The sequence below is a fragment of the Vibrio sp. Vb1166 genome (assembly GCF_033338695.1).
In the GTDB taxonomy this organism is placed as follows: Bacteria; Pseudomonadota; Gammaproteobacteria; order Enterobacterales; family Vibrionaceae; genus Vibrio; species Vibrio alginolyticus.
The window spans coordinates 1-115343 of record NZ_JAWOTE010000002.1; the positions used below are offsets into that span (position 1 = coordinate 1).

Genomic DNA, 115343 nt, shown 5'->3' on the forward strand with positions numbered 1-115343 from the left:
AACGAGTCGGTTACCGTAACTTGGATACGCTGGCCATCTTCAATGTTTTCAATCGTCCCTTCGAGGCGAGTAGTCGCAATTTCGTACTGATTTAAATACTCATCCCCTCCACCATCGAAATTGACGTTTACCGTTGCAAGCGTATCTTTAATGGTCGTATCGACGGCGTTCAGGTTATTGCCATAAATGTCAGAAACCACAGATGTCACCGTGAGCGGCCCTTCAGCAAGAGAAGACAGATCAACGCCTGATAGGGTATAAGACTCGTTCTCTACGGTCGTTGTAACAGTAATAGAATTATTGAGGCTATCGGTAATGGTGATAGTAACAAGCCACTCATCGCTTATCTTGAGTGCGTCACCTTGAATCGTGACACTAGGAACTTCAAACTGGTTTTCGTATCCATCACCGCCATCAAGAATATCCACCGTTAATATAGCATCGGGATTCAACCGCTCAGGAGCCTGAGTCTCAGAAGTTGGGTTCTCTCTTTCTTGCACTGCTGGCCTAGTAACATAGCCATTAGAAACGAGTTGCTCAGGTAAAACAGCGCGAATATAGGCAACAAAACTTAACCCACCAGAAGACTCACTAAAATCTCGAACGCTCTGATTAAAAGTGGATTCAATACCGTTTTGAGATGCAATTAAAAGATCATTCGAACTCGATTCATCCTCACTTGTTGTATCTTCATTAAATGCAATATCGAGAATGTCAGTATTAAGAACAACCACCTCTACTTCTGGAACTAATTGTTCGTTGGGCAACATTTGGATCCAAGAACCGTCACTTAAAACCGCCCAAAGAACATTACCGATTTGAATGTAGAGTATTGGCTGCATAATTCGCCCCATATGAAACAACGAACTTTAAGTATGGTCGACGAATATGACTGTTCAAATGAAACTAGAAAAAACATGGCCCTAAATGGCTCTAATGAGATATTGAACCAAAAACATACCTCATGTATGCGAGAAAGAGCCATTGGGGTAAACTACTTCTGGCGTAACCCATCCACTGGAAATTGATTGAAATTCCCCTTGCTACAATCGGGCTCATATCCAAATGGAGCAGGGAAAGGAATCGTATCGCAGCTTGTTGAAACGGAAGATTCAAACTTTACTCTCTTTCCTATCATGATAGGAAATAACCATGTGGCATTATTTCTTAAATCAAACTCCTCTTTAGGGTCATCAATCAAATTATATATTTCAGGGATCTGTAATGGGCGCCCTTTCTCCGGCATGATATCTTGATCAATAAAGTGCATCTTGTAATTTTCCCACTTATAAGCGTAGGTTTCAGATCCATTGTTAACGATGAAACCATCTCGATTAGACTTTTCACTATCTCCCTTTAAAAAGGCCCACTGATCAATACTATCTATTGTTCTATCGCTTGGTAATTTGTATCCACCGACATGAGAAAGTGAGGCAAATAGATCCACAACATGGATAATTTCATCACTCACTCTACCCGGTTTGATGTGGTTAGGCCAAGAGGCAATAAATGGTGTTCGGAGAGACCCTTCAAGAGCCGTAAAGTACGCACCACGCCATGGCCCGCTAGAGCCTTGGTATGGCATATGCCACTCTGGACCGTTGTCAGAAAACCAAATCACTAGTGTATTGTCTTTAATTCCTGCTTTTTCTATTGCACCAATAACTTGCCCAGCTCGAAAATCTATCTCAGCTAACACATCTGAGTAATTTCCTTTGCCTGTTTTACCAATAAAATCAGGATGAGGTAGCGTCGGTAAATGTGGTTGAGTAAAAGTAATTACAGAGAAAAATGGCTTATTCTCTTTCACATTTCGATTTATAAAATCTGTGGCATGTTCAACTAGCTCACTGTCAATCGTTCTACGTGAGTCCAAATTATATTCTTTGACCCCTTTAGGATCCTGCCCTGCTCTAGCTGAAAGGATTTGAGGTTTAGGTAATATAGCTTTATAACCGGGTTGAGAGCTATATTCTGACTCATCCGTCGTATTTGCAATGCCATACCATTCATCAAAGCCTTGATCCGTTGGAAAGCGCCCTTTTTGGTCTCCCAAATGCCATTTCCCGTAAAGGCTCGTGTTATATCCTTGTTCCTTAAACTTCTCTGCAATGGTTATCTCCCAGTTCACCATACCGTAAGGCACTCCCCAAACAACCTTATCTGTCCCAGATCTAAGCGCTCGCCTCCCCGTCATGAATGAGGAGCGAGTTGGTGTGCATTGCGGTTCCACATTAAAATTAGTAAGGCGTACACCTTCTCTAGCAAGTTGATCTAAGTTTTTGGTTTCAACACCTCTGGTATTCCCATAGGAACTTAATTCCCCCCACCCAAGGTTATCAACCAACATTACTACGACATTTGGTGTCTCTTCCGCAACCACTTCTAACGGGATACATAGAAACAGGATAGTTGCTAGTTTATTTTTCATAGTGTCGCCTTTCATTGAAATTCAATCCTGTAAGTGCGTCTTATCACACTTAAAACACACTAAAGTCTAGTCCATGTTAGTTAACATTTTTGAAAAACAGGGATTACTTGGAAGCAACAAAAAACCTCTACTATATTCAACTGACTACATTGTCTCATTTGGTGTCATTTCACTCGACTTCGCCATGATGAACACAATTAGTAACGTTATATAACGATAATGGATTCATTTATCGCGGAGGATTTTCATGCGAAACTCGATTAAAAAGGTAATGGCATTGGTCGGTACATTAGCTGCGTCCACAGCCTTTGCTGCCGATAAGCCCAACATCCTTGTGTTCTGGGGTGACGATGTAGGTGTATACAACATTAGTGCGTATCACAATGGTATGATGGGAGGGAAGACTCCTAACATTGATAAAATCGCCAATGAAGGTGCCATTTTCACAGACGCTTACGCACAACAGAGTTGTACTGCCGGACGAGCCTCATTTATTCTGGGTCAACATCCGTTTCGTACCGGTCTATTGACTATTGGTATGCCCGGCGCAAAAGAGGGGATTCAATCGAAAGATCCTACTATCGCAGAGTTACTTAAAAATCACGGCTATGTGTCTGGTCAGTTTGGTAAAAACCACCTTGGTGATCAAGATGAGCACCTACCAACTAACCATGGGTTTGATGAGTTCTTTGGTAACCTATACCATTTAAACGCGGAAGAAGAGCCTGAGTCTGAGTTTTATCCAAAAGATCCAGAGTTTCGTAAAAAATTCGGACCTCGAGGCGTGTTGAAGGCGACTGCGGATGGCAAAATCGAGGACACAGGTCCCCTTACTCGTAAGCGTATGGAAAACGTAGACCGAGAGTTCATGGATGCTAGCTTGGCCTTTATGGAAAAAGCAGTAAAAGAAGACAAACCATTCTTTATTTGGCATAACTCAACCCGTATGCACGTCTGGACACATTTGAGTGAAGAATATCAAGGGAAGTCAGGTTACGGCTTATACGCCGATGGCATGATGGACCTAGATGATCAAGTAGGTGTCATGCTTGATAAACTTGAAGAGCTAGGCGTAGCAGATAACACCATTGTTGTTTTTAGTACCGATAATGGCGCTGAGAAATTTACCTGGCCAGATGGTGGTACTACACCGTTCAAGGGCGAAAAAGGTACGACTTGGGAAGGCGGATTCCGCGTTCCGATGATGGTACGCTGGCCTGGAAACATTAAACCAGGAACGGTTATCAACGATATCTTTTCACAAGAAGACTGGATGCCAACTCTACTCGCAGCTGTGGGCGAACCAGATGTGAAAGAAAAACTATTGAAGGGTCATAAAGCAGCGGGCAAAACCTTTAAAGCACATTTAGATGGCTACAACCAACTTGATCTGCTGACTGGTAAAGCTGATGAAGGCGCACGCAAAGAAATCTTTTACTTCGATGCTGGTGGTAATTTAAACGCCGTTCGTTATAAAGACTGGAAGATCCACTTCAGTATTATGGAGGGTGCCATTAATGAGGCATACCGCAAAACACCGAGTTGGCCTTTGATTGTAAACCTTCGTATGGACCCATTCGAGGTCGGTCCAGATGCAGCACTTTACGTCAGACATTTTTACGCTGATCAAATGTGGATGTTCGTTCCTGCTCAAGCTATCGTGCGTAAGTTCCTAGAGACATTTAAGGAGTTCCCTGCAACGAAAGGTAGCTCGTTAAGTATTGAAAAAGTGGTAGAAACAATGACACAGCAACCTAGAAACTAGACCCTAGGTATCGAAGCTACTGTGGAATTAACTAAGGCCTCAATTGTGAGGCCTTTTATTTCGTTGCAATTGTTTGGTTGCAGCAATTTATGGTCAAACAAAGATTATCATTTAGTGCTCTCTTTAAACACTTGATTCCAATCTTGTTTCATATCGACAAATAGCCAACCTTGCTCTTCACCTACTTTAAACGATTTATCTAACTTGCCAACATGAGAATCTTTATCATACGCCCATTCACGCTTGTCATCCGTGTGATGGATAATCGCAGAAAATCTTGGACCTGAACCTGCTTTCGTCCACTCTAACATCTGTAAATCACCATCAGAATTACCAAACGCCATTACCGGACGTTTGCCAATGAAGTTTTGAATCGTCACAGGCTTTACTGCTTTGTCATTGACAAAGTCTATTTCCGGCATGCGTTGGATGGTAGGTTTTCCATCAACACTTTGATATTCCGCCTTTAACGTCGTTCCCACGATGTTTTGCGTTGGAATGCCGTATACTTCCGGCGCCCAAACGCGCATAAATTCAATACCGCCTCCAGAAACGATGTAGGTCTGATAGTCGTTCGCTCTTAAATAGTCGAGCAGTTCGAGCATAGGTTGATAGACCATTTCAGTGTATGGTCTACCCGTTGTTGGATGGACAGCCGTTTTCAACCATTCCTTAACTTCTTGATGAAACTGTTCAGTAGACATTCCAGAATGGGTTGCCATAACAAGCTTCATTACACCTTCGAGTCCTTGTTTACCAATCCCCTCCATGTCACCTTTTAATGCGGAAGCAAAGGGTTCGGTTGTCTTCCAATCAGGATGCTCAGAGGCCATTTCTTTTACTCTATCGATCGCAAAAAACAACTGTAGATAAACAGGCTTTTCTGCCCAAAGTGTTCCATCATTATCAAACGTCGCGATTCGTTGGCTTTCAGGCACATAGGAATCCGAACCTTGGGTCGTTGTTTTCGTAACAAACGCCATAATAGCTTGCTTAGCGTCAGTGTTGTTCCATGACGGAAGTGGATCTTGCATATCAGCAGCAACAGCGTAACTAGACAGAGCTAAACCTGTTGCTAAGACAATCGCCTTTAACTTTATAGCCATCTTAATTCCTTATATTGAGGTGCTAGGTGCGAATCCAATCAAAAGTATAGTTCAATTGAAACAGGCGCATATTGAACTGACATATCCAACGGCCACCAAAGAGTGACGCCGTCACTAAATTGGTTCACTATTTTATTGAAATAGGAACATGGAATTTACCGATTAGAGTTTAAATTCATTGGCTTCAACTGATGTAGAGGCACTTTTACGTCCCTTTTTCTGATTGAGCTCTTCAATAACATAGTCGGGAGCGACCTTCGTTAGCTCTGTTAAACAGTCATCCGTTTTAGGGTTGCCGTATCTGACATAGATGTCACACACGGCATACAATTGTTCTGGAGCACCGGATATCAAATACGCTTGCTCAAAAGCGTTGACAGACTTCTTCAAGTCTAACTCTTCTTGCAGAACACCATTTAAATACCAAAAGTAACTGTTCGTCGTTGCCATCGTCGCAGCTTTGTCTATTTCAAACGCCGCTTCTTTCTTTTTGTCTAATCTAACCAAAGCGAGAGATTTAGAATAATGCAGCGAGGCATCTTCTGAATTTAGCTTGATACCCTCGTCAAGCACGTTGATAGCTTTTTGGTCTAGCTGTTGCGCTCGGAAGTTGTCTGCATAGCTTAACCAAACTTGAGGGTTGTTTGGCTCAAGCTTAGTTAACTCTGGGTATATCAACGCCGCTTTATCCCAATCACGATGCCAACGGTAAACGTCTGCAAGTAATAACTTGGAAACATTATCGTTCTTACTGGACAAGTGTGCTGTCAGCTCTGAAACAGGCCCCTCAAGTGACTGCTGTTGCTCCGAACTCAAATTGGCGTAATCTCGAACGAGGTTAATCGCTGCTGTAATTCGCACCATGGCGGCGTCATCACTCAATAACGGTGAAATCAAACGCCAACGGTGCTCAATCATATATGGCTGTGCTCCCACGATCGCAGCTTCGCGAATACCTGCATCTTCATCCTGCAACCCACGCGCAACTGCAACCAATGCATTTTGGCTTGGATAGTTGGCTAACTCACGTAAAGCATCAATACGTTTTTCTGAAGACAACTTTTTATTTTGCGCATCATAAGACAGCTTTTCGACTCGTTGCGCCGGTGTCATTTGAGCTTCTTGTGGAGTGACAACCGTTGTCGGCGATACTTGATCTGGGTCTAGCAATGTTGTTTCTTGTGCCACTGCTGTTTGACTCGCAGCAATGCCGATCGAGATCACGAGTAATGATTTAGAGAGCAGCTTAATTTTTTGCATTCAATAACCTATATTCTTTCATTTCCGGGCCTGTAGCAGGCGTAGTGACTATCTTAAAACTTCGTTTCAAACACAGTCTGTGTTTGAGTAGCTTGCTGGTGTAGAATCTGGTCACTGTATTTACCGTGAACCACTGGGTTACCTGTCGCTCGTAAGATGTACGCCATCGACTGATCAACATGGGTAAAAAACTTCTTCCAACCCGCGCAGAGATAATTAAGACCAGGCTCACCTTGCCTAGTACGGATAAAACGGTTTTTGGGACATTCTCCAAAACATGCAAATTGATAATCACATTGAAGGCACTGTTGGGGCAGCGTACGACTTTTAGCAAACCCAAATTTCTGCTGCTCAGAGCTATAAGCGAGCGTATCGAGCTTTTCGTGATGAATGTTTCCAACCTTATATTCTGGGTACACGTAATGATCACACGCAAACACATCACCATTAGGCTCCATTGCTAAGCCCTTCCCGCAGATTTCACCTAACGTACACAGTGGGTTTTTTCTGCCCATCCAGGTTTCGATACTGGCTTCAAAGTACTGCACAAACACGTTGCCGATATCGTGTAAAACCCATTCATTGAAAATCGCGATCAGAAAATTTCCCCATGCTTCATCCGCAACGCAAAAAGGCTCAACAACGGCATCTTTATGACCTGGGATCAACCGTTTATCTCCTTGCTTTAGTTGCTCGTTTGGCTCCCAAGTTTGAGGGGCGGTTGTTCTGAATGTTTTCTGCTCAACTATTGGAATAAACTGCATTTGAGGGGAGCGTACTTCATCTCGCAAGAATCGGTACACTTCAAGTGGGTTACGGCCGGTCAAGTTGTTAACACAAGTGAGCGTAGCAAACTTTACTTCGTGCTTATGTAATAATTCAACCGCATTCATAACTTGCCGGAATGTGCCTCTACCAGCTCGGTTTGTTCGGTAAGCGTTGTGCATCATTTCTGGGCCATCAATGCTTAAACCGACGAGAAAGTTGTTCGCCTTTAAAAACTCACACCATTCATCGTTAAGCAGTGTGCCATTAGTCTGGAGGTCATTGGAGATCGTAATGCCATCGGGACGGTATTTATTCTGTAGCTCAACAATTGTCTTGAAATAATCCAAACCTAGCATTGTCGGCTCACCACCCTGCCAAGAGAAAATAATTTCAGGTGTATTTTGTCCCGCTATATATTGACGGATATAGGTCTCGAGCGTTTCCTCATCCATGACTGGTGAGCAGCCTGGCTTGTACTCAAGTAAATCTTGTTTGCTTAGGTAGTAACAATAGGTGCAATCGATATTGCACACTGCACCGATAGGTTTCGCCATGACATGTAATCGCTTGGATGCTTTTCCATTGAACTGCGGACCTTGAGTTATGTGCATTCATCACCTTCTTAGTTGCTAGCCTGTGCCCAACGGCGCTAAGACTAATCATTAAGTTAATCGCCTAGTGTGATGATAATGTTCAATTATTCGTGGCGCTTGTTATAGTGTGTATAACTGTTTTTCATAGACTTGCCTGATAAAATTCTTTGATCATAAATGTTGATGGAGCTCCCCTATGAAGCATTCCAAAAGTAATACTCTTTACCTTGGTGCCGCTATTTCGATTTCGCTAATTATGACTGGATGTGCAACAACACAACCTAGCCCTCTTGCCCAAAAAATCGATCAAGATATGGTTCTTATTGAAGGTGGACAATTTACGATGGGCTCGGATAATCCGTCAGCAAATAAATCCGAGCGCCCGGCTCGCACCGTTCGCGTGGAAGATTTCTATTTGGCAAAATTTGAGGTAACCCAAGAGTTATTCGAATCGGTTACAGGCTCTTCTCTGAGTTATTTTAGAAACCCAAATACGCCCGTAAATAACATTAGCTGGCAACAAGCCAATTATTTTATAAAGAAATTGAATGAAAAAACGGGAGAGCACTATCGTTTACCCACAGAAGCAGAATGGGAGTTTGCAGCGAAAGGGGGGAATCTCAGTCAAGGATTCACTTACGCGGGAGCTGATGATATTAACGACGTTGCCTGGTATGCCAGTAACTCAAACAATAAGGCACACAAGGTAGGTCAGAAAAAACCGAATGAGCTTGGCTTATACGATATGACGGGTAATGTTGGTGAGTTTGTTATTGATGCGTTTGATGAAGGTTATTACAAATCAGCACCAAGTGATAATCCGGTAAACGCAAAAGATGAAAAAGAAAGCCTTGCACACAAGTCTGTACGAGGTGGTAGCTTTGCCTATGATGCTGACGAATCCGAAAACTATCGTCGCGATTTTGCTAGCCAGTCAGTCATCATGTCCGACATGGGGCTGAGATTAGCGAAAGACGCTGATTAAACTAAGTAAGAAAAAAGTGGAGCGATAAAAGCTCCACTTTTGGTAATTAGCTCCTATTGACCCCGACAATAGAGGCTTTAAGCTGATCAATAGCTTGTTTAGGTGCATAGTGACTAAGCTCTTGTATGCACCTATCGAAAGCAAAAGCGACAGCACCTTTTTTATGATTTCTCGCTAGAACCTCGCATTGAGCATACAAGTGCTGTGGATTGCCACCGACTTCAAATGCTGTTTGCAACGCTTTACTGGCTTCTAGAACATCGCTTTTTTCTAGAGCTAGACCGTACACGTACCAATAATGAGCATTAGTTTCACCAATTTCTGCGGCGCGTCTAAGTAGCTTTTTCGCATCATCAGCTTTGCCTTGACGCAACAAAGAAAGACCTGCGCTGTATGGTAACGTGCTGGATTTAGGTTGAGCTTTCATCCCTTGTTGTAGCACCGTGAGCGCAGCTTCTTCTTTACCTAGGTGACGATACAAATCTGCTAGGTTAACGTAGCTATTTTCGAAATAGGGTTCGATGCTGATCGCTTGTTTATACAGCTCGGCCGCTTTGTCGATTTCACCTAAGCTGCGGTACACATTCGCCAAATTGGTTCTTCCGAAACCACGATCGGCATTAAACTCTTGAATTTCCATGTACTCTTCTAAAGGCGATTTAATGATATCTTTTTGTAAAGGGGTCATTTGTGCGTAGTTCGCTACCAGCACCGAGGCAGCTTCCGTTCTCACTGAAAGCACCGGGTCATCAAGCAATGGCTCTAGAATCCGCCACCGATCATGAAATTCATAACCAGACGAGCCTGAAATTGCCCCTAATCGAACCATTTCATTCTCATTCTTAACGGCCCTAGCCAAAGATACTGTTGTATTTTGGTCTGTATTGCCTCCCATCCTCTCCAGGGCTGAGGCGCGAATAATGTCTTTTAAAGACGAATCCTGAGCAGAGTATGCTAACGCATTTGCTGCTCCTTGATGACCAATTGAATCCGCATAAAATGCGACAGCAAAATGTTGCTGATTACGATACTTCGAATTCGGGTACCATTCTGCTATCTGTTCATCGGCCCATTGATTGCTTTTATCTTCATGGCATGACATGCAAACATTGGGCGTTCCAATATGTTTGCTCAAATCTGGTCGTGGAATATGCCAACTGTGGTCTCTACGAGGATCGACTTGCATGTAAGTCGTTTCTGGCATGTGACAAGTCGTACATTGCGATGCTTCAGATCCAGCCTTATGAAAGGTATGCTTTTCAGGTGTATATTCAGATGCAATATGGCATTGCGAACATACTGCCTCTTCTGGGATCGTTAATTCTGCCGTGTGTGGATCATGGCAATTAGTGCACGTGACCCCCTTCTCCGCCATTTCAGATTGAAGAAACGAACCATAAACATAATCTTCGTCGTAAATCTGTCCATCATGATAGTAGAGTTCAGGTGTTATAAGACTTAAGCGATATTTATCAAAAAAGGAACCTTTAACATGATCACCTGTTTCATTTAACTGGGTTCGGCGACTATGGCATTGAGCGCATGTTTGCACTTGATTGGTTGCTTCAATTGATTTCGGCTGTAACGTACTATGGCCTTCCTCAAACACCCAATCCGACACTGCTTTAGACAAATTTCGATCAAAGCCATAATGGCTGTCATGCTCAAAAGAAGTGCCAGCATTTTTGTATTTCTTGGCCAGTTCTATGTGCTGACTAGCAGGACCATGGCATGCTTCGCATCCCACATTAATCTCTGACCATGAGCTGTTGTAAGTGTTTTTGTCAGCGTCGTAATTCTTCTTTAGGTGCGTTGAATGGCAATCAGCACACATGAAGTTCCAATTTTGCCCGGTATTGGTCCAATAGAATTCATCCGTTGTTGTCGTTTCTGGATAAAGATGAAACCAACGCTGTCCCCCTTCAACTTTAGCTCTTGTGTCCCAAGCAAAAGGAATAAGCTGCACGCGGCCATCTTCAAACTCGACCATGTACTGCTGTAATGGTTCCCAGCCAAATGTATAGCTGATCTTATAGTCATGCCATTGCCCGTCAGAGCCTTGAATGTTGACCCAATATTCGCCGCCTTTTTTAAAAAAACGATTAGGCATTCCTTTGTGTGTTACAACATGGTTATCAAAATTACCACGCACAGAGGTTGTACTTGCATGCTTCATGGCCATATCGTGATGTGACCCTTTCCAGGCCTCCACCTCGTTTTGGTGGCAATCTATACAAGCTTGTGTGCCAGCATATTCTGGATTTAAGCCTAAAGGAATATTTGGTTTCTCTGTTAATAACTCTTGAGAAAAAGCCATAAAACTGACAACAACGTTGACCAGCAATAAAATACGAAACCGGCCTGCCCACTGACTCATAGATATCCTTATATTTATAATGCACAACCTAAATCAATATAGACACTAAATCACTGGTTATACAAATAATTACAAGCAATACATAACGACTTTAGTATTGCTTTAGGACCGTAAAACAAGCGAGCATCCTATTGTTTTTCATTTCCATCCCCTCTTCTACTACGCAATAAAAATAAGGCTCTTCAGTGATCTAAATCTACTTTACGAATCTCTACAAACTAACAGAACAATCCTATTTCTTTTTAATTAACAAATGGTTACAACCTAGCAATAACTTATGGTTATATCGAGTATAAGAGGATTTTTCTATATACATCATTAACTTATGCAGCAACTAAGCATAAGGCTCACTTGTGCTTATCTTTACTCTCAACAATCTGGAGTTTTTATGGCAAATCAATTGAGCAAAATCGCTGTAGGCGCAGGACTGTTAGCGGCGTCTAGTGCTGCTATAGCAGCAGACAAACCGAATATACTGGCAATTTTTGGTGACGATATCGGCTACTGGAATATCAGCGCATACAACCAAGGTATGATGAGTTACAAAACGCCAAACATCGACCGTATCGCGAATGAAGGTGCGTTGTTCACAGATCACTACGGACAACAGTCTTGTACTGCTGGTCGCGCTGCCTTTATTACGGGTGAAGAGCCATTTCGTACGGGTTTGTTAACAATTGGTATGCCAGGCTCTGACCACGGCATACCTGATTGGGCACCAACCATTGCAGATCTGTTAAAAGAACAAGGTTACATGACGGGTCAATTTGGTAAAAACCACTTAGGTGACCAAGATAAGCACTTACCGACCAAACACGGCTTTGACGAATTCTTCGGTAACTTATATCACCTAAACGCAGAAGAAGAGCCTGAAACTTATTACTACCCTAAAGACCCAGAGTTTCGTAAAAACTATGGCCCTCGTGGTGTCATTAAGTCTTATGCCGACGGTAAGATTGAAGACACTGGCCCGATGACACGAAAACGTATGGAGCACGCAGATGAAGAGTTCCTAGAGAGCTCTTTGGCATTTATGGAAAAAGCAGTTAAGGCGGATAAACCCTTCTTTATTTGGCATAACGCCACTCGTATGCACGTTTGGACTCGCTTGCAGGAAAAATACCAAGGTAAATCAGGTGTAAGCATTTATGCCGATGGTATGCTGGAACATGATGATCATGTAGGTGTTTTACTCGACAAGCTGGATGAGCTAGGTGTTGCAGACAACACTATCGTTATCTACTCAACGGACAACGGCGCAGAAACCATGACTTGGCCAGATGGTGGGGCAACACCATTCCATGGTGAAAAAGGTACAACTTGGGAAGGCGGTATGCGTGTTCCTCAACTGGTTCGTTGGCCAGGCGTCATTAAACCAGGAACCAAGATCAATGAAATGATGGCGCACCAAGACTGGTTGCCTACATTATTGGCAGCTGCTGGCGTACCTGATGTAAAAGAAAAACTGGCAGAAGGCTACAAAGCAAATGGCAAAGAATGGCGTGTACATTTAGATGGTTATAACTTCATGCCATACTTTGAAGGTAAGGAAGAAAAAGGCCCTCGTGAGTCGCTGCTTTACTTTACGTCTAATGGTGAATTAAACGCTGTCCGCTGGAATGACTGGAAACTTCACTTTGCAACGCTTGAAGGGAACCTAAGTAACGCAGTTCGTTTTGCTCCGAACTGGCCTAAAATCATCCACCTACGCGCTGACCCATTCGAAAAAGGCCCAAGCGAATCACAAATGTACTTGCGTTGGATGGCTGACAACATGTGGCTATTTGTACCTGTACAAGACGTTGTGGGAGAGTTCTTTAAAACACTTCCAGAATACCCAATGCAACGTGGCACAGCGATGAACCCTGCTTCACTAAACTACGACTCTCTAAAAATGCAAGAGAAGCTGCAGCAACTAGACAAAGTTGAACAAGAAATCAGCAAGTTTAAGTAAACTAAGTTAACGTTAGTTAATCAGTAACATTAAGCCAGCAGACCATTCTGCTGGCTTATGTGTATCGCCACATAGGAACTTACTTAAATCGTCTGTTTAGCCTATAAAAAGCGGGCATTGTGAGTACAAACTGAAAAACAAAAAAGGAGAGCTAACCTGCTCTCCTTTGTATTTTAACCGTGGATAAACTAAGCCACATTAACCGATTTAGCTAAACTGCTACTTTGGAAAAACTCATCATGCAATGCGCAAATCGCGTGCTGGTATTCCTTATCACCGACAACAAATTGAACATTTACATTTCTCAACGATGAGTGCAGTGCAACTGGCGTAACGCCATTATTCATCAATGCAAGTACACCTTTTGCCAACGTCTTGTTGGTATCAATTTGAGAACCAATGGCTGAGATAAGCGCGACCATACGGCCTTTAATCGAGGCATTCGGATAACGTTTCTCGGCTTTATACAATACTTTGTTTAAGCTATCAGAACTGCCACCTAGATAGTAAGTAATAGAGTTAGCGTTCATCTCTTTACCAACCAAACTTACACGAGCATCTGAGATGATTTCCATCAATTCGTAACTAACGTTATCGGCTTTTCCCACCATTGCTTGGTCAAACAAATGCAGTGCAAATACTTTTTCTTTACCTGCGATGATCTCGACTTTGTCTTCTTCTGGGCGGTAGCTTGAAGAGATCAAAGTACCTTCGTGTTCAGGTTCGAATGTATTTTTAATCTGTAGCTCAATACCACTTTCACGTAAACCCGCAGCGGCATTGGGGTGAATCGCTTCCATGCCAAGGTTGGCAAGTTGGTCTGCTACGTCATAGTTTGTACTACCAATTGGTAATACTTTTTCAGGGCCAACAACGCGTGGATCTGCTGAGCTCAAGTGGTACTCTTTGTGAATTACTGCTAAATCCGCTTTTGTTATTGCTGCAATTCGGCTAAATGTCATCTCACTATAACCTCGGTCATAAGTGTGCATTAGGCCCTCTTTACAGTAAGCATAACCTGTCACGATTGGCAGTTCTTTTGATACATCGATATCAGCAAACGCGTCACTGATCGACTCATCAAGGCTTCTTGGCGCTTGATTATCCCAACCAGACAGGTCAACGAACTTAGCGTTAATACCCATATTTTTTAGTTTTAGTGCTGTGTTGTAAGCACTATGTGCCTCACCGATAGACGAGAGAAACTCTCGAATTTGAGGCAAGTACTGGCGCAACGAAAATTGACCGTACTGACAGGTTTCTAAAATATTCGCGATACAGTTTTTCGCTTCAGCAATGCGGGAGCGAATGAATTTATCCGCACGGATACGATTCATTGGGTCCGCAAAAATATTTTCATTGGTCAGCAACATACGGCTTTCAACGTACGCTAACGCTTCTTCCCATTTGTCGTCGCGTTTCGCGATAAGCTGATAAACGCCTGGTTTACTGGTTTTTTTACACTCGAGCAGCGCATCGGTCATACCACCGTATGCAGATACGACAAAAATACGATTGTATGGTGTTTTGGGACGAAGAATAATATTGTCGAGAACAGCATCAAATGCTGTCATTGATGTACCGCCGATTTTTTCTACGGTAAATGTCATGATAAGCCTTTTTTGATTGGTAACTTTAAAAAGAAAAAAGAAGAGATAGTAAAGTGTGGGGTGGCAAAGCACCCCACCATCATCTTTTAGTCAACGAGAGGATAAACACCGTTTTCATCGTGCACTTCAGCGCCAGTAATCGGTGGGTTAAACACACACGCCATTACCATTTCTTTATTCTTATAAGCTCTCAAGTAGTGCTCATCGTGTTTATCAAGGATGTATAATGTACCTGGTTTGATTGGGTACGTTTCTCCACCTACAACTTCAATCTCACCTTCACCACTCATACAAAACACCGATTCAAGGTGGTTTTGATAGTGAATATGAGTTTCTGTATCTTCATAAATCGTTGTGATGTGGAAAGAGAAACCCATGTTGTCGTCTTTCAACAACATGCGGACACTTTCCCAGTTATCTGAAACAACACGTCGTTCGCTGTTGCGGCATTCATCTAGAGTTCTGACGATCATAATTAAAATCCTTATTAAGATGCTTGTTTGAAATGTTTCGCAGCGATAGTCTCTACTGCATTTTCAAAGATGCTTAGTCCTTGATCTAGCTCTGATTCGCTGATGGTTAGTGGACAGAAGAACTTCACAACTTCATCTTCTGGACCCGCTGTCTCTATCACCATTCCATTCTCGAAACAGTTTTTCGCAATTTCAGATGCCATGTCACCATTGATACATTCAATACCAACCATCATGCCGCGGCCTTTTTTCTGCACAAACATTTGTGGAAAGCGACGAACACAACGGTCAATAACTGCACTTACCTTGTCTGAACACTGCTTGATGTGTGTTTCAAAATCATCGTTTGCCCAGTAAATTTCTAGTGCTTTTGCAGCAGTAATAAAGGCGTGATTATTGCCACGGAACGTACCGTTATGCTCGCCAGGCTTCCACTGGTCAAGCTCAGGCTTAAGTAATACGACAGCCATCGGCAAACCGTAACCACCGATCGACTTCGATAGCGTCACGATATCCGGTTGGATACCTGACGGCTCAAAACTAAAGAAAGTACCGGTACGTCCACAACCTGCTTGAATGTCATCGACAATCACAAGAATGTCATTGGCTTTACAGATTTTGCTCAAACGTTGTAACCACTCGTTTGAAGCAGCATTTAAACCACCTTCACCCTGCACAGTTTCAAGAAGTACAGCGGCTGGTTTATCCATACCTGCAGAGTTATCATTTAGCATGGTTTCGAACAGCGCGAGACCATCTACGCCAGCGTAACCTTCAAATGGAATACGAGTGACGTTACTTAGGCTAGAGCCGTTACCTTGTCTGTGATGCTGGTTACCCGTTGCAGCCAGTGCGCCAGCAGTACAACCATGGAAACCGTTAGTAAACGCAACGACGCTGTCGCGGCCTTTTACTTTTTTAGCCAGCTTCAATGCCGCCTCAACAGCGTTAGTGCCTGTTGGGCCCGTAAACTGAACCTTGTAATCCAAGTTTCTTGGTTTAAGGATGTAAGTATCCAACGCTTCCAGAAACGATGCTTTCGCTTCTGAGTGCATATCCAAACCGTGAGTAATACCGTCCATTTCAATGTACTCAAGCAACGCTTGTTTTAGTACTGGATTGTTATGGCCGTAATTTAGAGATCCCGCTCCAGCAAGGAAGTCTAAGTATCGTTCACCTTGTTCTGTTTCTAGCCAGCAGCCTTTCGCTTTACGAAAAACGACCGGGAAATTGTTTGAATATGAGCGTACGTTGGATTCCTGCTTTTTGAAAATATCCATGATGAGACCGTTTTTAATTCCTATTGTTTGAGGATTATTTGAGAGGAATGCGATACAAATATTCTGTATCGTGTTTGCCTTTAAAGTGGGCTTCTTCATCCAAAAATGTGCTTACTTGGCCAGAATTGCCGTTCATCGCATCTAACTTTTTGAACAGTGCCCAAGAGGCTTTATTATCTTCCGTGATGGTAGTTTCTACCGATTTAACACCGCCTAATTCCTCTCGGGTGAGAAGTTCTTTCAACATGCGGAATGCTAAACCATGACCTCTAAAGCGAGGTGAGACTGCAACTTGCCAGACAAATAAAACGTCTTGCTCGTCTGGTTTCTGATAACCGGAAATGAAACCTGCGATTTCGCCTTTTTGCTCAACCAAAATACTGGTTTTGCTGAAATGCGTAGACTGTAGGAAATTGCAATAAGATGAGTTCATGTCCAATGGAGGACAGTCTGCAATCAAGCTGTAAATGTCGTCACCATCAGAGATTTTAGGCTCACGAAAAATCCATTTTTTACTTGAGTCTTCTCCAATCTCTGGATAAAGGACCCAAGGTGCTGATGTGATCATGTGAAAATACATATCCTTTGAGGTCTAATTAAATTTCCTTTTTATTATGGGCATTCCTCGCGACTAAAAATCAAATAATCCGCCTTTTTATCGGCATTTTTGTGATTTGCATCACAAAAATAAACCTATTAACCAAAAGTTAAAATAGTTTGAGGTCTAATTTATTAAATAGTCACCTAAATGCGCAGTACAAAAAACAACCAGAATAAGACCATTTTCCATGCTGTTCATTTCTCAGAAAAAATAGAAATCCAAAAAAAAAGCGGCATGCTTTCGCATACCGCTTTTATCAATAATTTAACTGCTGATACTAGTTATTTTGATTTCTTAGAAACCGCCTTTGGACGAGGTTCATCCATCAAACCTTTTATCAAAGATACCGTTGCAACAAGCAAAACAATAGTAAATGGTAAACCAGTCGTCACCGCCATTGCTTGAGCAGCAGCTAGACCACCACCCAACATCAATGCAATCGCAACCAAACCTTCAAACGTACACCAGAACACGCGTTGTGGCGTTGGTGCATCGACCTTACCGCCCGCAGCAATAGTATCAATAACCAGTGATCCTGAGTCAGAAGAGGTAATGAAGAACACCACGACTAAGATAATGCCGACAAAAGATGTTATCTCAGCCAATGGCATAACATCTAACATGGCAAAAAGTTTTAAAGGGAGTTCTGCGTTAAACACCGCCTCATAGCCATCATTAACGTATTGGCTAATTGCGTTACCGCCAAAAGCCGTCATCCATAACACACAAACTGAAGATGGGATAAGAATAACGCAAATAATAAACTCACGAACCGAACGACCGCGAGACACACGTGCGATGAACATACCCACAAATGGTGACCAAGAAATCCACCACGCCCAGTAAAACGCCGTCCAGCCTTGAGAGTAATTCACATCCTCTCGTCCAAATGGCATAGATAAGGCAGGGATATTAGCCACATAGGAAACGATGTTCTCGAAGAAACCAGTTAAAATCGCAATCGTCGGGCCAACAACAATAACAAATAGCAATAGCAGCGCTGCAAGACCCATGTTGATTTCAGATAAGATTTTCACGCCCTTATCGAGTCCAGCCACAACAGAGATTAAAGCGAGCGCAGTAATACCAATAATCAATATAACCTGCGTGGTATTGGTCATTGGGACATCAAACAGGAAGTTCAAACCCGTTGCGGCTTGAGACGCACCGTAGCCTAGCGATGTTGCTAAACCAAAAACCGTCGCTACCACTGCAAGAATATCGATAATATGACCAGTCCAACCCCATACACGCTCACCAAACAAAGGGTAAAAAATTGAGCGCATGGTGAGTGGCAAACCTTTGTTAAATGAAAAGATAGCCAGTCCAAGAGCCAAGAGCGCGTATATTGACCACGGATGAAGTGCCCAGTGGTAAATCGTCGCAGCCATCCCTAATGCCGAAGCTGCAGTTGCATCGCCCTCTGCACCACCTAGCGGTGCCCAGTCAGTACGTACACCATTCTCAACGCTCACGCCACCAATCGCAGAACTAAAATGGGACATCGGTTCTGATACACCGAAGAATACGAGACCAATGCCCATACCTGCAGCAAATAGCATTGCCAACCATCCGGCATAGGAGTAATCCGGTGTTGCTTCAGTACCACCGATTCGCACACGGCCCAATGGTGTGAAGATCAATCCGACACAGACAATGACAAAAATATTACCTGAAGCGAGAAAAAACCAGTCTAAATTGTGTAACAAACCCGCTCGTAGGTCTGCAAAAAACGGCTCTACCTGTTCTCGGAATAATAGTGTTATCACAACAAACATGACGATTGCTAAGCCAGAAATTGCAAAAACACGGTTGTGAATATCAAGGCCAAATGGGCCTACCTTTAGCGCAACGTTATCCTGACCAATTTGATAGTCAGTATCTATTGCGTTTACTTTTCCATCGGGGCGTTGAATGCCACCGTTATTATCGGTGCTCACGGATAATCTCCTTAAAAATACGTGACCAAGTTTAAATTACTTTCGTCGGAGTTCGAGTAATGAAACGTCTTCATCACTACCAAGCACATGTTCATAAAACATTGTTCTTATAAGCGGTTACTCAATCCGCCATCATAATCTTAAAGCCCCCTATCTCTCATTGCATTTTATTGTTTTCACCATAAATAACGCCTATTGCCAAACCGAAGATATTGGCATGTTTCGATTAAAGTGATACTGCAGTTGTGCTTGAAACAGCTCCGCAGTTGCTAACGCATCCGTCAGGGCATGGTGAGGTTGATAAGCAGGGAGGCCATATCTTTCACGAGCGTGCCCTAATCGTACAGAACCGGGTTTCTTGCCTTTCAACTTATTGATAAAACCTCTGCATTCACGGCGTTGTATCGCATACTCAATATCTAACGTATCAACAACAGGAAACTGTATCCCCTCTCCGATGCTATTTAGCAAGGCGTTATTAAAGAACTGCCTTTCAATGTTCTTGTAGTGAACAAGTACCACTTTGCCTGACAACGCATCCAATATTTCACCCAAGATCTGAGACAGCTGCGGCGCGTTTTTAACCTCAGAGTCAGTGATACCGTGAATAATGACAGACTCGTGGTTTAACTCTCTGTTTGGGTTAACGACCCAATGAGCAGAACCATTACATTGAACACGATCAATAGTGAACGGCACAAGTCCGATCGTGAGAATGACATCCTCTTCCGAGTTCAATCCTGTTGTCTCAAAGTCTACCGAGACAAATGGCACTTGTTCAATTGGTGTTTCCCCATTAACCATCGGTGTCGAATAGTAGCGTTTGAGCCTCTCGTCTTTCGCTTCTTTAGCTAGTTGTTTGAACAACATTGACCACTCTGGCGTCTGGGATGTATCCAACAACGGCTGTTCTTTTTCTACTTTTTTTGAGAACCACATTATTTGCTACTTCTCTGGTATCGAAACTTAATGAAGTTCTGAGCGTTACTTAGAATTTGAAATGCTGCTTTTAAGTTTCGACGTTCAAATTCAGACATGTTCTCCGGCTCAATATTGTTGTCTGGCTCTTCTCCATTTTCTATATCAAGGGCTTGGTGACGAATTCGAACCATGTAGATTAGCTCCATCGCATCCCTTAAATCCAAACCTCGACCTTTCGGTAAAATGCCAGCATCATTAATGTCATCTAAACGGTCGAAAGAGTTTTGCGATCGCGAACCGATTGCCAGAGAATGCACCCGTATTAAATCGGCCAACGGAGCCGTCCCCCTTCGCTTCAAGTTAATCGAGTTGCGATGACGACCATCTTTCTCCATCACAAAGTCTTTGAAAAAGCCCAGTGGAGGCGTCCTACGTATTGCGTTATACGCCATACAAGCAAGAAAGCGGTTATTTCTTTTCGCTCGTCTCACAATAAAGCTGCTTAATTGCTCCGCCCATTTCACTCGCCCATGCACACCGAGGAGATCAAAAAAGATATTACTATTTAACAATCTCTCAGGGGTTGGATTGTCTATCCAGTTTCCAAAGCATTCTTCCCATTCTGCACGAGTTTTTCGCCATTCTGGGTTGGTAGCCATAATGTCTCCAGTACAATAAGCATAGCCGCATGCCGCTAAACCATCACAAACAAATTTAGCAAACTTTTCAAAGTACTCTCCGTGAATCTCAACGTCATAACTGTTATCGAGAATAAGGGCGTTATCTTGATCCGTTACAATTAGCTGCTCATCCCTCGCCATTGAACCCATTGCGACTAAACAATAAGGAATGGGCGCTGGGCCGAACTCTTGCTCAGCTAATTCAGCGAGGCGTTGTTTGAAACTACTGCCTATAACCGACATGGCTCGACCAATCATGTGCGCGTTGGCATCTTCATTGACCATTCTTACGAAACAGTCTTTTACTTGTTCAGAAACCTGCTTGAGATCCTCGACACTGGTTTGCTGAAAAATAGAGCTCACTAGCAATAGGCTGTTCTGAGATTCGTAACGAACGATGTCCGTCATGCCAATAATTCCTATCGGCTTTTTATCTTTTAAAATTGGTAAATGATGTACGTTGTAACGCAACATGGTTAACATGGCCTCAAACACATAGGCGTTATAATCCAATGAAACCACGTCATAACTCATGACCTCACTCACTGGAATATTGGTATCAATACCTTGAGCTAGTACGCGAATGCAAAGATCGCGATCAGTCAATATTCCAAGCAGCTGTTCATCATCTTCTTCTGTGAGCTCCTCTGTCGGGCGAATAATGAGCAGAGAGGTGACATTTTCCTCTGCCATTAGTATCGCAGCTTCCTGAATTGAAGCCGTTGCCTCCAGAGTTACTGGATCTCTTGCTAAGATTTTACGTGCCTTAGCGGTGGTAAAGTCATTGCTTTCGGAGCGGCTAGATATTGCGCTTCGCAAACGCGCGCTATCTTCCAGTTCCATGTAGTCCGCAAAGTTTTCAAACTCATCACAAAGTTCATTGAAGATGTTTTCCGGAATGCAGTAAACGAGAGTGTCTTCTATCGCTTTGGCTGGCATACGTACGCGGTTGTTCATCAACAACCCCATCTGACCAAACAGTCCACCAGCATCAATCCTGTTGTAAAGTTCACCTTTACGTCGATAAATCTCTACCGCCCCACTTCTCACCATATACAAGTCGCGGATCGTATCTCCGAAGTTAAGGATTTTTGTTCCTTGCCGAAAGTATGCAACCTCGGCATTGAGAGCAATTTTTCTAAGCTGCTCTTCAGGTAGGTCATCAAAAGGTGGGTACTGGCTAATGAAATTGAGCACTTCTAACTGTTCGGCTTCCATTTTTTATTCCATACGTTGCCTAAACTACAGCGATAAATATCACCCTGAGTGAAATCAAGCAATAAATAAATCTAAGGATAACAGTACCTAACCGATTTCACAGGACCAAGCCTTAACCAAAAATTAGAGCTCTAACCTTTTTATATGTAGAGCTCTAAGCTATCACGGCTTATATCTATGCAAGTGAGTTGAGTTGAAATGTACAAAAAAATTCAAAATAAATTCAACCCTACGTCAGGGCAACGTTATGGCGGATAAAAACACATCTCAAGCAATTGTTTTAAATATAAAAAACAAGAGTTGAACAGACCTTGCTCAACTAATTCTCTATGCACAGCATAACTAGTTAACCAACCCCCTTTCATTGAAAGTTGAACTAAAATTAATTAGAGTACAAATCGTTAAACAGTTATAAACACACGAAAAAGGACAGATAACATGGATCCCATACTGGAAGTTAAGGGACTGTATAAAGTGTTTGGAGAAGACCCAGAGAGAGCCTTCTCGCTTATCGACAAAGGCGTCGATAAAGACGGTATTTTTGAACAGACAGGTTTAACAGTCGGCGTAAACGATGTATCTCTCACCATAAATGAAGGGGAAATTTTCGTAATCATGGGCCTTTCTGGCTCCGGGAAATCCACCCTTGTTCGACTTCTTAACCGGCTCATTGAGCCGACTAAAGGCAGTGTTTATCTCAAAGGAAGAGATATCGCCCACATCTCCGAAAATGAACTTCGAGAAGTTCGTCGTAATAATATCTCAATGGTGTTTCAAAGTTTCGCACTCATGCCACACATGACGGTGATTGAAAATGCCGCCTTTGGTTTAGAACTTGCCGGCATCGATGTTAATGAGCGTCAGAAAAGTGCCCTTTCCGCCCTAGAAAGAGTGGGTTTAGACCCTTATGCAGAATCTTTCCCTGACGAATTATCCGGTGGTATGAAACAGCGCGTTGGTTTAGCGAGAGCGTTAGCCTGTGATCCTGACATCCTATTAATGGACGAGGCGTTTTCCGCTTTAGACCCATTGATCCGTTCTGAGATGCAAGATGAGCTTATTCGTCTACAGAACGATGACAAACGCACAATTGTCTTCATTTCTCATGATTTGGATGAAGCAATGCGCATTGGCGACCGTATCGCCATCATGCAAAACGGTGAGGTTGTTCAGGTTGGTACACCTGATGAAATATTACACAGTCCAGCAAATGATTATGTCGAAGCGTTTTTCCGCGGCGTAAACATCGCAAGTGTCTTGACAGCAAAAGATATCGCGCGCAAGAAGCCAGCGGCTGTTTTTAAGAAATCGGAAAATGACGGTCCAGGCTCTGCGATGCAGATTCTGATGGATCACGACCGTGATTACGGTATTGTCGTCGATAAATCTAGCCGATATTCCGGCATCGTATCTCTTGATTCACTACGTTTGGCTCATAAAGAAAACCGTTCGTTAGCCAGTGCTCAATTACCGGATGAAGTTACTCTTCAGCCTGATCAGTCAATTAATGACATTTTGGGTCTGGTTGCTGGTGTTCCTTATGCCGTGCCTGTCGTAGATGAGAAAGGAACTTACTTTGGTGTCGTGACTAAATCACGTCTTCTACAAACACTAGATAAGGATTAACACGATGTCTTCAGAGCAAACTAACAATGATCCCTGGTCAAATACTGCTCCTACGCAAGATGATCCTTGGTCGCAAGGTACAGAGGCCGCGCCAAGTAATGATTGGCTCAACTCAGAAACTGTAGAGCAAGCGCCATTCGATATTATGAACCCATTCCAAGATGCGGTTTTACCCCTCGATAGCTGGGTAGAGTCCGGTTTGAACTGGCTGGTGGAACATGGTCGACCTGTTTTCCAAGCAATACGAGTTCCAATCGACTTTATTCTAACGTCGTTTGAAACTGCTTTGGTGTCTACACCTGCGCCTATAATGGTACTCATTTTATTTTTGCTAGCGTGGCAGTTTTCCAATGTAAAACTTGGTTTTTCTACTCTTGTATCCCTTGTTTTCATCGGCCTAATTGGTGCGTGGTCACAAGCGATGACAACGCTAGCACTGGTGTTAACCGCCGTTTTCTTCTGTTTGCTTATAGGGCTACCAATGGGGATATGGTTGGCAAGGAGCCAAACCGCTGCCAAATTTGTTAGGCCAATATTAGATGCAATGCAAACGACTCCCGCGTTCGTTTACCTTGTACCAATTGTTATGTTGTTTGGTATTGGTAACGTTCCTGGCGTAGTAGTAACGATCATTTTCGCCCTGCCTCCCGTTGTGCGCCTGACTATTTTGGGTATTCAGCAAGTACCTGAAGAGCTTATCGAAGCTGGCCACTCTTTCGGGGCAAACAAAAAACAGATGCTTTATCGCATCCAGTTACCGTTGGCGTTACCAACTATCATGGCAGGTGTAAACCAAACCTTAATGCTGTCACTTTCTATGGTAGTGATTGCTTCAATGATTGCTGTTGGCGGCTTAGGCCAAATGGTACTTCGTGGTATTGGCCGACTTGATATGGGTCTTGCTGCCGTTGGTGGCTTAGGCATCGTTATTCTTGCGATTTTGTTAGACCGTATCACCCAGGTGTTAGGGGTTAATGCGGGCAACACTAAACTTCGCTGGTATCACACAGGTCCTGTTTCATACCTATTAAAACTGAAAACAAAGACGAACCAAGACGATCTAAAACTTAGGAGAAACATCAATGAATAATTCATGGAAGAAAGCGCTCTCTGTTGGAGCTCTAAGTACTATCGCATTTTCAACTTATGGTGTGGCAAGTGAACTACCGGGTGAAGGTGTCACTGTTCAGCCTGTTCAATCAACCGTTGCAGAAGAAACATTTCAAACGTTGATCGTAAACCGCGCACTTGAAGAGCTTGGTTACGATGTTAAACCGACCAAAGAAGTGGACTACAACGTAGGCTACACCTCTATTGCTAAAGGTGATGCTACTTTCTTAGCGGTTGGTTGGTTCCCTCTTCACGCCGATAAGTACACGATGTCGGGCGGTGATGATAAGTTCTTCCGTAAAGGCCAATACGTAAGTGGTGCTGCGCAAGGTTATTTGATCGATAAGAAAACCGCGGAAAAATATAACATCACTAACATTGGTCAGTTAAAAGATCCAAAATTGGCGAAGCTATTCGATGCAAACGGCGATGGCAAAGCGGACTTAACTGGTTGTAACCCAGGTTGGGGGTGTGAAATGGTTGTTGAGCATCAGTTGGATGCTTTCAAACTTCGTGGCACAGTAACACACAACCAAGGTAACTACGCGGCGATTATCGCTGATACGATCTCACGTTACAAAAAAGGCGATCCGATTCTTTACTACACTTGGACACCGTACTGGGTAAGTGGCGTTTTAGTTCCAGGGAAAGATGTTGTGTGGTTAGAAGTGCCATTCTCTTCACTTCCTGGTGAGCGTAAGGACATTGATACGACACTAGAGAACGGTAAGAACTACGGCTTCGAGATGAACTCTATGCGCATCGTTGCCAATAAAGAGTTTACGGAAAAAAACCCTGCTGCTGCGAAGCTATTTGAAATCATCAAACTAAATATCAATGATGTTAGTGCTCAGAATATGATGATGAGCCAAGGTAAGAACAGCTCAGCGGACATCGAGTCTCATGTAAATGGTTGGATCAAAGCGAACCAGAAAAAGTTCGACGCATGGGTCGAAGAAGCGAAGAAAGCCGCAATGTAATCATGCCTTTATCAACCTCTAGAGCCAGTTGGTGTTATCAACTGGCTCTTTTTTTACACAAACGCCCCTCCCCCTTACATAGACATACCAACACTTACACTACTCGACCATAAACCCACATTATAATTCACGTTTATTTCACGCTTGCTTTGCTAAAAACAACACAACATAACAATTAAACTATTCGAATAAATATGAAAAACTTATCAAAGAGCTCTGTGTGGGGGCCTTTGCAGCCAATTGCTGCCTTTTCTTTGTTTTCGCTTCTATTTCTGTCTATCTCAAGAGTTTTGCTAGCTTTTTGGCAGATTGACCGTATTGACTCTCTAAACGACTTAATTTACATCCTAGGTCAAGGTTTGCGCGTAGATATTGCAACGCTTTGCTGGTTATTTATTCTTCCAGCACTGTTTTCAACCTTCATGCCATTAACCGGTAAGATGGGAGAGTGTTGGAAGCGAATATTACGCATATGGATGGTTTTAGGGCTTTGGGTGCTTGTATACATGGAGCTAGCAACAGCGCCATTCATTCAGGAATACGACCTACGTCCAAACCGCCTGTTTGTGGAATACTTAATCTACCCAAAAGAAGTCTTGAGTATGCTCTGGACTGGCTACAAATTAGAACTGTTTATTGGTGCGTTAGGTACAGTTTTAACCATCACTTTAGGTTGGAAGTGGAGTAAGAAACTGACCGATAAGGCGCAGCAGGTCAACTGGAAATGGCGACCACTATTGGCACTTTTCGTTGTTCTTTTTGGGGTTGCAGGTGCTCGCTCATCTTTAGGGCACCGCCCGCTAAATCCTGCTATGGTCGCCTTTTCTAACGATCCACTGCTTAACGACTTAGCACTGAACTCATCTTACTCATTGTTGTTTGCGGTTAATAGCATGAAGTCAGAAAAGAGTGCTGAGCAGTTCTACGGAAAAATGGACACTCAAAAGATGTTGGAATTAGTTCGCACTTCATCAACAAAGTCCGACTTCACCCCTTCATTACTCCCAACCATGAACAGTAACCCCGCGACTTACCAGGGTAAACATAAAAACTTAGTGATTTTGCTACAAGAAAGCTTAGGCGCCCAATTTGTCGGTGCTTTGGGTGGTTTACCTCTAACACCAAACCTTGATGAACTCATGAAGGAAGGTTGGCAGTTCACACAAATGTACGCCACTGGTACTCGTTCTGTTCGTGGAATTGAAGCCGTAACCACGGGCTTTCCTCCATCTCCGTCTCGCGCGGTAGTGAAGCTGAGTAAAAGCCAAACGGGTTTCTTTACCATCGCGGACTTACTGAAAGCTCAAGGCTATCACACGCAATTTATTTACGGCGGTGAAGCCAACTTTGACAACATGAAAACTTTCTTCTTTGGTAACGGTTTTGATCAAATAGTAGAAGAAGACGATTATAACAACCCAAGCTTTGTTGGCTCTTGGGGTGTTAGTGATGAAGATCTATATAACAAAGCAAACGAAGAGTTTGAACGCCTTTCAAAAAGCGACAAACCTTTTTTTAGCTTAGTTTTTACGTCAAGTAATCATAGCCCTTATGAGTATCCAAAAGGCAAAATTGAGCCATACGATTCAGAATATATGACGCGTAAGAACGCCGTTAAATATTCCGATTACGCTTTGGGTACTTTCTTTGAAAAGGCGAAAAAGTCATCTTATTGGGATGATACCATTTTCATTGTAATTGCAGATCATGATGCACGTGTTTCTGGCGCTAACCTTGTTCCAGTTAAGCACTTTCACATTCCAGCATTGATCCTTGGTAAAGGCATTCAACCACGTAAAGATGACCGCATAGCAAACAACATAGACATGCCGCCTACACTGTTATCTCTGATTGGGGTAGATGCTAAAACACCGATGATTGGTCGTGATTTAACGAAGCCACTGGCTCGCGAAGATGAACGCGCAATGATGCAATACGACAAAAACTTTGGTTATTTAACGCGCGACAATCTCGTTGTGCTTTCCCCTGGTGAAAAGATATCGACCCTGGCGTACGACTTTAAAGACCAAACCATGAAGCCGCTAGAGGTGGACGAGTCTATTATCGAGCGTGCAAAAGCAAACGCATTATTTGCATCTAAAGCGTATCAAAACAACTGGTATTCTTCCAAACACACTCATTAATACCAATGATTCCGCTGATAAAAAGGAGCTAAACGGCTCCTTTTTCTTATTCTGTCACTTACCTTCGAGAATGTTCTACTGACAACTCCTGTCGTTCCTTTCCGTTAGATTGCCCCTACTACTTCTAATTGATTAAGGAACAAAACCATGCTGACTATCAATTCATTCGTTCTCTACGTTGAGGACATCCACATAAGCCAAGTTTTTTATTCGAAACTGTTCGAACGCAAAGTCACGCAGTTGTCTCCAACCTTTGCCGCTATTCCAATGACCGAAGGCTTAACGTTGACACTCAAGCAAAGAGATAATCTTTCACCCCACAGCGGAATTAGAGGTGGTGGCACCGAGCTGTCTTTATCAGTGCCCAACAGGCATACGTTAGAGCGCATTTACAAGCGCTGGAAAGACCTAGGTGTTGAGTTTGTTCAACCACCAGCGACATCAGTGTATGGGTTAAATTTTATGGCTATCGATCCAGATAAGCATCGCATTCGTGTTTTCATAAATGAATAAAAATGCGTTAAAAATGCTTTTTACCCATTCCCAATGTGACTTCAATAAATTAGACTCAAGGAAACATTAAAAGCGGCGTAGTAATAAGAAGGAATGCCCATGATCTCAAGTATGATCCTTAGCGAATCCCTAATCGAGAGCGGAAGAGATATCCCCCTCAAAGAACTGCTTTATGCAAAGCGCGTGCTGGATAACTACATGGCAGTAGCCAAAGAAAGTAGCCCGCTTGAGCTATTAACTGAGATGAAATCGGCAGCAAAGCAAGTAGAATACTTTACAACGACGAGTAACCCGTGTGAGGCTCGTAATGTCATCAGTCAGATGATTGATAAAATCGACACCGCGGAATCTTTTGATTCGTTCAAAGCATTAGCAGGTAAGCCATCTCAAGCACTCAATGAACTAATTGAAGATCGAGCTCAGCTGATTAAACACGAACGAGAGCTCCTGCTCGCCTCAGGCTATGACGCCTCACGAATCTAATATACGAGCAGCCTTAAAGTCATAGCTAACAAAGAAAAAGGAGCTCTTAAAGAGCTCCTTTTGCTTTTCAAAAATCGGATACAAAAGACTTAAAGGCCGATATCTTCCGTTATTGCTTTGATTTGTTTGAGGTCCATTTTATAGACTTCAATCATTTGATCGACCTGACTTAGTCGTGAATTAGCTTCGTCATGTTTATCACACGCGTCCGACTTCACGTCCCAAGATTTGCCTTCTAAAAATACGTCACACTCTTTCTTGAGTTTCTCAATCTTAGGTAATAATTTTGACCGTTCTTTCTCGAGAGACTCTAATTCTTGCGAAATTTTTAGCTCTTTCTGGAATACTTCGCGGGACCGCTCAAACATAGTCGCTTGCATATCCGCTTGACGACTCAACTTCTCATTTTCTGACTTCGTCGTGTTGATCTTATCTGCCTGCTGCTTCAATTGAGACTCTAGTGACAAGTTAACCTTCTCGACCTCAGTCAATTGCTTTTGCAACTTCTTAAGTGCTTTCTGATGAGCTTCATCTTTCGCGGCGAGTAACTCACTAACTTGGTTTTGTATTTCTTGGTCGAGCGCCTCTTCACGCACTTTTACTTGAGATGCCAACTGGGTTTTATCTTGCGTTAGTGCTTGATACTTTTCTTCTAATACGTGGTAAGTCGATTCCCACTTGTTCGCAGTGACAACCGATCCAACAAGGCCACCAAATGCCAAGCCTAACACCGCAGCGATTGCGATATAGATATGCGTACGTTTGTCACGCTCTTCAATGACAACTACGTCGTCTTGCTCTTCCATTTTGTTCTGAGAACTCACCGTATACTACTCCAAGGACTCTTTTACTTTGCTAGCGGATCAATTCCGCAAACATAATTGATGCTGTATAAATCAGAAATGCGCCAATTAATGTTATAACGGTCGCTTTTTGGACTTTTTCATTGGTTCGATAACGAAACAGCACAAATGCTACTGCAATCAACACCGCAATGGCTAATAATCTGGTCATACCGCCTCCTTGTCCACTCATGAAAAACTGCCTAGGTCCGTAGACTGTTTCACAAAGATTCATTGTAACCCATTTATACGTACCATAAGGTCAACTTAGCGTAGATTTTAAAATAAGTGCTCCGATTTTAATCAATTTTGTGTCCTTAATTGAATAACTTATGTCGTAACGATCGAAACACATTTATCGTTCTGAAGTGTTTTTGGGTTCCATTCCCTAACCCAATAAATTTTATTTATGCCGTGACTCGCACAAAAAGATTGGCAAACATACCTTCATGAAAATAGATAAGGTTATTTCATTGAAAATAAATTGACATAGGGTGTTGAAATGGACCAAAAACATGATAGAGTTCACACGTTAATGATGACCAGCATCATTAACTAACCTTTACTCATTTAATTGAGTAATTGTTCCGATGAAGACTGCAGGAGAGTGGTTATTAATCAAATTTTAACATTTGATTAGCATAACTCGCCGAAGAATTAACTATTTCAGGTGCTACCTAGGTAGCGGGGACTGTAGTTGGAGGAACCTCTGGAGAGAACCGTTAAATCGGTCGCCGAAGGAGCAAGTCTTGCACTCACGCAAGGTGAAACTCTCAGGCAAAAGGACAGAGGAGTGGAAAGTTACAACCTAACTATTTTGCTTGGCCTTCCCGCCTACAGCCAATAGCTTAGTTCTTTTAGAGATCGTTGATCTCGTCCTTTCCCTCTTCTCCTTATTAGTTGTTTTATTAAGGGGAAATCATGAACAACCTACAATCTTTACTACAAACCATCGATAATTTTGTCTGGGGTCCACCGCTGCTTATTTTGCTAGTGGGTACAGGTGTTTACTTCACTTTTAGCCTTGGCTTGATCCAGTTTAAACACCTCCCAACAGCGCTAGCGATGGTATTCAGTAAAGATAAGTCATCTAATACTCAAGGTGACGTTTCTAGCTTTGCAGCTCTTTGTACTGCACTCTCAGCAACAATTGGTACTGGTAACATTGTTGGTGTTGCCACAGCAATCAAACTCGGTGGACCAGGCGCTCTATTCTGGATGTGGCTCGCTGCCCTTTTCGGAATGGCGACTAAATACGCCGAATGTTTGTTGGCGGTTAAGTACCGAAGAGTCGATGATAAAGGCCAAATGATTGGTGGCCCAATGTATTACTTGCAATACGGTGTTGGCTCAAAAGCTCTCGCGATCATGTTTGCAGTGTTTGCTTTAGGTGTTGCTTGTTTTGGTATCGGTACGTTTCCACAAGTAAACGCGATTCTGGATGCAAGTGAGATATCTCTTGGTATTAACCGTGAGCTATCTGCCTTTGTACTAACTCTTTTGGTTGCTTTCGTAACTTTGGGTGGCATCAAATCCATTGCTAACGTTGCAGGAAAAGTGGTTCCTACCATGGCTGTATTTTATGTGTTGGCGTGTTTAAGCGTGATCATCATGAATGCAGACCAATTGTTCAATGCCGTTGAATTAGTGCTGGTTTCAGCCTTTACATCAACAGCAGCGACTGGTGGTTTTCTAGGTGCAAGCATCATGTTGGCAATCCAATCAGGTATCGCTCGCGGTGTGTTCTCAAATGAATCAGGTTTGGGTAGCGCGCCTATGGCAGCAGCAGCAGCGAAGACAGACTCTTGTGTTAAACAAGGCCTAATTTCAATGACGGGTACCTTTTTCGATACCATCATTATTTGTACCATGACAGGCCTTGCTCTAATCCTGACCGGTGCATGGCAAAGTGACCTAGCAGGCGCCGCGATGACGACTCATGCTTTTGCGGTGGGTTTAAATGCAGATACATTTGGCCCTATGCTCGTCTCAATCGGTTTGATGTTCTTCGCTTTTACCACCATTCTTGGTTGGAACTACTACGGTGAGCGTTGCGTTGTGTTCCTGTTCGGAACTAAAGCTGTGCTTCCATACAAACTGATTTTCGTTGGCTTGGTGGCATCTGGTGCATTCCTTCACCTCGATATGATTTGGCTACTGGCTGATATCGTAAACGGTCTGATGGCAATTCCTAACCTGATTGGTTTGATCGCACTGCGTCACGTCGTACTGGCAGAAACCAAACTGTTCTTTAGCTCAACATCGCAATCAGGTGAAGTTGAAGCAGTGAAAGCTTAGTGAAATGACAGCTGTTCGGTCACAAACTACCAGTAACGGAGAGCAAAGCACATTAGAAATGGTAAAAACATAAAGCCCGCTATTATTTAGCGGGCTTTATTTATCTTCGGTTAAATGGTTAATCTCTCAACCATTGATGCTCAACGTTTTCTCCACGTTCTTCAAAAAACTTCGCATTTTTTTGCTTGAATTGATCCGCTTTCAACTCTGATAGCGGCCAGTCTAAAAATGCTTCTGTTACAAACGAGTCGCCGACACCAACCTCAATCGATTCCAGATGTTTCCCGATGTAGCGATAAAAGTAGCCTTGCCCAAACGCATCGCACACCATAGGTACATGCCTGACACGTTGATGATTGACAGAGACCGAAGCCCAAGTCGTCGTTTTAGGTTCACAGGTTTGCTCTTTTACAACGTCGACCTCAAATTTATTGTCCATAGTTGTCGAAACAAAAACGACAATAGCGTCATGCAAATACACACGCCTGAGCAATAACTGTTTAGTGTCTTGAGTTCGCGTTTGTTGTATTCCATTAGCAAAAGGCTCGAAGTAGCCCCAGTGCCAAGACCAGATCATGCCGCGTTGCGCAAACTGTACTTGTGGCCACGTATGCCAAGCAACAGCGGCACCTATCCCCACAATAAATACAGCGAGTAGTATCAACAATCGATAAATATTACGCATTAAACGGGTTTTTCAATTAATAACTTCACACCAAGTGCGACTAATACTGCGCCCGTCGCGCCTTCCATCCACTTCATAAAGCTTGCATTCTTTAGTAGATTTTTAGCCGAGTTAAGCGCGCCAGCTAAACCACACTGCCAAACCATCGCAATAGCAAAGTGTACAGATGCCATCATCATTGATTGAAGCAAGGGTGAACCTTCTGGATTCACAAACTGTGGTAAGAAAGCCAAATAGAAGACCGCCGTTTTCGGGTTCAAGACGTTAGAAAGAAAGCCCTCTCTAAAAGAGCGCTTACCATTAAACACTTCGTGAATCTGCTCGGTCACGGTCAATCCATCTTTCGACGACATTAGCGCTTTTAAACTGCTCAAACCAAGCCAGATAAGATAAGCTGCGCCAATCATTTTTACGATTTGGAACAACTCTGCTGATTGCGCAAGAATCGCCGAGATACCAACCGCAGAAAAAAAAGCATGTACGAATAAGCCAAAGCAAATCCCTAGACTGGTTGTACATCCATCTTTTAGGCCCGAGCGGCTAGTGTTACGGATAACAAGTGCAGTATCTAAACCTGGCGTTAACGTTAAAATCGTAATGGCAATAATAAATGCCTCGAAATTCAAAATATCCATATTATCGTGATAATTAATTGTCAATCCTTCATCAATACCGCCAATCCACAAGATTCGCAAGCTTCTTTTTTAAGAGAGCTATACAACTGGGTGAGTTTATGGACAATGGGTTGGAGTTAATTGTTAATTATTAGTAAATTAACGCAGGTTGCTTAGTGCAACACCATATGAAGGACCCGTTATCGGGTGTTTAGGGAAAGAACAAAAGAATAAGAGTAGTCACATGAACGCATTTACAAAACTCGTTGAACATTCCAAAAAAGTGGCAAATTTTGAGCATCTATCTGCCATCATAGATTGGGATCAAGCGGCGGTCATGCCACCTGGTGGCGCTGAAGCACGCTCGAATGCCACGGCAGAGCTTGATGTACATATCCATTCTTTAATGACTCAACCGCACTTGGGAGAGCTTTTCGCTCAGGCAGAAGAAGACACGCTGTCTACAAAAGAAAAATCTATCCTAAGAGAAATGAAGCGTGGGTGGCAGCAAGCTAACTTACTACCAGAATCATTAGTTCAAGCTCAATCTCTTGCTGGCTCCAAATGTGAACATGCATGGCGTACACAACGTGGAGAAAATGACTGGGCTGGTTTTGAAAAGAACTGGGCTGAAGTAGTAAAGCTATCGCAGGAAGAAGCGCAAATTAGAGCCGAAGCAAATGGCACGACTCCTTATGATGCCATGCTCGATGTTTATGAACCTGGCACAACGTCTGCGTCGTTAGACATTCTTTTTGCTGACGTGAAAACCTGGCTTCCTACTTTGATCGATGAAGCGCTTGAAAAACAACAATCAGACAACATCTTATTGCCAACTGCACACTACCCTGCGGAAAAGCAAAAAGCGCTCGGTTTGGAAGTCATGAAGCTACTTCAATTCGATTTTGAACACGGTCGACTTGATGAGAGTACCCACCCATTTTGTGGCGGTGTACCGACAGATGTACGTATTACGACACGTTATAATGAAAACGAGTTTGTCCAATCATTGATGGGGATTGTCCACGAAACTGGCCATGCTCGATACGAGCAAGGGCTACCAAAAGATTTATCAGGAACACCCGCGGGAGAAGCTCGCTCTATGGGTATTCATGAATCACAATCACTCTTCTTTGAAATGCAAATAGGACGAAGCAGCGCGTTTATCGATCACCTCGCTCGACTGGCTTCTAACCATTTTTCTGGTAGTGAATTCGAAAAAGACAATTTAGCCAAAATTTACACTCGCGTAGAAAAAGGCTTTATTCGCGTAGATGCTGACGAACTTACATATCCTGCTCACGTTATTCTTCGATATGAAATTGAGCGAGATCTCATGAACGGCGTCATCAAACATACAGATGTACCAGAACTCTGGAACGAAAAGATGAAAGCGTACTTGGGGCTATCAACCGAAGGAAACTTCAAAAATGGCTGTATGCAAGATATCCATTGGACAGACGGAAGTTTTGGCTATTTCCCGTCCTACACGCTCGGTGCGATGTACGCTGCACAATTTATGGCAGCAATGAAACAAACCGTCGATGTAGATGCGGTTATTCGTTCTGGCGACTTAGCTCCGATATTCAATTGGCTCTCGGAAAACATCTGGAGTAAAGGGAGCTTATTCACCACTGATGAGTTGGTAAAACAAGCCACGGGTGAAACACTGAATGCTAAACACTTTCAAGCTCACCTAAAAGATCGCTACTTATAAAGCGAAAAGAATAGAAAGTAAAAGCCCAAGGTTCGTATGTTCCTTGGGCTTTTTGTAGGCTATCTATGTGTTATGCCAAGCTAGGGATGAGCCTAGGCTTGTACAAACAGTCCTCACCCTCTGGTCTAGTTTTAAACCGACGATGAAGCCACATATACTGGCTCGGACTTGCCATGATTGATGTTTCAACTATTTGATTCACGAATGCGGCGGCGCGTTGATGATCCTCTTTCGGGAAACCTTCGACGGGCGCACTAATGGTTAGGGTATAGTGTCCGTCTTTTCCTCTTACCATCGTAAAAGGCACAATGGCGCAATCTGTAGAATCAACCAACAAACTTGTACCTGTCGTAGTACAAGCATTTTTAACGGCAAATAACGGTGCAAATGTCGAGCGTCGGTTACCATAATCGTGGTCCGGTGCATACCAAACCCGCTCACCCGTTTTAAGTGATTCAAGCATGGCTTTGACGTTTTTACGATCAATCAGTGTACGATTAGAGCGAGAGCGTCCCTTATACTGAAAATAATCAAAGCACGGATTATTGTTTGGGCGATAAACACCGGTTCCAGACTTTTTAATGCCAAAAGCTCGAGCACCTAACTCTAGATTCATTGAGTGTACGGCCAACATTAATGCACCTTTGCCTGACTTCTCTAAAGCCTCTAGATGCTCCATGCCTTTTATCGTGACGTGTTTGTTTACCCGTTTATCTGACCAAAACCATGCCATTGCGGTCTCAAAAAGTGCGATGCCAGTATTGTCGATGTTGTCTTTTAGAATTGCTTCGCGTTGGCATTTTTCCATATGAGGGAAGCAAAGCTCAAGATTGCGTCTGATCGTAACTTGACGTTTTCTCATGAATCGCATAGCTAAACGACCAATGTTGCGTCCCAAAGCTAGTTGAACTTTAAAAGGAAGGAGGCTAAGTAAGTACATCACGCTAATGATAATTAACGTTCCCCAGTAACGAGGCAAAAGAAATTCGGCCTTGAAAGCAGGCTTTTTGTATTTGTTCATGTAAGTATTGTCAGATGTGCCCATCTATAAGTGATAAAAACAATGATAATGGACTGCACTTTTATCATTGATAACGCTAATAACATAAATTAAAGCGCGCGGATTCTATGGTTCTTCGACACACTACACAATAAGAACTTTGCAGAAATATGTAGGGAATGAAAAAGCAGTAAAGATGAGTCGCCACGTTAACATCTATCGGAGTGATTTATCTACTGCCCTTTCCTAAAGTTTGAAGAAACATAACTTTGTATTTTCAATGCGCTAAATAATGTCTATTTTTCAATCACATAATGCGACCGTTATGAATACAACAATAAGACGTCATATCAATACTCGCCATTAGCGATTGAATTTGTACTAAAAAGCCGCAGCAATTTCTCGCTGCGGCTTCTTATTCACTTAACAAGTAGAGTGGCGTTATTCGTGCCCTACTGTTTTGGATAATAAATTTACGATCAACACACCTGCGATGATAAACCCAATACCAACTAGGGCTGGTAAGTCTAGACGCTGTCCGTAAACAAAGTAACCAACCGTCGCAACCAAAACGATCCCAGCACCACTCCATATGGCATAAACAACCCCGACAGGCATTGTTTGCACTGTGACGGAAAGCAAGAAGAAAGCGATGCCGTAACCAATCAAAACGACTGTGCTCGGCATTACTTTCGTAAATTGCTCTGTTTTGGGAATATAAGAAGTGGCAATCACTTCACATACAATCGCTATCGACAGCGCCAACATTGGTGGCATAGAGACAAGCATTTTGAACATAAGGCATTAACGCTCAACAGAAATGTAACCGACAACATGTCCGGATAATTAGGCCGCGCATTATACCCAACTCATCTCACGATGGAATACCACTAACGATGTTTACACACCATCACTTTCGCTTACTTTTTGATGACCAGGTGAAAGGCTGACGTTTTGGTGCTGACGAGAAATTTCAAAGTAGATATGCATATCAATCGGCTCAGGTGTATTGAGTAGCATCTTACCTACTTCACGTTGGAAATGACCATAATTACCTAGCTCATCCGTTAGTTCTAGGAGCTCGTAAGAGGCTTCATCGGCAAACATTCCATACGCATACTGATAATGACTGATATCCTTGCTCTTATCATAACCCAGCTTTTGAAGAGCTTGATCAATCTCTTCCGGCGTATAAATGCCTTTATCACCAAACGAATGCAGTAGCACGCAAGGAACTTCTTGAGCGATGCTCTGAATCTTTGTCTTTCTCTTGAAAATACCGAACATAATGTCCTCCACTGACGATGTTTCCAAACATGCACATTAATGCAAAATGGTGAGCTGATTGTTTTTAGTATGGCTCATTAATTTGAGACTTCCTTACTACGAAGTCACCTTCACATATTAACGTGATCGCATAATTACCAGCAAATAGTACACACTGCGTTTCAAACCTATCTCATCAGAAACTCTGCTTTAGTCACAATTGTGTGACAACCCCGAGTACGGTTTACCATAATGTAAAGAGTAGATTGAAAAGTCGGATTTCGTATCGACATCTAAACTTAATTAAGTTAGCTTTAGAAGTATAGACGTCTAGATTGACTATGCTTAGGGAGAGAAAGTCGTGCCAATTAGAATTCCAGATCAATTACCAGCTACCGATGTATTAAGGACAGAAAACATCTTCGTGATGAGTGAAACGCGTGCAGCGAGTCAGGAAATACGTCCTTTAAGAGTGCTGATCCTTAATCTGATGCCAAAAAAAATAGAGACTGAAACTCAGTTTCTGCGTCTACTCTCAAACAGCCCACTACAGGTTAACGTCGAATTACTGCGCATTGATAACCGCCCGAGTAAAAATACGCCAACTGAACATTTAGACACGTTTTATCGCCAATTTGAAATGGTGCGAGATAAAAACTTCGATGGCATGATCATTACTGGGGCTCCATTAGGTTTGGTGCAATTTGAAGATGTCATTTATTGGGATCATCTCAAAACCATCATGGAGTGGGCAAAAGATCATGTGACATCCACTCTTTATGTTTGCTGGGCTGCGCAAGCAGGGTTAAAGCTACTCTACGATCTACCTAAAAAAACGCGTAAAGAAAAACTTTCAGGCGTGTATCATCATCAAATCCATCATCAGTTTCACCCTATCTTACGCGGATTTGATGACACGTTTTTGGCTCCTCACTCGCGTTACGCAGATTTTTCGCCTCACTTTCTAGAAGAGCATACTGACTTAGACATTTTAGCGACATCGGATGTCGCAGGTGTGTACTTGGCCACCACAAAAGACAAACGCAATGTCTTTGTCACAGGACACCCTGAGTATGATTCTCACACCTTACATAATGAATATATCCGAGATTTAAGCGAAGGTATGGAGCCCGCTATTCCTGTCAACTATTACCCAAACAACAACCCAGATAACCCACCAATTGCAAGCTGGAGAAGCCATGGACACCTCCTCTTTTTAAACTGGCTGAACTACTGTGTTTATCAGCAAACACCGTACGATCTCGATCACTTCAGTGAAGATGCTTTCACTAAAGACGATTAGCTTCAAAATAAGCAAACAAAGCACTCATCATTACCGAAATGTAATATGTGAACCAAGCCGCCATATGGCGGCTTTTTCATAACAGTTTGCAAACCTGATCGCATAGTGTTTTTTCCTCAATAGGTTTTTGCTAAGTAATTCATATCATGCAGAAAGATTCAGGGATGTAGGGATAAAGAATGAAAACAGCAAAGCTCGGTGCACTAATATTATTGTCTCAGTTTGCACTCGTGGGTTGCGTGACGGTGAAAGAAGATGGAAGCCCTGTCGTTAAAGCCGATCCTGTGGCAATGGCAGAATCACGTATCGCACTTGGCTTAGGTTATTTAGACGGCGGTAACATGATTCGCGCGCATGATAACTTACAACAAGCCTTAAACCACGCACCTCAATACTATCGCGCGCAATTATCTATGGCTCACTACTACGAAACGGTTGGTGAAGATATTAAAGCCGAACAGATGTATAAACGCTCTCTACGCCAACACACTAAAAACGGAAATGTGCTCAATAACTACGGTACTTTTCTTTGCAAGCGAGGTGACTTCGAAAAAGCCGATCAGATGTTTAATCGAGCCATTGAGCAGCCTTATTACTACCTTATTCCAGCAAGCTATGAGAATGCAGCTTTTTGTGCGCTAAAATCACAAGATAAAGACAAAGCGAGATACTACTTTACTAGAGCTATCGATCATGACCCTCATAGACCAAAATCGATTTTGCAACTCGCTAAAATAGAAATTGATAGCGGTGATTATACTGAAGCTAGAATTCGATTAATGAGATTCAATCAAATGTATGGCGTGAAGAAGCCCTCTTTGCAACTCATGATTCAACTTGAACGTGCGGCAGGCAATGAAGCTCTCGAGAAAAAGTATCAAAAACAATTGGAAAAATTTTCTTAGTACAAAATAGCGATACATAAGGCGCATTAGCTCACAGCCAATACAGCGCTTGACCAAGAATCCAGTGAATTCAGACTCACGGTGATACATTCATCCTGTACATAAACGTCAAATTCGGTACTATTTGAACGGAATAAGTGACCAAGTCACATTATAAAAAGTGCGCACACAACGAAATTTGTACATCATACTGTTTTTAAGATTGATTTCGGCACATTGATAAATACTAAATATTACTGACATGACCAGAAGGAAGTTGAAGCCGGATGAAACCTGCCTGCACTCTGTTATTACTCACTTTGCTGAGTTCACCTTTTGTTGTCAGTGCACAAGAAAATATTGAGAAAACATTCACGTTTGGCATTGTGTCCAATAAAGCCCAAAGCAAAATCAAAAAAGCGACGCCCCTTACTCAGTATGTAACTGAAAATATGTCTGAATATGGTTACGCAAAAGGGGCAGTAAAGGTATTTAAAAATTATCGTCAGCTCGCGGTTGCGCTTGAAAATGGCACCGTTCAAATTGCAACGGCGACCCCCTTTAATGCGATGACCTTAGAAAAGGAGTCTAATAGCCAAGTTCTTGCTATACGATGGAAAAAAGGCCTGCAAAAATATCATACGGTGTTCTTTACTAATAAAGAGAGTGGCATTGAGTCACTTTCTGACCTGCGCGGAAAAACGCTTGTTTTCGAAAAGCGCACGTCTACCAGCAGCTATTACCTACCTGCGATTACATTGCTGAACCACGGAGAAAAACTGCAATACCTTCCCTCTCCTGATGACAAACCGGCCAAAGACAGCATTGGTTATTTATTCCTTGATGAGCAACTCGCTCAGTCAAATGAAATCAACCTATCTGTATGGGTATATAAACAGAGAGTTGCAGCAGGAGCATTCAGTAACTTCAACTGGAACAATCCCAAAGATTTGCCAGAGAACATGAAAGACAAACTAGCGATTTTTTCTCGTTCTGTTGAAATACCCAGGGATTTGATTCTCGCTTCTCCAAGCATGAGCCTAGAGCAACAGCGTAAAATCACGTCCATACTGCTTGATATGGATACAACTCACGAAGGCTCTCTCGCACTTAAAAAGTTTCAGAACACCAAAAAATTCAGCGCGCTTACTCCAGAAATGCGAGCCTCCTTAAGTACAGTGCGCAAGTCAGTTCACTTATTACCGAAGGTGGATTGATGTTTCAAAAGCTCTCACTCGAAACCAAATACATTTGCTCGACAATGTTCGTTGTCTTGTTTGTTGTGGTGATAAATCTTGCGTTATACATGCACGGTTACGATGCGTATTCAAATAGCTTAACTCAACAAATCACGAACAACTCTCAAGAAAAAACAGAATCTTACGTTAAGCAAAAAGGGTTGGTTTATGCAGAGCTATTATCAAAACAGCTTTTTGATCCACTCTATACAGACAATATCAGTCAAGCGTATGAGCAAATTAAGGCAACATTGAGCCAGCCAGATGTCTCGAAAATACATGTTGTTGACAATGAAGGGCTAATCTTTCACGACGGCACTACTCAGCTAAGGATGTTTGCCCAACCTCATGACCGCTCTCCTTTTATTTTGAAAGCAATAGAAGAATCCAGAACTCTCGTTTCCTTTTCCAAGCATCAGTTGGAGATCGCAGCGCCGATTCAGCAATCAAACATTACTCTTGGGGCGGTATATCTTGAGCTTAACTTGATACATCTACTGGAAGAGAAAGAACAGAACATTGAACAAGTCCAAGCGATTACCTCAAACGATAAACAGAAGATGTTTAACTTGCTGCTAACGATCAGTGGGATATCCGTTCTATTCGGTAGCATCATCGCTTATGCTTTGGGGCGGTCGTTAACTAAGCCACTCAAGCAACTAAAAGATCAATTTTCAGAGTCAAATACCCAAGCGCTGCCAGTCACCGACATACAAAGCAAAGATGAAGTGGGAGAACTTATTTCGGCGTACAACAAAATGTCAAACAAAGTGAACCGATACACCAGCCGAGTTGAGTTCATGGCGTACCACGATATTCTGACTTCCCTGCCAAACCGAGAAAAGTTACTCATTGATATTCAAACGCAAATAACTGACCACAAATCCCCCTCACTCGCGGTTGTGTTTATTGACTTGGATGACTTTAAGCACATTAACGATAACTATGGACATAACATTGGGGATAAATTGCTAGGCCATCTTGCCTCAGAGCTTCAAGGCCGTTTGCCGAGTTATTTTAAGCCGCTTTACCGCCTTTCTACCATCGTAAGTCGAGTAGGTGCGGATGAATTTGTACTGGCCTTTCCGTGCTCGGACAATCATGAAGCTAGAGAAAAAGCGAACGATATTCATCGCCAACTACTCTCTCCCTTTAGTTTGGAAGAGAACGATATTCAAATTACGGCAAGCCTCGGAATTGCTGTGTATCCAGAATTTGGTTCAAACGCTGAGTCTCTTTTACAGCTTTCCTCTCTTGCGGCGCAGGAATCTAAAAGACGCGGTAAAGACATTATGACGATATACGATTCCACGTTTGATGAAACGATTAAACAACGTTTATACATAGAACGAGAACTGCGTCGTTCAGTACGTGACTTGTCTCAATTCGAGCTGTGGTATCAACCACAATTTGATCTAAAAACCTATCGCCTAATTGGGGTCGAAGCATTGGTTAGGTGGAATCATCCCGAGAAAGGTTATATCAGTCCAGAATCGTTTATCCCGATCGCAGAACAAAGTGATTTAATATTGGAGCTTGGAGAACATATCATTAAGACGGCAGTTGCTCAGCGGGCAATGTGGGCAGAACATTTCGGTACTGATTTTCACATTGCACTAAACTTGTCCCCAAGACAAATCTATCGCCAAGATTTAAGTCAATTATTTTCTAAGTATTTACGACGACATGATGTCGCCCCTCAAACCATTCATGTTGAAGTGACAGAGTCACTTTTTATTGATGATACAGAGAAAGCTCAATATGTGCTTAAAAAACTACAAAGTATCGGAGTGGAAGTTTGGCTAGATGACTTTGGTACGGGGTATTCAGCCCTTGCCTACCTACAACATATGGCTTTTGACGGGCTCAAGATTGATCGTTCATTTATCGCTCAAATCCGAAAAAGCGATCAAGACGATTCATTAGTTCGCGCGATTGTATCCATGGCTCACAACCTAAGAATGAAAGTAGTAGCCGAAGGCGTAGAAACTCAAACTCAACTCACACGAATGGAGTCTCTCCACTGTGACGTCGTACAAGGTTTTTTCTTAGGTAGACCTGTACCTGCCGAGGAATTGATTGCATTTGAATACCAACGAGGGAGTGACGCTCAAATCGTCAATCACTTTGCTTAGAACGCCGTTTTGTTAACTATTGCCGCTTAGCGCGTTAGTACTCGTAATGCAATATCGGTCACACTTCCCCCACCTCATTAATATGAATTTTCTCTTAAAATCTAACATCTGAGATAAATAAACTACACTTTTCATATCAACTTCTTGGATATGGAAATGCGCGTGGTAGGAATCTTTTCTTGGAACAACCTGTCGGTAAAACAAAAGCTATTTGGGTTGGTTTTGCTGCCAATTTTATTGTTGCTTGTCCTCGCGGGTAAACATGTACAAAGCCTTTCTATCCAGGCTCAGGAACTACAAAAAGCACAGTTATTCTCTGTCTACATAGACCGCGTATCTTCGCTTTATCACCTACCGAATAACCCTGATGTAATAGATAAGCAACTAAAAACTCAGCAGATATCTCAATTGTTACGCGACACTGCAGCACCAGTATTCGGTGAAAACGCTGAGATACTAAACCAGTTGACAAGCTTTGAGGAAGCAACCCTCTCGATGCTCTCTTCGCAAAATCAAGAAGAAAAGTTAGATGCGGCAGAGTGGCGCGCTGATACGTTCAAAGAAATCCTCATGAGCTTAGACAAAGTCTATTTTAGAAATGTGAGTTATGAAACAAACACTCACCTTTCTTCTTTGATGCAACTTGAATGGTTGATGTTTTGGTCCACTGAAGAGCATAGATTAAGCGAATATTTGATTCGATCTTCAGAGGAAAATAACGAGTATGACCTCACAACACAGGCTTCTATCCAATCTTTAATCCAGAACCAACAACTATTTCTAGAGCGTTTTGTGACGCTAAATGCCAATCAACAACAAGTAGATCTGCTCATTGAGACGTTTACGGGTGAAGTCTTTATCAAAAGCCAAGAGTTTCGTGCTTATTTATTGCAACCAGCTCAACTCAAATCATTAACCCCGGATGAGATTGATGCGGGGTTATCTGCACTCAACAAACGCTTATCGTTATTACAAAGTGTTGACGACAAAATGGAACAGCAGCTGAGTGATGATATATCAAAGACAATCAACACGACGACACAGCACCGCTTTACCTTTATCGCAATGATGAGCCTTTTAACGCTGTTGGTCGTAAGTTTAACGCTAAGATTGGTGCGAAAAGTTACTGGAAACTTGAATCTAGTCCTCAAATTTCTCAGTAACGAAAGCAATGAACAAAGTAACACTGAAAATTCACCTCTTGCTCAACTAATAAAGGGTAAAGACGAGCTGAGTAAGTTTGCTCGAGAGGTAAAAAAGCTTAGTGATGAGCGGATGTTGTCCAGACTAAAGCTCACACAAGCTAAAGAAGATGCAGAACAAGCAAAAGATGATGCAATTAAGGCGAGTAAAGCCAAAAGTAGCTTTTTGGCCAACATGTCCCACGAGATCCGCACGCCGCTAAATGGCGTTATTGGCATCTCTGAAGTCTTATCCGATACTTCCCTGACTGCCACACAACGCGATTACGTCGACACGATTGAAACCTCCTCCCAACTGCTTTTGAGTTTAATTAATGACGTTCTAGACTTCTCAAAAATTGAATCTGGGATGTTGCTCATTAGCCCACATTCAACTTGTGTTCGAGAGTCTATCTATGACATTGCTTCTATCATTTCACCGAAAGCAAAGGAAAAAGGCATCGATGTGCAAGTCAACATTAGCCGTAACACGCCTTACCACGTAATGTTGGATGACCATCGTATACGCCAAGTTGTCATGAACTTCATGTCTAACGCGGTAAAATTTACCGAACAAGGCAGTGTAGAGCTATCGGTCATCACCCGCGAAATAAAAAATGGTGAAGCGGTCATCGAGTTTTCCGTTAAAGATTCTGGGATTGGTATTGATGCCCAGCAGCAAAAGAAAATATTTGCTCCATTTGCCCAAGAGGATAACTCTACTACCCGACAATTTGGGGGAACTGGACTTGGGCTTGCCATTAGCACGCAATTAGTTGAGCTAATGGGTGGAGAAATTCAACTTGAATCCGAGAAAGGTAAAGGCAGTCGCTTCTTCTTTGAACTAACTGCTCCTGTTGTGACGCAAGAGTTTAACGCTTATCACGCTCTGAATCACAACGACATATGGATTGTATGCAGCAGTACTCAACTAGAACAAAAACTGCGTAACGAGTTAAGTTTTTTCAACATCAATATAACGCAGTCAGTAGATACCTTAAGTGCGTTGCCAACGTGGATTGATAACGAGCGCGTTATCGTTATTCATGTAGAAGCATCACCAAATGCAGCGGCGATGCATATCGATGAGATAGAAAGCCTTTGTAAACGAAACATTCGTGTCTGCCTCATCAAGCACCTTCATAGCCCACAATTCGACTTTAGAAACAGTATCAGCGCCTTGGTCACTCAGCCACTACTAGGGCAGCGCTTAATTAAAGCACTTGAAAGTTGTGCGGCAAATTTCTCGCACGCACAACAAGAGAGCACTTCAGCGCAACATGTTAAATCTTTGCCGAAAATTTTGGTCGTTGATGACAATACGGTCAATCAAAAAATCGCGGGGCTACACGTCACAAAAGCTGGCTTCGACTTTGATGTCGCAGTAAACGGACAAGAAGCGGTTGAGAAATTTCAACAGAATCAATACAGCCTAATTTTAATGGACTGTATGATGCCCGTAATGGATGGATTTGAAGCCACCCAAATAATTCGTCAAATAGAAGTAAAAGAAAAACGCGCTTTCAGAATTCCGATTATTGCTCTAACGGCAAGTGTGGTCGATGACGATATACAAAAATGCTTTGACGTTGGAATGGATGACTATGTGCCCAAACCGTTTAAAGCAGGGTTGCTTAAAGAGAAGTTAGATAAGGCAATTGGGTTACGTGTTTCCAACACGACGCCTGCTGAACCACACCAAGAGAATACTACTCCCGATAAAACTCATAAACTACCTGCGAGTTCAGAGCAACCAGAAGCAACGGTAACGCCTATTCGCTCCGAACGTATCTTGCTTGTCGAAGATAATAGAGTGAACCAGAAAGTGGCTTCTCTATTGCTATCTAAAGCAGGCTATCAATTCGAAGTCGCAGAAAACGGACAAATTGCAGTCGAAATGTTCCAAAAAGATGGAAAGTTTGATGTTATTTTGATGGATTGCATGATGCCCATAATGGATGGGTTTGAAGCTTCTAGGCAAATTAGAGCTTATGAAGCGAGTAAAGGATTAGCTAAGACGCCCATTATCGCATTAACAGCAAGCGTCGTAGATGATGACATCCAGCGCTGCTTTGATTCAGGAATGGATGCCTACGTACCAAAGCCTGTGCGCAAAGAAAAACTGTTATATCAAATAGAACAAGCAATGTAGGTGGATTCTATGAGTAGAAATCATTCTCGCGTTGCTTTTCCTTTGCGTTACATAAAACGCTATCTGTTTATTCTGATTGCCCTTCTTTCATTAAATTGCCAAGCTCTCGCTGCAGAGAGCTACGCCGTTTTCTCATTTAATGACGAATTCTCTCCGCTCACTGTCAATAAAGCGCGAAAGTTGTACAGAGGGAAGACGCAACTTTTACAAGGCCAGCGAATTGAACTCTCTGACTGGCCTGCGACATCAACAGAAAGAGCTGAGTTCTATCGTTATCTTCTCAACAAAAATTTAGCGCAAATGAACGCGCATTGGGCAAGCTTGTCTTTTTCTGGTAAAGCTAGACCGCCAAAAGTGATTGCACGCTCCAGCATTGATGACCTCATAGCATGGATGCAAGAGAAGCCGAATAGAATTGGTTATGCCCCAACATCGAGCGTCCCTAGTAATGCTCATGTTTTATGTGTGGTTAGCTCGGAGAATTGATATGAAAAAATATTTAACCATGTTATCGCTGAGTATCGCGACCTTTCCGAGCTCAGCCACGATTGAACTAACAGAACAACTTTCTTTAAGTGGTTTTGGCTCTACTTCGTGGGCAAAATCCGATAACCCAACTACGGTACTAGTTAACCGCTTTATTGGCGATGAATCTTGTTTCGATTGCGATACCACTTTCGGCATGCAGCTCGATTATTTTCACAAGGCATTTCGGGCATCCGCACAAGTCGTAAAGCGCCCGCAAGACCATTGGAGCTCGCCTCAGCTCGAGTGGGCGTATTTGGCTTATACCTATCAAAACATAGAAATACGAGGAGGACGCTTAAGACTGCCACTGTTTTTGATGTCTGAGTACAACTATGTCGGCCACGCTTTTACCCAAGCCCGCCCACCGAATGAGGTATATGACAGCATTCTAGGTATCACGGCTTATAACGGCCTATCTGCACGCTGGATTCATGACCTCAATGAGCAAGTCGTACTTACCGCCATGCCGTTTGTCGGGTTTAAAGACAATAGTGACGTAACCATCAATGAACGTACTGAATTGGAAATTGAGTCAAACAATACTGTAGGGATGAACTTAACGCTAAGCGGAGAGAGCTATCGTTGGAATTTTTCCTACCTCCACGGCGATTATGATCAAACAACGACGCTCTCTAACATTGAGCAGTCCACTCCCGGTGGCGGAACCACAATCATTGACCGTCTAGTTGAAACAGAAAAAAACAACACGATCGATCTGTTTTCTCTAGGGTTAAGATACGAGCTCGATAACATTGTGATTATGGCAGAAGGACAGACCAGCAATCTTTCCTCATCTTGGTACGCGACAACAAGTTATAATTTAAACAAGCTGACTCCTTATATTGTTTACGGTCAGCAGTTTAATAGTCGGGATAAAAAAAGTGGAGACAGTTTCTTACTCGGGTTGAGATACGACCTAGATTACAACGTTTCCCTGAATGCAGAATGGCAAAGGTTCAACGCCTACAATAATAGCTCTGGCGCGTTTTCATCAGCCCCAAAGGATGACAGTGCGAGCCTTTATACGCTAATGCTCAACTTCGTTTTTTAATGTTTCTTACAGTACCAATTTCCACAACACTGGGGGCTGTTGTATTAAGAAGGCTTTTTGCAACACGTAACTAAACGCTAAACGACTGGAAGGGATAGAATCGATCAGATAGGTAAGTGGCAATCCAAACAGAGACAAAGGTTACTCTATTTCGGTTTGTTTTGATTGCCTTTTAACCGCTTTTCTTTGCGTCGCAGTGCCCGGAAAAACTTTGACTCTTCGTGGTACCAACCAAGGACACTAATTGGGAAGCCCACGAGCATCATAATAAAAACATCCGCAGGGAGTTGTTCCCAAATGTCGCTTAAAGAATGCAGCTCTCCAAAAATGAACAAACCGATGACTTTACCAAGCAGTAATGCACAACAAATCATAAAGAAGGACTTTAATATATAGTGCCATTTGCCTTTTTTACGCTCTTCTCTCCAATAGGCATATTTATATTGTCGGTCGTACATTCATCCCCCTAAAGTAAACTTGCCGTAAGTTTAAGCATCTCGATAGCGTAAAGTGCGTTGGCACCTCTTTAATCATAGTGCGTATCTAAAGTGAATGCTTGTCGTGGCAATAAGAAGGAGAGGTATTCTGTAGTAAGAGCTACATAATCTCTGAACGTTATATGTCTTGTGTCATTCGGATGATGCCTGATTTTGCTTATCGCTAGTGTTTTCTGAACACCCAAATCGGGCCGATGAGTAGAAACTGTAAATCCTCAAAAAACGACGGTTTTTTACCTTCAATCTTGTGACCGATAAATTGCAATATCCACAATACGCCAAACAAAAGCATAGAAATATGCAGAACGGGCAACATCAATACCTCTAGAGACCAAATAAGGCCAATGCACGCTAATGTGTAGCCGATCATCATCATGAATACGCTCAGAGACAAACGAAAATAGAAAACCCAAGTGGGGATCACCGCTACCCAAACCCAATTAAGTTCGAAGCCTAATAATGAAATCTGGGGAATCGACCAAATAAGTCCAACCACAGAAAGGTAAATACCTGGAACTGCGATTGTGTGAATCTTTTGGTTGATAGGGTTTTGGTGACTCTCACCATATTCTTTTAGCCATTCAGATAATGCTCGCATATCATTCCCCTTTTCCACCTTCTTATTCTTATATAGCCCGAGGATGAAAAAGGTGCGAATTTTTCCGTAAAGGCTACGAGCAACGAGCGACAAGACAACAGAGGCCAGTGCGTTGCCGATTACTCACCAAGCAACGCTCGTTGTGCTTTCGGCAGCTTGGCAACGACAAGAGCATAAGAGCGTTCACACAAGTCTTGAATCAACCCATCCTCGACATCACCGTTAAAATAAACCGTTATCCAATGACGCTTATTTAAGTGATAACCCGGGATAATATCCGTAAACTGCGACGTTAAGACTTCTCCATCTTCTGGTTTTACTTTTACGCTGACATACTCCCGACCGTTTCTCTCTGCAATGATGGCAAACATCTTGCCTTTGATTTTGTAAACAAGCGCTTCAGGCCCAAATGGGAAATCGCTTTCTGCACACATGAAGGTACTTAAGTATTGTTCTAGTTCTTTGCTTTTCATATCCCCTGCCTCCTTCTGCGTTCTCATTCAAATTGTGGCAATAGCAATTTTAACGCCTGGTTAACCTGCTCTTTTTCATTGCCTTCTAAACCATGCAATAACGATTGCTGAACGTCTACATGCTCCAAAATTAGCTTGTCAATTAAGGTTAAGCCTTGCTCTGTTAGTTCAACGGTGACGCTACGTCGGTCTTCTTTGCTATGGGTTCTGGTAATAAACCCTTTCTTCTCTAGTTTATCTAAGCGATTAGTCATCGCACCCGAAGTGAGCATCATCGACTCTATTAACGCTGAGGGAGTAAGACAATATGGTGAACCAGCTCGACGCAGTGTCGCTAACACATCAAATTCACCCATTTTCAGATCGTACTTCTTATGTAGCTCGGCGACCCTAGATTCCATGTGTTTTGCAATTCGCATTAGTCGACCCATTATTGCCATCGGTTCAGTGTCGAGGTCTGGCTTCTCCCTCGCCCACTGCTCTACCACTCTATCAATTGCATCCATTATTTCTCTCCAAACATCATATATTTTTTATTTTAACATAAAGATACTTTACAAAAAGCCACCTTGCCGATATCGTTACATTTAATTATCTCTACATAAAGATATTTAACATGAACATTTTACTTGCGATGATTCCTGCCTTTTTTTGGGGGACGACTTACGCTGTTACTCAGTTTACTCTACCGGACTGGCCTCCCGTTTTACTTGGTGCTCTAAGGGCACTGCCTGCGGGTCTTTTGTTGCTGGCAATAAAGCCCTCGTTTCCAAAAAGAAGTGAGTGGAAAGTGCTGCTTGTTTTAGGAACCATCAACATCGCTTGCTTCTTTGGTCTCATTTTTGTCATGGCGTTGACGCTTCCTTCTGCCATCTCTGGTGTTGGTATGGTTTCGGTCCCCGTTTTTGCGATGCTGTTTGGTTGGGCGGTCTACAAACGTCAGCCTAGTGGCATTCAAGCGATAAGCGGCGCAACTTTGATTACTTTAGCTTGGTTCTTATTTGATCCTAGCTCTATTTCTCTCGAACCCGTGGGCTTACTTGCGATGATCTCCGCCATTATGTGCATCGTGATAGGAAGTAGCGTAACAAAGTCACTAGGTACAAAAATGCACTGGTGGACAGTGCTAACATGGCAGCTCATTTTGGGTGGCGTGATTATGTCTATCGCAACAAGTGTGCTGGCGATAAACAATCCAGAGCCATATGTTACGGTCGTTCAGGACGTATCCATGACGAATATTCTAGGGTTACTGTGGGTAATTATTCTGAACACTGCATTAGGGTATGGCATGTATGTATGGTTATTACAGCGGATGTCGGTCGTAGATTTTACCTTTGGTGGTATTGCAAACCCTGTCGCAGGCATTGTTTCGGGCCTACTGCTATTGGGGGAAACGTTCACTCCTCTGCAATACAGCTTAATGCTAGGAATGATCGTAATGTCATTACTACCTCAGCTCATTACGTCAATCAAAACGAAAAGAGCCGCACTCTCCTCCTAAGTAACGTTAATTCCTAACACTCTAGAAGTAATGAGAGTGTTAGGAATCCTCAAGTGTAACCCCATCAGCAGAAATCAGCGCTAACCTAGGCAACTGACACCTTTAAAACGGTACGTTTTGACATTATGGCTGTTAAGCGCTTGCAAGGTTAGTCAGGGGCTCTGGTTTAGCGTAAACATAACCTTGAATAAGGTAAATCGCATGCTGAGCCAGGTATTCGACTTGAGCCTGGCTCTCTACACCTTCTGCAATCATCTCACATTCCGCTTTGTTCGCTGCAGACACAATTGAGTCCAGCACTTTCAACTTTTGGTCGTCAGATCCTATTGGATCAATGAACATCTTATCCACTTTTACACACCGGATGCCCAAATCTTGTAGGTAAGAAAAGCCACCATATCCGGTACCAAAATCGTCAATTTTGAACTTGTAGCCTTTATTCGTTAAATACAAAATCTCTTTTTTCGCGGCCTCAGTGTCTTTTACTGGTATTCTCTCGGTCAATTCAAAATGAATTCTATTCGAGATTGGCCAATTTAACTCCGACAGCAACTTCGTTAATACACCTGACTCTAAATGGGAGGAAACAATATTGATACTGACCCACGTATGCTCGGGTAAGTCACTTAAGTCTTGTATGATTTTACGAATAAGCTGATTCGTCATCGGAATAATCAGGCCACTTTCTTCTGCAGCACCAATAAACATATTTGGTGGCACCATTCCATCACGTCGCGACCATCGAATCAGAGCTTCATATCCTACTGTCTTACCATCGCGACTATCGACAATCGCCTGGTAGTAAGGAATAAATTCTGCATTACTAATCCCATTTTCAATTAGACCTGTAATGGATTTTCTCAAGCTTTTACCAGATATGTATGCAAAGGCAGTCACAAGACCTGCAAGCACACTTACAAGACCGCCCCACAAAAGTACTCTTTCCTGAGCATAATTTTTAAGTTTTTCACCGCTGAATATCTTGATGAGCATGTTGGCTTGAGACTCTCCTGAAAAGAAAAACTCTTTTGAGAGTGCGTTTTCTTCTCCTGCAATATTCGCTTTGCCACGGCTTATCGTTAAATCACCAAATATTGGTTCATCATACTTAAACTCTACAAATAGGCAGTCTTTGCAAGGCGTTTTTATTACCTCGTTAACCCAACTGTTATCAAGTACCCAGAAGACTTCAACGTGTTCATTATCATAAATGACCATCCACTCTATTTGGTCATTCTGTTGCGGCAAAATAAGTGATGCGAAAAAGTTTTCATCCATCTGAAATCGTTCACTACTAGATGGGCGAGACACTTCACTACCAACCGTGGAACACGTTTTTCCGCCTTCTGTGGTCATCGCAATAAAACGAATGTAACGGTTATAAAAACGTGGGTCGCGTAAAGTTCTTACATCACTATCACTACAAGTAAAATCTAACTGAGCAATCTGCTTCACTATTGCTCCGTCCAAATAGGCAGACCTTTGATTTAAATAATCTACGTAAGCATCTATTTTCGACGCTTTTACCGAGTTGACGTAAAAGTTGGTTATCGAATGAAAGGCCACTACAAATATGGCGATGGGAACTAAGCCGAGTAAAATGGCATACTTTGTATTCTTTGTTATCAAAGTTCGTCCTGCTAATCTGTCAAGCAACCTAAGTGGGATATGAATACTATCTCATTTTTATAGTCCAAAAAGTGAGGAATGACGCTCAATAAAATTATAGACTCAAGTGGCTTTCAGATGTCGGGATTTAGAATGTGAGCACCAAACCACATTCGAGGAGAACAAAGTAGCGACTAAGTGAAAAGTAAGAACGAGCCCAACTGTTAAGTCATCCGTAATAAAAGTGACAACTTGGATCTTGAGCAATACTTTTTAGATAGGCAGCAGATACGCTAAAAAACAAAAAGGAAACGATTGATGCCAACCGCTTCCTTTATTTGTTATTGCTATTTAAAAGTGCGTGAATTACGCCACTTCAAGAATCACTTTTTCCAACTTATCTAGGCCTTCATTTAGCACGTCAGATTCGATGGTCAGTGGAGGTAACAGACGAATCACGTTCGCTTTTACCCCACAAGAAAGCAGGATAAGACCATTTTCTTGCGCTTTAGAAATCACCGATTTGGTCATCTCTTGTAGCGGCTTACCTGATTCTGGGTCAGTAAATTCAATCGCCATCATCGCACCCGTAGTACGGATTTCACCAATAGCAGGCACAGATTGTTGCAGTTTGGTCATACGTGCATTGACCACTTCACCGATGCCCATCGCTTTAGCACACAAATCTTCTTCTTCGATGATTTTCAGCACTTCAAGACCAGCAACACAACCGAGTGGCGAGCCTGCATAAGTACCACCTAAACCACCAGGCAGTGCGGAGTCCATTACATCCGCTTTACCAACAACAGCTGAGATTGGGAAACCACCAGCAATGCCTTTCGCCATTGTCATTAGATCGGGTTCAATGCCTAGGTACTCCGTCGCAAACATTTTACCGGTACGGGCAAACCCTGTTTGGATTTCATCGGCAATCAGCATGATACCGTGCTTATCACACAGCTGACGCAAGCCTTGTGCAAACGCTTCAGGTGCTTTGTAGAAGCCGCCCTCGCCTTGCACTGGCTCGAAGATAATCGCCGCAACGCGTGAAGGTTCAATATCGCAAGCAAATAGATCGTCGATCGCTTGTAAGCTTTGCTCAACGCTGATGCCGTGGAACGCATTTGGGTACGGCGCGTGGTAGATTTCGTTCGGGAAAGGGCCAAAGCCCGCTTTGTACGGCGCAACTTTACCAGTTAACCCCATCGTCATATTTGTGCGACCGTGAAAGCCGCCTTTAAACGCTATCACGCCGCTACGGCCTGTATGAGCGCGTGCCACTTTTACGGCATTTTCGACCGCCTCGGCGCCAGTGGTTAGAAAGATCGCTTTCTTCTTAGTCTCACCTGGTGCAAGTTCTGTCAGCTTTTCAGCCAGCTCTACGAATGACGCGTATGGCGTAACCATCGCACACGTGTGCGAGAAGTTGTCCAACTGAGCTTTTACCGCTTCACTGATACGTTTGTGAGAATGCCCGGTGTTAGTCACCGCGATACCCGCTGCAAAGTCGATGTATTTGTTGCCTTCGATATCCCATACGTAAGCGTTTTCTGCTTTCTCGACGTAAAGTGGGTACAGTGCGCCCATGCCTTGAGCGATAACTTGGCTTCTTCTTTCGTGTAGTTGTTGGTTTGTCATTGTTTTGTCCTTAATTAGTTGCCGCCAAAGCAGAGATATTTCACGTCCATGTATTCATCGATACCTTGTTTTGCTCCTTCACGTCCGATACCGGACTGCTTAACACCACCGAAAGGAGCCACTTCAGTAGAGATCATACCTTCGTTAATGCCGACCATGCCGTATTCGAGCGCTTCTGCGATTTTCCAAACACGGTGAATGTTTTGGCTGTAGAAGTACGACGCGAGACCGTAGATGGTGTCGTTCGCCATTTCGACTAGCTGTTCGTCGCTGTCAAAACGAATCACTGGCGCGACAGGGCCAAAGATTTCCTCGGAAACAATCTTCATGTCGTGAGTAACGTCTTTGAGAACCACTGGCTGCATAAATAGACCATCGAGCTTTTTAAGCTCTGAAACCGGCTTCGCGCCTTGCTCGATAGCACCATCAATAAGCGTCTGAATGCCTTGCTTCGCTGACTCGCTGATCACTGGACCAATGTTGACCCCCTCTTCCAATCCGTTACCAACTTTGAGCTGCTGAACCGCAGCGTCAAACTTAGCAACGAATTCGTCATACACTTTGCTGTGTACATAGAAACGGTTCGCACAAACACACGTTTGACCTGCGTTACGGAATTTCGACGCCATCGCGCCTGCCACAGCTGCATCAATATCCGCATCATCGAATACGATAAATGGCGCGTTGCCACCGAGCTCCATTGAGGTACGTTTGATGTCAGCCGCGCTTTGCTGCATCAGCACGCTACCGACTTGAGTAGAGCCAGTGAAAGACAACTTACGAATCAACGGGTGTGAAGTGAAGATAGCACCGACCTGACGGGAGTTTTCCCCCAATACCACTTGCAGCACATCGCGTGGGATACCCGCTTGATAGGCAAGCTCTGCAACCGCAAACGCAGACAGCGGCGTAGATTCAGATGGTTTTACCACAAAGCTACAGCCTGCTGCTAAAGCTGGCCCTGCTTTGCGCGTGATCATCGCAATTGGGAAGTTCCAAGGTGTAATCGCACAGGCGACACCAATTGGCTGTTTGATGGTCACCAAACGCTTGTCCGCACTTGGCGCAGGAATCGTCTCACCGTAGGTACGCTTCGCTTCTTCAGCAAACCATTCGATAAAGCTCGCGCCGTAAAGCACTTCACCTTGAGCTTCCGCTAGCGGCTTACCTTGCTCTAACGTCATCAAACGGCCAAGGTCGACTTTGTTTTCTAACAGGAGTTGGAACCAACGATTGAGCATGCCAGCACGCATTTTTGCTGGCAGTGCCGCCCACTCTTTCTGCGCCACACTGGCACGTTCAATGCCATTTAAAATGTCGTTTTCGGTTGAAACTGGTGCGTACCCGAGGAGTTCTCCGGTCGCCGGATTAGTCACTGCAATGCCCTGTTGTGGATTCGCTACCATAAACGAAACAAGGCTTTGGTTTTGTATCTGTTGCATGGTCATTCCTTTTGACAACTCATCATCGCCGCTGAGCCAGCGGCGAGCTTGTGTTTAAGCGGGGATCTGCTGCGTAATGCAGTGAATGTTCCCTCCGCCGAGTAGAACCTCTCTCGACGGTATCGCGATGATTTGGTATTCCGGCATCGCGTTTTGCAAAATATCGATCGCAATAGCGTCGGTGTCTTCATCCAACATTGGTAAGAACACATGTCCGTTGACGATAAGAAAGTTCGCATAAGAGGCACTTAGGCGTTCGCCTGCTTGTCGACTCATTCCTGAACTGGCGTCAATGCCATTGGCTTCGCGCTCGCTGTAATGCAACGGACCTGGTAATGGCAAACGGACAATTTCAATCTCGCGCCCTTTCGCATCGTGCTGAGATTTCAGTACTTGTTCCGCTTGACGAGACAACGCGTATTGCGGATCGCTTGGGTCATCGGTCCAACTCAGTACCACCTTACCCGGTGCAATGACGTGCATCAGGTTGTCAACATGGCCGTCTGTTTCGTCATTGAATAAACCATTTGGCAACCAAATGACTTTTTCGATACCGAGATACGCCTTTAACTGCTCTTCGATTTGCGCTTTGCTCAACTGCGGATTACGTCCCGGGCTGAGTAAGCACTCTTCTGTGGTGTAAAGCGTGCCCTCACCATCGGTGTGAATCGCCCCACCTTCAAGTACAAACGGTGCGCGGTAATAATCAATACCGATGATGTCGCACACCGAGCCAGCGACAAGATCGTCCTGCTGCCAGTTATCGTAAAGCCCGTTGTATTCGCCGCCCCACGCGTTAAATTGCCAACTAATCCCACGGCGCTCACCCGCCTGATTCACAAGCACGGTCGGCCCGATGTCTCGCATCCACGCATCGTTAAATGGGATTTCCACCAAACGTACATCTGAGTGAAGCATTTGACGCGCTCGGTCAAAGTTGTGCGAGCATACCGCCACGCACACCTTGGTCACTTCCGCGATTAAGTTCGCGATTCTGGCAAAGGTTTCTTGCGCGGGTAATGCGTCATCACGCCAGTTGTCTTTCCTTTCTGGCCACGCTAGCCAAACTTCACTAACCGGCTGAAACTCAGCCGGAAAATAGAAGCCATCTTGCGCTGGTGTTGTCGATAACTTCATTTTAACGCCTCTTTAAACAGCTAGTTTGCCAACGCTGGTGTAAAGGTCTGGACGACGGTCGCGGAACAAGCCCCACGCGTGACGCGCTTTCGCTGTCGCAGCGAGATCGATTTCTGCGTAAATGATGGTTTCACCTTCACGTGGTGCTTCGGCAATTTTTGCACCAGTGTGGTCAGTGATAAAAGAAGAGCCGTAGAACGTGGTCTCGATACCATCATCGACTTCAATACCCACTCGGTTTGACGCAATCACTGGAACGAGGTTTGCTGCCGAGTGACCTTGCATTGTACGTTGCCAGTGATCACGCGAGTCCAACGTTGGATCTTGAGGCTCAGAACCGATTGCAGTTGGATAGAAAATCGCTTCCGCGCCGTGCAGAGCCAAGCTGCGCGCAAGCTCTGGAAACCATTGGTCCCAACAAATGCCAGCACCGAACTTACCGAACTTGGTTTGCCACACTTTGAAACCGGTATCGCCAGGGCTAAAATAGTACTTTTCGCTGTAGCCCGGGCCATCAGGAATATGCGACTTGCGGTAGTTATCTAATACCGTGCCATCGGCATCTATCATCACTAGCGAGTTAAAAAACGTGTTGCCCGCTTTTTCAAAGTAGCTAACAGGAATAACAACGCCGAGTTCTTTCGCCAACGCACTCATCTCTTTAATAAGACGACAATTCTCCGTTTCTTCCGCAAGCTCGAAATACTTCGCTTCTTGTTTTTTGCAGAAGTAAGGTGCTGCGAACAGCTCTTGAGGAAGAATCACGTTCGCACCGTTTTGTGCTGCTTCACGAATCGCCTTTTTGGCTTTAGCTAGATTTTCTTCCAGATCCCAGCTTTTCGTCAGTTGAAGGGCTGCAAATTTCACTACTTTGCTCATTGGATATTCCTTATCTCTTAAATCGCCAGTTTGTCACGTAGGTTGTAGTAAGCCGCGCCCATTGCCGTAAACGGAATTTGGAAGTGGCGGCCACCCGGGAAGGAGTAATGTTTTAGAGCAGCAAACGCATCGAAACGTTCTGCGTGTCCAGTCAAGGTTTCAGCCAACAACTTACCTGCTAGGTGAGTACACGTTACACCGTGACCGCTGTAGCCTTGTAGGTAATAAATGTTGTCTGCAAACGAGCCAAATTGCGGCATGCGTGAGTAAGTCAGCAAGAAGTTACCCGTCCAGGTGTAATCAATCTTGATGCCTTTCAATTGTGGGAAGACTTTCTCCATCTTCGGACGAATCAATGCTTCAATGTTTTCTGGGTCACGTGCGCCGTAAACCACGCCACCTCCGAATAACAAACGCTTGTCGGCGGTTAAGCGGAAGTAGTCAAGCAAGTAGTTACAATCTTCAACGCAGTAGTCACTGGTCAGCACTTGTTTTAACTGCTCATAACTCAAAGGCTGAGTCGCAACCACTTGTGTGCCGCACGGGATCGCTTTGTTGCTGATGTTTGGTGCCAAACCACCAAGGTAGGCGTTACCTGCTAGTACCACGTACTTGCTCTTCACGCTGCCTTGCGCCGTTTTAACTACTGGGTTCATCCCTTTATCAATCGACACGACCGCCGACTGCTCAAAGATTTGACCACCTAGAGAAATGAACGCAGCGGCTTCACCTAATGCCAATTTCAGCGGGTGAATATGACCACCACGCATATCCAGCAAACCGCCAGTGTACACTTTCGTACCTACCGCTTGTTCTACCTCTCCTGCGTCAAGCAGAGTCAGTTGGTCGTTGCCGTAACGCTCCCAGTTCTTTTTATGTTCTTCTAGCCCTTTGAGTTGTTTACTATTCAGTGCCGTGAACAAGCCGCCTTGCTTGTAATCGCAGTTGATGTCATATTTGTCAATCAGGCCACGGATGATATCGCCGCCTTCAAAAATCATATCGCACAGAGCTTTGGCTTGGTTTTGGTCGTAACGGCTTTCAATCACGTCAACATCTCGGCTGTAGCTGTTAACGATTTGGCCACCGTTACGACCAGTTGCCCCAAAGCCCACTTTTGCGCTCTCTAACACAACGACTTTAAAACCTTTTTCTGCAAGGTGCAGCGCAGAAGAAAGACCAGAAAATCCCGCACCGACTACACACACATCGCACTCGATGTTGTCTTGCAGTTGTGGGTATTCCGGCATGTTTGGCACAGAGTGCGCGTAGAACGAATCCGTATGCTTGTTCATAGAACTATTCCTTTATTTATCGTAATCGTCAGCAGGCTTAAGAATGGAGGCGAATCCAAGTGGTTTTGGTTTCGGTGAATTTTTCAATCGCGTGGAGAGACTTGTCTCGACCATTTCCGCTCATTTTGAATCCACCAAATGGGACCGTCATATCACCTTCGTTGTAGTTGTTGACCCAAACCGAGCCGGCTTGCAGTCGTTTTGCTACGCGATGAACACGGTTGATATTGCTACTCCAAAGTGCAGCACCTAAGCCGTACTTCGAATCGTTAGCGATCTCAATTGCTTGCGCTTCATCTTTGAATGGAATGACACACAGCACCGGACCAAAAATTTCCTCTTGGGCGACACGCATCTTGTTGTCGACGTTGTCTAAAATGGTTGGGGAAACAAATGCTCCCTGCCCATCGACATCGCCGCCACAACGTACGTTTGCACCTTCTGATTCACCTAACGAGATGTATTCCAACACTTTTGATTTATGATCTTGGTCGATAAGCGCGCCCATGGATGAACTTGGGTCCATTGGGTCTTTTGGCGTGAACGCTTTCGACGCTTGAATAACTTTTTCTATAAACTGCTCTTTGATGCTTTCGTGAACAAGCAGGCGGGTTGCCGCGACGCACACCTCACCTTGGTTGTAAAAACACCCTGCAGCGGTGTCTGCTGCTGCGCGGTCTAAATCATCACAATCTTCAAACACGATGTTCGCGTTCTTGCCGCCCGCTTCTGCAAACACGCGCTTTAGGTTGCTCTCACCCGATCTGACCATCAGTTGGCCTGCAATGCGCGTCGAGCCTGTGAAGGCGATGCAGTCTACGTCTTGGTGTTTCGCCAGCGCGTCGCCAGCTTCATGACCAAAACCCGTAACGACTTGGAAAACGCCTGTTGGTAAGCCCGCTTGAGAAGCAAGTTGACCTAGAAATATCGCGGTGAGAGAAGATTTTTCTGACGGTTTTAGAATCACGCTGTTACCAGCGGCTAAAGCAGGACCAAGCTTCCAGCACGCAAGCCAAAGGGGGAAGTTCCACGGCACAACCGCAGCGACCACGCCAATTGGCTGATGGGAAATAAAGGCATGTACGTCTTTTTCCGTTGGGGCAACTTCTCCGTACACTTTGTCGATAGCTTCTGCATACCAGCGTAATGCACTCGCCGCACCAGGAATATCGGTAGAGAAGCTGTGAGAGATAGGCTTACCGGTATCAAGCGTTTCTAGCAGAGCCAATTCTTCTTGGTGTTGATCAATCAAGTCAGCAAACTGTTTAAGCACTGCTTTGCGATGAGCTGGGCTGCTCTCGCTCCACTGACCGGATCGAAATGCTTGGCGAGCGTATGAAACCGCGAGATCAACATCTTCATTTTGGCAACGGGCGATTTCGGTGAATATCTCATCTGTTGCTGGGTTAACTACCGGGATGGTTTGCCCTGTTAAAGCGGCACTGTATTCACCGTTAATGTACGCCCTGTTTTCGATGTTTAGATTGTTTTTTAGTTCAATCCATTGCTCTTGGGTTTTCATACGCTCTCCTTGTGATCACACAAGGCAAGCCCCCACTAAAATGTGGTTGGCGTATGCGCACTTATCATTCGACAAGCCTTGTCTGTGTGATTAGTAAATCGATGGGGCTTCGTCGTATCAATAATGTACGACTCGCCCGCTGTTATGACATGAGATTGCCCTTTATATTCCAGAGTGATTTCACCCTCTAATACGGTGCCAATCTCTTCGCCTTCGTGTTTGATTTCTGCCGCACCAGTGGTTCCATAAGGTGCATATTCCTCGATCAAGAATCCGATGACTTGATCTTTGTCACCATTCGTTACCAGTTTCATGGACACCGTCTCGCTCCCGATTTCCACAAGATCTGACGGCTTGATGACTACTTTCACTTCATCGTTCGAAGGTTGTTCAAAAGTGAAAAACTCTGATAACGATAAAGAAAATACATTAACGATTTTTTGTAGTGAGCTGACCGACGGGCTCACTTTGCCATTTTCAATGGATGAGATTGCACTGTGGGTAATACCAGCGCGCTCGGCTAGTTCCCTTTGTGACAATCCATGTTTTTTTCGTAACTGAACAATATTTTTACCAATCTCTTGATTGTCCATTCATACAGCTCCAAACGTTTAACGAGAGGTAGCCATCATAAATTCATTGAACAAAATTTGAGAGAAATGATTGGTTTTTGCTTCCCATTCTGGGTGCCACTGCACGCCAACGAAAAATTTTTGATTAGGAAGACTAAATGCTTCTACCAAGCCATCCGGGGCTTTAGCTTCTACTTGTAATAGAGGAGCAAGCTGATCGACGCCTTGGTTGTGTAGTGTGTTCACTTCAAAGAAGGAGGTGTTTTCCCAATGATTTTGCACCAGCCATTGTTCAAATAAGCTCTGTTTTTGAACTAGCACAGCGTGTGCTGGCGCGTATTTTTGTTCGAAATCTTCAACAGGCGCTTCACGATGGTCATTGAAGCCGGAGTCATGAACGGCTGGGTTTAACGAGCCACCGAGTGCGACATTCATCTCTTGAAAGCCGCGGCAAATACCAAGGCACGGAATGTTTTGGTCAACCGCATGACGAATTAACGTGAATGAGAGCTCATCACGAGCTTCATCTTTGTAGCTCTCTTCGTGCGTTGCATTGTATCGATGTGGCGCAACGTTAGAGTGGCTGCCAGGAAAAAGAAAACCATCACATATGTCTAGGATGGTGGTTACGTCATCGCCCGACATGTCGGGAGCCAACATAATCGGTAGTCCTCCAAAATCCTTTATGGCGCGAAGGTAAAAGTCGTTGACCGCTTGTATCTGATAGCCACCCAACTCTTTAGCGCAGCTAACCACACCAATGATGGGTTTGTGTGTATCTGCCATGATATGTCCATGTTCAATTTATTTAACACAAACCCTACAAACCATGTACAAAATTATCAACACAGATGACCATTATTATCGTCACAACGTGATCTGACGCACTTTTTAGGCTTCAAAACTGAATATTTATGCTCATTATATTGAACAAAACAAAACCAACTGTTACAAAATAGTTAACAGAAAGACATAAAAACCAGCCGTTAAACATCAAAGACACAGTGTAAGTGCATGTTTAAATTAAAAATAACCTAAAAAACAAACAACTCGCTCAGAATACTGTAATTTATTTGTTAATTTGGTTATTTCTAATTTCTACTCGTCAGGCTATTTGGAGAAGAAAATGGAATCGTATCTACAGGAAGTAAAAAATTTTAAACAAAAATGGCCCGATATTGAATTTATCGATCTCATCTTTACCGATATAAATGCCACCCCAAGAGGAAAACGCATCCCGATAGATGCTCTAGAAAAACTGAATAAAGGTGTTGCCCTCCCCCTTTCGACCATCACCCTAGATACCAAAGGTAACGTCGTTGAAACAGCCGGGTTGGGAGAAGATCTCGGAGAACCAGATAATCTCTGCTATCCAATCAGCGGCACCTTAATGCCGACGGCAAAAGAACAAGTTGGTCAGCTACTGCTTAGTATGATGGATGAAACCGGGCAGCACCCTAACCCACTGTTCATCCGAAACATTCTCGCTTCTATATTGCAAACACTGCATGCTAAAGACCAATATCCTTGCGTCGCGCTCGAGCTGGAGTTCTATTTAATAGACAAAACCCGCGGCGAAAATGGCGAACCATTAACGGCAATTAACCCCACGAAAAAAACTCGAGAAAAAGATACCGAGGTTTACGACCTTGATGGACTAGATGACTACGCTGATTTCTTGGCCGACCTTAATCGAATTGCATTAGAACAAGGTTTAAACACTTCCGGAGCCCTATCTGAATCGGCACCAGGGCAGTTCGAAATCAACTTCAACCATTCTAAAGATGTACTTCGAGCATGTGATGAAATCATCATCGCAAAACGCTTGATTCGCCAGGTCGCTCATCAGCACGGATTTGACGCCACATTTATGGCGAAACCTTTTAGTGAGCAAGCGGGTAATGGCATGCACATTCATCTCAGCTTGGTTGATACAGATGGTAACAACCACTTTAGCCAATCAGACGGTCAAGCGAGCGCCTTCTTCTATCAAACCATGGCAGCGATGCTGTCACAAACATCCGATGCCATGGCCCTAATCTGTCCTAACGTTAACTCTTACCGTCGCTTTGTTCCTGGCGCTTACGTCCCAACCAAAGCCGATTGGGGAGAAAACCACCGCGGTGTTGCGTTGCGTGTGCCTATCAGCGATAGCAAAAATCGCCGTATAGAGCATCGTATAGCAGGCGCTGACGTTAACCCATACATTCTCGCTGCAGTAGTACTTTCCGCAGTATTAGCGAGTGAAAGCTACACCAAAGATCAATGTCCACCGACTCTCAGTGATGATGCAATTGAGTTACCTCTGCGTATGTCAGAAGCTCTAGAGCGACTGGAGCACAGTGAGCTAGCTCAATACATCTCAAGAGACTTTATCGATTTGTATCTAGCTTGCAAACAGAGTGAACTCGCAGAATTTGAGCGAGCGATTACTCCATTGGAAATCGACTGGATGTTGCACTCGGCATAAACAAAGGAAATGAACTTTATGACTACGCAGACCAAGGCGCTGGATGCGCCTCTTAAAATCAACTCTCAACACATTATTGTTTCTTTAATCTCGGTTGCGACGTTTGTCTTTTTTACCACAATCGGTTTGAACCATGAGGAAGGCGAAGCCTACGGATGGATGAGTCTTTTACCAACGGCGTTGGTATTGGTCTTTGCGCTGACAACACACCGAACTGTGGAAGCCCTCTTTAGCGGCGCTATTGCCGGTGTTCTTCTGCTTAACCCAACTGAAGCGGTGGAACAGATTGTTGATATTTCCATGAGTGTAATGATGGATGAAACTATCGCCTGGATCATCCTCGTTTGTGGTTTGATGGGCGGCCTAATTGCTATTTTGGAGAAAGGCGGCAGTATCTTAAGCTTCTCCGACATGCTGGTCACGAAAGTAAAAAGCCGTAAGCAATCGATGCTGATGACCTTTGCGTTAGGTATTCTGATCTTTATCGACGATTATTTGAATGCGATTGCAATTTCTTCCTCAATGAAAAAAGTTACGGACGGCTACCAAATCTCGCGTGAAAAGCTCTCATATCTTGTGGATTCAACCGCCGCACCTATCTGTATCCTCGTACCAATTTCCACTTGGGCAATTTTCTTCAGTTCTTTGCTAGAAGCAAACGGAGTAGCAGAAGCGGGAGATGGTATCAAAGCATACATTGAAGCTATTCCATACATGGCTTACGGCTGGGTAACGCTGGTGATTGTTTTGCTGGTTGCAATGGAAAAGGTCCCAGATCTAGGCGCGATGAAAAAGGCAGAAAAGCGTGCGAAGAATGGTCAAGTTCGTCCAGACGGTGCAACAGATGTCGACTTTGGTCCCGATGTATCTGCACATACCAACCCAACCATGGGCCTTGTCAACTTCTTGTTACCAATGATCGTACTTGTTGCCGCAAGTTGGTATTTTGGTATCGATCTACTTGCTGGTGTTTTCGTCGCGTTAATCTTTACTATTAGCTTTTACGGCGCACAAAAACTGATCTCGATGAACGACATGTTCGAAGCTGTTTATGATGGCATTAAAGTTATGCTACTGCCGCTTGCGACCGTTATTGGTGGTTTCATGTTGAAATCGGTCAACGACTCATTGGGCGTCACGCAGTATGTCATTGAGACCGTCAGCCCTTACCTGTCAGCGTCTTACTTCCCTGCGATTATCTTTATGATTACGGGCGCGTTGGTATTTGCAACGGCATCGTCTTGGGGAACGTTTGCAGTAGCGATGCCAATTGTTCTACCTTTGGGCGAACAGCTTGGTGTGCCTCTACACTTAACCGTTGCAGCGCTGCTTTCAGCATCAGCGGCAGGGAGCCACTCTTGTTTCTTTAGTGACTCAACCGTGTTATCTGCACAAGGTTCAGGCTGTACAGCAATGCAACACGCAACCACACAGTTTCCTTATGCGTTGATTGGTATTGTTGCAACCGCGATTTTCTTCTTCATCATCGGTTAGCCCCTTTATCTAATTGCAAAACCCTGCTCAAAAATAGCGGGGTTTTGTTCTATCAAGTCAAATGATCCTCTTAAAACTACTTTACGCCCGTTCAGTATAAAAATACTCAAAGATATACAACTGCACTCAATAAGGGTTTGGTAAACCTAATATTTTTGGTTTACGCTTAGCGAAGCGTTTATTGTGCAGCAAGGCAGCTTTTGAGTAACTAAAATGCCGCCTTAATACAGTGTTAACGGTTGGAGAGACATGAAAAAGTTAGCCCATGAGATATGGATATTTGACGGAGATCCCGTCCAATTCTTAGGACTCCCATACACCACTCGTATGACTATTGTTAGGCTTTCTGATGGTGGCCTTTGGGTTCATAGTCCAATTAAGTTATCAAATTCGATTAGAGAGCAAATCAACAATCTAGGCCAAGTGAAATACTTAATCGCTCCTAATCATTTACACCACTTGTTCTTATCTGAATGGGTATTTGCCTATCCTAGCGCAGAAGTTTATGGCACAGATGAAGTCATTAAGAAGTGCCGTGATATACACTTTCACGCTTCACTTAACCAAGGCGGTAATGCTTGGAACTCTGAGGTTGAACAAGAACTATTTTCTGGCTCTCCATTAATGGAAGAGTGTGTGTTTTATCATCGACTTTCAAAGACCTTAATTGTTACTGACCTCGTCGAGAATTTTTCTGGCCAGGACTTTAACTACTGGCAGCGGTTTGTGGCTAAAGGGGCCGGTATTCTTGCTCCGAATGGAAAAATGCCTTTGGATTGGCGCCTAAGTTTTATGTTTAGCAAACAAGAGGCTCGAAAACACTTAAATAAATTGCTGTCTTGGAAACCTAATATATTGGTTATGGCTCACGGTGAAATCGTCCTTGATAATGCAGACGAGTTCTTACAGCGCTCTTTTAAGTGGCTAGTATGAGACAACATTGAAAACTCACACAACAGAATAGACAAGAAGCTATTTTAAAACATTAGGCCCTTTTAGCTTAGTCTTAGGGACGAATTTACAGCACTACACGTTATGTTTAACGATAAGCTCCCCTATTCCTCTTAATTGAGCATTATGCAGCAATTTAAAATTCCGTTAGAATTGCACTTCAAAAACTTCAATGCGAAGAATTCTGGACATTGATACGGACATAAGTTCAAGAGTTAACATAACGCAATAGCAATCTCTTACTAATTATTTTGCATCGAGACATTGGCATACTCCCGAAACAAACCCTTCTACTCTAAAGGTTTTGTTAATAACAGTTGCCATGCTTGTTAGTTATTCTCGTTGAACTCAGTATCTTGAAGTTGTTTGAATATATAAATTTAAAAAAAAGAGACATAAGATGCACAAAAAACTCATCATTCTAAGCTTGCCTATTCTATTAGCTGCATGTGCGGCACCAAAGTATACGGTAGAAACAATCTCGAAAGAAAATCAGAGCAAGGAAATCACCATCGTAAAAGACAACGCCACGCGAGATGTTTTCTTAGATTCGATGCAAGACTGGTGTTTGGATACCGCCCATAAATGCACAGTCGTAAGCGACGGCACGCCTCCTGTTAGCTCTGAGCTAACACTTACTTACGTATCACGCTGGAGCTGGGATTTTAGAACATTTATCGCTGATGCTCAGATCAAAGCCTACAAAAATAACGAAAAAGTAGGACAAGTTGAATTTAAAGCACCAAACAGCGCGAATCCAGATAAATGGGGTAAAGACAACAAACGAATCATTTCGATGATGGATCTGTTATTCGGTAAACAAACCGTGAGTGAGGCTCAATCCAAGATTAAGCTGGGCGAAATGTAATGAGCCGAACAATTGCCCATTTAACAAGCATCATATATTTGTAGAGAAAGATAGGAATGTTTAAGTGACTGAAGTCAAAACCATTGGGCTTTTCTTTATAACCGCCATTGCAGAAATATTAGGCTGCTACTTACCTTATCTCTGGTTAAAGGAAGATAAGTCAGTTTGGCTTTTGGTACCAGCAGCGCTATGCCTTGCTATGTTTGCTTGGCTTCTATCTTTACATCCTACCGCAACTGGCAGAGTTTATGCCGCTTACGGTGGTGTCTATATTTTTGTCGCAATTCTATGGTTGTGGTGTATCGACGGCGTTCGACCAACGCTCTGGGACATAGTGGGGGTTTCTGTCGCTATGCTTGGCATGTCAATCATCATGTTTTCACCCAGAGCATCCTAAACGTAACCGAGGGAAACCCTTACGCTTAGTATTTTGGCTATGTGCTAGATTTATTGATTAATAACATTATGACGTAATTGCTACATAGCCAAAGTACGCTTGGGCTTCACCCCAAAACAGCGCTATTTATAGGAGATACTAATGAACCATGCAGTGAAGGCAAGATTTGATGAGTATCCAAAACATGTGCGTATTCGGATAGAAGAGCTACGAAATATCGTCTTAACTATCGCTTCTGAATTAAAACTGGGGGAAGTTGAAGAATCTCTAAAATGGGGAGAGCCAAGCTACAGTGTGAAAACAGGTAGCCCGGTAAGGATGGATTGGAAACAGAAAACGCCTAGTCGTTATTATCTGTTCTTTAATTGCCAAACTAAGCTCGTCGACACATTCCGCGAACTGTATAGTGACTCACTTGAGTTTCAGGGTAATCGAGCAATAATTCTATCTTTATCAGCACCTTTGCCAGAAGCTTCAATCAAGACCTGTTTAGAATTAGCATTAACCTATCAAAAGCGAAAGAACTTACCTCTTTTAGGTATGTAAGATCGCTTAATAAAACTATTTACGGCCGATTAACCATATTCAACTACTCTACCTTTGTATCCTTTTTAATGCTTCCGCAGTAAAGTTTTAGATTAAGTGGTCACGTTAATAGCGCCGTAACCAAACTAGTAATATCGAAATAAAGAAGAGTTTATGAAATCAAAAATCTTGTTCTTACTTATGCTTGGAGCTCATTTCAATGCTTTTTCAGCGACGAACTATCAAGTCAATGTGGTAGTAACAGAGCCTCAATCAACATTCATTTTTCCGACTTTTGAAATATCCTCTAAAGGAAAAAGCAAAACCAGTTTTGTCGACGGCTGCACGTACTTAGGGACCCTTTCAGAACCGAGCAAAAATAGTATACAGCTTGAAGCTACCATGTCATGCAACCAAGATGGCTCTACGTCAAGGATGGAAATGTCGGTATTTGTGCTCAACTCCGAGGGTCAAAGCGCGAGTTATGATCTTGTAGAAAACGGGATCGTGATGTGGAAATATTCTGTAGAAGTTAAGCCGTCACTTAAAAAGTGATATATCAGAAATACTAAAGTAACAATCAGCACTATTAACCGCCGTTTAAGTGTAATAGGTATATTCTTTACGACTTAATGACGTTACTTGTTGCCGCAAGTCTCCAACTCATGTACAAAGCAGCCCTAATTTTAATAGGAGCTAAGTGGCATGAATTTAATTGTACGTCAGGTAACTTTAGGTGATGCTGAAGGCATTACAAACGTCCTCAACCCCATCATTATTGAAGGTTTATACACTGTATTAGATACGCCTTTCACACCTGAAGAAGAAAAAGAGTTCATTACTCATTTCCCAGAACGGGGCGTGTTTACAGTCGCTTTATCCGAAAATAGCTCACAAGTCATAGGTTTCCAAAATATCGAGCCATTTGCACAATATACAAAAGCTTTTGACCATGTTGGCATAATTGGTACGTTTGTTAGTGACGGTGCTCGTGGCCAAGGTGTGTCTAAACAGCTTTTCAAATCGACATTCGAAGTAGCCAAACAAAAGGGTTACGAAAAACTATTTGCGTACGTTCGCGGCGATAATGAGCGAGCGTTATCAGCCTATCTCAAACAAGGCTTCGAAATCGTAGGGACCGCGAAGAAGCATGCAAAAGTTCGTGGGAAATACGTAGACGAAGTCCTCATTGAGAAGTTTTTGTAGGTGTTAAGTCGCTAAACACTAAGCACGCATATAAGAACATTTGAACCAAGACTCAATTTCCGTCGTAGAAATCTCTTTTCTAAAATAGGTTATTTGAAATGAAACTGACCTCGGAAACTGAGTCAAGAATAATAGAAATGGCATGGGAAGACCGCACCCCATTTGAGGCTATCGAATTTCAATTTGGTTTGAATGAATCCGACGTGATTCAGTTTATGCGTAGCCGGCTCAAATCAAGTAGCTTTAAATTGTGGCGTAAAAGGGTTTCGGGGCGCAATACAAAACACAACAAGCTACGAAACTCAGACATCATTAGAGGTTATTGCCCAACTCAATATAAGCCGCGATAGCGAACTGCACTTGGCATAAATTTTTATTACGAATCGCAACATTTATCGCCCTACCTTTGAACCAACTTCATGATTGGAGGGGAATAGTCACCACTTAATTCAACCTAGGTGTTTCAGGGCGATAATAAATTCAATGGGAGTCATCTTAACGTCCTCAGTCGCCATCAAACTAATGATTCCACAGAAAAGATTGATACAAAACGCCCACTAAAAGTAACTCAGATTAAGGCGTCATTTAATCCGTGTATCAATCTCTTTTACCTTCTGTTTAGGCACTAGAATCACTAACCTTCTATTTTATCTTTGAAGGCACAGATAAAAAGCTGCATGATTAAAAAGGAAAAATAGCGGATAACGGTTTAACAAGCACTCGGAGCTTGGAGGCAATTTTGAACAAATTACTTATGATGTTTGCGTTGGTTTCTTTACCTTGCTTGGCCTCTGATGATGTTGAAGATCCCTGCAAAGTAAAAGGCGGGGGCGTTATGGCTGGTTATCAGTGTGTAGAAAAGAAGATGGAATCTGCAGATAAAGAGCTTAACGAAAGTTACAAGGAAGCAATCGCTAGAATAGGTGAGGAAGAAAAAGCACTAAGGAAAACATGGTCTCAGACCGAACTGGTAGAGCCATTTCGAAAGGCCCAAAGAGCTTGGCTAAAATACAGAGACGCCGAATGTGAATTTACGGGCCTGTCTTCCACACCCTCACCCTGGCAAGGTGTCCAGATTGAAGAGTGTAAGTTAAGAATGACGTTAGAACGCGTCGAGTACTTCAATGGAGTATACGTAGGCTAAACGGATTACATCTAACAAAGCACTTCAATAAGATTCGCAACTCTTGGCAATTTCAGTTTAAATGTACTCGGTGTTTAAGATGCAAACGTTCAGGTTGAGTGGTCGCTCCGCTTACTACTTAACCCTGCGTTGTGCGTAAAGCTAATATGGGTGTGAAATAATTATGGAAAAAGACGATTTAGTTGGGCTAGTAGTTAAGTATTTCGAGAAAATAGATGCCGGTGATCCTAGCTATCTGGATCTATTCTCAGAGGATGTTGATTTTTTCTTTCCTAAATTTGGGCAAGCGAAAGGAAAGAGTGCCTTAGTGGAGTTTGGCAATAGGATTGGTAGCTCGTTGATTAGTATCTGGCACGACATAGACGGCTTTCAAATAACGACTGCTGGAAACAAGGTCATTGTTGAAGGACAGGAAGGCGGCGTAATGAGTGATGGTACCTCTTGGCCGGACAACAAAGTTTCCACAGGGCGTTTTTGTAGTGTATTTGAGTTTGAAGGAAAAATGATAAGTCGTATGTTTGTGTACGTAGACCCTGACTTCCCGAGTCGAGATTTTGAGAGAATTTCCGTGCTGTCAGGCGAGAGCAACGTGCGACAAACTGTTCAAGCCTGAATACTACCGCTACCGCATAGCATCTTTGTTATGCGGTAGTATTCGTAGTTAAGGTGTGTTAAGGGCTTTGATATCGCTTTACTCACACCTTATCAGTGCGTTAGCTATATTCCCTTACTGATAGAAATGCTACTTTCTTCAATCGTCCTGTATTATGATAATGAAAAAGATTGCACTAATTTTAAAATTAAAATAAACCAAAAATTTTTTCTAAAACTACTCCCTGTCCCTTTTCTTCTAACCGGTTGCCAGTCTACGCAAAGCCAGCTTCAGCCTATACCTGAAAACGTATTATCAAACCTATCGACTCAATGGGCAGTGGTAGAGGCCTGTTTTCACTCCGATGCTTATAGCTTAGAGCAATCCGTAAACTATCGAGAGGCCATTAACTATTCTTTTTCTACTTGGCTAGTCGATCAGTCCGATATCGATCAGTCTGTAAATGAAGCTCGTGTAGCGTTATCAGAATATCAGTCTCAGAATGATGGTTTAGGAACAACATGTAAGGATTGGCACCTACCCTTAGAATCTGGGTTGCGAGAAGTTAACAATCACAAGAATCAAGTGGCGATAAACCAGCAGCGAGCACATGAAATACATAAAGCAAACGCTTCTAAACCTGTGACGTATTCAACACCAGCATCTACTTCGACTAGTAATGTTGTTCACTGTTACAAATTGGAAGACGTTAGCTTGAATAAGAACATTCAAACCTTTAATGGAATGATATGCCCTATAGGCTGGCTTAAATATTATGGCTATTAATGTATTTGATTAATACAGCACTTAAGAATGAACTCTAAGTTTAATTTTTAGTTCAAGATTGGGTTTCTTGTTTACAATGTTATGTTTCCAGTTGGATTACCGTATTCGAATAGATTGACGAAGTTAATCAATATATGTGTATTGATGCTTACTTTTTATCGAGTTATCTTTGTTTGATAGCCATTAAAACGAGTAAGGAAACAAAGTGACTGTGTTAACAAAAGGCATACACCACGTAGGTTTAACCGTATCTAACCTAGAAGCAAGCGCGAAGTTTTTCACTGAACAATTAGGTTGGAGTGAAGTAAAAAGAAATCCAGACTACCCGGCAATATTTGTGAGTGATGGGCATATCATGCTTACACTATGGGCGGCTAAGGCTGATGCCGCCACTCCATTTGACAGAAAAACGAATATTGGTTTGCATCACTTAGCTTTACTGGTAGAGACTGAGAAGCAACTCGATGAGTTGCGTGATCAATTTATGGCGTCGGGAATCGAAATTGAGTTTGGTCCCGAGCTTGTTAAAACAGGACCCGCAAAACATTTAATGTGTTACGACCCAAGTGGTATTAGGGTTGAGTTTTTCTGGGCGGGCTCATAAAACAAACATAACAAAGTTTTATAATAGGGATTTGGCACACATGGCATTGTTAGTTTGCACCGCCTTTGGTGTTTAAGGTGCTCAGTAGAAGCTTGCGTATTGAATGCCCCTCCCCTCCTACTACACATTTTGCGACTTACGAGTAAGTCCAAAAGGATAAATGTTATGTATAAAATCGGCGTTGTTTTATTTGATGATTTCACGGATGTCGATTTCTTTCTTATGTATGACTTGCTGGGGCGCACAACCGACAGTTGGACAGTAAGTATACTTGGAACTAAATCTGAACATCATTCCCACCTCGGTATGAAAGTTAAAACAGACGGACACCTTTCTGAGGTGACGAATCAAGATGTCGTTCTTATTACAAGCGGCAAACAGGGTATTCCAGCCGCTTTAAAAGATGCTGAATTTATGTCAGCGTTGAATCTTGATCCAAATAGGCAGCTAATAGGTTCGATTTGTGCGGGATCATTCATCCTCCATGAACTCGGTTTACTAAAAGGCAAGCGATTAACAACAAACCCAGATGCAAAGGCTGTTCTACAAAGTATGGGAGGAGATGTTCAGGATCTGCCTCTCGTGATAGACGGTAATGTAGCGACGGCCGGTGGCTGTCTTTCACTGATGTATCTAATTGGTTGGTTAACAGAGCGGCTATTTGACTCAAACAAACGAAAAGCTATACAAAATCAATTGATACCTGCTGGGCAATTAGAGCTGTTTGAAGAACTTATTGCCACAACTATTCAATCAGCAGAGTTAGCAAGCTCGGATAACAAGGCGTTAAATAATCATTCATAACATGTGGTGTTTTACATTACGTTAGTTTTAGTGTTTAGGGTAAGTCACACATCAGTCTTGTGTGACTTACCCTTGAACATAACGCCACTTGGGGAAATTAACTTACAGGGAGTAAATCAATTGGTAAAAATGTACGGTTCTGAAGAGACAAGAGCGTTTTGCTGTAATTGTAAAGAAGTAACGCTGCATCGGTACGAAAGCTTCTCTAAAGCGCAGGAAAAGACCGAGAAAAAAGCTAAAGGTTTCTTCTCAGGTCTATTTGCAGCAATAATTAGCTCATTAATGGAAGGCGAAGCGACTGGTGACTACAAATGTACAATATGCGGCACCAATCTTCACACGCCAGATAATTTAGATTAATAGTCATTGTCTCTAATGCCACGGCTAGTGGCACGCAACATGATTTATAGACGGCTCTAGTGGGTTTGAAGCGTATACACCTTATGCATTGCATTTAGGGTTTTGAGGTTGTGTTGCGGATCAGGTAGTGCGCTTTTATCTTTAACAAGGGGCTAACGCAGAGCAAAAACAAGGGACAAGAAAAGAAGTAGTTTTATTTGAGTATAAATGAATTACAGACACAAAAAAGCCCACCAAAAGGTGGGCTTTTTTAAAATTTGGTGGGTCCGGGCGAACTCGAATCGCCGACCCCTACCATGTCAAGGTAGTACTCTAACCAACTGAGCTACGGACCCAAATTTTTATGTTCCTAACCATTCAATTCAGAATGGTGCGTCCGAGTGGACTCGAACCACCGACCCCCGCCATGTCAAGGCGATACTCTAACCAGCTGAGCTACGGACGCATTTCTCTGGAACGACGAGGATATTAGCTATAAGCGAACGACGGTGCAAGCACAAATTTACCAACTTTGAACCGTTTGGCGAAAATGTAAACTCAACACGCGTTTTCAGATGATTTTATCGACAAGGACTGAGCCTGCAGGGTTTAAAAGTGTGATCTATATAACTTTTATTATCTCACTTAATTGTCGTAAGGCACTTCACTGAGCATCCAAATCTGTAAGGTTTGCGATACCTTAGGGCAAGTGCCGAACAAAATCTGATATTTAGGTTTAAATGGTTCGCCGATATAGGTTGTACGAATCAACTCTCCTGTTTTGACGTCCACTTGAGTGCTCACCCTGCCTTTGAAGTTTTGAAATATGACAAACTGCTCACTGTGGTAAACCATTTGCTCTCGGTAAAACAAGAAATGATCTTGGGGTGTCTCTGTCAATTCACACTCCAGTGGTTTCAAATTAGGTATCGCACTAACATTAGATGCGATGAACAATGCTGACAAAATCCATCCGTATCGCATATGGCTGCCCTATTCTGCACTCTTTTTCAAAGTATAGGTCTTGCCTTGAGGACAGATACAAAAAAGGCTTTGATCATCTCTAATCAAAGCCCCTTGTTTCTGCTGGTTAATTGTCGTGTTTAGTCGTCCGCCTCAAACACAACGTTATAATTTTCGGTGTATGTACAATTCGGCTGACGGCTACAAGTAAAGAAACGTCTCCCTTTGAACTCACCTTGGCTTGCGGTTTTAATGATCATCGGACTGCCGCATTTTTTGCAAAAGCGCACTTCTTTATCGGGCTCAATCAAATCAATGTGTGCCGCAAGCAAACGACGTAATCGCCCAACTTGATAACTGTGCTTTATCGAAGCGCCGATTAAAGGCAGGTTGGCCGTCTTACAAACATGAATCAATAACTTTTGTCTTTCTATCTTACCCTTGTTTAGCTCCTGCCCATTATCCAATTCAACGATAACGCGCGGCTCTAGTGTCCTTGGGTCACAAATAACGTAATCAAAATAGCTTCGAGATATACGATTGTTCGCGACAAAAAACTGCTTCTTATTTTTGATTTCTTTTGGCGTAACCAAACTGGACATGTTTACTTTCGCGAATACTACGGCATGCTCCCCGACCGCCGCTCTTAACGCATTATAGAACGCACCCTCTTGACCTCTGAGCAGAGGGCCTTTCGAGCGATAAGGATAATCACGCGTGTCATCGTGCTTAATCACGTACTTTTGAATAACAAAGAAGAATAAAACCAGAAGAACAACAATGATAAAAATGTTGGTCATAAATAAAGTGCATCCAAAACAACTCGTTGCTCAAAGCGTAAATGGAAATGTTATGCAGAGCAACAAAACCTCGCAATTTTGAGGCGCCACGACGATAGCGAGAAACAGAAAATTTTGCTCACCAATAAAAACGAGCCAATCACACACTTGGATTGGCTCGTTTAAATTTTGTTAATACATTATGTATGCTAAGAATCAACTATTAGCGTCTGGCTGATTCTCTGGCATCGCATCAATAAAAGCTGGCAGTTGATTGCATGACTGCACAACAGCGTTAATGGTTGGATAAAGAGAAGTATCTACACCAAAGCGTTGTGCGTTATAAAATTGTGGTACCAGACAAATATCGACAATAGATGGCGAGCTTGTCAGGCTAAACTTGCAATCACCATTTAGTTTACGATGCTTCTGAAGTTTCTCTTCTAATGCTGTAAAACCTTTGTGGATCCAGTGATGAATCCAAGCGACTTTGCGCTCTGGTTCGCAAGCTAGCTCCCCCTCTAAATACTGTAGAACTCTTAAGTTATTCAGGGGATGAATCTCCATTGCAATATCCTGAGCCAAAGCTTGCGCTTGGTATCGAAGCGGCGTTTGCTCGGGGATCACAGTGACATCCGGGTAGTGTTCTTCTAAGTATTGAATGATCGCCAGTGACTGGGTTAACTGAACCTCCCCATCCACTAGCAAAGGAACCAGTTCAGAAGCGTTTAACTCATGGTACTCGTCACTGTGTTGTTCGCCACCATTGCGCACCAAGTGTACCGATTTTGAATCATACGATAACTCTTTAAGATTCAAGCAAATACGCACACGATATGCCGCCGATGATCGCCAGTATCCGTATAAAATCATGCTATCGCTCATATCGTCTCCCAACCAGCACTGTTAGTGCTTGAGATATTGGCTAACTTGTTGGTCAATCGAACCGAATATGTTGTTGCCATCCGCATCGAACATTTCCAATCTAATTGAATCTCCAAACGACATGAAGTTAGTCGACGGCTTACCATCACGAATGGTTTCAATCATGCGAACTTCCGCGATACATGAATAACCAACACCACCCTCCTCAATCGAAGTGCCATATTCGGCGCCTTGCTTATTAGAGACCGTGCCAGAACCTATAATTGCCCCAGCAGATAGCGGGCGCGTTTTAGTCGCATGAACAATTAAGTCTGCAAAATCAAACGTCATATCGATACCCGCATTTGGGCGACCAAACGGCTTGTGGTTGTATGTCGAGACCAGTGGTAAATGCACTTTGTTTTCGTACCACGCATCGCCTAGTTCGTCAGGTGTTACTGCCACAGGAGAAAACGCAGAAGAAGGTTTAGATTGGAAAAAACCAAACCCTTTAGCTAACTCTGCCGGAATTAGACCGCGCAGTGAGACATCATTCACCAGCATGATCAAACGAATCGACTCCTGAGCCTCTGCAACACTCGCGCCCATTGGTACGTCACCAGTTACCACAGCAACTTCACCTTCGAAATCAATACCCCATTCATCACTCGCAAACTCGATGTTGTCACAAGGTCCAATAAAGGCATCAGAGCCTCCTTGGTACATCAACGGGTCCGTCCAAAAACTCTCTGGCATTTCAGCGCCGCGAGCTTTTCGAACCAACTCAACGTGGTTTACGTAAGCACTGCCATCAGCCCACTGATAAGCGCGAGGAAGCGGCGACTCACAGTAGTGCGCTTCAAACTCTTCATACCCTGCAACCGTGCCATTGTTCAGTGCAACGTATAGCTCTTCCAGTTGCGGTGCTAGCGTATCCCAGTTATCAAGCGCCACCTGCATCGTCGGTGCTAAGTTCATAGGGTGGAAAATTTCTGTCGCAGGTACGCAGCGCGTTAAGTCTTTGCTCACGACCATCAACAAACCGTCACGAGTGCCATTTTTCTTGGTTGCTAATTTCATCCTTGCCTCTTACTTCTCTTGCCAGCTATAGACGTATTCTTTGTTTTCTACTTTTTCCAGCTCATCCGAAAACTGAAGTGCGTGACGCGTATCAATCATGACCGCAACTTCGTCGGCAAAAGTCTTCTTATGCTCTCGCCCTGCTTTGAATGCTTTCGGGTGAGGACCATGCGTAAATCCTGCTGGATGGAATGTCACCATGCCTGCTTCAATGTTGTCACGGCTGAAAAAATCACCTGCATGGTAGAACAAGACTTCGTCATAATCGTCATTGTTGTGGTAGAACGGTACTTTGAGCGCTCCAGGATCACTTTCAATTGGACGAGGAACGAAGGTACACACCACAAATCCTGCTCCTACAAATGTAGTATGTGCAGAAGGCGGTAAATGGTAACGATGTGACATAAGTGGACGAATATCACGCCAGTTCACTTTTACTACCGCCAAATCACCATGCCACCCAATCGCATCCAGCGGGTTGAATGGGTAAGTGATAACACTGACTTTATCGTGGCGTTTCACCTGAACCTGTGTTTGATTCTCAGAATATTGAGCACGGAACTGATCGTTGATCGACGGCGTTTCTAAAACCGCCGGATCAAACACCGCGTGGTTTCCAACCATGCCTTTTTCGGGCAATGTATAAGCCGCATCGGTGTTTTCAATCATCAGAATGAACATCGGCTCGCTTGGTTCTAAACGCCAGCTCGTTGAGCGCGGGATCATGACATAATCCCCTTCGCTCACTTTCAAATGACCATAATCACAGTAGAGATCTGCCGTACCTTGGTGGATGAATAGCAGTTCGTCGCCATCTGCATTTCTCACCAAGAAGTCCATTTTTTCATCCATACGCCAAACACGAACTTTACAATTCGCGTTGTGTAATAGATGCGGGACTGCCCAAGGGGTAATATGGCTGGCTTTTTCGACTAGATTAAAATCAAACGCTCGTGGACGTAGCTCGCCCTCCCACTCAGACCACCCCGTTGGGGCATGTTGATGATGAAAATGTGTTGCGGGGCCGAAGAAGCCACTTCGACCTGCCTCACGTTCATAAATTGCCTCTTCCGGGAAGTCAGCATGTGCTTGTTTAGAGCACACTCCCTCCCGGTGAGGGAATGTGATCCATTTATGCATCGCTCAATACTCCTCGGCGAATTTGGTCTTCTTCTATCGATTCAAACAACGCTTTGAAGTTACCCTCGCCAAAGCCTTCATTGCCTTTACGTTGGATGATTTCGAAGAACACAGGGCCGATAACGGTTTGAGTAAAGATCTGTAGCAAGATGCCATCTTTCGTTGGTGCACCATCAATAAGAATCTGCAAATCACGAAGCTTGCTTACATCTTCACCGTGGCCTTCAACACGCTGATCGACTTTCTCGTAATAAGTATCTGGCGTTGGCATAAAGTCCATGCCTCGCTCACGCAAGGTTTTGACCGTTTCGTAGATGTCGTCAGTGGTCAATGCGATGTGTTGAATACCTTCGCCATTGTATTCACGGATAAACTCTTCAATCTGTGATTTATCATCTGACGACTCATTGATAGGAATTCGGATTTTGCCGCAAGGTGCGGTCATCGCACGGCTGACAAGACCAGTCAGCTTACCTTCGATATCGAAATAACGAATTTCGCGGAAGTTACCAATGCGCTCATAGAAACCAGACCAGACATCCATGTTGCCTTGCTTAACGTTGTGCGTTAAGTGGTCGATTTCGTAAAGACCAACATTCGCTTTTGATAAACGTTCATCAGCATCATCATAAAAACGAAAATCGACATCATAAATACTCTGCTTTCCATAACGGTCGACAAAATAAAGCAAGCTTTCACCGATGCCATAAATAGCAGGAATGCTTAGCTCCATCGGCCCAATTTCCGTTTTATATTCTTTACCGCCTTTCTCTAACGCATGCGCCAGAGCAACTGTGGCGTCTTTCACACGAAATGCCATGCCACAAACCGACGGACCGTGAACTTTGGCGAATCCCTCAGCTTGGCTATGCGGCTGCGCATTCACAATAAAGCTAATGTCACCTTGTCGATATAACCACGCTTCTTTTGAGCGATGCTTTGCAATCTCCGCAAAACCTAACGATATAAACAGATCTTTAAGCTGTTGAATGCCTTTGTTGTCAGCAGCAGTATATTCAACAAACTCAAATCCGTCTGTTCCTAGTGGGTTATATGCATCAACCATGACTTTCTCCTTGTCTCAGTAGCTTTTGTTTGGACTTATTTTTCTAACTTGGCGCAGGTCTTGAGAAATTGGAATACGTGGGGAGAAATCTTTATCTTGGCGATTTTTACGCATAATTGTAAAATATATGTTACACACAGAGAACGCATCGAACCCACTTTCGTAAACATCAAACAAACTGCTTATTTTCAATATATTAGATTGATATTTTCGGCTTTACGCCACCACATAAAATGTAAACAAGTTGTTACTTTGGCATTTTATCTTGGCAACGTAGCTCAAAAAGCAAAAGGGGATGGAAAGTCTATTGCACCCTATCTCTATCCGATTTATTCATTTGATCCTGCAAAACATCAAAAGTAATGTTTCGTGACGCTTCATACAGTTCGAAAGGCTCATTGGTCAGAATCGTGTCATGGATACCCCTTTATTGATTCACCTCAGTTTTATTCAAAAGTAACTGTGCCATAAGTGGTGCTCTGTTCCCTATCGAGCCGAGCCACAAGGCTTCACGCTCGATCAGAAAAAGAGACATCTAATGACACACATCAATCAAGAACGCTTAGTTGAACACTTTTGCCAACTAGTACGTATCGACAGCGAATCAAAAAACGAAAAACAAATTGCAGAAACACTGGCAGAACAGCTAGGCGAGCTAGGCTTTACCGTACGCAAACTTCCAGTACCTGAGCACATTTCTAACGGTTTTAACGTGTACGCCCGTTTAGACGGCAAAAAAGACGGCTCTATTCTAATGAGCTGTCATATGGATACGGTCACTCCAGGTATTGGCATTGAGCCAATCATCGAAGACGGCGTTATCCGTTCAAAAGGCAATACGATTCTTGGTGGCGATGATAAATCTGGTATTGCTGCCATCATGGAAGCCGTTCGTTGTATTCAAGCGGAAAACCGTGAGCACAAAACGTTAGAACTTGCTTTCACCGTGTATGAAGAAGGCGGTTTATTCGGTTCACAATACTTCGATATGTCACACGTCACTTCAACGGAAGCAATCGTGTTAGATACGGGTGGCCCTATTGGCACCATTGTGACCGCAGCCCCAGGCCAGCAAAAGATCATGGCAAAAATCAAAGGTCGACCAGCACACGCAGGGCTTGCGCCAGAAGAAGGCATCAGTGCGATCATGGTGGCGGCTGATGCTATCAACCAAATGAAGCTACTTCGCATCGACGAAGAAACGACAGCCAACATCGGTATGGTTAACGGCGGTCAGGCCACAAACATTGTTATGCCTGAATTAAAAATCGTGGCAGAAGCACGCTCCCTGAATGGCGATAAACTAGATGCTCAGGTCAATCATATGATCTCAACATTAGAGTCTGTCTGTAAAAAACACGGTGCAGAAGTCGAAATTGAATCTAGCCGAGCCTACGACGCTTTTGTTATTGAAGAAAACCACCCACACGTAAACGCTATAAAAACAGCGTTTTCAGAGTTGGGAATTGACGCCTTCACAAAAGGCACTGGCGGCGGTAGCGATGCCAATAACTTTAACAAGAAAGGTCTCACAACGGTCAACCTTTCAACTGGCATGGCAAAAGTACACACGACAGAAGAGTTTATCGCGGTAAGTGATATGGTCAAAATCACTGAGTTCGTGAAACATTTCCTAGTCAGTTAACGTCGTGCCTTTTGAAGAGCAGACTGACTATCTTCCCCTTCTAGCCTGTGCTTGAAGGGGATTTTAATTTGTATCGAAGCAAAATTACTTCCCGTCATGCCAACTTGATATCAGATCTTCAAAGAAATTCCCCTAGCTCACTTTTTGAGACCAGACAGCTCAACACCTGACACCCTGTTACAGTAATGTTAAAACTCGATTGTGTAGACAATTTATACAATATACATTTTTGGCATCTTTCAGGATGAAAAGAGTGAGACAAGGATGAAATTACCTAAGTTGCTTTTATTAGCGTCGATGATGAGTCCAATACTGGCAACATCAAGCTATGCCGCGCCGTATCCCGTAGGTGTGACCCTCGATGAGACACAAGAAATTACGCTAAACAATGGGGCTGAAGTTACTTCTATTGACCCAGCCAAGCAAGCCGCAGAGCCCGCTTTCAATCTCGGTCGAGACCTGTTTGAAGGTCTGGTCATTCAAGATAAGCAAGGTAAAACCATTCCTGGTGTTGCTGAATCTTGGTCAGTCAATGACAACAATACAGTTTATACCTTCCACTTACGTGATGCAAAATGGTCAAATGGCGAAACGGTCACTGCACAAGATTTTGTCTACAGCTGGCAACGCTTACTGAATCCAAGCACTGCTTCACCGTACGCTTGGTTTGCGGCCATTCCAAATATCGAAAACTCGCAAGCCATTATGAAGGGCGAAGCCGAGCCTGAGTCTTTGGGCGTGAAGGCGCTGGATGAAAAAACGTTCCAGGTAACACTCGAAGAGCCTATTCCCTTCTTTACGAAACTATTAAGTCATCCAGTGCTTGCCCCCGTTCATAAAGCGACCATTGAAAAACATGGCAACCGTTGGACCCAGCCAGAACATATAGTTACAAATGGTGCGTTTACTGTCTCTGAATGGAAAGTTAACGAAAAACTGGTGATGGTTAAAAATACACATTATTGGGACTCAAGCAATGTAGTGCTGGAAAAAGTCACCTGGCTACCAATTGGTGATGCAAACGTAGTGCTAAACCGCTACCTAGCCGGTGAGATAGACCAAGCGGTTTCCATTCCTGCCGCTCAGAAGAAAAAGTTAATTCAACAACGCCCACAAGAAGTGGCAAGCACCAGTGCGTCTCTTGGCTCCACATTCTATTACCTCAACACTCAACAAGGGCCAACAAAAGACGTGCGGGTTCGTAAAGCCCTCTCATATGCCATTGACCGTCAACTGTTAACGAGTGCTATTTTGAGAAACGGTGGGGTTCCAATGTATACCCTTGTGCCACCTCAAACAGATGGTTTTAAATCTCACACTCCTGAGTTCGCAACTTGGAACCGCCATAAACGTATCGAAAAAGCGCAGCAATTACTGTCAGAAGCTGGATACGATAAAAGCAATCCGCTTAAGTTAACGTTTACCGTACCAACTTTCTCGATGGACGTAAAAATGGCAACCACCATGGCAGGCATGTGGAAAAGCCGATTGGGTGCGCAAGTCACGATAAAACAGCTAGAACCGAAAGTGTTCTACGCACTTAAAGAGCCGACCGACATTACTCGCGGCGGCTGGACGGCCGACTACAATGAAGCCTCTACATGGTTGGATATCTTCGTTTCTAGTGGCGAGTACAACGATTCTCGTTATAACAACCCGCAATACGACGAGTTAATGGCTCGCTCAAAGACCATGAGCAACCCATCAGAACTGTATTTACAAGCAGAAAGCATGCTGATTGAAGACATGGCCATTATTCCTATTTATCGTCCGGGTAACGATCAATACCTCATCAAGCCTTATGTGGGCGGCTACGAACTGACAAACCCTGAGTCGTCGTACTACCGCAAGAATGTCTATGTAAAAGCCCACTAAAAGCATGTTTTCGGTCTGAGTCGGCAAGTTCAATGTTTACTTGCCGTTCCTCATATCTCTCGGTGGAGAAGGCAACCTGAGCTCAGACCATTTTTTATTCATAACCGTTCGAAGTGATTTCGGATGACCAAAGGATGATGGATCATGATTTGGTACATTGTTAAGCGATTAGCTATCGCTATCCCCACGCTTCTATTCATCGCACTCGTATCATTTTGGCTGATGCACATTGCACCAGGGGGACCATTTGATATGGAACGGCCTATGCCAGAAGTGGTACGTGCTAATATCGAAGCAAAATTCCATTTGGACCAGCCCTTCCTTACTCAGTTTTGGATTTACATTGGTAATTTCATACAAGGAGATCTCGGTCCGAGCTTCGTTTATCAAGACTTCAGTGTTACACAGCTCGTCGCACAATCATGGCCTGTTTCAGCAGTATTAGGCGTACTCTCTTTTTGTATTTCCGTTCCACTTGGCATGTTGCTTGGCACCATTGCGGCATTGAACCGAAATAGCCGCCTAGATTACGGCCTGATGACACTTTCGATGACTGGAGTTGTGGTTCCGGCTTTCGTGCTTGCTCCAGTTTTAGTCATGATTTTCGCTATTCAGCTCGGCTGGTTCCCTGCTGGTGGTTGGGAAGGAGGAAAGCTGGCTTTTCTTGTTCTTCCCGTGCTCAGCCTGGCGATTGGCTCCATTGCGAGTATTGCACGCGTCATGCGTGGCGCAATGATTGAAACACTCAACCAACCATACATTCGAACGGCAAAGGCCAAAGGTTTGTCCACAACCTACATTTTATTCCATCACGCTTTGCGACCATCCCTGATTCCCGTCGTTGCGATGCTCGGCCCTGCGTTTGTGTCTGTCGTGACAGGCTCGGTAATTATCGACATTTTCTTTGGTACAGGTGGCATGGGACAACACTTTGTGTCTGGGGCTCTCAACCGCGACTACGGCCTAGTAATGGGCATTACTCTGATTGTCGCTTCACTCACTATCTTCTTTAACCTTGTGGTCGACTTGCTATATACGATTATCGACCCTCGTATACGCGTTTAGGAGTCCGGCATGTTAACGATCAAAAAACTGGATACACAAGCTCTTCAAGATCAAGTCGTCGACAATATTGAAGCCGTCGAAGGTCGCAGTCTTTGGCAGGATGCATGGACTCGATTTCGTAAAAACAGAGCCGCGATGACATCAGTGTATGTTTTGGCGTTCATTACCTTATGCATCACCTTCGGCCCCTCTCTTGCCGCTTTTGGCCATGATGAAATTGACTGGGAAGTGCTCATCGATCCATACGAGCTAGGGAAACCTTCACTGAGCAGTGGCCATTACTTTGGTACCGATGATCTCGGGCAAGATGTCTTTGCTCGCACGATGCAAGGCGGCAGGCTCTCTATTTTGGTGGGTTTTGTCGGCGCCTTAGTCGCCGTTGTTATTGGTACGATTTGGGGAAGTATTTCCGGCTATCTTGGCGGCGTTGTCGATAGCGTAATGATGCGCATTATTGAGGTGCTCGATTCGGTGCCATTTATGTTTATGGTTATCCTGTTTGTTACCCTTTTTGGCAACAACATCTACCTGATTTTTATCGTGATCGGAATGGTATCTTGGCTGGGCATTGCCCGTGTTGTACGTGGTGTCACCTTCGGTCTAAAAAAGAGAGAGTTCATCGAAGCCGCACACTCTATTGGGGTTTCTAAATTGACAATTGTCCGACGCCATGTTCTGCCTAATGTGCTTGGGATCGTGATGGTTTATTCCTCATTAATGGTACCAGGATTCATTATGTTCGAATCGTTTTTGAGCTTCTTAGGGCTTGGTGTTCAACCACCCGACACGAGCTGGGGAATCCTAATTTCCGAAGGCGCAAAAACGATTGACGTTGCATTGTGGATGCTGCTTTTTCCCTCTCTGTTTTTAGTTGCCACCCTCTTTTGTTTTAACTTCATCGGCGATGGCTTGCGTGATGCTCTTGACCCGAAAGACCGATAAGGACAAACCCATGCTATCTATTGAAAACATGAACGTGCGCTTCGATACGCCAGATGGGCAAGTGCAAGCGGTCAGTAATCTCTCCTACTCGATTAAAGCGGGCGAAACTCTTGGGATTGTTGGGGAATCAGGTTCGGGAAAAAGCCAATCTGTTTTCGCATTAATGGGGTTAACCGCAGACAACGGCGCCGTGTCTGGAAGCGCAATGTTCCACGGTGATGATTTACTCGCGATGTCGAAAAAGCAGCTCAACCGCATCCGTGCAGAGAAAATCGGAATGATCTTTCAAGATCCGATGACGTCACTTAATCCATTCATGAAAATTGGCAAGCAGCTTTGTGAAGTTCTCATGATTCATAAAGGAATGAGCCGAAAACAAGCAAAAATTGAATCGATTCACATGTTGGATGCGGTGCGTATTCCCTCTCCCGAAACTCGGATGAATCAATACCCTCACGAATTATCTGGCGGAATGCGTCAGCGAATCATGATAGCGATGGCGTTGTTGTGTAAGCCCGAGTTATTAATTGCAGACGAACCAACCACCGCATTAGATGTAACCGTTCAGGCTCAAATTTTGACGCTATTACGAGACTTACAACAAGAGTTCAATACGGCCATTTTACTGATCACTCACGATATGGGCGTCGTCGCCGAGATGTGTGATCGCGTATTGGTCATGTATGGTGGTCAAAAAATGGAGCAATCCGATACCGAGACATTGTTCGCTCAACCTGCTCACCCCTATACTCAAGGCCTGCTAAAGGCTATTCCTTCTATCACTGAAGATATGCCGCGTTTACCAACCATCCCAGGTAACCCACCAAGTGCGTTGATTAACCATAAAGGGTGTCCGTTTAGAGAGCGGTGCGAGCATCGAGAGACGCGTTGCCAATATGAAACCCCACGGTTTTCTCCATTAAACACGAGCCAGTCCATTGCCTGTCACGTTAACGCACCCAGTGTTATCACTCCTATTCAAATAAAAGCTTAAGGAGGCGTTATGAATAAAAAAGAAGTCCTCATGTCTGCTCGTGATTTAAACGTCCACTTTCCTGTGTCACGTCACCTTATTCCAAGTCGAAGTAAAATCGTGAAAGCGGTCAATGGTATCGACTTAGATGTTTATAGAGGCGAAACACTTGGCATTGTGGGGGAATCAGGCTGCGGAAAATCAACGCTTGCACGCGCCTTACTTCGCTTAATTGAACCTACACATGGCGAGTTGACTTGGAAAGATCAAGACATGCGCGGGTTTAGTAAGAAAGAGCTTTCCTCTCGACGTAGAGAATTTCAGATGGTGTTTCAAGACCCATCCGCTTGTTTGAATCCGAGGTTAACCATCTCAGAATGCATCGCCGAACCACTGCTCACCCATGAGCCGCAACTTAAACGGGCAGAGGTAGAAAAGCGTGTCATCGCTATGATGGATAAAGTGGGTCTCTTGGCGAGCCAGCGAAACCGCTATCCACATGAATTTTCCGGAGGTCAATGTCAGCGTGTGGGCATTGCTAGAGCGTTAATTCTCAATCCAGATTTGGTCGTGTGTGATGAACCCGTTAGTGCGCTAGATGTCTCCATACAAGCTCAGGTCATCAATCTTCTAGATGATCTTAAACAAGAAATGGGGTTAACACTGGTGATGATTGCGCACGACTTAAGCGTGGTGCGCCACATCAGCGACCGCGTTATGGTGATGTATCTTGGTAAACCTATGGAAGTAGGACGTTACGATAAAGTATTTGATGATGCACAACACCCCTACACCAAAGCACTGTTATCTGCTGTCCCGATAGCTAATCCGCAATTAGCACGTGACCGTGAAATACAACTATTGCCCGGCGACCTTCCTTCTCCACTTAACCCACCTAGCGGTTGCGTTTTTCGTACTCGATGCCCAGAAGCAACAGAAGTATGCGGGCAACAGAACCCAATAAAAACAGGCTCGGAGCAGCATCATATCTATTGCTCAAATATGACTTTAGGAACCATTTAATGAACAATACTAACTCAGTAAACCAACGCCTTACGTTATTGCGTGAGGCAATGTCCTTTCACAACGTGTCTGCATATATCGTGACCAACAATGACCCGCATAACAGCGAATACTCAGCGGATCACTGGTTAGCGCGAAGCTGGATTTCAGGTTTTACCGGCTCAGCAGGCGATGTCGTCATTACCCAACAAGGTGGTGGCCTGTGGACTGATGGTCGTTACTATATTCAAGCTGAAGAACAGTTACACGGCACAGGACTTGAACTGTTTAAAGCCAAACAACCAGAAACGCCGACAATTGCCAAATGGCTGGCTACCACGCTCCCAGAAAACAGTATTGTCGCGGTTGACGGGCGCGCCATCAGTTACGCTTTTTATCAAGGCCTCAAACAAGCCTTTGAAGCGAAAAACATTAAGATCATTCTCGACCTAGATTTGCTCACACCGATTTGGCTTGAAAGACCACCTCGCCCAAGTGCACCCGTATTCGAGCACCCCACCGCTTTTGCTGGCGTTGACACAGAAAATAAGTTAGCGAGAATCCGTTCTTGGTTAACCGAGAACCAAGTAGATAGCTTATTAGTGTCAACGCTAGATGATGTCATGTGGACAATGAATATTCGAGGTGGTGATACGAATTACTGCCCAGTTTCTGAAGCCTATCTAGTCGTAGAGCAATCACTTGCGACACTGTTTATTGATAAAGCCAAACTGCCTCAAGACGTTGAAAGAGCGCTGACCAAGCAGAGTGTACACATTCGCCATTACAACTACGTAAGTCAGTATTTGAATCAGCAATGTGAGGGATTATCGCTCGCTTTTAACCCGACCCACACAGACAGCTTATTGGTGAGTTCGATTGAACAGAATCTGAATCTAAAGCCAATGGCTTGCCCTGTAATGGCAATGAAGGCCATAAAAAATGCGACCGAGCTAACTAGCCTAGAACAGGCATTAACAGATGATGGTGTGGCAATCGTAAGGTTTATGAACTGGCTCGAAGAGCAAGTTCCAAGCGGACTCGTTACAGAATTGTCTGCTGAGGCACAACTGAATCACTATCGCCGTCAAACCCAACATTATGTGAGTGACAGTTTCCGCACTATCGCAGGCTTCGCAGCTCACGGGGCAAAAATGCATTATGCCGCCGATGAAGAAAGCAATGCCGCAGTCAATGAAAGCAACTTCTTTCTCGTCGATTCTGGTGGCCAATACCTTGGCGGGACAACAGACATCACCCGTACTTTCCACTTCGGGTCACCGACCATTAAGCAGCGCAAAGATTATACCTTGGTGCTCAAAGCGGTCATCCGACTGACTCAGACTCGATTCATGAAAGGCTCTACGGGTGCCAATCTTGATATCATGGCGCGTGGCGTCTTATGGCAACATGGTATTGATTACAAGTGCGGCACTGGACACGGCGTGGGCATTTGCTTGAATGTTCACGAAGGCCCACAAAATTTCTCGCAAAGCCACCACGAGGTTGAACTAAAACCGGGTATGGTCATTACTAATGAACCAGGCGTTTATCGCGAAGGTGAGTACGGGGTAAGAATAGAGAACATTCTTAAAGTTGTAGAAGTAGAACAAAATGAGTTCGGCACGTTTTACGGTTTTGAGACCATCACTCTTGCTCCAATTGCGACCAACGCCCTTGATTTATCAATGCTAGATCAAGCAGAGCTAGACTGGCTCAATCATTACCATTCACGAGTCTATCAAGCACTTAGCCCTTTTCTTGATGCGCAAGATAAAAACTGGCTTCAACGTACAACCCAACTTATTGAGAAATAGGATATCAGCAAGCTTTATAACGTTTTCATTTTCATCTCAAACTCCTTGTTTGCCAGCCTTCGGGCTGGTTTTTTTTATAGAGATAACGGCGTGAAAAACAAAAACGCCCCGCAATGTTAGCGAGGCGATCAATTAAATTAAAATGATGCAGTTAAAATGCCCTATTGACGACACTTCTGAGCATCAAAATCAACGACGATGGCGGCATTCTCAAAGTCACCAGATACTTTAACGTAGCCCCAGTAGTTACTCTGATTTGACAACGTAATACACTCTCCATTACCAATATTATCTGACCACCCGTGACGATTAGTATCATCCGGCCAACCAGAGTTACTGTATTCAAGCTTTAGGTTGCCCGTACCATTCCCCGTCGTTATCGCCAGATTTGAGCTCTCATTCACCGCTGGCACGCTTAGCCAAATGGTTTGTTGATTTGCCAAGCAAACGGGCTCTCCTGCTGTTAGGCGCCCACCGCTTACTTTACTTTGCACCGCGCAGTCTTGTGGCAATGTGTCATTACCGCCCAACGTTGAGATAACAACACTATGAGTGGCGGTTGCCGTCAAGCCTTCACTGTCTGTCACACTTAGACTGACCGAATACTCCCCTTCACTCCCATATTGGTGCGTCGGCTTGGTTTGTGTACTTGTCGAGCCATCACCGAAGTCCCATAAGACGCTGACGATCTTCCCGTTTGGGTCTGTACTGTTTTCACTGCTAAATGTAATGCTTTCACCGACTTTCCCCTTGTTGTTTGCGGTTATGACTGCATTAGGTGCACCATTTGAGACAAGGGCTTGCTGCCACTGCTCAAACTCACTTTGATATAAATTCGCCCATTGGGTGATCGTTGCTTTGTAATTGCTCCAATTCCCTTGGCGTGTTTCCACCAGCATTTGGTTTACGTCATCTTTATGATTTTCAAACATAAAACGTACAGCTAAGTACCCCCAACGATAAATTCGATCGACATCAAACCCATCATAAGTAGTCTCGAAAATCTCACTTAAGGTATATGTCGAGCCGTCTAGAATCGTCTCAAGTGCTGCTTGGTTGTCATTTTCTTGAGCGACATACTCTGCAATGCCTTCACTCCACCACACTATTTTTTCAGTTGGATGACTAAACCCTCCATAGAGATCAAATCGACCATCTAAGTAATGCACGTATTCGTGCTCTAGGTTCCAGACAAAGTGATCCGCGTTCGCATAAGAGGCTTCATAAGCAATAAAGTTGGGAATATTCCCCGGCTGGGAAGGGTCGCCCTCCAAGTACATACCGCCATTGTCAGTACTAATATCGAAAATTGGCCCTGCGTACTTACCATAATCAGTGCTTGAATCGAAGATATTGACTTGGAGCTGGGTGTTGTGGTCATCTTTTACTGGCTGTTCACCCGTTTCTAAAGACTGATGAAAGTAACCCTCTTCGTAACCCATTTTAGAACATGCGGCCGCGTGTTGCTCTTGCGTCATATTCTGGGACAATATTCGAATTGTCGGACTACAGGTATAAGTTTGCGATAGCACCAAGCCTTTTAGCTCAGTTTCGAAATTACAAATTCCGAACTCACTACAATCTGCGTAATATGAGGCGGTGTCCGCCGCCGCAAGCCAAACCGCGTCACCCCGACCATACATTTCATACTGTTCAAAGATTCGACTCAGCTGACTCTTCACAACAGAACTCGCGTTACCTGTATACTTGGTCAGACGCCCGAGCTCTCGCCCCGCATTCGCGGCCATAAACTCATCTTCAGCACCGATTGATGACGCCCTCAGAGCAAAATCGCCTAAAGCTTTGGCAAGGTCTGTTTGGTTACCAATTACTTGCACAAATTGCTCGTTCCACTGCCCACCAAACAAAATAGTGAAAACACCGTTAACTGCATTGCGCATATACCAGTGCTGGGCGTATTGATCATTCCAACGTGTAAGCCACTGGGTCACTTGCGGTAAGTACGCGTGCTGCAAGCCCGCACTATCCATAGTGATGATGACTTCACTAAGCACTTTGCCGTGACGGTCGCTGTTCTCATAGAAGTTTGCGTTATTAACAAACGCATCCACGGATTCTTTCACCGCTGGGGTAACCCATTCAATAAATGAGATGTTGTCATTGTAAAACTCGGCGTAATAACCCGCGCGCAAGTATAAGAAAAACGTTTCGAGTTCATCGCTCCCGCCACCTGTATACCCCTTCGCCAATGTCGTAGTGCGCTTCGCAATGTTGTACATATGATCGGAGCTAAATACCGACTCCTGAATCCGACTTTCAGCAGAGAATAACTGGTTCACGCACGTCGCGCCCTGACTTAAAATTTCGCTGATCAATTGGTTACTGCTTTCGGTAACCAATGCTTCCAAATCACAAGCAGTGCTCGACTCATCAAGGCTTTCAAGTGACTGTACTCGAGTTGCCTTGGAGGGCTGAATAGGGAGAGTTGCGGTTGGTTGGTATTCAACTCGATTGGATTCAACACCGTGTGTATGAGCCGAATGTGCATGTTGCTCTGTAACTTGAGAAACTGGCTCGCTTAACGCAAATACGCCAGTGCTGGTTAATGTTGTCGCAATCGCGACACTCAAAGTCTTCAGTTCCATCTAATTTCTTCTATATTGAGTTTTCCTTAAATGCATTACGTCTTTTGCATCGCCACTGCCCTTATTACTGCAAGAGCATCTCCATATAATCTACTCGCAAGACAAGATGAAACATTTTGTTAACAACTGAACGTGACGGTGTCAGTTTTTGGTACTCGAGTTGCCGTTGCACGAGCTTGCCAGAAATCGATTTGCTTTAGTAATATTGATCAACTAGTTGTTTATCTTTCCATTCAAATATCTTTTATTGCTCCTCACAAAAGCGATAAAATGGTTTCTTTTCTTTTTGCTAAACAACTCCTATGACCGACGCTGATATTGAGCTACAACATCTTTGGTTAGAAGTCCAAGCCGAACGCTGGCAAAACCTGCCACGCTTTTTATTCAGTTACTACTGCTACAAGCACAACCTTGTCAGTAAAACCAACAAAGTTTGCTGGGAGACGGCACGTGCAAGACTGCCCGCTTCAACATCAATAAAAGAGCGAAAAAACGCGGTGGTTGAACCGTTAGTCTCTGAGGAAACCGTCGTTGGGTTATTGAAAACCATCAGCAAAGATGGGGAAATGACGTTTGACGTGATGGTAACCACACTTAATACGTTTTTGCACTATGTTGTGATTAGCAAGGAAGAAAAAGCGCAACTTAAATCAAACATGCCAGCTAGTTGGTATCAGCAATCGAACAAGTCGCCTTTGGCACGTTTCGAGCAAGCTGGCATTAAGCTACCAGAGTGATATGTCAGTCATCGCTGAAGATAAACACAAAAGACAAGCGCCTACAATGAGGCGCATTTGATCAAAAATTGAGGTGCCCCTAAACAAAAGTGCAAAGTGACCAACAAAGCAAAAGTTTGGTTATTCTTGAATGCCTCGAATGCGTACATTACGTCTACGTAAAACTTCTAATGTCACGAGCAAACACACCGACATAAAAATCAACAACGTAGCGACCGCCAATATGGTCGGACTAATTTGCTCTCGAATTCCTGACCACATCTGCCTCGGAACGGTTTTTTGTTCTGCCCCAGTCAGGAATAACGCCACCACAACCTCGTCGAACGAAGTGCCAAAAGCAAACAAGCCGCCAGATATCATCCCCGGACGAATCAGCGGAAAGGTAATGTGTCTGAAAGTATAAACAGGGCTTGCTCCTAAGCTAGCCGCCGCTTTTACCAAGCTATGGTCAAAGCCGCTTAACGTCGCAGTAACGGTAATGACGACAAAAGGCGTACCTAACGCAGCGTGTGCCAAAATGACGCCTAAATAAGTTTGTGATAAGCCAAGGCGTGTGTAGAAAAAGTACATCGCAGCAGCAGAGATAATGACTGGTACGATCATGGGCGAGATCAACAGCGCCATAATCGTATTGCGAAAAGGCAAGTTACTACTTGCTAAACCCAACGCCGCCAGAGTTCCTAGCCCTGTTGCAACGAGTGTCGCCATAAAAGCAATAAACGTGCTGTTTTTCAGCGCCAACAGCCACTGATCACTAGTAAACATTTCTTGATACCAGCGAGTAGAATACGCTGCCGAGTCAAGGTTTAACATCCCCTCGGTAAAAGTAAAGTAAGGCGTTGCATTAAACGATAACGGGATGATGGTCAGAATTGGAGCGATTAAAAAGCACAGCACCAACCCACAAAAAACTAAGTAGCCTGCGTAAGCGACTCGCTCTACTTTTGATGCATAGTTTGGTAATGCCATGGTTATCCTCCTACCTTAAGGTTATTCATGCCAACCACACGGTTGAATATATAAAACAGAACCAGTACAACGAACAAAAGCAGTCCACCCAATGCGCCAGCCATCCCCCAGTTCAGTGATGTCTGCATATGATAGGCAATCATATTGGATATCATCTGTCCGCTTCTTCCACCAACCAAAGCGGGCGTAATGTAGAAGCCAATAGAAAGAATGAAAGTAAGCAAGGCCCCCGCACCTATCCCCGGTAACGTAAGCGGCATATAAACTTTGATGAACGCAATGAAAGGCGTCGCGCCTAGAGAACGAGCGGCACGGAAATAAGTTGGGCTAATTCCTTTCATTACGCTATACAGAGGCAGGATCATAAAAGGCAACAGAATGTGAACCATAGACACCACCGTTCCGAAGGTATTGTGAATCATCTGAATTCGCTCAGAAGTAAAACCCGACCAAATAAGGAGATCATTAATGACCCCTTGGTTTTGCAGCAGAACAATCCAAGACGTGGTTCTGACTAACAATGATGTCCAAAATGGCAGCAGCACAATAATTAAAAGTAAGTTCGCGCGCTTATCAGGTAAATTGGCAAGCAGGTAAGCAACGGGGTACGCCATCACCAAACAAATTAAGGTGATTGAAATAGACATCCAAAAAGTTTTAAAGAAAAGGTCGACGTATATTTGGCGTTTTTCTGGTTGGGGCTCAATGTCTCCAAACTCATTCACTCGCAAGTCTAGCGCTGCAAGATAATGACTGAATGTTAATGCGCCACTAAGATTCTTAAACGCCGCCCAATATTTAGGATTAGCCCAACGCTTATCCAGCTTAGCTAGCTGTGTCACCGAGATCGGCAGCGACGTCAACCGAGACAACTTTCTGCCGGTTTTCATGAGTAAGCTGCGCATACCAGACTCTTCAATATTCATCCGGTTGGCTATTTTCGGTAGCTCTTTGCTTTGATAAAGCGCAAGTACCTCAACAGAGAATGCCTCAATGACTTCTTGATGAGGCTGACCTTGATAATCCCAACTTTCTAAAGCTTGAATAGTTTGTGGGAGTGACAGGGATATTTCTCGGTTATCCACGCTTCGATAAAGCATGTCGAGGATAGGAAAAGCAAACGTAAGCAGAATAAAACACACTAATGGCGTCGTGAGCATAATGGAGCGAAGCTTTTTTCGGCGCTCGGCCTTTTGCAACTGCGCTTTCAGATTGGTTTCTTGCTGATGAACTTGGCGTTCGATTTCCAATACAGAATCTAATGCGGTTAGCTCTCGACTCATGCTGCTACCTCGCTACTTTGAGTTTGTGTCCCATCAAGAGCATGGCAATCGTCACTTTGCCAACCAATACGACAAATTGAGCCAGGCGTTAACTGCAAGTGTTTACGATTATCGTTAGGTACTTTAACGATGAAGTGACCAACGCTCTCTACTTCGACGACCAAACGATAATGATCACCGTGATAAATCAATTCTCGTAGGACGCCCGAGACTTGGTTCTCACAAGACGCTTTCTCTGGTTGAATAACAATCTTTTCTGGTCGAATGGAAAGTGTTGTTCTCTGCCCTTGCTCAGAGACTCTGACAGGTTTCGCAGTAAATAACTCTTTCCCAACGAGCACTTGGCAATACTTTCCGTCCCACTCTTTGACTAAACCTGAGAGTTGGTTGTTTTCTCCGATAAACTGCGCAACAAACGTATTACTCGGAGATTCATAAAGCTCGGTTGGTGTCGCGAGTTGTTGCACTTCGCCGTGATTAAAAACCGCAATACGGTCGGACATAGTGAGAGCTTCGTCTTGATCGTGCGTCACATACAAAATGGTGATACCAAGCTTTTCATGCAAATGTTTAATTTCCATCTGCATTTGCTCACGCAGCTGCTTATCTAACGCGCCTAGTGGTTCATCCATCAAAACGAGTTTAGGCTCAAACACTAATGCTCGCGCTAACGCAACACGCTGTTGTTGACCACCTGATAACTGCTTTGGGTATCGAGTCGCAACATGCTCAAGCTCGACCATTTCTAATACACTCTGAACTTTGCTTTGAATCGTGTCACTGTCGAGTTTTCGCACCTTTAAAGGAAACGCAAGATTCTCAGCAATGGTCATATGTGGAAACAACGCATAGTTTTGAAACACCATACCAATATCACGCTTGTGCGGCGCGAGATGATTGACAGGAACGCCATCGATATAAATGTTTCCACCGGTCGCAGTTTCAAAGCCTGCTAGCATCATCAAGCAAGTGGTCTTGCCCGATCCTGACGGCCCCAACATAGTAACGAACTCTCCAGGAGCAATATCTAAGTTGAAGTCTTTCACCACCAAATTTGTGCCATCGTAGGTTTTCTTAACGTGTTGAAAGCTGACATAGTCCTTGTTTTCCGTGCTCATGACTTCCCTCTTCTCATTTTTTGAATATTACGAATGAGTAGAGCGTCAGTTAACGCTCTACTAAACAGCACAATTACAGATTGTATTTGGATAGGTCTAAGCGGGTTTCTAACGCATGTTCAACCATTTGAATGACTTGTTGACGCTCTTCACCTTGTAAGAGTTGGCGTGGCGCACGAACTTGTTCAGAGCCACGTCCGCAGACTTGCTCGGCCAATTTTATGCACTGAACCAGCGTAGGAATGGTGTCTAAACGCAGTAGGGGTAAGAACCAACGGTAGATCTCTAACGCTTCAGCATAACGACCTTGGCTTGCCAGTTTATAAATCGCAACGGACTCTTCTGGGAATGCGTTGGTTAAACCAGAAATCCAGCCGGTCGCACCTAGCATCAATGATTCAAGAGCGATGTCATCAACACCACTGAACACGGTAAAGCGGTCATCAAATTTATTGTAAAGCTCGGTGATACGACGAGTATCAGTGGTCGACTCTTTGATAGCTACAATACTTTCAAACTCAGCCAGTTTCGTCATGATACCGAGATTAACATCAACACCATAAGCAACCGGGTTGTTGTAAATCATGATTGGCATTTCTGGCGTTGCTTCTGCTAGCGTGCGGTAATATTCGAACGTTTCGTTCTCAGAAGTGCGGTAAACCATGGCAGGCATCACCATACAACCATCGATACCAATTTTGTACGCATCCTGCATGTAATCAACAGCTGCTGTGGTAATAGACTCTGCTGTTCCAGCAATCAAAGGCACACGGCCATTTACGACTTCTTTTGCCGCTTGCAAGACCTGGCGTTTCTCCTCCGGGTACAACGCGCAGTTCTCACCGACGGTACCTAAGCAGATAATGCCATTCACACCATCTTTAATCTGGTTGTCTATAACGGTTTGCGTTGCGTCTAAGTCGATTGACTGATCTTGACGAAATTGCGTACTGACCGCCGGATAAACACCTTTCCAATCAATTTTCATGAACTACTTTCCTTATATGTATATTGTATGCAATTTAAATGAACGAGCGAAAATGCTCAGACATGGCTATCTATGCCATTTTCTAACAACACCGCCTTTACAGCGGCCAAATCAGCCAAAGCACTGCCAACTGATTTGTATAAAGTAATGACCTCATCGTTTTGACGTCCTGAGATTTGTTGGGCGCAAAGCTGCGGTAATTCCCCTCTAATATCGTCTGACGTGAACACGCCCTCTTGAATTGGAATGAGAAGATCGCCCGCTTCGGCTAATACATTAATACGGCTATCAACATACACCTGTGCTCGTTGCACTGCTTCGGAGTCGCATTCACGCTTATCCAAGTCATGATTACCGACCAAATCAATATGGGTGCCCGGCTGCACGTCTGCGCCATTAAACAAAGGCTCTGCTGATGCGGTAATACAGCTGATGATGTCAACGTGTTTGATAACGTGGTCCACATTTTCTACGACTGAAACACGGAACCGACGCTCATCAGGAAGCGACTGATACTCTGAAGATGACACAATGGCATCTACCGTCGCCTCGGCTTTATCTGAGTTACGCCCCCAAATATAAACCTGCTTAAGTGGGCGAACCGCAGCGTATGCCCACGCAAAATAAGGCGCAAGATTGCCCGTTCCGCAGATCAACAGACGATCAGCATCGGGACGCGCCAAATAGTCCGCTGCCAACGCAGAAGCTGCGGCGGTGCGCCAAAACGTTAAAACTTTACCGTCCACGAGTGCGAGCGGCTCACCATCGTTTCGTCTAAAAACAAGCAGCTTAGATGCAAGCGTATCTTTGCCTTGCTCAGGGTTATGCGGGAAATACGTAAAGGCTTTCACCGCAATCAACTCCTGGTTCCAAGCTGGAAGTAGCGCAAACGCCTCGTATTCTCCCTCTTCTAAGGGCATGACTCGGCGTTGAGGTATTGTTGCTGGCCGCGAGTACATTTCACGCATCGTTTCAATAAGAGACTTCATTGTTAAACATTGCGCGACTTGCTGTGCTTCGATGACTTTCATCATTTCTCCGAAAACATAAATACAGTTGAGGAAAAGTACGGAACCTCGCTTATGGATGAAAACTCGGCCCTATACACAAATTAACGCCTAGTTAAGCAGCCAAGTGTTGAACTCTTCATTGAGTTCATCTGCGTAGTCTGACCACCATTCATCGTTAATCAGGAAGGCGGTTTGGAAGTTTTGAGGTGCGGTAGGAAGGTTCGCTAAAATGTCTGGGTTCACCTCCGCCGAAGACGACTTACGCGTAGGCCCATAGGCAACGTACTTAGCTTGATCAGCTAATGGTTTTGTTCCTGAAGAAAAAGCAATGAAGTCCAATGCAAGCTTTGTGTTCTCACTCCCTTTAGGTATCGCCCATCCATTCATGTAACCCATTTGACGGTCCCATATAATCCGAAATGGTTGACCTTCATCCTTACGGGCATTGTGGATTCGGCCGTTAAACGCCGAGGCGATCACCACTTCTTTGTCTGCAAGCATTTGAGGTGGCTGGGCACCTGTTGTCCACCACAGCACTTCTGATTTGATCGTATCCAACTTAGCAAAAGCACGCTCACGCCCCGCTTCGGTTTCGAGCAGGCTGTAGACCTCTTCTGGCTTTACACCATCAGCCAATAGTGCCCACTCAAGATTGCCCTGAGGTTGTTTTTGCAATGCACGTCGACCTGGAAAAGTTTTTAGGTCAAAAAGATCGGTCAACTTGCTAGGCAAAGCCTTACCTTTAAACGCGTCTTCGTTCACCGCTAATACTGTGGACACAACGATGGTATTGATTGCGCATTCGTGAATCGCACCATCAATGAAATCCTCTTGTGCTGGCGTTCCATCTGCGCCCGGAGGCAAAATACTTGGGCTCACTGGTTCTAGTAACCCTTCGGCGCAACCACGAACAATGTCCGGCTTGTCGAGAGAAACCAAATCCCAGCGCACATTGTTCGCTTCCACCTGCGCTTTAATTTCGGCTAATCCGCCACTGAAATCCTCGGATACGATCTCAACACCTGTTTTTTTAATGAAAGGCTTATGATATGCCTCCACTTGGCTCTTGGTGAATGCACCACCCCAAGATACGACCGTCAATTTGTCTTCAGCATAAGCAGAGGTCCCCAACAGCATTCCTGAAATCAACAGCGCCAATGGTGCTTTGGTCATTCGTGACATGTTTTACTCCTTTTGGTTGTTTTTCTGGAGGCATCCGAGTACGGCTGTTGGATACCAGTTTTTGTTAAAATTAAGTTAACATTAGCATTTAATATATTTTATACAATATTTAATATTAAATTTTTCAGGCAAATCGTTGTAGTGAAAAAGGTGAAAGATCAATCGATGTTGGCTTTCCTTCGATAAGCTCTAAAAGGAGATCTGCCGTAATCGCCGCTTGAGTTAATCCAAGGTGTTGGTGGCCAAATGCCAGTAATACATTTCCATCCCAAATGCTATCAATAACCGGTAACGAGTCGACTGTTGAAGGCCGATTCCCCATCCACTTTTCTCCTTGCTTGAGTGGATTTAACCCCGATTCAAACATCTCATCACCTAACTGAAAAAGCATTTCTGAACGTTTCATATTGGGTGGTGATTCTACATCGGCATACTCAACAGTGCCTGCCAAGCGTAGCCCACCAGACATCGGAGTCATGATGAATTTTCTATCGGCAGAGCTAATAGGAAATGGCAGTACATCACGCTTGTCATCCACCATTAGGTGATAACCACGCTCGGCTTGAATAGGCACTTTGACTCCGGTTAGTTGCCGTATCAAAGGCTTAGAATGTACACCAGCGGCAACAATGATTCGGTCAAATGAATGTGTTTGAGACTCAACCAGCACATCGCCATTTTTCGCCAACGCAGATACACCTTTTTGTAAAACCTTACCGCCAAGCTCTTCAAAGGCTTCACTTAGCTCAGCACAGAGCTGATAAGGGTCTAGCGTATGACCGGTTTCGGGAAAAAAGACTCCGATACGAACCTTATGGCTGAGATCAGGTATCCGCTCTCGAATCTCCTCTTGTGTCCAAACTTGATGCGTCACACCGTTTTTAGCCAGTGAGTTAAGCTTACTTTGATAATTCTGAAACAGTTTCTCGTTTTCAAAAGTGAGCAATGAACCATTCATTTTTATTAGATGCGCTTTTCCGATTGAATCAAGCATGCCACGCCAACTTGCCACTGACCGCTCGTTAAGACTCTTAATCACGTTTTTTGCCCGCTCCGCGGCTGATGGCTTGGTTTGTAATAGAAAACGAATCATCCACCCGATTGTGTTTGGAATATCTTGCCAACGGATCGAAACCGGACTTTTGGGATCTAGCAGCATTTTAGGTAATTGTGGAAGCAGCGCTGGCGTTGCAAGAGGGAAGATTTGCTCAGTCGCGATATGGCCTGCATTTCCCTTAGAGCATCCATTCCCCACGCCATTGGGATCAAAAATCGTGACTTGATAACCTTGCTGCTGCAATTTCAAGCCAATTGATAAGCCAATAATCCCCGCACCTATCACAGCGATCCTTTCCTTTTTAGTTTCATCCTTGACCAACATAAATATGCTCCGAGTCACACTTGAAAACGTAGATTGTATACAATATATTTTACATTACGTTAACATCACTATTGTTTAATTCAACCATTTTTTCAGCAAGGAGCGAAAAATGAGACAAGGAACTTTTTTCTGTATTGATGCCCACACCTGCGGCAACCCAGTTAGGCTGGTAGCAGGCGGTGTGCCTCCACTCGAAGGCAATACCATGAGCGAAAAGCGCCAATACTTTCTTGAGCATTATGATTGGATTCGTCAGGCACTCATGTTTGAACCTCGCGGACACTCAATGATGTCGGGGTCAGTTGTCTTGCCTCCTTGCAGTGATAACGCAGACGCTTCTATTCTGTTTATTGAAACCAGTGGCTGCTTACCAATGTGTGGCCACGGCACCATTGGAACCGTCACCACCGCTATCGAAAATCGCCTTATCACTCCCCAAAAAGAAGGTCGTTTGATACTTGATGTCCCAGCAGGACAAATCGAAGTGCACTACCAAACAAAAGGTGACAAGGTCACGTCGGTAAAGATATTTAACGTACCGGCTTACCTTGCCCACCAAGACGTAACCGTGGACATAGAGGGCTTAGGTGAGCTCACTGTCGATGTTGCTTATGGCGGAAACTATTACGTAATCGTCGACTCTCAAGAAAACTACGCCGGACTTGAACACTACTCTCCAGATGAAATTTTGATGCTTTCTCCAAAAGTTCGCGAAGCGGTATCTCGAGCGGTTGAGTGCGTACATCCAGAAGATCCGACAGTGTGCGGTGTTTCTCACGTGCTATGGACCGGAGAGCCCACTCAAGAAAACGCCACCGCTCGAAATGCTGTGTTTTACGGCGACAAAGCGTTGGATCGCTCGCCATGTGGTACGGGTACTAGTGCACGCATGGCGCAATGGCATGCAAGAGGCAAACTCAATCAAGGAGAAGACTTTGTTCACGAAAGTATCATCGGCAGCCTATTTCAAGGACGTATAGAAGGCATTACCGAAGTGAATGGCAAAGCCGCTATTTTGCCAAGTATTGAAGGATGGGCACAAGTATACGGTCACAACACAATATGGGTAGACGATGAAGATCCATATGCGTACGGATTCGAAGTGAAGTAATAAGGATAGTAAGGAAGAATGATGAACCCACAAGAACCAACCACTTTTTACGCAGTCAACGCCTTTACTGGTGAGCCTCTACCTATTGCGTTTCCGGTACATGGAGAGCAAGAAGTTAATCAAGCCGCCTCAGCCGCCCAAAACGTTGCGCGTGAGTTTCGCCAACTAAGTAATGCAAAGCGATCGAGCTTACTTTGCTCTATCGCCTCTGAATTGGAAGTGAAGAGTGAAGAAATCGTTGCTCGTGCTCATTTAGAAACTGCCCTTCCCGAAGCACGTTTAAGCGGCGAAATAGGACGTACCGCGAACCAATTAAGACTATTTGCCGAGGTTGTGAGATCGGGTAATCACCATCAAGCAACTTTCGATACGCCAAACCCAAACCGTCAACCACTGCCAAAACCAGATATTCGCCGTCAACAAATCGCAATTGGCCCTGTCGCCGTGTTTGGTGCGTCTAATTTTCCGCTCGCATTTTCTACTGCAGGTGGCGATACGGCTTCGGCACTGGCAGCTGGCTGTCCTGTGATTGTAAAAGGCCATACCGCCCACCCTGGCACCAGTCAACTTGTTGCAGAGTGTATTGAGGCTGCACTGGAGAAAGAGTGCTTACCGCAAGCCATCTTCACGCTATTGCAAGGCAACAAACGCGCACTTGGCCAAGCACTCGTTACCCATCCAAAAATTAAAGGGGTTGGGTTTACAGGCTCCGTCGGTGGTGGCCGTGCGCTGTTCAATCTAGCTCAGCAAAGACCAGAGCCAATCCCCTTCTATGGTGAACTAGGGGCGATTAACCCAACATTTATTCTCCCTTCAGCCATACGAGCAAACGCCTCATTGGCTGAAGAGTTTGTGGCTTCTATGACTTTGGGCTGTGGACAATTTTGTACAAAACCAGGCGTTGTATTTGTCTTGAATAGCCCAGAAACGCAAGCCTTTATCGAAATCGCTCAAGGGTTAATTCGACAACAATCAACGGCCACTTTGCTAACGCAAGGAATCCGAGAAACGTATGAATCCGAAGTGGATAAGCGAGCTTCCGAAACAGGCATTAACGTCACTCGTTCTGAACAAGCAGAAACGACCAATGTCTCACCAGCACTGTTCGTGACGGACAGTAAAAACTGGCGTGAAAACCCGCAATGGGAGGAAGAAATATTTGGTCCTCAATCGTTAATCGTAATCTGTGAAGATTTCGATGACATGTTGAAACTGAGTGATTCACTGACTGGATCGCTCACCGCAACCCTTCACGCTACCGCTGAAGACGAAGAACAAGCCAAGCAACTGCTTCCAAGTTTGGAAGAAATCGCCGGACGCCTTGTATTCAACGGTTGGCCAACTGGCGTCGAGGTTGGTTACGCTATGGTTCATGGTGGACCCTATCCGGCTTCAACCAATTCTGCCTCAACATCTGTCGGTGCGGAGGCTATTCATCGTTGGTTGCGTCCGGTCGCTTATCAAGCTTTGCCAGAATCTTTATTGCCTGATTCATTAAAAGCGTCGAACCCACTGGGTATTCAACGCGCCATAGATGGCAGTGTGTCCCAATAAGCTCACCAAATGGCTCAAAAAGGCATCAACTGATGCCTTTTATTTCACTCTACTTCTCAAAACCTTCTTTCCTAGTTGGTTTGTGCCAGAAAAACAATAAACTACTAAAGTAAAATGGATTGGATACAATATTAATTTCACGGGAGACTTCAATGTCACAGAAACCTGTTTTTAAAACGCGCACTCAGCTCGTTGAGGAAGCAATTCGAACTCAGATCTTGAAGGGCGAGTTAAAAACTGGTCAACCTTTACGTCAAGATGCGTTAGCAAAAGAGTTTAATGTTAGCCGAATTCCTGTGCGTGAAGCGTTAGTTCAATTGGAAGCACAAGGACTCGTTAGCTTTGAACCTCACAAAGGTGCGACGGTCACTGAGCTATCTCCAGAGAAAATCAATGAGCTATTTGAACTGCGCGCTGTCGTGGAATGCCACATTTTAGAGCGCGCGATTCAAAATATGACAGACGCTGACCTTGAACGCGCGCGCGAAGTTCGCGAACGTTTCGAGTCAGTAGTGAACAGTGGCGACGAAGTAGAAGAATGGAGCAACTACAACTACGAGTTCCACAAAGCCCTATATGCGCCAGCCAACATGCCTGAAACTATGGACGTCATTTACAACCTGAACACAAAGTGTGACCGATACATACGCATGCAGCTATTGTTTACTACAGGCATTAAAAAGGCAGAAGAAGAGCACTTAAACTTGTTTGAAATGTGCCAAAATCGTGATATCGAAGGCGCCAAGTACCTGCTGAAAAAACACATTCTAGAAGCGGGCACAGCGATTCGAAACCTGCTGCTTGAAAGGCAAAATATCAGCCAGTAAACGGAATAACGAATAAGGTGATATTCAAGGATGAATGTTGGACCAAAGTTTTTACTCGCAGCGCTACGACAAAAGATTAAAGAAGAAGGGCTTTGCTACAATTCCTTGTCAGAGAAAAGTGGCATCCCTTTATCTAGTATTAAACGCCACCTACATAATCCAGCTTTAGGTTTGGATAAAGTACTTATTTATCTGAACTACCTGAATACCGATCTCATCGAACTCGCAACCTTAGCTAACGAGCTTCAGCACCAAAACGAGCAAATGCTAACAGATGAAGAGAGCGCCCTTTTCGTTGAGCATCCTTATTTACTTGATTTTATTTATATGCTGACTTCTCGTGATATTAAACCGCAAGAGATAGCCCAAACTTACGGACTTTCTGATACAAGCTTACGATTCTATTTGCGTATCGCGGAAATTCTAGGATATGTCGAAAACTTCGGAGACGGCTTGTTTTACCGTTCTGGTCGTCGATTTATTATGGAAGAAGGTACGGCATTAGACACCTTATTCAAAGAGCGATTTCAACAAGATTCGCTTTCTCATGATATCAACCCAGGCGTATGTATAGGTCGCATTAGGCTCACCGAAGAGCAGAAAGTGCAAATAGAGGACGAGCTTTGTAATAAATTAGCGAAACTTAACGCAGTTAACACTTCCAACAATGAAGGTGAACTAACAAATATATTAATGCGCTGCACTCCCGGTGCTCAGATATTTTTCGCTGATGATTTACCTAACATTGACGGAAGCCTATTAAAGCACGTCGCTCAACTCACTAAATTAAGTTAAAGCATCAGACAAATAAATCAAACAAACCCCAGATAACATCATATACCCCTACCAAACTATTGATTCAAAGCGTTTCCTGAATCTAATTCTGATTTTTATTTAGCAAGCATCGCTTAGTCAACTAAGAACTTGTCTTAATTTCACACTTATTAATTGTCTTGTTAGCTCTTTTGAAATAGACAGAAACTTAAGTAATGACTAATTTAGCTTAAGTATAAAAGACAACTTTTTTACGTTATTTACCTCACACTATTTAACTATAAATTTGCAGACGAACAAATTAAATTAATACATTCACCTAGCTAATAAAAACAAAAGCAAAACACATAATTATAATTCTATTATTTATAAGGACATAGAAAAGTGAAATTTAAGTATTCTTTAGCAACGGCAGTCACTCTCGCATTATTACAAGGCTGTGGCGGTGGCGGCGGTGATGGTTCATCACCTACTCCGTCCACTAGCAGTGCAAACGGTCCAACATGGAAAGCCGGTGATTTTAGCCAACCGTCGAAAACGTTTATCAGCCAATGTGAAACGCCCCGCGTCGGACTGGACCCATATGACAACTATGCCGCCTATCCAGATAAATTGGGCTCTGCATTACACGAAAAACTCTTTTTAAGAGCTTTTACTAACGAAACGTATCTATGGTATGACGAGGTTCCTGATAATAATCCAGCAAACTACAAAACTGTTACTGATTACTTCAATACGCTGGTCACCTCTGCTACTACCGCGACGGGTAAACCAAAAGATCGCTTCCATTTTACCGTCCCTTATGAAGATGATATGAAATCATCGCAATCCGGTTTAGTTGCTGGATTTGGTTTTAACTGGGCATTCCTACGTGGCGTACAACCTCGAGACGTTCGTATTTCCTACACTGAAGAAGCCTCGCCAGCTGATAGAAGCGGCATTGCTCGTGGTGATAAGCTTCTGAAAATCAATAATATTGATGTGGTTAACACCGGTAGTCAGTCCGACATTGATTTTATTAACAAAACGCTCTTTAACCCTGACATCAATCAAGATTACACCTTCACATTTGAGAGTGTTGACGGTCTAGAGAAAACCGTGACGCTTACCGCCTCTGATGTCATGACCTCTCCAGTAAAAAATGCCAAAGTGATTACACACAATGCTATGCGGATCGGCTATCTGCAATACAACTCCTTTGAACCAAGCGCTCAAGCCCCGCTTATTGAGGCGTTTAGTACGCTCTCAGCAGAGAATGTTGACGAGATCGTCGTTGATTTACGTTACAACGGCGGTGGCTTAGTCCTTCAGTCCTCGCAAGTAGGCTACATGCTAAGCGGTGCTGGTCAGAACCGAGTCTTCAGTGAGTTGATTCACAATGACAAAGTGATGCGTACCATTAAAGATGGGGATAACATCTATCGCTTTACGAATCTAGCAATAGACTGGGCAGCACAGAAATATTCGGATCAAGTGCTTCCGACACTGAACAAAAAGCGCGTATATGTGCTGACTTCAGGAGGCACGGCTTCCTCAAGTGAACTGTTAATCAACGCTTTGCGCGGCATTGATGTGGAGGTTATCCAAATAGGTTCAACAACCACAGGTAAACCGTATGGGTTCTCACCAGAACAAAACTGCGGCACTATGTACTACACTATTCAGTTCAAGTCGGCGAACGAGAAAAAATTTGGCGACTTCGCTGATGGTTTTATTCCTACTCCAAAGAGCCAAATCAATACCGAGCTAGGCTTAAACAATAGAGTGGAAGGTTGCTGGGTCAATGACGACCTAACAAAACCATTAGGCGATCCATCTGAAGGTATGCTTTCTGCGGCACTAAACTACATGGAAACTGGAACCTGTCCGCCAGTATCCCCTTCAAGTTTCAACGCCATGCCGCGTAACATTTCATCTCCGGAGTTAAGCGATCTTCGCTCTCCGCTACGAACAGAGGCAATTCATGTTGAGATCAACTAACTTTTTACGAATGCTGATTCGGGTTGCGCTTTTCTTAGGCACTTCGATTTCTTTGATAGGATGCCAAGCTATGTCACAAGAACCCGTTGAAGCATTGAGTAAAAAGAACTCTCCGGAAACAGTCATAGAGATTCAAAACGCGATCGCAGAAATCCAAGGGACACCAGCACCTAGAATCGCAAATAACGTATTTGAATCCTCACCGCATGTGTTGATTGAAAAAGGACGAGTAAAAGGGAAAAACAATCAACTGTTGGATGGCAGCTATACGGATCTTCCAGACCAATATACGTTGCAGATCAGAGGTGAAACCTGTGGCTTGTACTATGCCAAAACAGATACTTTTGTCTCTCTCAGTTCACTAGATTGTGAGCCCATCATTAAGTTTTAGATCTCCCAAAATAGAAGCCCGCTGATATCAGCGGGCTTTCTACTTTATTGCTCAGCGTGAAACGGTCAATGTTACTTTAATTCAATCCATGCTTTACGCTGTTGTTTATCCATGTATGACCAAGCTACAAAGCGGCTCACTTTCTGTCCTTGACTCATTTCAACCACACGAATGGCTTTCACACCCAATTTTTCAAGCTGCTTGCGCATCGGGCGAACGTTGTCTTTTTTGGATATAAGTGTTGTAAACCACAAGACCTGCGCAGCAAAAGCTTGGCTTTCATTCGCCATTTTTCGGATAAACGCCGCTTCTCCGCCTTCACACCACAATTCAGCGTTTTGACCGCCAAAATTCAACGCAGGCTTACTTGTCTTTACTTGTGCGGTTTGAGGTTTTAGCCCTTTCTTACGCTGGTTTGCTTTTAGATTATCGATTTTACGCTGGCTGCCCATAGCGGCATCTTCCGCCGAACGGTGGAATGGCGGATTACATGTCGTCACATCATAACGATCATTCGGTTGAATGATACCTCGATAAATATTGGCATCATTGTGTTGCTGTATTAGTGCAATTTTTCCCGTCAAAACACGATTGTGCTCTACGATCGTTTGAGCCGATTGGATGGATTTTGGATCGACATCGCTGCCCGTATAGTGCCAACCGTACTTTGTTACACCAACAATCGGATAAATACAGTTTGCTCCCACGCCAATGTCCAACGCTTTCACTTTTTGGTGCGTGTACTGACCTTTTACTTCACCATCAAGTAACTCTGCCACTCGGTGAATGTAATCAGCGCGGCCCGGAATCGGTGGGCAAAGGTAGGTGTCGGGAATGTCCCAGAACTCGATACCATAATACGCAGCAAGCAATGCTTTATTGAGCATTTTAACAGCGTTAGGATCAGAGAAGTTTATGGAGTCTTCCCCTTTCGGATTTTTGATAACGAATGGCTTTAACTGTGGTTCACTTTCCACGAGTTTTTTAAAATCGTAACGACCTCGATGAACATTACGCTCATGCAAACCATTCTTCGCTATTTTTATGAACTCGACTTCGCTCTTTCCTGCAGGCTGCGGAGATTTGCGCGCAACTTTGTCTTTAACACGCTTCGGCTTGGCTTTATTCGCGTCTGTATTCTGAGCCGCCATTGAAGCCTTTGGCTTTGCTTGCTTCGCGTTGTGATTATTGTTCTTCATTCAAATTCGCTTTTAAATCGAGATAAATCATAAACAAACGAGCATCAAATTCGAGTTGGTGATACTCAGGCTCCATGTAGCAACATAACTGATAGAACGCCTTGTCGTGGTTTTTCTCACGAGTATGTGCCAACTCATGTACCACCAGCATCCTTAATAGTGGCTCGGGCGCATCTTTAAATACATTGGCAATGCGAATCTCGTTTTTCGACTTCAGCTTACCGCCATGGTTTCTACTGATTACACTGTGCAAACCAAGCGCGTTGTTTACCGCGTGAATTTTCTTATCGTAGACAACTTTACTGATTGGCGCGGCTTTCTTCATGTAGCGGTTTTTGATTGCCATGGCGTACTCATAGAGCGCCCTTTCGCTTTTGATTTGGTGCCTATCGGGATAACGCTTCTCGAACCAAGGAACAAACTTGCCACTCGCTATCAATGAGCTCACCTGCTCTACGATGTTTTGTGGGTAGCCTTGAATGTATCGAAGTGACGGATGCATAGAATTAACGTCTGTTATGACAAAATAAAGGCGCTCAATATACCTGAGATAAAGGACAGTTTCACCTTAGCTTTCGCCTTTCATTTATGGTGAAAGGCCGTTAAACTTCGCCTCCCAATGATAATGGAGAGAAACTCAATGAAACGTGTCGTCCTTTACGTCAAAGACAAATGCCCTCACTGCAAAGATGCTCAACGTTATCTGGATTCGAAAAATATTAACTATCGTTTGTGCAATGCTAAGATGCAACGCGGTCGCAAAGAACTTGATGCGCTTGGTGCTCGTTCAGTGCCAGTTTTAAAAATTGGTGATCGGGTAATGATTGGCTGGAACCCAAAGAACTTCGAGAAGATGTACAAAGGCGACTAGTGCTCGGACGATGAATCTGCGCTGCGTTTAAACGTAGCGCTTGATAAAGTCGATAAACGTTCGATCTGCTATTGATAAGTACCCCTGCTTGCGCCAAGCAAGTGCCAGATCCAGCGTCACTGGTGGTTCAAACGGTAAGCCAACAACGCCCGACTCATGTTGAGTCACCAATTCCAGTAACGCGGTAATCGCAAACTCTTGTTTTACAATACTCAAAATCAAAGGCAGTAAGTTGGTCTCGAATGATGACTTCATGGTAAACCCATGCTCCTCACTCACCTGATCCAAAAATTCGCGGTGAAAATAGCCATGCTGAAACATAACCAAATCGTGTTCAAAGAACTCATCAAAAGTAAGAGCGTGTCGCTGGGCTAACTCATGCTCAGGTGAAACAACTGCGACCATTTGGCTAGTAAACAAATGGTCAGTTTCTAGGTCATCAGGCACGTTATCACAACTGATCACACCGATATCGAGTTGACCATTGAGCAGCATACGACGAATCGATTGAGTCCCAGCTTCGACTAAGGTCAATTTTAACTCCGGGAATTGGCTTTTAAACGCCATCACAATTCGTGGAAAGAAATAACTGCCCATCATTGATGGCGTTCCGAGTCGTACTTCTCCTTTCGCTAAACCTTTCAACTCATCAATCGCGAGCTGCGCGTCGTGCAACTGTTGAATCACCCGCTTGGCATGTACATGTAGCGTTTCGCCCTCTTTCGTTAAGCTGATTTTTTTATCATCACGGCGAAATAGGGTAACGCCCAAAGACTGCTCAAACTTTTTGATAGAAATACTTAATGCGGGCTGGGCAATATGCAGGGCTTTCGCCGCATGGGTAATGTTTCCATGTTCAGCGACCGCCAGAAAATGTTTAAGTTGTTTCGATTCCATTAGATCAAAAATATATGGTGTCCATATTTTTAATATATTTTTTTAATTTACAACGAACTGATAGATTGATCACAGTCTCTCCATTTGCTCACATTAGGCAGGATTCATGGTCAGTTTTGGCACACCGGAATACAAACGCATTACGCTCTCGCTAGCGCTTGGTTCCTTCTTGGTTTTTTCAAATTTATACCTACTACAGCCAATGCTGCCCACTTTTGCCCAAATTTTCACGATCTCAGAAACGCAAGTGAACTGGTTATTTGCGGCCTCAACACTCGCTCTCTCTTTTAGCCTCGTCCCGATGGCTGTGTTGTCAGAATCAGTGGGACGAAAGCCAGTCATGATGGCTGGTCTGTTTTCGATTCCTACCCTTTCCGCTTTGATGCTGTTTGGTGACTCATTTCTGTTTTTGGTGGTATGTCGAGCACTGATCGGTGTCGCGCTCGCAGCTTTTGCTGCGGTCGCCGTGGCTTACATGGCAGAAGAGCTCGACAAGCACGCTTTCTCGATGGCAATTGGAACGTACATTGCGGCTAACTCATTAGGCGGTATTGCAGGGCGTATTAGCGGCGGCTTATTGGCGGACAATTTCAGTGTTGATGTCGCCATTGAAGTTATGATGGTGTTCACTCTTCTTGGTGTCATTGGCGTTCACTATTTATTGCCAACACAGCGCAACTTCACCCCGTCATCAAGCAGCTTGCGCCATCAAAATCGTGCGCTTATTGGTCATTTTAAAAACCAACGCGTGTGGTTTGCGATGCTGATAGGAGGACTCAACTTTGCTTTGTTCGTCAACCTTTATTCCGTAATGGGTTTCCGTCTGGTGAGTGAACCTCACAATGTGCCCGTCGGGTTGGCCTCACTGATCTTTATTTGTTACTTGGGAGGGACTTTCTCCTCTCGTTGCGCAGGCCACTGGAGTAAACGTTATTCATCAATCCTCGGTATGTTCTTAGGCGCGATAGTGAGCATGACGGGGATGTGGATTGCGGCGGTTGAAAGCTTGACTGCAATGCTATTTGGGTTGTTACTGATAAGTTTTGGTGCCTTCTTTACTCATACCCTCGCCTACGGTTGGGTCGGTCAGAACGCCACTCGCGCCAAAGCCACCGCAACAGCGCTCTACTTAGTACACTACTACGTAGGCGGTAGCTTAGGAGGATTCTTACTTCTTTATTGTTGGCAGCATGGTGGTTGGTCGAGTGTTCTTATGGGGGGAAGCGCAGTCTACCTAGCGATGTTTGCTGCGATTGCGTATTTGAAACACATTGCCGAAAGAAAGCATACTGACCAAACACCTGACGCTGCGAGTTTAAAGAGTAGCTAAGGTACGCTCATTTGCGTAATACCTCTCTGGTTACTTGGATAACCAACTCTGCTATGCTTGGGCTACTTTAATAAAAACCAGAAAGTCGTATGTCAACGCGTTTAACACAAAACACAGATATCGAAGCGATCACTCAACAGGTCGATCAATGGCTCAACGATGTGGTAATCGGACTCAACCTTTGTCCGTTTGCTGCCAAGCCGCAACGTAATAAACAAATCAAAATCTTTGTTAGTGAAGCGACTCAAGAAGAAACGCTTCTTGAAGATATTTTATTGCAACTGATTGAGCTGAGTAACACAGAGCCCGAACAACTTGAGACCACTTTGGTTGTGGTTCCCAACATGCTACAAGATTTCTGGGACTACAACTTTTGCATAGATTGGGTTGAAGGATTAATTAAGCAGCAAAACTGGGAAGGTATTTTCCAAGTAGCGACTTTCCATCCTGATTACTGTTTTGGCGGCGCAAGGCCTGAAGACGACGAAAACCTGACCAATCGTTCTCCTTACCCGATCTTCCATTTGATTCGCGAAGAGAGTATGGAAAAGGTACTAAAACACTATCCTGATCCTGAGTCAATTCCCGATACGAACATCGCTCGTGTTTCCGCCCTTTCAGAGGAAGAACGTAAAAAGCTGTTCCCTTACCTATTTCGTTAAGCACCACTATTCCCCAAAGGCAGATTTATCACCAGTTAGATGCAATGCCCTTGGGGTTCAAAGTGCGGTTTGGTATCATTGCCGCTTCAATCGATTCAATGGAAATTAGAATGCAACTGTCAAAGCTAACCCAAGAGATTTTTGATCACTTATACCGTGATATCACCGAGTTCCGTAGTACGTTCGACTTACCAGTCGCAGACGCTGCAAGCCTTGATACGCAAGCAGACACACTACACACCTCTTTGGCGATCGAAGAGCTAACAGAGCTAGCAGAAGCAGATTGTAAAACTGAGCAAGCAGATGCCATCGTAGACAGCGTGTATGTATTAATGGGCCGTCTCGTTCATCTTGGCCACAGCAAAGTAGAAGACAACCTGGCGATCAGCTACTTAATCGATCTTCTATTAAACGTTGCAGTAAACCGTGGTATTGAATTTATTCCTTGCTGGGATGAAGTGCACTCAAGCAACATGAGCAAAGTATGCCGTAACGAGCAAGAGTACTCAGAAACAGAGGCATTCTACGCAGAACAAGGCATCAAGTTGATGGCGGTGCAGAAAGGTGAATACATCATCGCGAAATGCGCCGAAGATTTCGTATCGGAAGGTAAAACCATTCGTAAAGGCAAAGTACTCAAATCTGTTTACTACCGCCCAGCAGATCTAAAACCGCTAACTCAGTAAGCGTTGAGTTTGGCTTTCTCGATTAAAAAACGACCTCAAGTAGGTCGTTTTTTTATTGTCCCTAAATACTAATCAAAGATTAAATAAGGTTGCTCATCTACGATGACCTTTTTGACTTGAGTATTGAACACTTCCCCGAGAGCTTCTTCCGTTAGCACAGTATCGGCACTTCCTGATGAGTGCAGCACACCGTTGTCAAGCAGCAATACTTTATCTGCGTGCTTTAATGTGCGATTGAGATCGTGATTAGCAACCAATACTCCAATTCCCTGCGCCGCCATAGCGTTAATCAATTGATAGAGCAGACCCTCTTGCGCAATATCTAACGGTGCTGCTGGCTCATCCAAAATTAAAAACTGCGAAAAAGGATTAATGGTACGCCACACCTGCAAACATACACCTGCTAATCGGACACGCTGCCACTCACCACCGGATAATGTTTGAATACTGCGATGAAGCTTATCTTGCAGTTGTACCAGCTCCACCACCATATTGACGGCATCACGCACTTTGATATCCGCAATCTCAGCGCCACTCGGCAGAGATAGTGCTAGATACTGAAAAACATCGACATTAAATGCAGGGCGTGATTGCTGACACAAATAACCTCGCACATGAGCTTGCTCTGACAACGGTAAAGTAAGCAAGTTTTTGTCGCCAACGTACACTTCACCACTCATACCCTCTCGGTGACTTAACGTACCAGAAATCGCAGCCAATAAAGTACTCTTACCGGAACCATTAGGCCCAACGACATGTACGATTTCGCCAGCTTTGCATTCAAAAGAAAGAGGCAATAATCGACTACCAACCGACATATGTTTAACGTGCATCATGACTCTTCACCAGCATCCAGATGAAAATAGGTGCGCCAATCGATGTTGTCATGACACCTAAAGGTAACTCTGCGGAGTCCAATAACAGTCTTGCGCCGATGTCAGCAAATACAAGCAACGCAGCACCAGATATTGCAGAAAGTGGCAATAAATAACGGTTTTCCGTACCAAAAGCCAAACGCAACAAGTGCGGCACCACCAAACCAACAAAACTGATGATGCCACCCAAAGCGACTGAACTCCCCACCAAAACAGAAATGGCGAGGATCAGTTTCCAACGCATTTGATGTACATCGACTCCCAATTGGGTCGCATGAATCTCACCCAGCATCAATTTATCAAGCGATTTGCCTTTACAACATAACCAGATGAGCACCGGTAACATCACCAAGGTAACGGTATGTTGATACCAACTCGCACCGCCAATACTGCCCATTAACCAATACATCAGTTGGCGTAAACTGAGATCATCACTAAAGTAAAATGCCCAGGTCACAATCGCGCTCGATAAAATACCCAATGCGACCCCAACCAAAAGCAATCGAGCCGTCGTCAGGTGCATTGCCCTTGCTATCGCCACCAAAACAAACGTGAATAACATCGAGCCTGCAATCGCTGCCAACATAAAAACAATCGGGGTAGGAAGAACAGGTGACGCGAACATGATTAAGACCATTGCTAAGCTTGCACCACCAGATATACCAAGCACGCCAGGTTCAGCCAACACGTTCCCAAGCAACACTTGTAACGTCGCGCCAGATACCGCTAACGCAGCACCAATAATTGCCGCAGACACTAACCTCGGTAAACGCAAGTCCACCAATAACTTCTGTTCAAATGCAGATAAGGATTGAAAAGGAGAAAGGAAAATTTCTCCGACCATCAAGTGGATGGCAGAGAGTACAGCGAGCACGATCGACATAACCATCAGGTTACGTTGCCAGCGTCGTTCCTTGTTCAGGATAAGTTGTTGAAAATCCATAGCGGCCGATAAAAACAAACGAGGCTTAACCTTACAGTTAAGCCTCGGTAAATTGCAATTAACTTCTCAAAGCAATGTTGGATTAATCGTAAACCAACTCACCCTCTTCAAAACGGGTTTTCACTTCACAAACCATCAGAGCTGCACGTTGACCTATTGCGACGTGGCGGTTCGGGAAGACAATCGCTTCGTTTTCGTTCTTTGCCATTAATGGTTTGTCGCCATCATGACCAAACACTTCGCCGTGAACAAATGAGGTGAAGTTTTCAACATTGTCGTCGAACATAAAGTCAAAGTCTTCGTTCAAACGAACGATTGTGCGACTTACGCGATACTTAATGCATGGTTTTGGTAGGTGTTCTGGCTTCGTTTCCGCAATCAAATTACGTAAAGACAAATCAAACGCGGTCAGTTTATCGAGGTCATTTTCACCAATACGAGCCACACGTCCAAGCTCCATCGTGAGAGCCTGCGCACCAAAGTTCTCAGCACTGTACCAGCTAAACGTACTCGATGGTGAGTTTGACAGGAGCACAGCTTCAATGTGTGCACTGTCCAAGAAATCGATCAATGCTTTGCTGCGCACAGGATGACGAGTCTTAGGACTTACTGCAAACGTATAGTGCTTCGAGCCTCTAATCGCGCAGTGTAAATCAAGGTGCCAGCGTGTTGTCGGGTCGGTATCCTGATAAAAATCTCGAACAAGCAGCTTAAGTGTATCGGCGATAACAAGCTCTTTTGTCTGTTTGTGTTCTTTTTCGTCAAACAGACGGTTGAGGTTTTCTTCGAGGAATCGCGTGTGCGCCAGAGTGGATTCTGGGTGAGCGATAATGAACAGACAACGGGTATCGACCGTCTGGAACCCAGATTCTATGTCTTGAATAATGGAATCCACCAGCTCCATAGGTGCGGTTTCATCTCCGTGAACCCCACAAGAGATGATGATGTTCTTCGTATCCTGAGTATAATTCGCAGGGATTACTTCTAATACACCACGCTGATAGAGTTTAAGTTTTACACCGTTAGAAAGCACCTGCTCCGCTGGTGCAACATCAATATGAACATCTAACGTGTCAGTTAAAAACGATTGGCGAAAGAGAGACTTCGTCATGCGTTACTCCTTAATAGCACGGCGGATATGTTAATAAATTGTACAAAGGATTTTTGTTGCTGCGATCTCACTTATGAGTAGAAATCACTATTTCCCTCGAAAATCCGATGCCTTTTCGCGCCAGGCACTCAAATCAAGCATTGAGGCGTTTAATTTTCAAACAATTACAAAGTGTTAGGGCTGTGAACTTTACCACAGCCCTGATTAAGATCATTATGATTTGATCAAATTTTTGTAGCTATAAAGCAGATTATGCATCAACCCTGCTAAAAACTTAGCCGCGCTGTGCGAGCAAACGCTCAAACTCATCGACTTTTTCACGCACTAGCTCAACACTCTGCTGCCAAAACGTTGGCTGGGTTAAATCCATCGACAGATGCTTTTCGACGACATCTTCCGCCATCATGCAGCCTGTATCGCGCAGCAAATTGATGTAATCGGTGTAAAACGCTTCGCCTTTGGTTTCTCGCTGTGCATAGATACCCTTGCTAAACAAGAAACCAAATAGGTATGGGTAGTTATAAAAGCTCACGCTATCAATAGAAAAGTGCAGCTTGCTTGCCCAGAAGTACGGATCCGGTTCGCTCATT

At 43.9% G+C, this 115343-nt stretch carries 106 protein-coding genes, 2 tRNA genes and 1 riboswitch (1 of these 109 running past the window's edge); of the genes, 52 read left to right on the plus strand and 56 right to left on the minus strand.

Going from position 1 to position 115343, the window contains the following annotated elements; all coding sequences use genetic code 11:
- The coding region (locus R7E51_RS02435; protein WP_206957272.1) for a hypothetical protein at window positions 1–842 on the minus strand (842 nt) is incomplete at its 3' end.
- Window positions 843–994: 152 nt separating this feature from the next.
- Window positions 995–2431: an arylsulfatase gene (locus R7E51_RS02440; protein WP_242531364.1), complete on the minus strand. Its 1437-nt coding sequence runs from the start codon at window positions 2429–2431 to the stop codon at window positions 995–997.
- A 247-nt stretch (window positions 2432–2678) separates the two neighbouring features.
- Here R7E51_RS02440 and R7E51_RS02445 point away from each other — a divergent pair, with 247 nt between their 5' ends.
- Window positions 2679–4196 carry an arylsulfatase gene (locus R7E51_RS02445; protein ID WP_005377761.1) on the plus strand — a complete coding sequence of 506 codons (1518 nt, stop codon included), beginning with the start codon at window positions 2679–2681 and terminating at the stop codon, window positions 4194–4196.
- A gap of 107 nt (window positions 4197–4303) precedes the next feature.
- Here R7E51_RS02445 and R7E51_RS02450 read toward each other — a convergent pair whose 3' ends face one another.
- The 3 genes from R7E51_RS02450 to R7E51_RS02460 all read right to left on the minus strand — a co-directional run bounded on the left by R7E51_RS02450 (window position 4304) and on the right by R7E51_RS02460 (window position 7941).
- Window positions 4304–5302: an HAD family hydrolase gene (locus tag R7E51_RS02450; RefSeq protein WP_158156311.1), complete on the minus strand. Its 999-nt coding sequence runs from the start codon at window positions 5300–5302 to the stop codon at window positions 4304–4306.
- A gap of 162 nt (window positions 5303–5464) precedes the next feature.
- Window positions 5465–6562: a hypothetical protein gene (locus tag R7E51_RS02455; RefSeq protein WP_017821946.1), complete on the minus strand. Its 1098-nt coding sequence runs from the start codon at window positions 6560–6562 to the stop codon at window positions 5465–5467.
- A gap of 53 nt (window positions 6563–6615) precedes the next feature.
- On the minus strand, window positions 6616–7941 hold the full coding sequence (locus tag R7E51_RS02460) for an anaerobic sulfatase maturase (protein WP_017821945.1): 1326 nt from the start codon (window positions 7939–7941) through the stop codon (window positions 6616–6618).
- A gap of 238 nt (window positions 7942–8179) precedes the next feature.
- Here R7E51_RS02460 and R7E51_RS02465 point away from each other — a divergent pair, with 238 nt between their 5' ends.
- A complete protein-coding gene (locus R7E51_RS02465; RefSeq protein WP_372434443.1) occupies window positions 8180–8908 on the plus strand; it encodes a formylglycine-generating enzyme family protein in 729 nt (242 codons plus the stop codon).
- A 46-nt stretch (window positions 8909–8954) separates the two neighbouring features.
- Here R7E51_RS02465 and R7E51_RS02470 read toward each other — a convergent pair whose 3' ends face one another.
- Entirely contained in the window at window positions 8955–11285 is a 2331-nt protein-coding gene (locus R7E51_RS02470; protein WP_017821944.1) for a tetratricopeptide repeat protein, read from the minus strand.
- A 388-nt stretch (window positions 11286–11673) separates the two neighbouring features.
- Between R7E51_RS02470 and R7E51_RS02475 the strand changes: the two genes are divergently transcribed.
- A complete protein-coding gene (locus R7E51_RS02475) occupies window positions 11674–13239 on the plus strand; it encodes an arylsulfatase (protein ID WP_130546076.1) in 1566 nt (521 codons plus the stop codon).
- Between the two features lie 188 nt (window positions 13240–13427).
- Here the strand turns inward: R7E51_RS02475 and R7E51_RS02480 are convergent, their stop codons facing one another.
- The 7 genes from R7E51_RS02480 to R7E51_RS02510 all read right to left on the minus strand — a co-directional run bounded on the left by R7E51_RS02480 (window position 13428) and on the right by R7E51_RS02510 (window position 21962).
- A complete protein-coding gene (locus R7E51_RS02480) occupies window positions 13428–14849 on the minus strand; it encodes an aspartate kinase (RefSeq protein WP_047100661.1) in 1422 nt (473 codons plus the stop codon).
- Window positions 14850–14935: 86 nt separating this feature from the next.
- Window positions 14936–15322: an ectoine synthase gene (locus R7E51_RS02485; RefSeq protein WP_005377769.1), complete on the minus strand. Its 387-nt coding sequence runs from the start codon at window positions 15320–15322 to the stop codon at window positions 14936–14938.
- Window positions 15323–15336: 14 nt separating this feature from the next.
- A complete protein-coding gene (gene ectB, locus R7E51_RS02490) occupies window positions 15337–16602 on the minus strand; it encodes a diaminobutyrate--2-oxoglutarate transaminase (protein ID WP_025766718.1) in 1266 nt (421 codons plus the stop codon).
- A 34-nt stretch (window positions 16603–16636) separates the two neighbouring features.
- The gene (gene ectA, locus R7E51_RS02495; RefSeq protein WP_005393379.1) at window positions 16637–17170 is read right to left on the minus strand and encodes a diaminobutyrate acetyltransferase; all 534 of its coding nucleotides are present in this window, start codon (window positions 17168–17170) and stop codon (window positions 16637–16639) included.
- A 314-nt stretch (window positions 17171–17484) separates the two neighbouring features.
- Window positions 17485–19143, minus strand: coding sequence for a BCCT family transporter (locus R7E51_RS02500; protein WP_005377772.1), 1659 nt, complete (start codon window positions 19141–19143; stop codon window positions 17485–17487).
- A gap of 192 nt (window positions 19144–19335) precedes the next feature.
- On the minus strand, window positions 19336–20082 hold the full coding sequence (locus R7E51_RS02505) for a 3'-5' exonuclease (RefSeq protein WP_017820938.1): 747 nt from the start codon (window positions 20080–20082) through the stop codon (window positions 19336–19338).
- Entirely contained in the window at window positions 20082–21962 is a 1881-nt protein-coding gene (locus tag R7E51_RS02510) for a DUF294 nucleotidyltransferase-like domain-containing protein (RefSeq protein ID WP_005377775.1), read from the minus strand. Before R7E51_RS02510 ends, R7E51_RS02505 begins: the two co-directional genes overlap by 1 nt.
- A 438-nt stretch (window positions 21963–22400) precedes the next feature.
- On the opposite strand from R7E51_RS02510, the gene proV reads away from it, so the two are divergent.
- From proV to R7E51_RS02540, 6 genes are all read left to right on the plus strand, one after another.
- On the plus strand, window positions 22401–23588 hold the full coding sequence (gene proV / locus R7E51_RS02515) for a glycine betaine/L-proline ABC transporter ATP-binding protein ProV (RefSeq protein WP_005377777.1): 1188 nt from the start codon (window positions 22401–22403) through the stop codon (window positions 23586–23588).
- Window positions 23589–23592: 4 nt separating this feature from the next.
- Window positions 23593–24678: a glycine betaine/L-proline ABC transporter permease ProW gene (gene proW, locus R7E51_RS02520; protein WP_017820937.1), complete on the plus strand. Its 1086-nt coding sequence runs from the start codon at window positions 23593–23595 to the stop codon at window positions 24676–24678.
- Window positions 24671–25678: a glycine betaine/L-proline ABC transporter substrate-binding protein ProX gene (proX, locus tag R7E51_RS02525; RefSeq protein WP_005377779.1), complete on the plus strand. Its 1008-nt coding sequence runs from the start codon at window positions 24671–24673 to the stop codon at window positions 25676–25678. The genes proW and proX overlap by 8 nt, the downstream gene beginning before the upstream one ends.
- A gap of 194 nt (window positions 25679–25872) precedes the next feature.
- Entirely contained in the window at window positions 25873–27822 is a 1950-nt protein-coding gene (locus tag R7E51_RS02530) for an LTA synthase family protein (RefSeq protein ID WP_005377780.1), read from the plus strand.
- Window positions 27823–27969: 147 nt separating this feature from the next.
- On the plus strand, window positions 27970–28335 hold the full coding sequence (locus R7E51_RS02535) for a VOC family protein (protein WP_017820936.1): 366 nt from the start codon (window positions 27970–27972) through the stop codon (window positions 28333–28335).
- Between the two features lie 99 nt (window positions 28336–28434).
- Window positions 28435–28818 (plus strand): hypothetical protein, encoded by a 384-nt coding sequence (locus R7E51_RS02540; RefSeq protein ID WP_017820935.1) that lies wholly within the window; start codon window positions 28435–28437, stop codon window positions 28816–28818.
- An 89-nt stretch (window positions 28819–28907) separates the two neighbouring features.
- On the opposite strand, the gene R7E51_RS02545 is transcribed toward R7E51_RS02540, so the two are convergent.
- Window positions 28908–29642, minus strand: coding sequence for a chromosome segregation ATPase (locus R7E51_RS02545; RefSeq protein WP_017820934.1), 735 nt, complete (start codon window positions 29640–29642; stop codon window positions 28908–28910).
- Window positions 29643–29673: 31 nt separating this feature from the next.
- Window positions 29674–29832, minus strand: coding sequence for a hypothetical protein (locus tag R7E51_RS02550; protein WP_005377784.1), 159 nt, complete (start codon window positions 29830–29832; stop codon window positions 29674–29676).
- A 527-nt stretch (window positions 29833–30359) separates the two neighbouring features.
- Window positions 30360–30459: riboswitch (glycine riboswitch) on the plus strand.
- A 122-nt stretch (window positions 30460–30581) separates the two neighbouring features.
- Between R7E51_RS02550 and R7E51_RS02555 the strand changes: the two genes are divergently transcribed.
- Window positions 30582–31958, plus strand: coding sequence for an alanine/glycine:cation symporter family protein (locus R7E51_RS02555; RefSeq protein WP_206957277.1), 1377 nt, complete (start codon window positions 30582–30584; stop codon window positions 31956–31958).
- Between the two features lie 118 nt (window positions 31959–32076).
- Here the strand turns inward: R7E51_RS02555 and R7E51_RS02560 are convergent, their stop codons facing one another.
- Window positions 32077–32643 carry a hypothetical protein gene (locus tag R7E51_RS02560; protein ID WP_005385713.1) on the minus strand — a complete coding sequence of 189 codons (567 nt, stop codon included), beginning with the start codon at window positions 32641–32643 and terminating at the stop codon, window positions 32077–32079.
- A complete protein-coding gene (locus R7E51_RS02565; RefSeq protein WP_017820932.1) occupies window positions 32643–33278 on the minus strand; it encodes a LysE family translocator in 636 nt (211 codons plus the stop codon). Before R7E51_RS02565 ends, R7E51_RS02560 begins: the two co-directional genes overlap by 1 nt.
- 223 nt (window positions 33279–33501) lie before the next feature.
- On the opposite strand from R7E51_RS02565, the gene R7E51_RS02570 reads away from it, so the two are divergent.
- The gene (locus tag R7E51_RS02570) at window positions 33502–34974 is read left to right on the plus strand and encodes a carboxypeptidase M32 (RefSeq protein ID WP_017820931.1); all 1473 of its coding nucleotides are present in this window, start codon (window positions 33502–33504) and stop codon (window positions 34972–34974) included.
- Window positions 34975–35044: 70 nt separating this feature from the next.
- Here R7E51_RS02570 and R7E51_RS02575 read toward each other — a convergent pair whose 3' ends face one another.
- The 3 genes from R7E51_RS02575 to R7E51_RS02585 form a co-directional block, all read right to left on the minus strand.
- On the minus strand, window positions 35045–35995 hold the full coding sequence (locus tag R7E51_RS02575) for an LpxL/LpxP family Kdo(2)-lipid IV(A) lauroyl/palmitoleoyl acyltransferase (RefSeq protein ID WP_053303308.1): 951 nt from the start codon (window positions 35993–35995) through the stop codon (window positions 35045–35047).
- A 420-nt stretch (window positions 35996–36415) separates the two neighbouring features.
- Window positions 36416–36751 (minus strand): DMT family transporter, encoded by a 336-nt coding sequence (locus R7E51_RS02580; RefSeq protein WP_069593657.1) that lies wholly within the window; start codon window positions 36749–36751, stop codon window positions 36416–36418.
- A gap of 123 nt (window positions 36752–36874) precedes the next feature.
- On the minus strand, window positions 36875–37261 hold the full coding sequence (locus R7E51_RS02585; RefSeq protein ID WP_017820929.1) for a hypothetical protein: 387 nt from the start codon (window positions 37259–37261) through the stop codon (window positions 36875–36877).
- Window positions 37262–37601: 340 nt separating this feature from the next.
- On the opposite strand from R7E51_RS02585, the gene metA reads away from it, so the two are divergent.
- From metA to R7E51_RS02620, 7 genes are all read left to right on the plus strand, one after another.
- The gene (metA, locus tag R7E51_RS02590) at window positions 37602–38543 is read left to right on the plus strand and encodes a homoserine O-acetyltransferase MetA (RefSeq protein ID WP_005377792.1); all 942 of its coding nucleotides are present in this window, start codon (window positions 37602–37604) and stop codon (window positions 38541–38543) included.
- A gap of 179 nt (window positions 38544–38722) precedes the next feature.
- The gene (gene pilW, locus R7E51_RS02595) at window positions 38723–39448 is read left to right on the plus strand and encodes a type IV pilus biogenesis/stability protein PilW (RefSeq protein ID WP_017820928.1); all 726 of its coding nucleotides are present in this window, start codon (window positions 38723–38725) and stop codon (window positions 39446–39448) included.
- Window positions 39449–39714: 266 nt separating this feature from the next.
- Complete coding sequence (locus tag R7E51_RS02600) at window positions 39715–40644, plus strand: phosphate/phosphite/phosphonate ABC transporter substrate-binding protein (RefSeq protein WP_017633990.1); 930 nt, start codon at window positions 39715–39717, stop codon at window positions 40642–40644.
- Window positions 40644–42800 (plus strand): GGDEF domain-containing phosphodiesterase, encoded by a 2157-nt coding sequence (locus tag R7E51_RS02605; RefSeq protein WP_017820927.1) that lies wholly within the window; start codon window positions 40644–40646, stop codon window positions 42798–42800. Before R7E51_RS02600 ends, R7E51_RS02605 begins: the two co-directional genes overlap by 1 nt.
- A gap of 156 nt (window positions 42801–42956) precedes the next feature.
- Window positions 42957–46133, plus strand: a complete 3177-nt coding sequence (locus tag R7E51_RS02610) for a response regulator (RefSeq protein ID WP_017820926.1) — start codon at window positions 42957–42959, stop codon at window positions 46131–46133.
- A 9-nt stretch (window positions 46134–46142) separates the two neighbouring features.
- Entirely contained in the window at window positions 46143–46619 is a 477-nt protein-coding gene (locus R7E51_RS02615; protein WP_017633987.1) for a hypothetical protein, read from the plus strand.
- Between the two features lies 1 nt (window position 46620).
- Window positions 46621–47712: a sulfate ABC transporter permease gene (locus R7E51_RS02620; RefSeq protein ID WP_206957279.1), complete on the plus strand. Its 1092-nt coding sequence runs from the start codon at window positions 46621–46623 to the stop codon at window positions 47710–47712.
- A 146-nt stretch (window positions 47713–47858) separates the two neighbouring features.
- Here the strand turns inward: R7E51_RS02620 and R7E51_RS02625 are convergent, their stop codons facing one another.
- The 4 genes from R7E51_RS02625 to R7E51_RS02640 form a co-directional block, all read right to left on the minus strand.
- Window positions 47859–48170, minus strand: a complete 312-nt coding sequence (locus R7E51_RS02625; RefSeq protein ID WP_005377799.1) for a hypothetical protein — start codon at window positions 48168–48170, stop codon at window positions 47859–47861.
- A 202-nt stretch (window positions 48171–48372) separates the two neighbouring features.
- Complete coding sequence (locus tag R7E51_RS02630; RefSeq protein ID WP_005377800.1) at window positions 48373–48807, minus strand: Mpo1 family 2-hydroxy fatty acid dioxygenase; 435 nt, start codon at window positions 48805–48807, stop codon at window positions 48373–48375.
- Window positions 48808–48926: 119 nt separating this feature from the next.
- Window positions 48927–49280: an MmcQ/YjbR family DNA-binding protein gene (locus tag R7E51_RS02635; RefSeq protein WP_017633985.1), complete on the minus strand. Its 354-nt coding sequence runs from the start codon at window positions 49278–49280 to the stop codon at window positions 48927–48929.
- Window positions 49281–49303: 23 nt separating this feature from the next.
- A complete protein-coding gene (locus R7E51_RS02640; RefSeq protein ID WP_017633984.1) occupies window positions 49304–49786 on the minus strand; it encodes a MarR family winged helix-turn-helix transcriptional regulator in 483 nt (160 codons plus the stop codon).
- A 110-nt stretch (window positions 49787–49896) separates the two neighbouring features.
- Between R7E51_RS02640 and R7E51_RS02645 the strand changes: the two genes are divergently transcribed.
- Window positions 49897–50784: a DMT family transporter gene (locus R7E51_RS02645; RefSeq protein ID WP_005385740.1), complete on the plus strand. Its 888-nt coding sequence runs from the start codon at window positions 49897–49899 to the stop codon at window positions 50782–50784.
- Window positions 50785–50916: 132 nt separating this feature from the next.
- Here R7E51_RS02645 and R7E51_RS02650 read toward each other — a convergent pair whose 3' ends face one another.
- The 9 genes from R7E51_RS02650 to R7E51_RS02690 form a co-directional block, all read right to left on the minus strand.
- Window positions 50917–52239 carry an EAL domain-containing protein gene (locus tag R7E51_RS02650; protein ID WP_206957405.1) on the minus strand — a complete coding sequence of 441 codons (1323 nt, stop codon included), beginning with the start codon at window positions 52237–52239 and terminating at the stop codon, window positions 50917–50919.
- A 519-nt stretch (window positions 52240–52758) separates the two neighbouring features.
- Window positions 52759–54030, minus strand: a complete 1272-nt coding sequence (gene gabT, locus R7E51_RS02655) for a 4-aminobutyrate--2-oxoglutarate transaminase (protein ID WP_206957281.1) — start codon at window positions 54028–54030, stop codon at window positions 52759–52761.
- A gap of 14 nt (window positions 54031–54044) precedes the next feature.
- Window positions 54045–55472, minus strand: a complete 1428-nt coding sequence (locus tag R7E51_RS02660) for an NAD-dependent succinate-semialdehyde dehydrogenase (RefSeq protein ID WP_054574098.1) — start codon at window positions 55470–55472, stop codon at window positions 54045–54047.
- A 54-nt stretch (window positions 55473–55526) separates the two neighbouring features.
- Window positions 55527–56609, minus strand: a complete 1083-nt coding sequence (aguA, locus tag R7E51_RS02665) for an agmatine deiminase (RefSeq protein WP_025508957.1) — start codon at window positions 56607–56609, stop codon at window positions 55527–55529.
- 12 nt (window positions 56610–56621) lie between these two features.
- Window positions 56622–57488 carry an N-carbamoylputrescine amidase gene (gene aguB, locus R7E51_RS02670; RefSeq protein ID WP_029803666.1) on the minus strand — a complete coding sequence of 289 codons (867 nt, stop codon included), beginning with the start codon at window positions 57486–57488 and terminating at the stop codon, window positions 56622–56624.
- Window positions 57489–57505: 17 nt separating this feature from the next.
- A complete protein-coding gene (locus R7E51_RS02675; RefSeq protein WP_206957283.1) occupies window positions 57506–58783 on the minus strand; it encodes an NAD(P)/FAD-dependent oxidoreductase in 1278 nt (425 codons plus the stop codon).
- 37 nt (window positions 58784–58820) lie between these two features.
- Window positions 58821–60305: an aldehyde dehydrogenase gene (locus R7E51_RS02680; protein WP_206957285.1), complete on the minus strand. Its 1485-nt coding sequence runs from the start codon at window positions 60303–60305 to the stop codon at window positions 58821–58823.
- A 35-nt stretch (window positions 60306–60340) separates the two neighbouring features.
- Window positions 60341–60898, minus strand: a complete 558-nt coding sequence (gene puuR, locus R7E51_RS02685) for an HTH-type transcriptional regulator PuuR (protein WP_005377813.1) — start codon at window positions 60896–60898, stop codon at window positions 60341–60343.
- A gap of 18 nt (window positions 60899–60916) precedes the next feature.
- A complete protein-coding gene (locus R7E51_RS02690; protein ID WP_206957287.1) occupies window positions 60917–61663 on the minus strand; it encodes a gamma-glutamyl-gamma-aminobutyrate hydrolase family protein in 747 nt (248 codons plus the stop codon).
- Between the two features lie 340 nt (window positions 61664–62003).
- Between R7E51_RS02690 and R7E51_RS02695 the strand changes: the two genes are divergently transcribed.
- From R7E51_RS02695 to R7E51_RS02765, 15 genes are all read left to right on the plus strand, one after another.
- Complete coding sequence (locus tag R7E51_RS02695; RefSeq protein ID WP_053350396.1) at window positions 62004–63347, plus strand: glutamine synthetase family protein; 1344 nt, start codon at window positions 62004–62006, stop codon at window positions 63345–63347.
- Between the two features lie 18 nt (window positions 63348–63365).
- On the plus strand, window positions 63366–64841 hold the full coding sequence (locus tag R7E51_RS02700; protein ID WP_054576461.1) for a Na+/H+ antiporter NhaC family protein: 1476 nt from the start codon (window positions 63366–63368) through the stop codon (window positions 64839–64841).
- A 249-nt stretch (window positions 64842–65090) separates the two neighbouring features.
- Window positions 65091–65774, plus strand: coding sequence for a DUF4336 domain-containing protein (locus R7E51_RS02705; protein WP_186584308.1), 684 nt, complete (start codon window positions 65091–65093; stop codon window positions 65772–65774).
- A 418-nt stretch (window positions 65775–66192) separates the two neighbouring features.
- Complete coding sequence (locus tag R7E51_RS02710) at window positions 66193–66660, plus strand: Sbal_3080 family lipoprotein (RefSeq protein WP_005385757.1); 468 nt, start codon at window positions 66193–66195, stop codon at window positions 66658–66660.
- Between the two features lie 64 nt (window positions 66661–66724).
- Window positions 66725–67057, plus strand: a complete 333-nt coding sequence (locus R7E51_RS02715) for a YnfA family protein (RefSeq protein ID WP_005377819.1) — start codon at window positions 66725–66727, stop codon at window positions 67055–67057.
- Between the two features lie 141 nt (window positions 67058–67198).
- Window positions 67199–67603, plus strand: a complete 405-nt coding sequence (locus R7E51_RS02720) for a DUF1801 domain-containing protein (protein ID WP_017633973.1) — start codon at window positions 67199–67201, stop codon at window positions 67601–67603.
- A gap of 153 nt (window positions 67604–67756) precedes the next feature.
- Window positions 67757–68137: a hypothetical protein gene (locus tag R7E51_RS02725; RefSeq protein ID WP_206957289.1), complete on the plus strand. Its 381-nt coding sequence runs from the start codon at window positions 67757–67759 to the stop codon at window positions 68135–68137.
- A gap of 150 nt (window positions 68138–68287) precedes the next feature.
- The gene (locus tag R7E51_RS02730; RefSeq protein ID WP_053306918.1) at window positions 68288–68788 is read left to right on the plus strand and encodes a GNAT family N-acetyltransferase; all 501 of its coding nucleotides are present in this window, start codon (window positions 68288–68290) and stop codon (window positions 68786–68788) included.
- A gap of 98 nt (window positions 68789–68886) precedes the next feature.
- Window positions 68887–69138: a TIGR03643 family protein gene (locus R7E51_RS02735; RefSeq protein WP_005377824.1), complete on the plus strand. Its 252-nt coding sequence runs from the start codon at window positions 68887–68889 to the stop codon at window positions 69136–69138.
- Window positions 69139–69542: 404 nt separating this feature from the next.
- Complete coding sequence (locus R7E51_RS02740) at window positions 69543–69932, plus strand: lysozyme inhibitor LprI family protein (protein ID WP_065274430.1); 390 nt, start codon at window positions 69543–69545, stop codon at window positions 69930–69932.
- Between the two features lie 163 nt (window positions 69933–70095).
- Window positions 70096–70545 carry a nuclear transport factor 2 family protein gene (locus R7E51_RS02745; protein ID WP_005377826.1) on the plus strand — a complete coding sequence of 150 codons (450 nt, stop codon included), beginning with the start codon at window positions 70096–70098 and terminating at the stop codon, window positions 70543–70545.
- Between the two features lie 126 nt (window positions 70546–70671).
- On the plus strand, window positions 70672–71310 hold the full coding sequence (locus R7E51_RS02750; RefSeq protein WP_206957291.1) for a hypothetical protein: 639 nt from the start codon (window positions 70672–70674) through the stop codon (window positions 71308–71310).
- Between the two features lie 205 nt (window positions 71311–71515).
- Window positions 71516–71914 carry a VOC family protein gene (locus R7E51_RS02755; RefSeq protein ID WP_017820909.1) on the plus strand — a complete coding sequence of 133 codons (399 nt, stop codon included), beginning with the start codon at window positions 71516–71518 and terminating at the stop codon, window positions 71912–71914.
- Window positions 71915–72079: 165 nt separating this feature from the next.
- Window positions 72080–72718: a DJ-1/PfpI family protein gene (locus tag R7E51_RS02760; protein WP_017820908.1), complete on the plus strand. Its 639-nt coding sequence runs from the start codon at window positions 72080–72082 to the stop codon at window positions 72716–72718.
- A 129-nt stretch (window positions 72719–72847) separates the two neighbouring features.
- The gene (locus R7E51_RS02765) at window positions 72848–73078 is read left to right on the plus strand and encodes a hypothetical protein (protein WP_017820907.1); all 231 of its coding nucleotides are present in this window, start codon (window positions 72848–72850) and stop codon (window positions 73076–73078) included.
- Window positions 73079–73336: 258 nt separating this feature from the next.
- On the opposite strand, the gene R7E51_RS02770 is transcribed toward R7E51_RS02765, so the two are convergent.
- The 8 genes from R7E51_RS02770 to hppD all read right to left on the minus strand — a co-directional run bounded on the left by R7E51_RS02770 (window position 73337) and on the right by hppD (window position 78949).
- Window positions 73337–73413, minus strand: a tRNA-Val gene (locus tag R7E51_RS02770).
- 33 nt (window positions 73414–73446) lie between these two features.
- A tRNA-Val gene (locus tag R7E51_RS02775) sits at window positions 73447–73523 on the minus strand.
- Between the two features lie 179 nt (window positions 73524–73702).
- Complete coding sequence (locus R7E51_RS02780; protein WP_005377830.1) at window positions 73703–74041, minus strand: hypothetical protein; 339 nt, start codon at window positions 74039–74041, stop codon at window positions 73703–73705.
- Window positions 74042–74160: 119 nt separating this feature from the next.
- On the minus strand, window positions 74161–74820 hold the full coding sequence (locus R7E51_RS02785; protein WP_005377831.1) for a DUF2726 domain-containing protein: 660 nt from the start codon (window positions 74818–74820) through the stop codon (window positions 74161–74163).
- Between the two features lie 195 nt (window positions 74821–75015).
- Window positions 75016–75684 (minus strand): maleylacetoacetate isomerase, encoded by a 669-nt coding sequence (gene maiA, locus R7E51_RS02790; RefSeq protein ID WP_206957294.1) that lies wholly within the window; start codon window positions 75682–75684, stop codon window positions 75016–75018.
- A 21-nt stretch (window positions 75685–75705) separates the two neighbouring features.
- A complete protein-coding gene (locus R7E51_RS02795) occupies window positions 75706–76743 on the minus strand; it encodes a fumarylacetoacetate hydrolase family protein (protein ID WP_114322409.1) in 1038 nt (345 codons plus the stop codon).
- Between the two features lie 9 nt (window positions 76744–76752).
- Window positions 76753–77883: a homogentisate 1,2-dioxygenase gene (locus tag R7E51_RS02800; protein WP_042521907.1), complete on the minus strand. Its 1131-nt coding sequence runs from the start codon at window positions 77881–77883 to the stop codon at window positions 76753–76755.
- Window positions 77876–78949 (minus strand): 4-hydroxyphenylpyruvate dioxygenase, encoded by a 1074-nt coding sequence (hppD, locus tag R7E51_RS02805; protein ID WP_005388950.1) that lies wholly within the window; start codon window positions 78947–78949, stop codon window positions 77876–77878. Before hppD ends, R7E51_RS02800 begins: the two co-directional genes overlap by 8 nt.
- 538 nt (window positions 78950–79487) lie before the next feature.
- Here hppD and R7E51_RS02810 point away from each other — a divergent pair.
- The 7 genes from R7E51_RS02810 to R7E51_RS02840 all read left to right on the plus strand — a co-directional run bounded on the left by R7E51_RS02810 (window position 79488) and on the right by R7E51_RS02840 (window position 88268).
- Window positions 79488–80594: a M20/M25/M40 family metallo-hydrolase gene (locus R7E51_RS02810; protein ID WP_136976262.1), complete on the plus strand. Its 1107-nt coding sequence runs from the start codon at window positions 79488–79490 to the stop codon at window positions 80592–80594.
- Between the two features lie 264 nt (window positions 80595–80858).
- Entirely contained in the window at window positions 80859–82469 is a 1611-nt protein-coding gene (locus tag R7E51_RS02815; RefSeq protein ID WP_206957297.1) for a peptide ABC transporter substrate-binding protein, read from the plus strand.
- A gap of 144 nt (window positions 82470–82613) precedes the next feature.
- Window positions 82614–83534 carry an oligopeptide ABC transporter permease OppB gene (oppB, locus tag R7E51_RS02820; RefSeq protein ID WP_005377838.1) on the plus strand — a complete coding sequence of 307 codons (921 nt, stop codon included), beginning with the start codon at window positions 82614–82616 and terminating at the stop codon, window positions 83532–83534.
- Window positions 83535–83543: 9 nt separating this feature from the next.
- A complete protein-coding gene (locus R7E51_RS02825; protein WP_005377839.1) occupies window positions 83544–84476 on the plus strand; it encodes an ABC transporter permease subunit in 933 nt (310 codons plus the stop codon).
- 10 nt (window positions 84477–84486) lie between these two features.
- Complete coding sequence (locus tag R7E51_RS02830; RefSeq protein WP_005377840.1) at window positions 84487–85470, plus strand: ABC transporter ATP-binding protein; 984 nt, start codon at window positions 84487–84489, stop codon at window positions 85468–85470.
- Window positions 85471–85479: 9 nt separating this feature from the next.
- Window positions 85480–86472, plus strand: coding sequence for an ABC transporter ATP-binding protein (locus R7E51_RS02835; protein WP_206957299.1), 993 nt, complete (start codon window positions 85480–85482; stop codon window positions 86470–86472).
- Entirely contained in the window at window positions 86472–88268 is a 1797-nt protein-coding gene (locus R7E51_RS02840) for an aminopeptidase P family protein (protein ID WP_206957301.1), read from the plus strand. Before R7E51_RS02835 ends, R7E51_RS02840 begins: the two co-directional genes overlap by 1 nt.
- Window positions 88269–88429: 161 nt before the next feature.
- Here the strand turns inward: R7E51_RS02840 and R7E51_RS02845 are convergent, their stop codons facing one another.
- The gene (locus tag R7E51_RS02845) at window positions 88430–90874 is read right to left on the minus strand and encodes a collagenase (RefSeq protein WP_206957304.1); all 2445 of its coding nucleotides are present in this window, start codon (window positions 90872–90874) and stop codon (window positions 88430–88432) included.
- 302 nt (window positions 90875–91176) lie between these two features.
- On the opposite strand from R7E51_RS02845, the gene R7E51_RS02850 reads away from it, so the two are divergent.
- Window positions 91177–91611 carry a hypothetical protein gene (locus R7E51_RS02850; RefSeq protein ID WP_165401694.1) on the plus strand — a complete coding sequence of 145 codons (435 nt, stop codon included), beginning with the start codon at window positions 91177–91179 and terminating at the stop codon, window positions 91609–91611.
- A 120-nt stretch (window positions 91612–91731) separates the two neighbouring features.
- On the opposite strand, the gene R7E51_RS02855 is transcribed toward R7E51_RS02850, so the two are convergent.
- The 7 genes from R7E51_RS02855 to R7E51_RS02885 form a co-directional block, all read right to left on the minus strand.
- Window positions 91732–92580 (minus strand): ABC transporter permease, encoded by an 849-nt coding sequence (locus R7E51_RS02855; protein ID WP_171345355.1) that lies wholly within the window; start codon window positions 92578–92580, stop codon window positions 91732–91734.
- A gap of 2 nt (window positions 92581–92582) precedes the next feature.
- Window positions 92583–93863 (minus strand): ABC transporter permease, encoded by a 1281-nt coding sequence (locus R7E51_RS02860; RefSeq protein WP_206957305.1) that lies wholly within the window; start codon window positions 93861–93863, stop codon window positions 92583–92585.
- Window positions 93860–94981 (minus strand): ABC transporter ATP-binding protein, encoded by a 1122-nt coding sequence (locus R7E51_RS02865; protein ID WP_206957306.1) that lies wholly within the window; start codon window positions 94979–94981, stop codon window positions 93860–93862. The genes R7E51_RS02860 and R7E51_RS02865 overlap by 4 nt, the downstream gene beginning before the upstream one ends.
- A 73-nt stretch (window positions 94982–95054) precedes the next feature.
- Complete coding sequence (locus tag R7E51_RS02870) at window positions 95055–95969, minus strand: dihydrodipicolinate synthase family protein (RefSeq protein ID WP_053807316.1); 915 nt, start codon at window positions 95967–95969, stop codon at window positions 95055–95057.
- A 56-nt stretch (window positions 95970–96025) separates the two neighbouring features.
- Complete coding sequence (locus R7E51_RS02875) at window positions 96026–97000, minus strand: ornithine cyclodeaminase family protein (protein WP_206957307.1); 975 nt, start codon at window positions 96998–97000, stop codon at window positions 96026–96028.
- An 87-nt stretch (window positions 97001–97087) separates the two neighbouring features.
- Window positions 97088–98161, minus strand: a complete 1074-nt coding sequence (locus R7E51_RS02880) for a polyamine ABC transporter substrate-binding protein (RefSeq protein ID WP_017633955.1) — start codon at window positions 98159–98161, stop codon at window positions 97088–97090.
- A 124-nt stretch (window positions 98162–98285) separates the two neighbouring features.
- The gene (locus R7E51_RS02885) at window positions 98286–99542 is read right to left on the minus strand and encodes an NAD(P)/FAD-dependent oxidoreductase (protein WP_206957308.1); all 1257 of its coding nucleotides are present in this window, start codon (window positions 99540–99542) and stop codon (window positions 98286–98288) included.
- A 109-nt stretch (window positions 99543–99651) separates the two neighbouring features.
- Here R7E51_RS02885 and R7E51_RS02890 point away from each other — a divergent pair, with 109 nt between their 5' ends.
- The 6 genes from R7E51_RS02890 to R7E51_RS02915 all read left to right on the plus strand — a co-directional run bounded on the left by R7E51_RS02890 (window position 99652) and on the right by R7E51_RS02915 (window position 106179).
- Complete coding sequence (locus R7E51_RS02890) at window positions 99652–100653, plus strand: 4-hydroxyproline epimerase (RefSeq protein WP_132936603.1); 1002 nt, start codon at window positions 99652–99654, stop codon at window positions 100651–100653.
- 21 nt (window positions 100654–100674) lie between these two features.
- Window positions 100675–102207 carry an aldehyde dehydrogenase (NADP(+)) gene (locus R7E51_RS02895; protein WP_132936667.1) on the plus strand — a complete coding sequence of 511 codons (1533 nt, stop codon included), beginning with the start codon at window positions 100675–100677 and terminating at the stop codon, window positions 102205–102207.
- Between the two features lie 152 nt (window positions 102208–102359).
- Complete coding sequence (locus tag R7E51_RS02900) at window positions 102360–103034, plus strand: GntR family transcriptional regulator (protein WP_053303155.1); 675 nt, start codon at window positions 102360–102362, stop codon at window positions 103032–103034.
- A gap of 30 nt (window positions 103035–103064) precedes the next feature.
- Window positions 103065–103829 carry a hypothetical protein gene (locus tag R7E51_RS02905; protein ID WP_005377865.1) on the plus strand — a complete coding sequence of 255 codons (765 nt, stop codon included), beginning with the start codon at window positions 103065–103067 and terminating at the stop codon, window positions 103827–103829.
- Window positions 103830–104192: 363 nt separating this feature from the next.
- Window positions 104193–105788, plus strand: a complete 1596-nt coding sequence (locus tag R7E51_RS02910) for a S41 family peptidase (protein ID WP_206957309.1) — start codon at window positions 104193–104195, stop codon at window positions 105786–105788.
- Window positions 105789–105858: 70 nt separating this feature from the next.
- Window positions 105859–106179 carry a hypothetical protein gene (locus tag R7E51_RS02915; protein ID WP_025766761.1) on the plus strand — a complete coding sequence of 107 codons (321 nt, stop codon included), beginning with the start codon at window positions 105859–105861 and terminating at the stop codon, window positions 106177–106179.
- A gap of 71 nt (window positions 106180–106250) precedes the next feature.
- On the opposite strand, the gene rlmF is transcribed toward R7E51_RS02915, so the two are convergent.
- The gene (gene rlmF / locus R7E51_RS02920; RefSeq protein WP_206957310.1) at window positions 106251–107378 is read right to left on the minus strand and encodes a 23S rRNA (adenine(1618)-N(6))-methyltransferase RlmF; all 1128 of its coding nucleotides are present in this window, start codon (window positions 107376–107378) and stop codon (window positions 106251–106253) included.
- On the minus strand, window positions 107365–107880 hold the full coding sequence (locus tag R7E51_RS02925; protein WP_005377870.1) for a M48 metallopeptidase family protein: 516 nt from the start codon (window positions 107878–107880) through the stop codon (window positions 107365–107367). The genes rlmF and R7E51_RS02925 overlap by 14 nt, the downstream gene beginning before the upstream one ends.
- A gap of 138 nt (window positions 107881–108018) precedes the next feature.
- Here R7E51_RS02925 and R7E51_RS02930 point away from each other — a divergent pair, with 138 nt between their 5' ends.
- The gene (locus R7E51_RS02930) at window positions 108019–108249 is read left to right on the plus strand and encodes a glutaredoxin family protein (protein ID WP_005377871.1); all 231 of its coding nucleotides are present in this window, start codon (window positions 108019–108021) and stop codon (window positions 108247–108249) included.
- 27 nt (window positions 108250–108276) lie between these two features.
- Here R7E51_RS02930 and R7E51_RS02935 read toward each other — a convergent pair whose 3' ends face one another.
- The gene (locus tag R7E51_RS02935) at window positions 108277–109146 is read right to left on the minus strand and encodes a LysR family transcriptional regulator (protein ID WP_206957311.1); all 870 of its coding nucleotides are present in this window, start codon (window positions 109144–109146) and stop codon (window positions 108277–108279) included.
- 106 nt (window positions 109147–109252) lie between these two features.
- Between R7E51_RS02935 and R7E51_RS02940 the strand changes: the two genes are divergently transcribed.
- From R7E51_RS02940 to R7E51_RS02950, 3 genes are all read left to right on the plus strand, one after another.
- Window positions 109253–110476 (plus strand): MFS transporter, encoded by a 1224-nt coding sequence (locus R7E51_RS02940; RefSeq protein WP_006741641.1) that lies wholly within the window; start codon window positions 109253–109255, stop codon window positions 110474–110476.
- A gap of 89 nt (window positions 110477–110565) precedes the next feature.
- Window positions 110566–111138, plus strand: a complete 573-nt coding sequence (locus tag R7E51_RS02945) for a DUF1415 domain-containing protein (protein ID WP_206957314.1) — start codon at window positions 110566–110568, stop codon at window positions 111136–111138.
- A gap of 110 nt (window positions 111139–111248) precedes the next feature.
- The gene (locus R7E51_RS02950) at window positions 111249–111824 is read left to right on the plus strand and encodes a nucleoside triphosphate pyrophosphohydrolase family protein (RefSeq protein WP_005377875.1); all 576 of its coding nucleotides are present in this window, start codon (window positions 111249–111251) and stop codon (window positions 111822–111824) included.
- Window positions 111825–111892: 68 nt separating this feature from the next.
- Here the strand turns inward: R7E51_RS02950 and btuD are convergent, their stop codons facing one another.
- The 4 genes from btuD to R7E51_RS02970 form a co-directional block, all read right to left on the minus strand.
- Complete coding sequence (gene btuD / locus R7E51_RS02955; RefSeq protein ID WP_206957316.1) at window positions 111893–112660, minus strand: vitamin B12 ABC transporter ATP-binding protein BtuD; 768 nt, start codon at window positions 112658–112660, stop codon at window positions 111893–111895.
- Complete coding sequence (btuC, locus tag R7E51_RS02960) at window positions 112647–113642, minus strand: vitamin B12 ABC transporter permease BtuC (protein ID WP_025766768.1); 996 nt, start codon at window positions 113640–113642, stop codon at window positions 112647–112649. Before btuC ends, btuD begins: the two co-directional genes overlap by 14 nt.
- 82 nt (window positions 113643–113724) lie before the next feature.
- Window positions 113725–114753 carry a succinylglutamate desuccinylase gene (locus R7E51_RS02965; protein WP_005377878.1) on the minus strand — a complete coding sequence of 343 codons (1029 nt, stop codon included), beginning with the start codon at window positions 114751–114753 and terminating at the stop codon, window positions 113725–113727.
- A gap of 274 nt (window positions 114754–115027) precedes the next feature.
- Window positions 115028–115343, minus strand: partial view of a M3 family oligoendopeptidase gene (locus R7E51_RS02970; RefSeq protein ID WP_206957318.1) — the 3' end only. 1481 nt of this gene lie beyond the right edge of the window; 316 of the gene's 1797 nt are visible here — the last part of the coding sequence; the start codon falls outside the window, past its right edge; it ends in the stop codon at window positions 115028–115030.

What these genes read in the sequence shown, in the direction of transcription:
- R7E51_RS02440 (WP_242531364.1), bottom strand. Translation starts at nt 2,431, where the DNA reads ATGAAAAATAAACTAGCAACTATCCTGTTTCTATGTATCCCGTTAGAA.
- R7E51_RS02445 (WP_005377761.1), top strand. Translation starts at nt 2,679, where the DNA reads ATGCGAAACTCGATTAAAAAGGTAATGGCATTGGTCGGTACATTAGCT.
- R7E51_RS02450 (WP_158156311.1), bottom strand. Translation starts at nt 5,302, where the DNA reads ATGGCTATAAAGTTAAAGGCGATTGTCTTAGCAACAGGTTTAGCTCTG.
- R7E51_RS02455 (WP_017821946.1), bottom strand. Translation starts at nt 6,562, where the DNA reads ATGCAAAAAATTAAGCTGCTCTCTAAATCATTACTCGTGATCTCGATC.
- R7E51_RS02460 (WP_017821945.1), bottom strand. Translation starts at nt 7,941, where the DNA reads ATGCACATAACTCAAGGTCCGCAGTTCAATGGAAAAGCATCCAAGCGA.
- R7E51_RS02465 (WP_372434443.1), top strand. Translation starts at nt 8,180, where the DNA reads ATGACTGGATGTGCAACAACACAACCTAGCCCTCTTGCCCAAAAAATC.
- R7E51_RS02470 (WP_017821944.1), bottom strand. Translation starts at nt 11,285, where the DNA reads ATGAGTCAGTGGGCAGGCCGGTTTCGTATTTTATTGCTGGTCAACGTT.
- R7E51_RS02475 (WP_130546076.1), top strand. Translation starts at nt 11,674, where the DNA reads ATGGCAAATCAATTGAGCAAAATCGCTGTAGGCGCAGGACTGTTAGCG.
- R7E51_RS02480 (WP_047100661.1), bottom strand. Translation starts at nt 14,849, where the DNA reads ATGACATTTACCGTAGAAAAAATCGGCGGTACATCAATGACAGCATTT.
- R7E51_RS02485 (WP_005377769.1), bottom strand. Translation starts at nt 15,322, where the DNA reads ATGATCGTCAGAACTCTAGATGAATGCCGCAACAGCGAACGACGTGTT.
- ectB (WP_025766718.1), bottom strand. Translation starts at nt 16,602, where the DNA reads ATGGATATTTTCAAAAAGCAGGAATCCAACGTACGCTCATATTCAAAC.
- ectA (WP_005393379.1), bottom strand. Translation starts at nt 17,170, where the DNA reads ATGATCACATCAGCACCTTGGGTCCTTTATCCAGAGATTGGAGAAGAC.
- R7E51_RS02505 (WP_017820938.1), bottom strand. Translation starts at nt 20,082, where the DNA reads ATGTGGTTCTCAAAAAAAGTAGAAAAAGAACAGCCGTTGTTGGATACA.
- R7E51_RS02510 (WP_005377775.1), bottom strand. Translation starts at nt 21,962, where the DNA reads ATGGAAGCCGAACAGTTAGAAGTGCTCAATTTCATTAGCCAGTACCCA.
- proV (WP_005377777.1), top strand. Translation starts at nt 22,401, where the DNA reads ATGGATCCCATACTGGAAGTTAAGGGACTGTATAAAGTGTTTGGAGAA.
- proW (WP_017820937.1), top strand. Translation starts at nt 23,593, where the DNA reads ATGTCTTCAGAGCAAACTAACAATGATCCCTGGTCAAATACTGCTCCT.
- proX (WP_005377779.1), top strand. Translation starts at nt 24,671, where the DNA reads ATGAATAATTCATGGAAGAAAGCGCTCTCTGTTGGAGCTCTAAGTACT.
- R7E51_RS02530 (WP_005377780.1), top strand. Translation starts at nt 25,873, where the DNA reads ATGAAAAACTTATCAAAGAGCTCTGTGTGGGGGCCTTTGCAGCCAATT.
- R7E51_RS02535 (WP_017820936.1), top strand. Translation starts at nt 27,970, where the DNA reads ATGCTGACTATCAATTCATTCGTTCTCTACGTTGAGGACATCCACATA.
- R7E51_RS02540 (WP_017820935.1), top strand. Translation starts at nt 28,435, where the DNA reads ATGATCTCAAGTATGATCCTTAGCGAATCCCTAATCGAGAGCGGAAGA.
- R7E51_RS02550 (WP_005377784.1), bottom strand. Translation starts at nt 29,832, where the DNA reads ATGACCAGATTATTAGCCATTGCGGTGTTGATTGCAGTAGCATTTGTG.
- R7E51_RS02555 (WP_206957277.1), top strand. Translation starts at nt 30,582, where the DNA reads ATGAACAACCTACAATCTTTACTACAAACCATCGATAATTTTGTCTGG.
- R7E51_RS02560 (WP_005385713.1), bottom strand. Translation starts at nt 32,643, where the DNA reads ATGCGTAATATTTATCGATTGTTGATACTACTCGCTGTATTTATTGTG.
- R7E51_RS02565 (WP_017820932.1), bottom strand. Translation starts at nt 33,278, where the DNA reads ATGGATATTTTGAATTTCGAGGCATTTATTATTGCCATTACGATTTTA.
- R7E51_RS02570 (WP_017820931.1), top strand. Translation starts at nt 33,502, where the DNA reads ATGAACGCATTTACAAAACTCGTTGAACATTCCAAAAAAGTGGCAAAT.
- R7E51_RS02575 (WP_053303308.1), bottom strand. Translation starts at nt 35,995, where the DNA reads ATGAACAAATACAAAAAGCCTGCTTTCAAGGCCGAATTTCTTTTGCCT.
- R7E51_RS02580 (WP_069593657.1), bottom strand. Translation starts at nt 36,751, where the DNA reads ATGCCACCAATGTTGGCGCTGTCGATAGCGATTGTATGTGAAGTGATT.
- R7E51_RS02585 (WP_017820929.1), bottom strand. Translation starts at nt 37,261, where the DNA reads ATGTTCGGTATTTTCAAGAGAAAGACAAAGATTCAGAGCATCGCTCAA.
- pilW (WP_017820928.1), top strand. Translation starts at nt 38,723, where the DNA reads ATGAAAACAGCAAAGCTCGGTGCACTAATATTATTGTCTCAGTTTGCA.
- R7E51_RS02600 (WP_017633990.1), top strand. Translation starts at nt 39,715, where the DNA reads ATGAAACCTGCCTGCACTCTGTTATTACTCACTTTGCTGAGTTCACCT.
- R7E51_RS02605 (WP_017820927.1), top strand. Translation starts at nt 40,644, where the DNA reads ATGTTTCAAAAGCTCTCACTCGAAACCAAATACATTTGCTCGACAATG.
- R7E51_RS02610 (WP_017820926.1), top strand. Translation starts at nt 42,957, where the DNA reads ATGCGCGTGGTAGGAATCTTTTCTTGGAACAACCTGTCGGTAAAACAA.
- R7E51_RS02615 (WP_017633987.1), top strand. Translation starts at nt 46,143, where the DNA reads ATGAGTAGAAATCATTCTCGCGTTGCTTTTCCTTTGCGTTACATAAAA.
- R7E51_RS02620 (WP_206957279.1), top strand. Translation starts at nt 46,621, where the DNA reads ATGAAAAAATATTTAACCATGTTATCGCTGAGTATCGCGACCTTTCCG.
- R7E51_RS02625 (WP_005377799.1), bottom strand. Translation starts at nt 48,170, where the DNA reads ATGTACGACCGACAATATAAATATGCCTATTGGAGAGAAGAGCGTAAA.
- R7E51_RS02630 (WP_005377800.1), bottom strand. Translation starts at nt 48,807, where the DNA reads ATGCGAGCATTATCTGAATGGCTAAAAGAATATGGTGAGAGTCACCAA.
- R7E51_RS02635 (WP_017633985.1), bottom strand. Translation starts at nt 49,280, where the DNA reads ATGAAAAGCAAAGAACTAGAACAATACTTAAGTACCTTCATGTGTGCA.
- R7E51_RS02640 (WP_017633984.1), bottom strand. Translation starts at nt 49,786, where the DNA reads ATGGATGCAATTGATAGAGTGGTAGAGCAGTGGGCGAGGGAGAAGCCA.
- R7E51_RS02645 (WP_005385740.1), top strand. Translation starts at nt 49,897, where the DNA reads ATGAACATTTTACTTGCGATGATTCCTGCCTTTTTTTGGGGGACGACT.
- gabT (WP_206957281.1), bottom strand. Translation starts at nt 54,030, where the DNA reads ATGACAAACCAACAACTACACGAAAGAAGAAGCCAAGTTATCGCTCAA.
- R7E51_RS02660 (WP_054574098.1), bottom strand. Translation starts at nt 55,472, where the DNA reads ATGCAACAGATACAAAACCAAAGCCTTGTTTCGTTTATGGTAGCGAAT.
- aguA (WP_025508957.1), bottom strand. Translation starts at nt 56,609, where the DNA reads ATGAAGTTATCGACAACACCAGCGCAAGATGGCTTCTATTTTCCGGCT.
- aguB (WP_029803666.1), bottom strand. Translation starts at nt 57,488, where the DNA reads ATGAGCAAAGTAGTGAAATTTGCAGCCCTTCAACTGACGAAAAGCTGG.
- R7E51_RS02675 (WP_206957283.1), bottom strand. Translation starts at nt 58,783, where the DNA reads ATGAACAAGCATACGGATTCGTTCTACGCGCACTCTGTGCCAAACATG.
- R7E51_RS02680 (WP_206957285.1), bottom strand. Translation starts at nt 60,305, where the DNA reads ATGAAAACCCAAGAGCAATGGATTGAACTAAAAAACAATCTAAACATC.
- puuR (WP_005377813.1), bottom strand. Translation starts at nt 60,898, where the DNA reads ATGGACAATCAAGAGATTGGTAAAAATATTGTTCAGTTACGAAAAAAA.
- R7E51_RS02690 (WP_206957287.1), bottom strand. Translation starts at nt 61,663, where the DNA reads ATGGCAGATACACACAAACCCATCATTGGTGTGGTTAGCTGCGCTAAA.
- R7E51_RS02695 (WP_053350396.1), top strand. Translation starts at nt 62,004, where the DNA reads ATGGAATCGTATCTACAGGAAGTAAAAAATTTTAAACAAAAATGGCCC.
- R7E51_RS02700 (WP_054576461.1), top strand. Translation starts at nt 63,366, where the DNA reads ATGACTACGCAGACCAAGGCGCTGGATGCGCCTCTTAAAATCAACTCT.
- R7E51_RS02705 (WP_186584308.1), top strand. Translation starts at nt 65,091, where the DNA reads ATGAAAAAGTTAGCCCATGAGATATGGATATTTGACGGAGATCCCGTC.
- R7E51_RS02710 (WP_005385757.1), top strand. Translation starts at nt 66,193, where the DNA reads ATGCACAAAAAACTCATCATTCTAAGCTTGCCTATTCTATTAGCTGCA.
- R7E51_RS02720 (WP_017633973.1), top strand. Translation starts at nt 67,199, where the DNA reads ATGAACCATGCAGTGAAGGCAAGATTTGATGAGTATCCAAAACATGTG.
- R7E51_RS02725 (WP_206957289.1), top strand. Translation starts at nt 67,757, where the DNA reads ATGAAATCAAAAATCTTGTTCTTACTTATGCTTGGAGCTCATTTCAAT.
- R7E51_RS02730 (WP_053306918.1), top strand. Translation starts at nt 68,288, where the DNA reads ATGAATTTAATTGTACGTCAGGTAACTTTAGGTGATGCTGAAGGCATT.
- R7E51_RS02735 (WP_005377824.1), top strand. Translation starts at nt 68,887, where the DNA reads ATGAAACTGACCTCGGAAACTGAGTCAAGAATAATAGAAATGGCATGG.
- R7E51_RS02740 (WP_065274430.1), top strand. Translation starts at nt 69,543, where the DNA reads ATGATGTTTGCGTTGGTTTCTTTACCTTGCTTGGCCTCTGATGATGTT.
- R7E51_RS02745 (WP_005377826.1), top strand. Translation starts at nt 70,096, where the DNA reads ATGGAAAAAGACGATTTAGTTGGGCTAGTAGTTAAGTATTTCGAGAAA.
- R7E51_RS02750 (WP_206957291.1), top strand. Translation starts at nt 70,672, where the DNA reads ATGCTACTTTCTTCAATCGTCCTGTATTATGATAATGAAAAAGATTGC.
- R7E51_RS02760 (WP_017820908.1), top strand. Translation starts at nt 72,080, where the DNA reads ATGTATAAAATCGGCGTTGTTTTATTTGATGATTTCACGGATGTCGAT.
- R7E51_RS02765 (WP_017820907.1), top strand. Translation starts at nt 72,848, where the DNA reads ATGTACGGTTCTGAAGAGACAAGAGCGTTTTGCTGTAATTGTAAAGAA.
- R7E51_RS02780 (WP_005377830.1), bottom strand. Translation starts at nt 74,041, where the DNA reads ATGCGATACGGATGGATTTTGTCAGCATTGTTCATCGCATCTAATGTT.
- R7E51_RS02785 (WP_005377831.1), bottom strand. Translation starts at nt 74,820, where the DNA reads ATGACCAACATTTTTATCATTGTTGTTCTTCTGGTTTTATTCTTCTTT.
- maiA (WP_206957294.1), bottom strand. Translation starts at nt 75,684, where the DNA reads ATGAGCGATAGCATGATTTTATACGGATACTGGCGATCATCGGCGGCA.
- R7E51_RS02795 (WP_114322409.1), bottom strand. Translation starts at nt 76,743, where the DNA reads ATGAAATTAGCAACCAAGAAAAATGGCACTCGTGACGGTTTGTTGATG.
- R7E51_RS02800 (WP_042521907.1), bottom strand. Translation starts at nt 77,883, where the DNA reads ATGCATAAATGGATCACATTCCCTCACCGGGAGGGAGTGTGCTCTAAA.
- hppD (WP_005388950.1), bottom strand. Translation starts at nt 78,949, where the DNA reads ATGGTTGATGCATATAACCCACTAGGAACAGACGGATTTGAGTTTGTT.
- R7E51_RS02810 (WP_136976262.1), top strand. Translation starts at nt 79,488, where the DNA reads ATGACACACATCAATCAAGAACGCTTAGTTGAACACTTTTGCCAACTA.
- R7E51_RS02815 (WP_206957297.1), top strand. Translation starts at nt 80,859, where the DNA reads ATGAAATTACCTAAGTTGCTTTTATTAGCGTCGATGATGAGTCCAATA.
- oppB (WP_005377838.1), top strand. Translation starts at nt 82,614, where the DNA reads ATGATTTGGTACATTGTTAAGCGATTAGCTATCGCTATCCCCACGCTT.
- R7E51_RS02825 (WP_005377839.1), top strand. Translation starts at nt 83,544, where the DNA reads ATGTTAACGATCAAAAAACTGGATACACAAGCTCTTCAAGATCAAGTC.
- R7E51_RS02830 (WP_005377840.1), top strand. Translation starts at nt 84,487, where the DNA reads ATGCTATCTATTGAAAACATGAACGTGCGCTTCGATACGCCAGATGGG.
- R7E51_RS02835 (WP_206957299.1), top strand. Translation starts at nt 85,480, where the DNA reads ATGAATAAAAAAGAAGTCCTCATGTCTGCTCGTGATTTAAACGTCCAC.
- R7E51_RS02840 (WP_206957301.1), top strand. Translation starts at nt 86,472, where the DNA reads ATGAACAATACTAACTCAGTAAACCAACGCCTTACGTTATTGCGTGAG.
- R7E51_RS02845 (WP_206957304.1), bottom strand. Translation starts at nt 90,874, where the DNA reads ATGGAACTGAAGACTTTGAGTGTCGCGATTGCGACAACATTAACCAGC.
- R7E51_RS02850 (WP_165401694.1), top strand. Translation starts at nt 91,177, where the DNA reads ATGACCGACGCTGATATTGAGCTACAACATCTTTGGTTAGAAGTCCAA.
- R7E51_RS02855 (WP_171345355.1), bottom strand. Translation starts at nt 92,580, where the DNA reads ATGGCATTACCAAACTATGCATCAAAAGTAGAGCGAGTCGCTTACGCA.
- R7E51_RS02860 (WP_206957305.1), bottom strand. Translation starts at nt 93,863, where the DNA reads ATGAGTCGAGAGCTAACCGCATTAGATTCTGTATTGGAAATCGAACGC.
- R7E51_RS02865 (WP_206957306.1), bottom strand. Translation starts at nt 94,981, where the DNA reads ATGAGCACGGAAAACAAGGACTATGTCAGCTTTCAACACGTTAAGAAA.
- R7E51_RS02870 (WP_053807316.1), bottom strand. Translation starts at nt 95,969, where the DNA reads ATGAAAATTGATTGGAAAGGTGTTTATCCGGCGGTCAGTACGCAATTT.
- R7E51_RS02875 (WP_206957307.1), bottom strand. Translation starts at nt 97,000, where the DNA reads ATGAAAGTCATCGAAGCACAGCAAGTCGCGCAATGTTTAACAATGAAG.
- R7E51_RS02880 (WP_017633955.1), bottom strand. Translation starts at nt 98,161, where the DNA reads ATGTCACGAATGACCAAAGCACCATTGGCGCTGTTGATTTCAGGAATG.
- R7E51_RS02885 (WP_206957308.1), bottom strand. Translation starts at nt 99,542, where the DNA reads ATGTTGGTCAAGGATGAAACTAAAAAGGAAAGGATCGCTGTGATAGGT.
- R7E51_RS02890 (WP_132936603.1), top strand. Translation starts at nt 99,652, where the DNA reads ATGAGACAAGGAACTTTTTTCTGTATTGATGCCCACACCTGCGGCAAC.
- R7E51_RS02895 (WP_132936667.1), top strand. Translation starts at nt 100,675, where the DNA reads ATGAACCCACAAGAACCAACCACTTTTTACGCAGTCAACGCCTTTACT.
- R7E51_RS02900 (WP_053303155.1), top strand. Translation starts at nt 102,360, where the DNA reads ATGTCACAGAAACCTGTTTTTAAAACGCGCACTCAGCTCGTTGAGGAA.
- R7E51_RS02905 (WP_005377865.1), top strand. Translation starts at nt 103,065, where the DNA reads ATGAATGTTGGACCAAAGTTTTTACTCGCAGCGCTACGACAAAAGATT.
- R7E51_RS02915 (WP_025766761.1), top strand. Translation starts at nt 105,859, where the DNA reads ATGTCACAAGAACCCGTTGAAGCATTGAGTAAAAAGAACTCTCCGGAA.
- rlmF (WP_206957310.1), bottom strand. Translation starts at nt 107,378, where the DNA reads ATGAAGAACAATAATCACAACGCGAAGCAAGCAAAGCCAAAGGCTTCA.
- R7E51_RS02925 (WP_005377870.1), bottom strand. Translation starts at nt 107,880, where the DNA reads ATGCATCCGTCACTTCGATACATTCAAGGCTACCCACAAAACATCGTA.
- R7E51_RS02930 (WP_005377871.1), top strand. Translation starts at nt 108,019, where the DNA reads ATGAAACGTGTCGTCCTTTACGTCAAAGACAAATGCCCTCACTGCAAA.
- R7E51_RS02935 (WP_206957311.1), bottom strand. Translation starts at nt 109,146, where the DNA reads ATGGAATCGAAACAACTTAAACATTTTCTGGCGGTCGCTGAACATGGA.
- R7E51_RS02940 (WP_006741641.1), top strand. Translation starts at nt 109,253, where the DNA reads ATGGTCAGTTTTGGCACACCGGAATACAAACGCATTACGCTCTCGCTA.
- R7E51_RS02945 (WP_206957314.1), top strand. Translation starts at nt 110,566, where the DNA reads ATGTCAACGCGTTTAACACAAAACACAGATATCGAAGCGATCACTCAA.
- R7E51_RS02950 (WP_005377875.1), top strand. Translation starts at nt 111,249, where the DNA reads ATGCAACTGTCAAAGCTAACCCAAGAGATTTTTGATCACTTATACCGT.
- btuD (WP_206957316.1), bottom strand. Translation starts at nt 112,660, where the DNA reads ATGATGCACGTTAAACATATGTCGGTTGGTAGTCGATTATTGCCTCTT.
- btuC (WP_025766768.1), bottom strand. Translation starts at nt 113,642, where the DNA reads ATGGATTTTCAACAACTTATCCTGAACAAGGAACGACGCTGGCAACGT.
- R7E51_RS02965 (WP_005377878.1), bottom strand. Translation starts at nt 114,753, where the DNA reads ATGACGAAGTCTCTCTTTCGCCAATCGTTTTTAACTGACACGTTAGAT.